Here is a 115,343-nt window from a genome sequence, read left to right as displayed (position 1 = left end):
TGGGTCTCGGTCGCTTCCTGGATCGTAAAGGGCGCGTTGCCGGCATCGATGGCGTTGGCCGCGGCCAGGACCGTGTTGTTGTGCGTGCCGTTGTCATAGACCTGGCTGGTCAGCGTGAACTTCTCCTTCACATCATTGCCGATGACGGTAACGACGCCGTTGGAAACGGACGCGGTGACGTTGAAGGGCGGGTTGCTGTAGGCCTGGATCTGGTCCACCAGGCCGGTGCCGCTGCTGTTGGTCAGGGCCTCGTCCAGCGAAGCCTCGTTGCCCGTGGTGACATAGGTAAAGCGCTTGCCGTTCAGCACCATCTCATAGGTTTCGCCGGCATCGCCGCGCTCGCCCACCAGGGTGGTGCGGCTGATCTGCTTGGCGGCGACGATGTCATCCACGGGCTTGGTGTTATAGCGGGAACCGGAGAACAGGTAGCGGTCGCCCACCCGTTCGTTCAGCAGCGACTGAAGCTCCACCGTCATGCCGCGGATCACCTCCTTGGTGGAGGCGAGGTCGGGCCATGTCACGTCGAAGCTGGACAGGCCGGTGCCTTCCAGGCTCTCGATATTCAGCTTGATGACGGCGCCATCGCCCGGACCGCCGGAGATAGTGAAGCGGTCGGCATCCACCTGCGGTGGCACCTGCTTCAGGTTGATGGTGTTGGTGGAACGGCCGCCCAGCCCGTCGGTGACGGTCACGTCGAAGCTGCCCGGCGTCCCGCTCTTGCTGGGCACCGACGAGATGGTGTAGGTGGCCTCGGCCTTGAAACTGCTGTTGATCGTATCGACCGACACCTTCATGGCGCCGCTGGACTGGTTGGTGACGCTGCTGATGCGGGGCTCGCCGGGGCCTTGCGGCAGGCGCGTGGCGCTGGACAGTTCGCTGGCCATGTCGGCCATACGCTCCATCAGCGTGTCGTACGACTTCACGCGCGTCATCGTCTGGTCGATGGTCTGCGAATAGCTCTGCCGCCGCACCAGCTCCGACTTCAGGTCCAGCAGCCGCTGCGACTGCGTACCGTAGAAGGAGACATCCGTCGATTTCTTGCCGGTATTGAGCTGCGCAGACAAATCGTCGATCGTGCTCTGCCCACCGGTAAGCGTGCGGATGGTGTTGATGTAGCTGCCATAGGCGCTGATGCGGGTCATCTGACGATCCCCTCAATAGCATCCAACATGTTGTTGACCGTCTGCATCACGCGGGCGGCGGCGGAGTAGTTGCGCTGGAGCACCTGCAACATGGCGATTTCCTCATCCATGTTGACGCCGGTATTGTTCTTGTAGCGGCCGTCCAGTTCGTTCTTGAAGTCGGTGGCGATGGTCGCCTGCTCGGTCGCAACCTTGGAATTCGCACTCCATTGCCCGATCATGGTGGACACCATGGAGCCATAGGAAACGCCCGAGGCCCGCAGGCCGTCGGCATTGATCGACCGGCCCGTTGCCTCCATAGCCGTGGTCACGCCCTGGGCGGCACTGGCCTTGATGGTGAGGTCGCCCGACAAAAGGCCGGGGTTCAGCTCGATATTGCCGGCGCCCGTGCCGATGAAGAACCGGTTGGGCAGCTCGCCCTCGGCCACCGGGGTGGCGCCATTATAGGCGTCGGCGAAGCTGGTGGGCTCACCAGGCTTGGTGGCACCCAGGAACGCTTCCGACACGGCCTGCACCTGCGAGCGCAGCTTGCGCAGGATCTCTCCGCCCGGAAGGGTGGAGGCCGCCTGCGGCGGCTCCTGGGTGGAGCCATCGGCGCGCAGTTCCAGCAGCGCTCCCAGCTTGCCATCGCGGATCATGCCCGTCAGGTCGCGATCGGACGCGGTCGACCGCAGCTGACCGTTCTGATAGGTGAATTTCACCGGGGCCGCATCCAGCAGCGACACGCCGGAGGTGGTGAAGATCGACAGCTTGCCGTCCGTGCGCTCCACGGTCCGGATGCTCATCATGCTGGCAACTTCGCGCACCAGGGCGTCGCGGCGATCTTCCAGGTTCATGGTCGGGTCGCCGGCACCGCGCGTCGACATGATGTCGGCGTTCAGCTGGTCGATGGAGGCGAGCGCCTGATTGAGGGTGTCGACCGAGTTGGTGATATCGGTGTCCAGCTGCTTCTCGATCTCGCCGATATCGCTGTTCAGGCGACGGATCTCACGTGCCAGATCCTCGCCATGGACGATGATCTGGCCCTGGGCCACGGTGCTTTCCGGCGTGGCGGCCAGTTCCTTCCAGGCCGCCTGGAACTTGTCCAGCGCACTGGTCAGGGGCGGGGTGCCGCCCGTTGTGCCCAGCAGATCGGTCGCCCGGCGCATATAGGTAGACAGCGTCGCCGCCCCGGCTTCCTCGGAAACCGTCTGTTCCATTTGCACGCGCAGCGCCACATCCACCTGGCGCTTGTACTGCGCGATAGTGGCATTACCCTGATTGTCGACCGTCTGTTCCAGCGAATGCCGGGACCGGTTGGGATCCTCCGCACGGGCCACGTTCTCGGCAACCAACCCCAACTGCCCCTGGATCAGGCGCAGGCCGTTGCTGGAATGATTGAGAACGCCGAAGAGGCTGGTCATCGGACGGGTCCCTTGTTCTGACGAAATCGTCAGGACCGATCCCCATGACCGGCCCGCCATCCCATGTGCAACAGGCGGGCCAACTACGAATCATGTTGATTTATAAGGGTTTTGGTCACTTCGCGTCGGGTCAGTATCGACCCTGGGCAGATTCTGCCGGACGGAAAATGCTGGAAACGGCAAGGATGGCCGGGTGCCGAAAAGCAATACCCCCGCCGATGGGCGGGGGTATGGACACAGAAAGGAGATGGTCTGGATCAGGCCGAATGCACAGCCGCCGACAATAGCGACAGGCGGCTGCGCACGATCTGTTGGGCCAGCAGCCAATGTTCGACATCGCGGCCCGCCGGCTGCCCTTCCGACAGCCACAACAGATAGGCCTCCTCCGCCACCAGGGCGTCAGACGGTTCGGTGCTGATGGCTGCAGGCGTGGTCGGCGCGGCGGCAGGAACGGGGGCCGGGGTCGCCTTCTTGACACGGGGTTTGGCGGGCGTCTTGGCCTTCACGGGTGGCGGGGCCGGATTGGGTTCGGTTTCGGGCAGCGACAGGGCGGCGGCTTCAGACTTGACGGATTTGCGCGGCATCGGGGCGTTACTCCTGGGTAGAGATCAAGCTGGTCAGGCGCCCAGACATGGTGCATCGCAACCGGAAAAAATGCCACTACCTTCCTTGGGATTACCTAGAAATTTCCACTTCCCCCTCCAAATTATTGCGGCACCGCACCCAAGATGCGCAGCACCGGCAGCCGGCGGCGGGAAAAGCCTTCCCAGCGTTCCGCCAGTTCGGCCCTGTTCTGTGCTGCCGTTGCCAACGGCTTGCCATCGCGCAGCACCCGCTGGCCAGCCGCCTCCAACACCGTCCAGGCATGGGTGGCCGGGTCGCGCCCCGCCTCCAGGCCGGCCAGGAACAGTTTGCCGATCCGGTCTAACCCCACCCCGCCGCCGGTAACGGGGCTGGCCAAGGCCGGCATCCGGTCAGCCGCCACCGCATCGGCCAGCAGCAGCGTGTTCAGCCGGGTGCAGCTTTCCCGCCGCCGATCCAGCCCCTGATCAGGCAATGACGGCGCCACCAGATCCAGCGCCCGCAGCAACGCCAGCACCCCCTGCCCGTCCCCGCCCAGCGGGGCCAGCAACGCCTCCTCCGCCATCGGCCCCGCCTGCAGCGCCGTCAGGAGGGCATGGGCGGCGTCGAACGGCACCTCAATGGGCATCGTGGCCGGCGTGGCCCGGCGCGGCAGATCGCGCGGATGGCCCAGTGCGGCCCAGTGACGGGGGGCCTGTTCACGCTCCCGCCCGCCCTCACGGATGAACAGGTCGCGGCGGAAGGGCCGGTTGGTCAGGAAGTCGCGCAGCAGCTCCGTAAAGTCGGGATCATCCGCCGCCAGCCGCCCCCCGGCGGTAAGGATGGCATCATTCAGCGCCCCCTCCTCCCACCGGTCGGCCGCCCGCGCCTGTGCCGCCAGCCGCAATCCGGCCGGTGCCAGGGAAGCCGCCAGATCGGTGAAATAGGTGGGGTGCCAGCTTTCATTGAAATATTCATGGGCCAAATAATCGACCGGCCGGTCCAGCAGCGCATCCAGCCGGGTGGCCACCGTCGGGTTGACCCGGAAATAGCCGGCCTCCTGCCCCCGCAGCCGCTCCGCCAGACCCAGGGCATCGGCAATGCGCGCTGCCAGCGGCCCCTGCCCCCGCCGGGCCCCGGCCAGCATCAGTTCCCGTAACGGCAGATACTGCGCCCATCCGGGCAGGACATTATAGCCCAGATAGACCAGCCCGCCGGGCTTCAGGTGCCTTTCCAGGAAGGCCACGATCTCCGCCCGCTGCTGCGGCCCCACCCACGACCAGACCCCGTGCAGGGCCACAATGTCGAAGCCGGGCAGGTCGGTCCCGGCATAATCGGCAAAGCCAAGCGGGCTGACCGTCAGGTTGGACAGTCCGGCCCCTTCGGCCAGCCAGCGCGCATGCGCCACATGGGCGGGGTTGATGTCATTACCCCAGAAGCGGGCCTGCGGATTGGCGGCGGCCAGCAAGGCTAGGCTGAACCCCTGTCCAAAACCCAGCTCACAATAATCGAAGCTTTCGCCAGGCCGGATCGGCGACCGCACCCCCATGGCTGCTTCCATGAGCCAGGGCTGCAGCTCCGCATGGAAGCTGTAGGTATAGCCGATCTCCGTCACATAGCCGTCGGTCCACCCGCGCATGATCCCCCTACCCGGAAAGGCTCCAGCCCTGTTTTCATGGCATGAAGCCGGGAACTCGGCTATGGAAAGCCCCGGTCGATCGTCAGGAAACAGGCATGCGCTACGGAAAGCTGGAAGTCATCTGCGGGCCCATGTTCTCGGGCAAGTCCACGGAAATCCTGAAGCGCGCCATCTGGTACACGCATGGTACCGGCTCCCACATCCTGCTGCTGAAGCCGGCCTTCGACGTGCGCTACGCGGAGAACCGGGTGGTCAACCATGACGGCATCGGCTTCGACGCCCTGCCCATCACGGCCATGCCCGTGGTCCCCGACAATATCAAGGCCGTGTTCATCGACGAGGTGCAGTTCTGCGTGGAGCCGCATTACCATGGCGATCTGGTGGAGGATATCCGCACCCTGCTGCACCGGGGCATCGACGTGGCCGTCTCCGGCCTGGACATGGACTGGCGCGGCCGGGCCTTCACCGTGACCGCCACCCTGGCCGCCATGGCGGATGGATTGCAGAAGCTGCGGTCACGCTGCGCCGTCTGCGGCCATGACGCGCATAAAAGCTTCAAGAAGCACCGCAACGACCGCACCCTGGAACTGGGCCAAGCCGACCTGTACGAACCCCGCTGCAACCTGCATTGGCACGACCATAGCGAGGCGCCGGGGCGGGAATTGTCGCTGGATCTGTAATATGCGCACTGGTGAAGGCCGCCGCGATGCGCTATCCCGCCCAGCAGCCAACATGTTTCCAGGAATGAGTGACTGACATGAGCAAGTGCCCCTGCGACAGCGGCCGTGAATTCGATGCCTGCTGCGGCCCCTATCTGGCCCGCACGACTGCCGCCCCGACGCCCGAAGCACTGATGCGTTCGCGCTATACCGCCTTTGCCAAGCAGGACGTCAAATATCTGGGCGAGACCCTGCTGCCCGGCACGCAGGATGATTTCGACGTGGCCCAGGTCACCGAATGGGCTGCCAAGAGCATCTGGACGGGGCTGGAAGTGCGCTCCACCGCCGAGGGCCAGGCGCCGGACGAAGCCTATGTCGAGTTCGTGGCCAAGTTCACCATGGATGGCAAGGATCTGATCCATCACGAAACCGGCCGCTTCAAGAGCCAGGATGGCCGCTGGTGGTATGTGGACGGGGTCATGGGCCAGCGCCCGCGTACCGTGCAGAAGGTCGGCCGCAACGATCCCTGCATCTGCGGGTCGGGCAAGAAGTTCAAGAAGTGCTGCGGCGCCTGATAGGCAATCCCTATCGTCGTTATCCGATCAATCGATTTCCCTATTATCGTCCTTCCTGCGATCTTGCCGAGATCAAGAGCGGTTTCCGAGCTATCGGAAGCCGCTCCGGCGGCGACCGCCGCCGCGCGGCACGTGCCGCGTAAGCCTGAGCCCACGGATGTGGGCGCCGGCGACTGAGGAACATGGATAGGTAAGGACGATGCAGCGCAAATCCCTGGAAAAGCTGATACAGTTGCTGCGCCAGCATGGCGCGGGGCTTTCGGCACAGAATGGCCAGCTGGTCATTGAAGGTTTGGCCCCGGCGGATATGCTGTTGCAGGCGCACCGGCACCGCAGGGCTCTGGCGGCAATGGTACGCGCCCGTTCCTGACCGGGAGCGTCCCCCACCCCTGTCGCATGGCGCCGTCTTGATCCAGAACATTTCCTCCCCCGCCCTGCCCGCCGGTCATCCGCCCGTAAGGGCACCGAAGATCGGCGTGCTGCTGATCAATCTGGGCACGCCGGAGGCCACCGATTACTGGTCCATGCGCCGCTATCTGTCGGAGTTTCTGTCCGACCGCCGCGTCGTGGAAATCCCGCAAGCAATCTGGCAGCCGATCCTGCAGGGCATCATCCTGACCTTCCGCCCGAAGAAAAGCGGTCATGCCTATGACGGCATCTGGAACCGGGAACGCAACGAAAGCCCCCTGAAGACCTTCACCCGCGCCCAGGCCGACGGGCTGCGGGCCGCCCTGGACGGGGCGCATGGCGGCCGGATCGTGGTGGAATGGGGCATGCGCTATGGCCATCCCGCCACGGGCAAGGCCATCGACAGCCTGATCGCGCAAGGGGCCGAGCGTATTCTGCTGTTCCCGCTCTATCCGCACTACAGCGCCACGACGACGGCCACCGCCTGCGATCAGGCCTTCCGCCATCTGATGACCCTGCGCCGGCAGCCTTCCATCCGCACCGTCCCCACCTATCACGACGATCCCGCCTATATCGACGCGCTGGCCGCATCGGTAACGCGGGCGCTGGACGGGCTATCCTGGCGGCCTGACCGCATCATTGCCTCCTTCCATGGCCTGCCCAAGGCCTATCTGGAGAAGGGCGATCCCTATCACTGCTATTGTTTGAAGACCACGCGCCTGCTGCGCGACCGGCTGGGCCTGTCGGCGGACATGCTGACCCACGCCTTCCAGTCCCGCTTCGGTCGCACGGAATGGCTCCAGCCCTATCTGGAACCCACCGTGCAGGCCCTGCCCGCCCAGGGCGTGAAGAAGCTGGCCATTCTGGCCCCGGCCTTCGTCAGCGACTGTGTGGAAACGCTGGAAGAGGTCGACCAGGGTATCCGCGGCACATTCCTTACCGCCGGGGGGACCGACTTCGCCTATATCCCCTGCCTGAACGACCATCCCGACCATATCAGCCTTTTGCGGGCCATCGTGGAGCGGGAGTTGGCGGGCTGGATCTGATCCATCCTTACCGTTTGGGGGCGCGTATCGACGGCATGCCCCCCACCTTGGGTTGACCTGCGCGTCTCCAAACTCTAGGCTAACGCCGATAGTGGTTGCCGGCGAGGGGCACGGGTGCGTCGCATGGGCATGCTTTTGCTGGCGGTGTTTCTTCCGGTCCTGTCCGCGGGGGCGGAGATAGCCCCGTTGAAGCTGGTCACCGGCAATGATTACGCTCCCTATGTCGATGACAAGCTGCCCGGCGGCGGTCCGGTTACCCAATTGGTCCAGCAGGTATTCGCCCGTATCGGACGCCCGGTCACCTTGGCCATAGAGCCCTGGCGCCGCGGATATGAAGGGCTGCTGGCCCATCGCTATGATGCCAGCTTTCCCTATATCCGGACGGAGCAGCGGATGCGGGAGATGCTGTTTTCCGATCCGATCGTCGCCGTGCGCCAGCATCTGGTGGTGGCCGCCGGCAATGAACGGGCGGCCATGGCCACGGGCTGGATGAAAGGCAAGCGGGTCTGCGCCGCCGTCGGCTATGGCCTGCCGCCCTGGATGGATATGCTGATCCAGCAGGGCGACGTGCTGCGCGTCACGCCGACACAGCAGCGCAGCTGCCTGTCAATGATCGTGGCGGGCCGTGCCGATTTCATGGTGGAGGATGATCGCATCGCCACCGCCCGCCGGGCCGAGCTGAGCGAGCGGGAGAAGCTGGCCACCGTGCCCGGCCCTGCGGCCAGCGAAAGCACCCTGCATCTGATCATCGCCCGCGATCATCCCGATGCCCAGCAGATCCTGGACGGTTTCAACCAGGGTCTGGCGCAGCTGCGCGCCGATGGGGCGCTGCCCGATCTTCTTCTGGCCAAGCCGCCCTCCTGACCCCATTGTCCCGGTCGCTTCCACTCCCTATTTTGTGGGCACATCATTTGTGGACCAAAGCCATGGACATGACCATCGGGCCCGACGGCACCATTCACCTGAGTGCGGAGATGCTGGAACATCTGGGGCTGCGGCCCGGCGACCGGATGACCGCCCTGTTGACGGCCAATCACCGCATTGAGCTGACCGCACCCGCCAAGGCGCCGGGGGAGAAGCTGCTGCAATCCATGCTGGGCCGAAGCAAACCTTAAAAAGAAAGCCCGTGGTGTTGGCGTCCACGGGCTTTTAGAGTTTCGGGAACCGGGAGAGGTAAACTTACTGGTCGGGGGAAGTGCGACGCAGAGGGTTGCGACGTCGCAACGCCCGGTTCGTTCGTGAAAGACCGTAGCGACCTACGCTTCCCTGGTACAATTGATTGTTCAGATGGTAATGATCGGCCCTGCCTATTGCGCAATTGCGAGACGCAATCATGAACCTGCGCGACCTGCGCTATGTCATCGCCCTGGATGACCACCGGCATTTCGGCCGCGCGGCGGAAGCCTGCCATGTCAGCCAGCCCACCCTGTCCGGCCAGATCCGCAAGCTGGAGGATATGCTCGGCATCACCCTGTTCGAGCGGACCAACAAGTCCGTGATCCCCACGCCGGCGGCAGCGGAGATTCTGCCACTGGCCCGCGCCGCCGTGGAAAAGGCCGACACCATCACCGCCCTGGCTCAGGGCTGGCGCGATCCGCTGGCTGGTTCCTTACGTCTTGGGGTCATCCCGACCCTGGGGCCCTATCTGATGCCCCGCGTGCTGGGTCCGCTGAAACGGCGGCATCCCGATCTGAATCTGGTACTGTGGGAGGATATCACCGACAATCTTGTCTCCCGCCTGCGCCGGCATGAGCTGGATGCGGCCCTGCTGGCCACAGAGGTGGTGGAGGATGACATCGTCACCCTGCCCCTGTTCGAGGAACCGTTCCTGCTGGTCCTGCCTGAGGATCATCCGCTGACCAGCGCGGCGCTGATCGATGGGGAACAATTGTCGGCGGTGGAGATGCTGGTCCTGGCCGACGGCCATTGTCTGCGCGATCAGGCATTAGCCGCCTGCCGCCAGCCAGGTGCTGGCCGTGCCGACCTGCGGGCCACCAGCCTGGAGATGCTGTTGAACATGGTGGCCGCCGGCTATGGCTGCACCCTGGCACCAGCCCTGGTGGTGGCGGGACGGGCGGTGCCGGTACCCGGCACGGTGACCCGCCCGCTGGTCCCCGGATCGGCCGGGCGCAGCGTGCGCCTGGCCTTCCGGGGAACCTTTCCCCGCCGTCCGGCGGTGGAAGCCGTGGCGGAGATGATCCGATCCTTACGGCTCGGGGGAATTTAACCGTTCCGCACCTTGCGAAACCATTCCAGCAGTTCGACCGGGTTGGAACCATGGCCGAAGACCCGCACGAAATTGCCGTTCCGGTCCATCAGATAAATGAAGGCGGAATGGTCCATCAGATAGTCCGACGTCCCCGCCTCCTCCGCCGACACCTTTTTATAGTAGGCGCGATAGGATTTGGCAGCCTCGGCGATCTGTTCGGGTGTGCCGGTCAGGCCCCGGATCGCGGGATGAAACAGCGGCACATACTCCGCCAGCTGCTTCTGCGTGTCCCGCTCCGGATCGACGGAGATGAACAGGGCCTGGGCATCGGCCCGTTCATCTTCCGATAGCTGGTCCAGGACCTGCCCGATCAGTTGCAGGTCGGTGGGGCAGATGTCGGGGCAGAAGCTGTAGCCGAAATAGACCAGCGATATCTTGCCCTTCAGATTGTCCTGCGTGACCGCCTGCCCCGTCTGGTCGGTCAGGGAGAAGGGGCCGCCAATGGCGGCGCGCCCCTGCCCCTGTTCCGCCCGCTGCGGCGACAGATGGTCGGCGATCAGGACGACGGAGCCCAGCACGGCCGCTGTCGCCAACAGTGCCAGGCCGGTCCAGAATGTCCGGCGGTTCATGGGAAAGGGCTCAGTGCTGGTGGTCGCCATGACCGCCATGGTCATGGCCGGTCGCTGCCGGCCCCATGGCGCCCGGCCCCTGCACGGCAACAGTCACCGCCACCTCACCGGCCTTTTCGAACTTCAAGGTCAGGGGGAAGCTTTCCCCCTGCTTCAACGGCGCCTTCAGCCCGATCAGCATGATATGCAGCCCGCCGGGCTTCAATTCCACCGGCGTACCAGCCGTGACGGCGATGCCGCCCTCCACCGGGCGCATCCGGGCGATGCCATTTTCCATCAGGTGGGTATGCAGTTCCACCTTCTCCGCCACCGGGCTGCTGGCACCCACCAGCTTGTCGGCGCCGGCATCAATGCTGATGGTCAGGAAGGCGGCCCCGGCCTTGGCGGCGGGGGCCGACGCGCGGGAGAAGGGGCTGGTGACGCTGATATCGGCCTGGGCGGCGCCAACCAGCAGCAGGGCGGCGGTGGCGGACATCAGAAGAGGGCGGGCAAAGGAGCGCATGGCGGAATTCCCATTGGATCGTTGATTATGGAACGCGAAGGGCTGGGACGGTCACGCCCCCGGCGGCCCCCGCGCGCCTAAACCATGGATCAGGAAAGCCACCTTCCGATTGAGTTCCCCAACATTTTCCACCAGCGCTGAACCCCAGCGCACCGGCAAGGGCAGGGCCAAGGGCTCCACCGGCGCCGACAAGGCCAGCAACAGGCCAAAGGGGCAGACGGGCATGGCATGGTCGGCGGTGGAGGTTGCACCAACATCCGCCCGCCGTGGCTCCGCCACCCGGCACAGGGTCAGCGACAGGTCACCCCGGCGCAGCGCCTGCGCATCGGGCATATAGCCGCGCGGCAGCAGGGCGACGAACAACAGGGTTGGCAGCAGCATCCACGCCACCCAGCCCCGCCAACCGTCCCGCCGCATGATCAAGGTGCCATCCATGCCTTATGCGATGCCATGCCAGCGGCCGCCTGTCCAATGCCGAGTTGTCGCAAGGGCAGCCCAAATCAGTGCAGGCGGGTGCCCACCGGCGGACGTTCCAGGACCGGCACGCGGTCGGATGCCAGATTATAGCCGCCGTTCAGCAGCAGCCGCGCAAATCCTTCTAGCGCCGGCCCTGCGACCTCCGCCGCCTGCGGCGGCAGCCAGACGGTCAGCACCCGCTCCACCGCCACGCCCTCGCCAGTCTGAAGGCACAGCATGGCGTTCAGCAACACCGCTTCGTCATCCGTCAAGCGGGTGCAGGCCGGACAGCCCAGGGCTGGCGGCTGGCGCGAGGCGGTGGCGAAAATCCGCATCAGCCGGTCGATGCTGACCGGTGCCAGCGGCACACCGGCTGACACGAACACATCGCGCAACAGCAGGGCCGGACAGCGCCCCTGACTGGCGCAGGTCGCCCAATATCTCAGCCCCCATAAGGCCAGCCGCGCCGACGGGTGAAGCGCCACGAAAGGCATGTTCCCGGCAATGGCGGGGCGGCGGTGACGGGGCTGCTGGCGACGATCGGTCTGCATGTTCTATCCTCGCTGAGATGCGACGTCGCAACATATCGATATTGATAATTATTCTCAATATAGCAAAAGGCGGAGGTTGTTCCCGCCCATCCGACGCCTTGATCTTGACGATGGCCGCAAAGTCGGATTCAGCGCACAGACTGCGGAATGTGCCCGTTGCAACATCAATGATATCCCGGACGTCGCACTGCCCCTGACGCCGATACCGCATTCCTTACGGCTTGGGGGCTCCCCCACGGCGTAAGGGACTCCAGGCAACCTTACGCTTCGGGGGAAGGTCCGCGGATGACCGATCCCTGTTCCCCAGGGGATTTCATCCTTACGGCTCGGGGGCCTGAAAGGCGCAGAACAGTGTGACCGACTCCGGGAACTGATCAGCAGCGCCAAACGCCGTTCTTTCCGATTCCCTTACATCCCGGGGGAAGCGGCCCCTTACCGCTTGGGGTCGCTGGTCTAACCCCCCAACCCGTAAGGACTCCCCCGAACAGTAAGGATACACGCCAAAGCCACCTCTCGGAGTCGCTACACCCCCATCCAGTAAGGAATAGCTGCCGCGAGTCGCACGGTCGGCAGGACCCTGGCCCTATCCATCCTGCCTCTTATCTCCCCAAAATCCTGTCCTGCTTTTTGTTCTAAGATTCTAGTATAGATTCAGGGATGCGGGGAGCCGCGGAAACCCTGGCTTTTTCAGGCATTACCCTTACAGATCGGGGGATGCTATCCCCACATGACGGGGGTGTTTGACACACGCCCCAGGGCGTAAGTGTCGCCCCCATCCCGTAAGGGTATGAAATTCCCTGTGGAAAACCCCTTTCCTTACTTGCTTCGTCTGTAAGGAAGGGACTAGCTTGCCGGGAAGGGAACAGGGGAACCACCATGCCGCCGAGCCGCCGCAAGACCAGCAACGCCGATCCGGCGCGGCCCGAGCCGCTGGCGGCCATCGTACCCTATGTGCCTGCGGCTGGCGATGGCGGCGTGGTCATTGATGTTGAAGGCAGCCTGGTCGATGGCGGCGGGGCAGCAGAGAACCTGCCGGCGCTGGACCGCACGGGCCAGACGGCGCGGGTGGCCGCCGCCACGTTCGAGCGCGACGGCTACAAGCACCTGATCAAGGCGGCGGAGGCGGTTTATTCCTATCCGGCCAACGGCTCCCGCCTGTCGCTGCCGGCGCAGAAGATGCTGAATTTCATGATCCATCTGGCCGGCAGCCAGAATTTCGCCAACAAGCTCTACCGCCTGCCCAAGAAGGTCGTGCGCGGCAACCACAAGGGCAATGAGCGCATCTTCGACGCGGTGAAAGAGATCTATGAGAGCAGCCTGGTGGTGATCGGCCCCTTCCGCGGCCGGCGCAGCCGCGCGGAGCTGCGCATCCTGTCCTCCTATGTCCGGCCGGAGGATGAGGTGGAAAGCGACAGCGTCGATATCCATTTCCAGTTCACCGACGCCTTCCTGGAACTCCAGCGCTCCTCCCAGCTCTGGGCCCGGCTGTCGGGGCCGGCCATGGTCAAGGTCACCAGCACCTATGCCCTGAAGCTCTATGAGATCGGGATGCAGCGCTACCAGATGGACCACCCGTCCCTGAGCCTGGATATCGAGACGCTGCGCAAGCTGCTGAACGTGCCGGAGGGCGCCTACAAGGATTTCGGCATCCTGCGCACCCGCACCATCGACCGCGCCATGGCGGAGGTGAACCAGCTTGCCCCCTTCCGCGTGGAAATGCCGGAAGAGAAGATGAAGCGGAAGGGCCGCAAGATCGAGGAAGTGACCCTCGATTTCCACGCCAAGGACGAGGATGAGGCCGCGGACACGTTCCTGGAGCGTGAGCGCAACGCCACCGGCCGCAAGGTGCGGCGCGAGGGGGGGGAGGGGACAAAGCCGGCCTTGGCCGCCACCCGTTCCCTGCCCGAACCCGCCCCGCCGCTGCCCGATGCCGACGATGCGGAGGCGTTGTGGGCCGCCGCCCGCCACGCGCTCAGCCAGAAGCAGGTGCCCGGCCCCCTGCTGCGCGACCTGTCCGTGGTGGGGATCGAGGAGACGGCGCGCGGCACCCGCAAGCTGGTCCTGCGCGCCGGCCACGCCGCCACGGCCGAGACGGCGCGGCGCAGCCATGAGGCCACCATGCGCTCTGTCCTGTCCTCCCTGACATCGGGCAGCATCGCGGAGGTGGAGTTCCTGGCCACCCGTAATGGTCGATGATCCATTCCGGATGTCAACAGATGCACAATAGGTCCGGGGCGTGATGTGCTTTCCTCAATCCGGGCTCCGGCTTGCCCTGAGCTATGGTCTGCGCCGATAGACCCCGAAGGATTACGGACAATGGACGTCAAGGACTGCAACGGCAACCTGCTGGCCGAGGGTGACAGCGTCACCCTGATCAAGGACCTGAAGGTCAAGGGCGCCAATGTCACGCTGAAGCGCGGCACCGTGGTGAAGGGCATCCACCTGACCGACGATCCCGAGGAGATCGAGGGCAAGGTGGAAAAGGTGAAGGGCCTGGTCCTGAAGACCAGCTTTGTGAAGAAGGCCTGACCGCCTGTTGAACAGACTGCCGATTGCCCCGTGCCAGACGGCCTTCCGGGCCTGAAGCTGCCCCGGTTTTCCAGATCGGGAGTAGGGCGATGGCAAGGTTGCGGCGGGGTTATGCGGACGGCCCCTTTGGCCAGATCCATTATTGGGATGGCGACCGGGGCAAGCCGCTGGTGCTGGTGCATCAGGCCATCATGTCCGCCAACGAATATGACCATGTGTTCCAGCCGTTCCTGGACCGTGGCATCCGCCCCATCGCCCTGGACCTGCCCGGCTTCGGCCTGTCCGACCCTACCCGCTTCGCGCCCACCATCGCCGACTATGCCGCGGCGATCCCGCCCCTGCTGGACGCGTTGGGCATCGACCGGGCGGCCATTGGCGGCCACCATACCGGAGCGCTGGTCAGTAACGAGGCGGCGAACCTCTATCCCGACCGCATCACCGCCTGCATCCTGGGCGGCCCGCTGCTGATCCCCGACACGGTCCGCCAGGGCCTGATCGACGATGTCGTGGCACGTGAAAAGGCGTTTGCCGCGTTGCCGGAGGCGGCCCACATGGTGGAGGTGGTGAAGATCCGCGAACGTTTCGCCGCCGGCACGGTCGGCTTGGCACGCATCACCGACTATGTCGTCCAGGCCATGCAGGCCTTTGCCATGGGCACCTACTGGTACGGTCATGCCGCCGCCTTCGCCTACCGGCAGGAAGGGCCGCTGATGGCCTTGCGCCAGCCGACCCTGATCCTGACCAACACCGGCGACATGATCTATCAGGCCGCCCTGGAAGCCCACCGGATGCGCCCCGACTTCGCCTTCCACGCCATCGAGGGTGGAGGGATCGACATCCTGGATCAGGCGCCGCTGGAATGGGCTAATGCGGCGGCGGATTTCCTGGATGGGGTGGATTATTGAGGAGTTTAATCGTGTGGAAGACAGGTGAACATCCCATGCGATGTCATACCCTTGGTCTTCCCGGAATTCTGATATAGAATTCCCGTCATGTTACGGGCTGTCCTGGATACCAATGTTCTGGCAGCGGGCCTGCGAAGTCGGCAGGGCGCCTCCTTCGCCGTGCTGAATCTGTTGGCGGATGGCAAGTTCCAGGCGCTCGCGACGACGGCGCTCTTTCTTGAGTATGAGGCTGTGTTGAAGCGCCCCGAACAGCGTCAGGCCCACGGGCTTGATCTTCGGGACATCGAGTTGCTGCTCCGTGAGTTGGCGGCGATTATGGAACCGGTGGAAGTGCGGTTTATCTGGCGACCGCAGCTGGCTGATCCAGCTGATGAATTGGTGCTGGAGGCGGCCATCAATGGCCGTGCGGATCGACTGGTCACTCATAATGGCCGGGATTTCCGAACATCGAACCGTTTTGGTTTGGTGGTGGAAACGCCCGCTGAGTTTCTGAAAGGGTTTGTTCAATGAGCAAAGCGACATACCCCCTGAAGTTGCCCACCTCCGTCAAGGAAGCTGCGGCCCGGTTGGCGAAGGAAGATGGCGTCTCGCTAAATCAGTGGATCGCTGCCGCAGTTGCCGAGAAAGTGGGCGCCGTGCAGACGGCAGCCACTTTTCTGCATGAACGGGCCGGCGGCGCGACTGGTGAAGGGTTGCGTAGCTTCCTTGCCCGCGTTCCCGACGTGCCTCCGCATGCCGGTGATGAGCGGGCGGGGTGAGTGAAAGGCGTACATCCTGTTGACACCCCACAACCCCACCAGTTGACACCCCGTCAACCAACCCCTATGCTCCCGACCCAGGTATAGCCACTAGCACTGGGGGCAGGTCATGGATGGGGCGGCGTTGAGGGCTGCGCGGGAAGCGCGGGGGGATACGCAGCAGGCCTTTGCCGACTGGCTGAATGCCCGTCTCAGCCGCCGCTATGACAAGGGCCGCATCTCCCGCTGGGAAGGCGGGACGGAGAAGATCCCGCAGGTCGTGGCCGATGTGGTCAGCACCCCGGCCCGCCGTCAGCGTGACCGCGCCACCATCATCGCCATTTCCAACCAGAAGGGCGGTGTCGGCAAGACCAGTGCCGCCGTCAACATCGCCGCCGCCCTGGCCGCCCTGGGCCAGCGCGTGCTGCTGGTCGATGCCGATCCGCAGGCCAGCGCCACGGTGCATCTGGGGATTTCCCAGGCCGAGGCGTCGGAGGCGGGGCGGACCACCTATCATGTCATGCTGAAGGACCAGCCGGTTTCCAGCGCCGTGCTGCCGGTCTGTGACGGGCGCTTCCACCTGCTGCCATCGACCATCCTGCTGTCGGCGGCGGAGACGGAGCTGATGGCGGAGCCGATGGGCACGCTGGTGCTGCGGGAAAAGCTGTCCACCGTCGCCCGTGCCTATGATTACATCCTGCTGGATTGTCCGCCGCATCTGGGCATGATGACCCTGAACGCGCTGGCCGCCGCCACGGGCGTGCTGATCCCCGTGCAGACGGAGATGCTGGCCATGATGGGCGTGCCGCTGCTGCTGGACACCATCGCCAAGGTGCGCCGGCGCGGCAATCCCGACCTGTCGATCATCGGCATCCTGCCCACCATGTTCACCGCCCGCCACACCCAGGACCGGGCCACCTTGGCCGACCTGACGGAACGGTTCGGCGGTTCCTTGCGCATCTTCGCGCCGGTGCCACGTTCCACCATTTTCCCGCAATCGGTGGCGGCGGCGCAGCCGACGGTGGATGTGGCGCCCGATCCCGCCCTTGTCGCCCCCTTCCGCGAGGTGGCCAGTTACCTGCTTGAAGCCGACCAGACGGAGGAAGCCCGTGTCGCGTAAGCTCGCCCGCACCAATCCGGCGCTTGCCCCCGCCATGCCCATGGTGCCGCGCGACAGCGGGATGAACCGCCTGTTCGGCACCTCCGCCGACTTCCCGGAACTGGTGGAACTGGACCTGGAGCAGGTCCACCCCAACCCGGAACAGCCGCGCCGGCATTTCGACCCCACCGCCCTGATGGAGCTGGCCGACAGCATTCGCCATAACGGCCTGCTGCAGCCCATCCTGGTCAAGAAGCACGCCGATGGCGGCTATATCATCGCGGCGGGTGAACGGCGCTGGCGGGCGCACGGGCTTCTGGGCAAGCCCACCATCTTCGCCGTCATCACCAAGGGCGATATCGAAGAGGTGGCGCTGGTGGAGAATCTCCAGCGCCGCGACCTGGATGCGCTGGAGACAGCATCGGCGCTGGGCCGGCTGGGCGAACGCCATAACTATGCGCAGGAGCAGCTGGCCGTCGTTGTCGGCCTGTCCAAGTCGGAGGTCTCCCGCCTGCTGGCCCTGCGCGGCTTGCCGGACAGGGTGCAGGCCGAATATCCCGGCTTCCGCGACAAGGTGACGAAAAGCCATCTCTATGTCCTGGCCGACACGGAGGGGGAGGAGGCGCGTCTGGCGCTGTGGGCTCGTATCAAGGATGGCGCCACCATCAAGGAACTGCGCGCCGCCAAGCAGCAGCCGGCGACACCGGCCGCCAGCGAAAGCCCGGTCCTGACCGTGGCCCGCAAGCTGGGCCGCAGCCTGGACAGGCTGTCCGATCGCGCCGGAAGACTGGCCGAGGATGAGGTCGCGTCCCTGACGGTATTGCGCGACCGGATCGACAAGCTGATCCAGGGCTGATACCTCCCCCGATGGATGAGGGAGGGGGGCATTTGCGACGTCGCAAATCACGCCCCCAGGCCGTAAGGATGGGGGATATTCCCCCACGGCGTAAGGATGGGGGTGAAGATGCGCAAGGCGCTGGTGGCAATCCTGGCAGGCCTGTTGGCCAGCCTCCCCGCAAACGCCCAGAATCCGCCGGTTTCTACCCCGCCGACCGCTGCAAAGCCCACGGCCCAAGTGAAGGTGGAGGGGTTCCGCAACGCCCGTTTCGGCATGAATGAAGCCCAGATCCGCGACGCTATCGGTAAGGATTTCAAGCTGTCGGGCGATGCCATCCAGAAGGTGGAGGACCCGACGGAGCGCACCGCTGCCCTGGTCATCAAGGTCAATGACCTGCTGCCCGACAGCGGCCCGGCCATCGTCGCCTACATGATGGGCTACAAGACCAAGAAGCTGTTCCGCGTCAATGTCATCTGGGGGCAGGAGATCGGGTCGCCGACCAGGCCGGAACAGATCGTGGGGGCCGCCAATGCGCTGCGCAACTACCTGTTGGGTCAGGGATACCGCAAGGAAGGGCTGATCTTGAACCAGTCGCTGGGGGCCGACAATATCCTGGTCTTCCAAGGGTCGGACACCCAGGGCCGCCTGACCGAGCTGGTCCTGGGCATCGCCAAGAAGCCGCCGGCAAAACCCGATGCCCAGCCGGAGGTGGCGGGCGCCAGCATGCGCCTGTCCTATGTGGAAAAGCCGGCGGAGCCCGATATCTACACGGTGCCGGGCGGGTTCTGATCCCCACCCTTACCGCTTGGGGGCATCCTTACCGCTTGGGGTGTGAACGCGGCCGCATGTCGGCGGTGCGCTGATATATTATTATCTGAAAATGGTTCGGGAACCTGTCGGATTCCCCGGTTCCCGTCCGTCTTTCTGATATCCGCCAGCAGGATGGCATCGTCGGGACGGGGGAAGGGCATTGCGCACAGTTTGTTGTTTTGTGGCATCGGAAATTTTGCAACGGCGGTCTGCCCGGCACTTCCTGTCAGAATAGTGATTGGGATCACAGGAAATGATCCGTGTTCACCGGATAACAACCCAAAATCTTCAGGGCCGCCGGTTCGGCAGGGCGGCCTTTGCAGGGGCGCGGCATTTATCACGAAAGTGGTAGACGCCAACGGCCTTGTTAACCATACCCATCGGCAAGCATTCATGATACATCCGCCCACGGATGTAATTCCATGACCGGCCTTGCCGGCAACAACGAAGTTCAAGGAACTCCACCATGCGTATGACCCCATGGCTTTCCGGCCCCCTCGTGCTTATGGCGCTGACGCTCACGGCTTGCGGCCAGGACGGCGGCGGGGCGGGCATGGGGGCGATGCCGCCGGCGGAGGTCGCGGTGGTGTCGGTCAATCCAGCACCTTACACGCTGACGACGGAGCTGACGGGACGCGTCACGCCCTACCAGGTGGCGGAGATCCGGCCACAGGTGTCCGGCATCATCAAGGACCGGCTGTTCACCGAAGGCAGTGACGTGAAGGCCGGCCAGCCGCTCTATCAGATCGACAGCGCCCCCTACCGCGCCGCCCTGGCGCAGGCGCAGGCCGATCTGAAAAGTGCGCAGGCGCAGCTGACGGCGGTCAAGGCCAAGGCCGGCCGCTATAAGGAGCTTGTCGCCGTGAAGGGCGTCAGCCAGCAGGAATATGATGATGCCGTGTCCGATCTGGGCGCGGGGGAGGCGGCGGTGGCCGCCGGCAAGGCCGCTGTGGAGACGGCGCGCATCAATCTGGACTATGCCGGCCTGACCTCTCCCATCGACGGTCGTGTCGGCCGCTCGCGCGTCACGCCGGGCGCTCTGGTCGTGGCGGGACAGGACACGCTGCTGACCACCGTCACCCAGCTGGACCCGATCTATATCGACCTGACCCAGTCGGCCGATGCCATGGCGGCGCTGCGCCGGCAGGTGGCGGCGGGCGAGGCGACGATTGCCGAAGGCGGCAAGCTCAAGGTCAAGCTGATCCTGCCCGACGGCACGCCCTATGCCCAGGAAGGGGCGCTGGATTTCTCCGACATCACGGTGGATGAGGGCACGGGCACCGTCGGCCTGCGCGCCACCTTCCCCAACAAGAATCTGGAACTGCTGCCCGGCATGTTCGTTCGGGCCGTGGTTGATCAGGGCACCCGTGCCGAGGCGTTCCTGGTGCCGCAGCAGGCCGTCATCATCGGCCCCGGCGGTGCCGCCATGACCATGGTCGTGGGCAAGGAGGACAAGGTGGAGATGCGCCCGGTCACGGCCGCCAAGGCCGTGGGCGACCAGTGGGTGGTGACCCAGGGCCTGGCGCCTAAGGACCGGGTGATCGTGCAGGGCGTGCTGAAGGCCGCTCCGGGTGCCCAGGTCAAGCCCGTACCCTATAACCCGGCTCCGGCCGCGCCGGCCCCGGCCCGCTGATCATCCCGGAGTGAACCGAAATGGCGAAATTCTTCATCGATCGCCCGGTCTTTGCCTGGGTGATCGCCATCGTGATCATGCTGGCCGGCGCGCTGTCCATCATGCGCCTGCCGATCGAGCAATATCCGGCCATCGCCCCGCCGACCATCGCGGTGAACGCGTCATATCCCGGCGCCTCGGCCGAGACGCTGGAGAAGACGGTCACCCAGGTGATCGAGCAGAACCTGAAGGGCATCGACAATCTGCGCTACCTGTCGTCGAGCAGCGACAGTTCGGGCAGCGTCACCATCACGCTCACCTTCAATGCCGGCACCGATCCCGACATCGCCCAGGTGCAGGTGCAGAACAAGGTGACGCCATCCTTGTCCTCGCTGCCGTCGGAAGTGCAGCAGCGCGGCGTGACTGTGGCCAAATCCGCCGCCAGTTTCCTGATGGTGGCCGGCTTCATGTCGACCGACGGGCGCCTGTCGGGCATCGATCTGGGGGACTTCATCGCCACCCGCGTCCAGGACCCGATCAGCCGTGTCAATGGCGTGGGTTCGGTACAGGTGTTCGGTTCCGGCTATGCCATGCGCATCTGGCTGGACCCGGTGAAGATGGCCGGCTTCGGCCTGACGGTGGAAGATGTGTCCAGCGCCATCCAGGCCCAGAATGCCCAGGTCTCCGCCGGCCAGGTCGGTGGCACGCCCTCGGTCAAGGGCCAGCAGCTGAACGCCACCGTGACGGCGCAGAGCCGCCTGCAGAAGCCCGAGCAGTTCGAGGCCATCCTGCTGAAATCCGCCCGCGACGGGGCGGCCGTGCATCTGCGCGATGTGGCGCGGGTGGAACTGGGTGGCGAAAGCTACGATTTCGTCTCCCGCTACAACCGCATGAACGCCGTCGGCCTGGCCGTCAATCTGGCCACGGGTGCCAACGCCCTGGAAACGGCAGAGTCGGTGAAAAAGGCCATCGAGGATCTGCGCCCCAGCTTCCCGGCCGGGGTCGATGTCAGCTATCCCTATGAGACGACGCCGTTCGTGAAGCTGTCGATCCAGGAGGTGGTGAAGACCCTGATCGAGGCGGTGGTGCTGGTCTTCCTGGTGATGTACCTGTTCTTGCAGTCCATCCGGGCGACCATCATCCCCACCATCGCCGTGCCGGTCGTGCTGCTGGGCACCTTCGGCATCCTGGCGGCGTTTGGCTTCACCATCAATACGCTGACCCTGTTCGGCGTGGTGCTGGCCATCGGCCTGCTGGTGGATGATGCCATCGTCGTGGTGGAAAATGTCGAACGCGTGATGGCGGAAGAGGGGCTGTCGCCGCGCGAGGCCACGCGCAAATCCATGGACCAGATCACGGGTGCTTTGGTCGGCATCGGCCTGGTCCTGTCGGCCGTGTTCATTCCCATGGCCTTTTTCCCCGGTTCCACGGGCGTCATCTACCGCCAGTTCTCCATCACCATTGTGTCGGCCATGGCGCTGTCGGTGCTGGTGGCCCTGGTGTTGACCCCGGCCCTGTGCGCCACCATCCTGAAACAGCAGGACCATCACGAGCGCAAGGGCTTCTTCGGCTGGTTCAACCGCGGCTTCAACCGCGTCAATAACGGCTATGTGAGCGCCACGACCGGCGTGCTGCGGCGGAGCAAGCGCTTCCTGGTGCTGTTCGTCGGGCTGGTGGCGCTGCTGGGCTTCCTGTTCGTCCGCCTGCCCACCGCCTTCCTGCCGGAAGAGGACCAGGGCATCATGTTCGCCATGGTCATGGCCCCACCGGGATCGACCCAGGAGCGCACGCTGGAAACCGTGAAGCAGGTGGAGGATTACCTGCTGGATCAGGAAGGCAAGTATATCAAGGGCGTGTTCTCCGTCGCCGGCTTCAGCTTCGCTGGCCAGGGGCAGAACTCCGCCATGATCTTCGTTCCGCTGAAGGATTGGTCGGAACGCGAGGGGCGTGAGGGCACGGCCCAGGCGCTGGCCATGCGCTCCATGGGGGCCTTCATGGGCCTGAAGGATGCGATGGCGTTTGCCTTCACCCCACCGGCCGTGCAGGAACTGGGCAATGCCACGGGCTTCGACTTCCAGCTTCTCGACGAAGCCGGTGCCGGGCACGAGGCGCTGCTGGCCGCCCGCAACCAGTTGCTGGGCATGGCGGCCCAGAACCCGGTCCTGGCCGGCGTGCGCCCCAACGGGCTGGAGGACACGGCCCAGCTGCGCATCGAGGTCGACAAGGCCAAGGCCGCGGCTCTTGGCCTGGAAATCGCCGATATCAACAGCACGCTGACCGCCTTCTGGGGGTCCACCTACATCGATGATTTCGTCGACCAGAACCGCGTGAAGCGCGTATTCCTGCAGGCCGACGCGCCGTTCCGCATGCTGCCCGACGATATCGCCAAGCTGCATGTGCGCAACGACCAGGACGAGATGGTGCCCTTTTCCGCCTTCGCCAAGGCGGAATGGAACTATGGCCCGCCCAAGCTGGAGCGCTTCATGGGCACGGCATCCATGAACATCCAGGGTGCACCGGCGCCGGGCTACAGCTCGGGTGAGGCCATGGCCGCGATGGAGGAGATCGTGTCCAAGCTGCCGCCGGGTATCGGCTATGCCTGGACCGGCCTGTCCTATGAGGAGCGGTTGTCCGGTGCCCAGGCACCCGCGCTGTACGCCATCTCCCTGCTGGTGGTGTTCCTCTGCTTGGCGGCCCTTTATGAAAGCTGGTCGATCCCGTTCGCGGTGATGCTGGTGGTGCCGCTGGGCGTGCTGGGGGCGGTGGTCGCGGCCACACTGACCGGCATGTCCAACGACATCTATTTCCAGGTGGGCCTGCTGACAACCATCGGGCTTTCCGCCAAGAACGCCATCCTGATCGTGGAGTTCGCCAAGGAATATTACGAGAAGGGGATGGGTCTGGTGGAGGCCACGCTGGCGGCGGCGCGCCAGCGCCTGCGCCCGATCATCATGACCTCGCTGGCGTTCATTCTGGGTGTTTCACCGCTGGCTTTGGCATCGGGTGCCGGATCGGGCAGCCAGAACGCCATCGGCATCGGGGTGATCGGTGGCATGTTGGCGGCCACGGCGCTTGCCATCTTCTTCGTACCGATCTTCTTCGTCGGCGTGGAAACGTTGGTCAGGCGCTTCAGCCGCAAGAAGCCGGATATGGCGGGCCAGGAGTGATGATGATGAACAAGCGAATTTCCTCCCTGGCCCTGTTGGGCGTTCTGCTGGGTGGATGCAGCATGGCGCCGGACTATCAGGCCCCGGCCACAGGCATCGCCCAGAACTATCCCCAGGCGTCCAGCCCGGCGGCCGCGGTGGCCGATCTGGGCTGGCGGGACTTCTTCCTGGATGACAGCCTGCGCAGCCTGATCGACCAGGCCCTGGTCCAGAACCACGATCTGGCCGTGGCCGTCGCCAATGTCGAACGGGCCCGCGCGCTCTATCGCGTGGAACGCGCTGCACAGTTGCCCAATATCAATGCCGGTGCCTCGGCCACCCGATCACGGGTGAACGAGCCGCAGGCCGTGACCGCCAACCAGTATCAGGTCAATGCCGGCATCACGGCGTTTGAGCTGGACTTCTTCGGACGGGTCCGCAGCCTGTCCGATGCGGCCCTGGAAAGCTATTTCGCCACGGCCGCCGCCCGGGAAACCGCACGGCTGGCCCTGGTGGCGGAAGTGGCGAACGCCTATCTGACCTTGCTGGCCGACCGCGAACAGCTGGCGTTGACGCAACGGACCTTCGACGCGCAGAAGGAAAGCTACGATCTGGTCAAGCTGGCCTTTGATCGCGGTGCCCGCTCCATGCTGGAACTGCGCCAGGCCGAAACCACGCTGGAAACGGCGCGGGCCGACCAGGCCGCCTTCCGCCGGCAGGTGGCCCAGGATGAGAACGCCCTGACCCTGCTGGTCGGCAGCCCGGTCAGCATCGCCGCCGACAAGGTGCTGGGCGAGGATGGGGCGCTGCTGGTGCCGGGCCTGCCGGAAGGATTGCCGTCCGACCTGCTGACCCGCCGGCCGGATATCGCGCAGGCCGAACATAACCTGCGCGCCGCCAATGCCAATATCGGCGCGGCGCGGGCCGCCTTCTTCCCCCGTATCAGCCTGACCAGCGCGCTCGGCACCGCCAGCAGCTCGCTGTCCGGCCTGTTCGAAGGCGGGACGAAGGTGTGGAACGTGGGGGCCGATGCCAGCCTGCCGATCTTCGATTTCGGTCTGAACCAGGCGAATCTGGACGTGGCCAGGGCTGACCGCGACATTGCGGTTGCCAATTACCAGGGGGCGGTGCGCACGGGCTTCCGTGAGGTTGCGGATGCGCTGGCCGCCCGGTCCACCCTGGATGACCAGGTGGCGGCCCAGACGGCCCTGGTGGTCGCCACGCGCGAGACCTATACCCTTTCCCAGGCCCGCTACGACCGGGGCGTGGATAATTACCTGCAGGTGCTGGACGCGCAACGCAGCCTCTATGCTGCCGAAAGCGGCCTGATCGTGCTGCGCCAGCAGCGCCTCTCCAACCTCGTCACGCTGTACAAGGCGTTGGGCGGTGGCTTGTCGGACCGGGCGCCCGGTGCCTGAGGGCCCGTGTAATCTTCGCACTGCAACATAACTTTAACGTTCAAGGGCGGGTCTCCGAAAGGGGCCCGCCTTAACCTTTTACGGTGACACGGAGCCCTTGGAGTCGCGGCTGCACAAGGGAGTATGCTGTTCCCTGTCCCTTGCGCGTATTACCCCCGAAGTCCTGCTGTTCTGCCCTTTTCGGCGTGCACCCCTGCGCAAAGACATAGGTTGGCATGCCTAAAGACTGTGCTTTTCATGCATCGGATATGCTAATCTCCATGTCAGTAAGTTGTTTTTGTCGGTCTGCGCTTCCCATGCGGACCATCCCTACGTTAATGTCTTTCCGATAGATCGGGGCCTATGGTACACCAACCATGGTTTCGGCACTGCGGTACGAGGGCGAGCCGCAGGGTAACGTCAATAAGGAGTGTCTTCCCGCATCACGAAAGGTCAACGCTGTCGATCCCGACGGGTCGATGGCCTTCAATTCGTGCGTGGCGAAGAAAACTCACAAACCACACCTGAAGGGTGGCGACATTGGAATATCTTCTGGCCATTACCCTGCAGATCGCCCTGTCTGCCCTTATTTGCCTCGCGGCAAGCCCCATCGGCAACGCGCTGGGCATCATGGACAAGCCTGACAGCCTGCGTAAGCTGCATCGCGGCGCTGTGCCCCTGGTGGGCGGTCTCGCCATCCTGCTGCCGGCGGTGCTGATCGGCGGTGGCCTTTCCTATATGGACGGTGTGGGTCTGCACTGGGTGATCGTGCCGGTCATGGTCATCCTGTTCGTGATGGGCATGATCGATGATCGCCAGCATCTGCCGCCCGTCGTGCGCCTGTCCGTGTCGCTGGTCATGTTCTCGTTCGCCATCATCCTGGCGCCGCAGCTGGCCCTGACCGGTCTGGATTTTGGCGGCGGCATGCAGGTGGACATCCCGCCCTTCATGGGGGCGATGCTGACCATCGTCAGCCTGGTCGGCTTCCAGTACGCCTTCAACATGAGTGATGGTGCCAATGGCATTGCCAGCGGCATGGCCATGATCTGGGGCCTGTTCTTCGCGCTGGCGGGTGCCGGCACCCTTTCCATGCTGGCGCTGTTGATCGTGGCTGGCGGGGCGGTGTTCCTGGTGTTCAACATGCGCGGCCGCATCTTCCTGGGTGACAGCGGTGCCTATGGCATTTCCGCCGTCATGGGCCTGCTGGGTCTGGCCGTCACCGGCCATGCCGATAGCAGCCTGACCAATATGCAGCTGATGGGCCTGTTCCTTCTGCCGGTCCTGGACTGCCTGCGCCTGATCGTCTCGCGCCTGCGCGCCGGCCGTGCGCCGTTCTCTCCCGATCGGGAGCATCTGCACCATTACCTGCTGCGCTGGCTGGTCTCGCCCAGCCGCACGGCCATGTTCTACTGGGCCATGGTGGCCCTGCCCAACGCGGCGGGCGTCCTGCTTGGTGGCATCCCCGGCTTCATGCTCACCGTCGTTCTGACGCTGTTCTTCTACCGTATCGCCCTGGCCCGTACCGCCAGCGTTCCGGCCCAGGCCGGCGTTATCGGGGGCGAGGCGCGCTGATTTACCCGACCCGCCGGGCTCCTCCCGAAGCGGGATTACTGTCGAGCGGCCGGGGATTTTCCCGGCCGTTTTTCTTGGTGCACGCTATTCAGGTTGGGTTCAGGGCGCCCCTGTCAGGATGGTTCACATCATCCATCGACAGAAGGAGCCATCCCATGTCCCGCACCCGTTTCGCTGCCGCCCTGCTGCTTGTCAGCACGCTCGCCACCGGCACCTATGCTGTTGCCCAGGTCATCGTCCCCGTCGCATCCACCGGCCTGGAAACGACGCCGCTTTCCAGCCTTCTGGACAAATTGGCCGCCCAGGGCTACCGCGATGCGCGCTCGATCGAGCGCAAGAGCGACAAGCTGGTGGAAGTGGAAGCGACCGGCCCGGATGGCCGCCGCATGGAACTCGATGTCGATGCCCGCTCGGGTGAAGTGCTGCGGGCCAAGCGGGATTAGAGCGGATACAGGCAGAACTGAATTGCCTATTCCTTCGTCATCCCGGCGAAAGCCGGGACCCAGGGGCCCAACGCCCCACCTTTCAGCCGCTTTGATCAAGGCGGCGTATAGGTTTGATCCTGTGGCCCCTGGGTCCCGGCTTAGCGCCGGGATGACGGGAACAGGGCGTTTCCAGTTAAGGGTAGACGGATCTAACGACGCACGAAAATACCAGCGGCATTGGATCGGTCACGATCCAATGCCGCTGGTATAAGGGGAGATCGGAAGACAGCCTGTCCATGGCAATTCCGCCCCTCCCATGCTATACTGATCCGATCAACGCCATCCTCATGACCTGAGAACCGGAGCAAGCAACCCGCCTGCTCCGAATGCATCCGTTTTTTGGTTGCACAATGTTTCACAAGGCCGGAGCAACGCAGTGGTCAACTCCGAATGGGTACCGTATCCCCATTGACCAGTTGCGGGCTGGACTTTGACTTTTCAAACAGAAAACCCCGGCGCCTTGCGGTGCCGGGGTTTTTGTTTACAAACCGATCAGGCCTTGCCGGCCATCTCACCCTCGGCTTCCGCCGGCGGGTCGTCGGCGTCCATGGTCTTGCGCAACCGGTTCTCGCCCAGATAGAGCAGGATCGGGGCCGCGATGAAGATCGACGAGGACGTGGCCAGCAGGATGCCGAACAGCAGGGCCCAGGCGAACTCGCGCAGGGCCTCGCCGCCATAAAGGGCCAGCGGTACGATGGACAGGAACACGGCGATGTTCGTGTTGATCGTGCGGGTCATGGTCTCGTTGATCGACCGGTCGATCAGCTCGCGCAGCGGCATCTTGCGGTAAAGCCGCAGATTTTCGCGCACGCGGTCATAGACCACGACCTTGTCATTGATGGAGAAGCCCATGATGGTCAGCATCGCCGCCACGGCCGTCAGGTTGAACTGCAGGCCCGTCAGCGCGTAGAAGCCGACCGTCTTGGTCACGTCCAGCATCATGGTCACCACCGCCCCCACGCCGAACTGCCACTCGAAACGGAAGGTGATGTAGAGCAGCATGAAGAAGGCGGCCAGGCCCAGGGCCAGCATGCCGTCGCTGAACAGCTCCTGCGATACCGATGCGCCCACGGCCTCCACCCGCCGCACTTCCGCACCGGGGAAATTCTGCTCCAAGGCGGCGGTGACGGACTTGATGGCGGCCTGCTGGTTGGCCTCCGCCCCCTCCTGGCGCTCCATGCGCAGGATGACGTCGCGGTCGGTGCCAAAGGCCTGCAGGGCCACCGGGCCGACATTCACGCCCTCCATCACCTCGCGCAGCCGGGGGAAGTCGGTCTGTTCGGCCGTGCGGACCTCCATGACGATGCCGCCAGCGAAATCGATGCCGTAATTCAGGCCCGGCTTGAAGAACATGATGACGGAGATGGTGGACAACACCACCGACACCGCCAGACCCACATGCCTGCCGTTCATGAAGTTGATCTTCATGCCGACGGTTTTCAGCTTGATGGGACCTTGGATGGGCAGGGTCTTGGACCGCGTCCGCTTATACCACAGGGCGGTCAACAGGCGGGCCACGACGGTGGCCGTGAACATGGAGGTGATGATGCCCAGCGACGTGGTGACGGCGAAGCCCTTCACGGAGCCCGTGCCCACCACATAGAGCAGGACCATCTTGATCAGTGTCGTCAGGTTGCTGTCCATGATGGTGCCGCGGGCCTTGATATAGCCCGTTTCCAGCGCCGACAGCGCCGTCTTGCCCTTGCGCAGCTCCTCCCGGATACGCTCATTGATCAGGATGTTGGCGTCCACCGACATGCCGAGCGTCAGCACCACGCCGGCGATGCCGGGCAGGGTCAGCGTGGCCTCCAGCATGGCCAGGCAGGCCAGGGTCAGGAACAGGTTGAAGACCAGGGCAGCATTGGCGATCAGGCCGAAATAGCCATAGGTCAGCCACATATAGACGAAGACCAGCACCACGCCGACCAGGCAGGAGATGACGCCGGCCTTGATGCTGTCGGCCCCCAGCTCAGGCCCGATCGACCGTTCCTCCACCACCGTCAGCGGGGCCGGCAGGGCGCCGGCGCGCAGCAGCACAGCCAGTTCGGTGGCGGTCTGGGCCGTGAAACTGCCGCTGATCTGCCCACGGCCACCCAGGATGGGCTCATTGATGTTGGGTGCGGAGATGACGCGGCCGTCCAGGACGATGGCGAAAGGACGGCCGACATTGGCCTTGGTTACCTCGCCGAAGCGGCGCGCACCGATGCTATCGAAGCTGAAGGAGACGACCCAGCGGCCCGATTGCGGGTCAGCGCTGGGCTGGGCATCGGTCAGGGTGGCGCCATCCACCTCGACACGCTTGCGCACCAGCACCTGGGAACCACCGACTCCCCGGTCGGCATTGGGCAGCCATTCAAAGCCCGGCGGGGCCGACGAACCCGGTGCCACCGTGGCATCGCCCACCAGATGGAAGGTCATCTTGGCGGTCTGGCCCAGCAGGCGCTTGATGCGGCCCGGATCGGTGACGCCCGGCAGTTGCACCAGCACGCGCGATGCGCCCTGGCGGGCCACGATGGGCTCATTCACGCCCGTCTCGTCGATACGGCGGCGCACGATTTCCAGCGACTGGTCCACGGCCTTGCTGACACGGTTGGTCAGGGCCTGCTGGCCGAATTCCAGGCGCAGGCGCTGGGATTCCGGCACGATGGTGAAGTCGGCGACCTCACCGGGCAGGGTGCCCTGGGTCAGGGGGCGCAGCGCCTCGGTCACGCGCTGGGCATCGCCGGGATCGGCCAGACGCACGATCAGCCCATTGCCCTCCACGGCGACACCGGCGGCGCGCAGTTCGGCGGTGCGCAGCAGGCCGCGCACTTCGTCCGTGGCATTCTCCAGCCGCTCGCGCTTCACCGCCTCGGCATCGACCTCCAGCAGCAGATAGGAACCGCCTTGCAGGTCCAGGCCCAGATTGAAGTGACGCATAGGCAGCCAGGACGGCATGTTATGCGGGCCAATCAGGCTGGGGATGGCCAGGGCGCTGCCCAGGAAGCAGATCAGCAGAATGGCGATCGTCTGCAGTTTTGTGAATTTAAGCATGGAATTCATCCGATCAACGGCGCCGTCCGCGCGGGGCGCGCGGCACCTGGGTGATCAAGGGTAAGGCGGAGAGGGGATCAGGCGAGCGCCGGTGGTCCGCGCGGCTGGCCGGGGCCGCTGGCGACCTTGCGGGGCCGCGTGACCGTAACCAGGTTCCGGCCCGCCTGGATCGGCCGGGCGAAGACGGTCTGACCGGCAGTGCCCGGCAGGATGGCGGAATTGCTGCCGCCGGCCATGGCTTTGCCGTCGATGCGCAGCGCTGCCTGGATCAGGGCCGGCTGGGCCGGTGCCGTCAGATCGCAGCCGCCAGGATCATGGCAGCCGGCGGCCGTCTGTGTCGTGGCCGAATGGCCCATGGCACTGCCACCACCCATGACGCCGGCCAGCAGCACGAAGGCCGCCAGCAGCAACAAACGCCATTGGGTGAAGGGAAGACGCAAAGGGGTCACCATCCGATCCGGAAGGATGGAGGAATACGCCGCAAGCGGGCCGCTGGCAAGCGAGCTTAGGCTAAACTCGCCCGGTACGCCCGCCAGCCCCCGAACCCGGTGATCTCCGTCGCACCTTGCAGCGCATGGCTCTCGCACAGGAAGCAGGTGACCTGCCGTCCATCATCCAGGGTGACCTTGCCCACGCCCAGGGGGGCTGGGATGCGGGCCACGAAGGCGCCGAAGGCGGCGGGTGGCAGGGCCCATTCCTCCGCCACGATGCCCGGCCCGGCAAAGCCCGGATCGCGCACCAGGCCCGGCTTGGGCGGCACCGTGCCGGCCAGGGAGTAGAAACGGTAATCGGGTGCTGTCCGCACCTCCCCCAACCGGATACCGCCGACAGAGGTCAGCTCATGGTTCAGCGGCATGCCCGACAGGTGCGCGCCTACCACGACGATGGGCAGCCAGTCGGCGGGAATCTGCGGCGTCATGGTCATGTTCCCCCCATTGTGCAGCCGGTCGGCCAGCAGGGCCAACCCGGTATCGGTGAAGGCCGGTCCCACCAGCGTGACGCCGAACGGCAGACCATTGGGCCGGAATCCCGCCGGAATGGCGATCGCCGCGCAGTCCAGCAGGTTCACGAAATTGGTGTAGCAGCCCAGATTGCTGTTCAGCCGCACGGGATCGGCCTGCATCTCGGTGACCTTGTAGATGGTCGGCGTGGTGGGCAGCAGCAGCAGGTCCACTTCCCCCCAAAGCCGCGCCATCTCCTGGGCATAGAAGGCCAGGGCGTATTGGCCGACAAAGGCCTCCACCGCTGTCTTGCCCTCCGCCCCCTTGATGATGTCCCGCACGGTGGGGTCCATGGCATCGGCCTGGCCCTCCACGAATTCCTCGATGGCGGCCAGCCGCTCCGCCACCCAGGGTCCGCCATACAGCAGATGGGCGCATTCGCGCAGCGGCTTGTAATCGAAGGGCACGGGGGTGCCGCCCGACGAAGCCAATCGCTCTATGGCGGCGTCATACAGCGCCTCGGCCTCCTGATCGCCCAGGAACTCCTTCTCCGCCCCGGTCAACACGCCGAAGCGGAACCCGTCCAGCCGCATCGGCCTTGTCTGCACGGGCCGTGAGAACGGATCGGCCGCATCGAACCCTTCCGCCACGCGGCGCACCAGATCGCCATCGGCGACGCCATGGGCCAGCACGGTCACGCAATCCTGCGACCGGCAGGCGGGCACCACGCCGCTGGTGGACAGCAATCCCTTGCTGGGCTTGATCCCCACCAGATCGTTGAAGGCGGCGGGCACGCGGCCCGACCCGGCCGTGTCGGTGCCCAGCGCGAAGGCCACCTGTCCGCGCGCCACCGCCACGGCGGAGCCGGAACTGGACCCGCCGGAAACATAGTCGCTGTCGAAGACGCAGCGCGGGGCGCCATAGGGGCTGCGCGTGCCGTTCAGGCCGGTGGCGAACTGGTCCAGATTGGTCTTGCCCACCAGGATGGCGCCGGCGGCGCGCAGCTTGGCCACCACATTGCTGTCGGCGCCGGGGTCATAGGCGAAGGCGGGGCAGGCCGCCGTGGTGGGCAGGCCGGCGGCATCGATATTGTCCTTGGCGGCGAACGGAATGCCCCAGAGCGGCTTGGACGGATCATAGCCGGCCTGGGCCAGTGCCGCCGCCTCGGCCCGCAGCCGGTCGGCCGGCACCGTGCTGATCCAGACGGCGGGATCGGGATTGGTGGACAGGCGGTACAGGACCGCCTCGATCACCGTGACCGGACTGGCGTCACCTGCTCGATAGAGTGCGGTCAGGCCGTGGATGGTCAGCTTCTCGGGCAGCATCAGGCAATGTCCTCCAGGATGGCGATAGTCTGGCCGGCATTGACGGTGCGGCCCGGCTTGACGGTCACTTCCCGTATCCGGCCGGCGGCCACAGCCTTGACCTCCATTTCCATCTTCATGCTTTCCAGGATCAGGATTGTGTCACCGGCAGTCACCATCTGGCCCGGTTCCACCATGATCTTCCAGACATTGCCGGTGACGCCGGTTTCCACGCCGGTGCAGCCCTCGGGCAGGGTGGTGGCTTCGGCCGCCGGCCCGCCCTCGTCACTGACGAAACTGTCCAGGCCGCGGGCCTTCCAATCCTCCCGCTCCGCCTCGAACGCCGTCTGCTGGCGCCGCTTGAAGGCGTCGATGCTGTCGGCATTGTCGCTCTGGAAGCGCAGATGCGCGGCATAATCCAGCACCGTCTCCTCGATCCGCACTGGATAGCTTCCATGGGGGAAGGCGTCGCGCGCCTCGGCCAGTTCCGCCTCCGACACGGGGAAGAAGCGGATCTGGTCAAAGAAGCGCAGCAGCCAGGGGCTGCCCTGCTGGAAGGGTGGGGTGCTGCGCCAGGAATTCCAGACCTGGATGGTGCGGCCGAACAGCTGGTACCCGCCCGGCCCCTCCATGCCATAGATGCACATATAGGCGCCGCCGATGCCCACGGCATTCTCCGGCGTCCAGGTGCGGGCGGGATTGTATTTGGTGGTGACCAGCCGGTGGCGCGGGTCCAGCGGGGTTGCCACCGGCGCCCCCAGATAGACGTCGCCCAGGCCGTAGACCAGATAGCTGGCATCGAAGACGATGCGGCGAACATCCTCCTGGCTCTCCAACCCGTTGATGCGGCGGATGAACTCGATATTGTCCGGGCACCAGGGGGCATCGGCCCGCACCAGTTCCTGGTATTTGGTCATGGCCAACCGCACCTGGGGATCGTTCCAGGACAGGGGCAGGTGGACGATACGGCTTGGCACCTTGGCTTGTTCGATGCTGCCTAGGTCCGCCTCAATCTCTGCGAGCACGCCCAGCAGGGTGGGGAGCTTCAACGCCCCGCTGTCGTAATGAATCTGAAGAGAGCGAATGCCCGGCGTCAGGTCGATAATGCCGAGCAGAGCGTAGTCACGCAGCGCCGTGATCAGCAGATGCACGCGCAGCCGCAGGCTCAGGTCCAGCGCCATGGGCCCATATTCGACCAGCAGGTAGTCATCGCCTGCCCGGCGATAGACCACCGGCACCGGCCCCTCAATCCGCGACAGGATGGGCGACGGGAGGGTGGCGTGGGTGATGGGGGCGCTGGGCGACGTGGCCACCGGCACGAAGCGCAGCTTGTCGCCCGGCCGCAACTGCCCGACCTTCCACAGATCACCCTTGGCCACCACCACCGGACAGACGAAGCCGCCCAGGCTGGGCCCATCGGGACCCAGGATGATGGGCATGTCGCCGGTGAAATCCACGGCACCGACGGCATAGGCATTGTCATGGATGTTGGACGGGTGCAGCCCAGCCTCGCCCCCATCGGCCCGCGCCCAGGCTGGCCTGGGGCCGATCAGGCGCACGCCGGTGCGGGCGGAATTGAAATGCACCTCGTAAGTCGCGGCGAACAGTTCGGCGATATCGCTTTCCCGGAAGAAGTCGGGTGCCCCATGCGGGCCGTAATGCACGGCCAGTTTCCACGTGTTCGACAGGACGGGCAGGGGAAGCGCCGCCGCCGCGCCCACCGGCAGCCCGGCCAGGGCCAGCGTGTCGCCGGCCTTCAGGCTGCCCGTGGCATGGCCGCCGAACTTTCCCAGCGCGAAGGTGGATTTCGATCCCAGATAGTCCGGCGCATCGAACCCGCCGGCCACGGCCAGATAGGTGCGCTGACCCGGACCCTGGATGCACCCCAATGCCAGAACCTGTCCGGCCTTCACCGTTACCGGCGTACCATGGGCGATGGCGGCCCCGTCCAGCGTCGCCGCCATCACCGCCCCCGTCAGGGCGATGGTGGCATCCGCATTGAAGCGCAGGGTCGGGCCGGTCAGGGTGCATTCCAGCGCTGCCGTCCCTTCCTCATTGCCCAGCAGCCGGTTGGCCAGCCGGAAGGATTTGTCATCCATCGGGCCGGACGGCGGCACGCCTACATCCCAATAGCCCAGCCGTCCCGGCCAATCCTGAAGCGAGGTCTGGGCGCCGGGGGTGATCACCTCCACCGTCGCCGGGGTAAAGGCGAAATTCTTCAGGACCGATGTGGCAACCTCGCCCCGGCGGAAAATGTCCGATGCGATGATGGCACGCAGATAGGACAGGTTGGTCTCGATCCCCGCCACGCGGGATGCGGCCAGTGCTTCCGACAGCTTGTCGATGGCGGCGTCGCGCGTATCGGCATGGACGATCAGCTTGGCCAGCATCGGATCATAATTGGCCGTTACCTCCGTGCCTGTGGCCACCCAGCCGTCGACGCGGATATCGGTGGGGAAGCTCACCTCGGTCAGCAGACCCGTTGAGGGGCGGAAATCCGCCGCCGCATTCTCGGCATAGAGCCGGACCTCGATGGCCGCACCCTGCGGTACCAGACTGTCCTGGGATGGCAGGGTGAAGTCGCCGGCCGCCTGACGGATCATCCATTCCACCAGATCGACGCCGAACACGGCCTCCGTCACCGGATGTTCGACCTGAAGCCTTGTATTCACCTCCAGGAAATAGACCTGGGCGCGCGCCACGTCATAGATGAACTCAACCGTGCCGGCCGAGGCATATTTCACGCTCTGCCCCAGCGCCACGGCGGCGTCGCGCAACTGGGCGCGCACGGTGTCGGGCAATCCCGGGGCCGGCGTCTCCTCCACGACCTTCTGGTTGCGACGCTGAAGGGAGCAGTCGCGTTCGCCCAACGCCACGACCCCGCCCTTGCCATCGCCGAAAATCTGCACCTCGACATGGCGGGCCTGGGCCACGAACCGTTCCAGATAGACGCGCGCATCGCCGAAGCTGCTGGTGGCCATGCGCTGCACGGCAGCGAATTTGGCGGCCAGTTCATCGGCATTGTAGCAGAGCTGCATGCCGATGCCGCCGCCGCCCGCCGTGCTTTTCAGCATGACGGGGAAGCCGATCCCGGCCGCCGCTTCCTGCGCCTGTTCCAGGCTGTCCAGGATGTCGGTGCCGGGCAGCAGCGGCACGCCCGCCGCCTTGGCCAGTTCCCGCGCCGTATGCTTCAGACCGAAACCCTGCAGATGTTCCACGCGCGGGCCGATGAAGGCGATGCCGGCCGCGTTCAGCCGCTCCACGAAACGGGCATTCTCCGACAGGAAGCCGTAACCGGGATGCACCGCCTGTGCTCCCGTCGCCTGGCACGCGGCGATGACGGCGTCGATATCCAGATAGGATTGTTTGGCCGGCGACGGGCCGATACGCACGGCCTCGTCCGCCGCCAGGACGGGCAGGGTGAAGCGGTCGGCATCGGAATAGACGGCGACCGATGCGATGCCCATGCGCCGCAGGGTCTTGATCACCCGCGCGCAGATCTCGCCACGATTGGCGATCAGGACCTTGGTGAACATGTCTGTCTCCCTCACGCTTCCCAGACCAGCACGCGGATGGGTGTGGGGTCGAAGCCGTTGCAGGGATTGTTGACCTGGGGACAGTTGGAGATGACGCAGAGCAGGTCCTGTTCCGCCACCAACTCCACATAATCTCCACCCGACGAGACGCCGTCAGCGATGGCGAGCGTGCCGTCGGGGTCGATGGGCACATTCATGAAGAAATTGATGTTCGGCACGATGTCGCGTTTGCCCATGCCGTGGCGCGACACGGCGATCAGGAAATTCTCGCGGCAGGCGTGCATATATTTCGTGTGCTGGCCGAAGCGCACAATGTTGCTCTCACACGAGCAGGCACCTGCCGAGGTATCGTGGCTGCCGCTGGTATCGGCGATGACTGTGGCCAGGGCATTGCCGCGGTTGGAATAAAGCACGGAGCCCGATCCGATATAGGGTGTGCCCTGGGCCAGTACCGTATCCTGGGCACTGTACCGCTCGGCGAAATCGGCCAGTGAATAGAACAGGGTATCGACAGCCTGGCAGCCTTCGCTGTCCACGATGCGGATCACCTGGCCCTTGGCCACGACGCCGGACCAGGGATGCTCGGCGGCGATCACCTCATTAAGAATGGCGTTGTTGATGTCGCGGGACGACAGGACGGGGGTGAAGCTGGTGTCGCTCATGGCTCTTCCTCCCCTTCTCAGGCCGACAGATAGGCGTCGGTATTGACGAACCCGCGCGCGGCCTCTGCCGTGGCGGTGCGGCAGAGATCATCCGCATCGGCGCCGGGCGCGGTGTGAATGGTCAGGTTCACGGGTGCCGGCATGACCGGTGGCGCCAGGGGGTGAGGTGTGTTGGAGATGGCCAGGATCAGATCCATTTCCGCGCGCAGTGATACGAAGTCGCCCGGCTGGATGACGGTGTCATCAAAGGCGAATCTGCCGTCACCGGTCACGGTGACCGGCGCGAAGAAACTGATACAGGGCGGGACATCGCGCTGGGTCAGGCCGTGCTTGCCGGCCGCCAGGATGAAATTGTCGCGCGCATTGCGGATGCCGCTGTCGGGACCATGGACCCGCGCCACGCTGGCCGGCGTGGAACCGCCGACCAAAGTGTCATGCCTGCCGCAGCTATCCTCCACGATGGACAGCAGCACGCGGCCCATGTCGGAAAACAGGACCCGGCCCTTGCGCAGTTCCGCCGTCCACTGGATCTTGATCGTGTCGGCATGGTTATAGCGTTCCGTCGGATCCGCCAAGTTCCAGGCCAGCAGCGACACGCCCGGCGTGGCGGCCGGGTTGGTGATGCGCAGCACCTGTCCGCACCGGATCACCCCGGTCCAGTACCAGCCGCCGGGCAGCGTCTCCGACAGTTTCACGGCGTCGGCGCTGGGCGGGGCGCTGTCGCGCGGGCTGGGCGGGGGCAGGACCAGCGGCACCCGGCCGGAGGCGGCGGATTTCAATTCCAGGTAACGGGCACGATTGGCGGCGATCTGGTCTGGGGTCTGGCGGGGCATGGTGGCTCCCTCCTCACGCGGCGTCGGCCGGGTCGTCCCGGTCCGGTTGCCCATCGTCACAAGCCGGGTCGTCCCGGCGGGGCGGGTTGGGGTCTTTGCCGAAGCCGGGATTGCCCGCCACGCGGCGGGGCCAGACCTCGATATCGTTGGTGATGCCGGCGCCATAGCGCAGCCGCTCTTCCGGCAGATTGCGGCGGCGGTCGAAGGCGATGACGCGGGTGGCCAGGTGGAACGCCTCCGACAAATCATGGGTGACCATGACCACGCTCATCGGATGCTCGTGCCACAGTTTGCGCATCAGCTTGTGGACATCGGCGCGGATGCCGGGGTCCAGCGCCCCGAATGGCTCGTCCAGCAGCAGCACCTTGGGACGGGCGATCAGTGCCTGGGCCAGGGCCAGACGCTGCTGCATGCCGCCCGAAAGTTGTGCCGGATACTTGTCCAGGGCATGCGACAGGCCGACCTCTTCCAGCAGGCTGGCCGCTTCCTCCTTCGCGCGGGCGCGGGCGGCACCGAACAGGCGGCCGAGAATCCCGCCGCCCTTCAGTTCCGCCCCCAGCAGCACATTGCCCAGCACGGTCAGATGCGGGAACACCGAATAGCGCTGGAACACCACGCCACGGTCGGGGCCGGGTTCCTTGGAGATGGGCACGCCATCGATCAGGATCTCGCCCTTGGTCGGCGTCTCCTGCGACAACAGCATGCGCAGGAAGGTGGTCTTGCCGCATCCCGACGGGCCGACCAGGGCCACGAAGGAACGCGGGGCGATTTCCAGGTTGATCCGTTCCAGGACCACCTGCTCGCCATATTCCTTCCAGACATTGCGGACGGAGATCTGGGTCATGATCCGGCCCTCGCATCCTCAAACCAGGGGAAGGCGCGGCGCTGCAGCACCCGCAGGGCGAAATCCATCAGGAAGCAGAGCAGAGTGATCCAGGCCACATAGGGCAGGATGACATCCATGGCCAGATAGCGGCGGACCAGGAAGATGCGATAGCCCAGCCCGCTTTCGCTGGCAATCGCCTCCGCCGAGATCAGGAACAGCCAGGCCGGCCCCAGATTCAGGCGGATGCTGTCGATCAGGCGGGGCAATATCTGGGGCAGGACGACGCGGATGGCGATGGTCCAGCTACTGGCGCCCAGGGTCTGGGCCTTGATCAGCTGCTGGCGCGGCAGGTCGTCGACCTTCAGCATCAGGTCGCGGATCAGGCAGGGCAGGACGCCGACCACGATCAGGGTGATCTTCGATGCCTCCCCCAATCCCACCATGATGAACAGGATGGGCAGTACGGCCAGCGGCGGCACCATCGAGACGACGGTGACGAAGGGGGCCAGGGCGGCCCGCACATAGGGCAGCAGCCCGGCCGCCAGCCCCACCAGCAGCCCGCCCGCCGCCGCGATGGCCACGCCGGCGAACAGGCGGGCCAGGGAGGCACCGGTGTCCAGCCACAGCAAGATGTTGCCCGTGCGCTTGTCCGGCGTGAAGGCCATGCGGTCGATGGCATCGGCGAAGGAGGCAAGGCCCGGCAGCAGCTTGTCCGCCGGGTTCTCCGCCAGTCGCACCGCCGACCCCATGGCATAGGCTACCAGCACCGCCAAAAAGGGCAGAGCCGCCAACAGCATCCATCCTGCCCGGTCGGGCTTTCGGTTGATCAGGCGCATGGGGGGCATCCACGAGAGCAGGGGGAGCCGCAGGTCAGGTCGAGGCGACAACCTCGACCTGACAGCAATGGATTGAAAGCTGTATCTGTCAGGGCTCGCCTTCGGCTCGACCTGACCTACGGAGCACTTTCGCTCAGAGCTTCCCGTCGGCCGCGGCGGCCATGTAGGTGTCGGTGAAGCGGAACTTCACGAACTTGGTATTGCCATAGGTGGCGCCGCCGGGAAACTCGATCCCCACCGCTTCGGCCGACGGCGCGCCATTGCCCAGCAGGCCATGGTCGAACAGGAAGCCGGCCACCTTCTGCATCGTCGCCTTCGGCTCGCCCCCGCGCACGAAGGCCAGGGCATCCTTGGGCGTGTAGAACATGCGGGTGGCCTTCAACTGGCCCTCATAGCCGGCCAGATCGGTGCCCGATGCCTTGCCCAGGGCGGTGCGGACGACGGCACCCGCCGGGGTCTGGGCGGACATAAGGCCCATGGTCTCGTACCAGATGCCGGCCAGCGCTTTGCCGAAATCCGGATTGTCCTTCAGCACATCGGTATTGGCGACGGTCAGATCGATGATCTCACCCGGGATCTGGCTGCTGTCGAACACCTTCTTCGCACCCGGCGTGGCCAGGATTTCGGCGACCAACGGGTTCCAGGTGACGACGGCCGTCACGTCCGCCGTGGACCAGGCCGCCACCATGTCGGCGTCGGAGGTGGAGACGACGGTAACGTCCTTCTTTTCCGTCAGCTTGGCACTTTCCAGGGCGCGGGCCAGCAGATAGTGGCTGACGGAAAATTCCACCAGATTGACCTTCTGGCCCTTGATGTCGGCCAGCTTGTCCTTGCCCTTCAGGATGACGGCATCATTGCCATTGGAGAAGTCGCCCACAATGACGGCGGTGGTGTCCACGCCACCGGCGGCCGGGATGGACAGCGCATCCATGTTGGTGACGGTCACGGCGTCGAAGGCGCCGGCCGTGTACTGGTTGATGCTTTCCACATAATCGTTGAACTGCACCACCTCGATGGAAATGCCGTATTTGTCGGCCCATTTCTTCACGATGCCCTGCTCGGCGGCGTACTGCCACGGCATCCAGCCGACATAGATCGACCAGGCCAGCTTGAAATCCTTCTTCGGCGCCGCGAAGGCGGGAAGGGAGAGCAGCGAGGCGGCAACCAGGCCGGCGGTCAATTTTCCAAGGAAGCGGCGCGTCTTCATCATCAACCCCTTTGGTTCCAAAACCGGTTTGGGGGTTGGCGGAGACCGGATGGAGGGCGCCAACCCACCTCGATCTCCCGGGCTTTTATCCCGCCGTGTACCAGACAGGGCCGGCGGACCGGCGGCATCTGGCGGCAGCTCTCGGACCAGTCACCGTGTCTCCACGGCCGGAACCCTAGCCACCTCTGTCCGCATAGCAGCAAGGGGCGTGCCAGCCGCAAAGGCGCTGAATCAGGCATTGGCGGCGCCACAGCTGGCGCGTTGAAAGGCATTCTGCCTGCCGACCATGCCCAATCCATGGGCAGTTGCAGTGCGAAAGGCTGGCAATTGACAGGTCCGGCCGTTTGCGTCATTGCCACCCCTATCATCATCCGTGATGGAGCCTGCATCGTGATCGAACGCCTCATCGAACGCACCCTCTATGCCAGCCGCTGGCTGCTGGTGCCGATGTATCTCTGTCTGGCGGTGGTGCTGGTGGCCTTGGACAAGCTGTCCTTCGCGTCCAAGGCCAAGGACTGACCGGGCGGGCCCACCCGTCTGCGCTCACCTGGTGGCAAGCGCGCCCGGGGCGCCTTTGAACCCTGCCGCCGACGGTATGTGACCAATTGTTTCAGGGTTGCAATATTTCCCCAAGGTCCACAGAAATTTATTAAAAAATCTCTAAAGGTGGGATATGTGATCGCAACATGTCCCTGACGGGAAAGGGGGAGCCGGGATGGCTGGTCTGTTTGGTGGTGTGCGATGCTTGCTGGCGGTTATCCTGGCCGCATTAGTGATATTGCCGCCCGTCCGGGCCCAGTCCCTGATCTTCGCGTTCGGCGATCATAACGAGGCCCCTTTCGCGCTGGTGGAAGGCGGACAGTTGAAGGGTGGGTTTGCGCTGGAATTCGGCTTGGCCCTGGCGGCGAGACTGGGGCGCGAAGCGGCCTTTCGCTTTGTTCCCCGCAACCGCATCACGGCGGAAATCCAGGTCGGCAATGTCGATGCCTATTGCTTGGCGGCCAAGGCCTATTATCCCAATTTCACGTCTGATCGCTTCACCCGGTCCTTGTTCGCCGACCATGACATCGTGTTGCTCTCGGCCGGCCTGCGGGGGGAGGCGGAGTTGGCCAGTCTGAAGGGTGCCCGCGTCGGCGCGGTGCTGGGGTTCCTCTATCCGCCGGAAGTGGAGGCGATGTTCGCCGGCGGGGGGGCGGAGCGCATCGATGCGCGCAATGCCGAGGGGAACCTGCGCAAGCTGCAGGGTGGGCGGCTGGATGCCGTGATCCTGCCCCTGGCGGCGTGGCGCCAGGCGTTGGCGCGTGATCCGTCGGTGGCGGGTGTTGCCCGGCCTGACGTGATCCATATCGCCTGGCGGGAGCGTACCTGTCTGGTCAGCCCGTCCAGCACCGTCACGGTGGCGGAGATGGACGAGGCCATCCAATCGCTGACGGACGACGGCACGCTGCCGGCCCTGGTGCGCGCCATGGGACTGGACCCGATCGGCGCGGTGCCGCCCCTGTCCGCGACGACAGTACAGGCACCCGCGCGCTAGGGTCAGTCCAGCAGCCCGTCAATATCCGTCATCAGACGCTGGCGGCGCTGAATAACAGGGGGACTGTCCGGCGCGTCTGCTGCCGCGTCGGTCATGACGTCAGATTCCCCCCCTTCGCCGGCCAGCACGGCGGCAACAGCGGCGCGCACCTCTCCCCGCCGTTCAGCCGGTACCCAGAACTCCAGCCGCACCAACCCCGCCGCCTTGCGCCGGGCGCGTGCCCTGATTTGCCGGATCGCGTCGCTCATCCCGTCACCTCTTCAGATGGGATCAATTTAGTGCAACCTGTATGCGAATGGGAAGCGTGGTGGTTAGTCCAGGACGGCATGCTGATCGGGTTGCATTGCGTTCTTCGGTTTGCGCAACAGCAGCAGCAGCGGAATGGCGGCCAGCGTGATCACCATCATCATCTTGAAATCGTTGAGATAGGCGATCATCGCGGCCTGCCGGTTGACCATCAGATCGGCAGCGGCCAGCAATTCGGGCACCGCCTGCCCTGCCATGGCCAATGGCCCATCGATATTGGGGTTGAAGGGGCTGACATGGGCGGCCAGTTCGGCATGGTTGACCTGGGTGAAATGGGCCAGGGCGGAGATGACGATGGAGACGCCCAGGCTGTTACCCATATTGCGCACCAGGCTGAACAGGCCAGCGGCATCGGCACGGTCCTCCGGGGCCAGGGTGGCGAAGGCCATGGCGGAGAGCGGCACGAACACCATGCCGATGCCAAGCCCCTGGATCACGCCGGACAGGATGATCGGGGTGGCGTCCATGATGATGGTGAAACCGGTCATCATGTGCAGCGACCAGCCGGTGACGCACAGCCCCGTCAGGATCAGCAGCCGTGGATCGACGATGCGCATCAGCCGGCCCACCACCAGCATCGAAACCATGACGCCGATGCCGCGTGGCGCCATCACCATGCCGGTGGTGATGGTGGGATAGCCCATCAGCCGTTGCAGCATGGGCGGCAGCAGCGCCATGGCGGCCAGCACCACGATGCCGACAATGAAGATGAACACCAGCCCCAGCAGCAGATTGCGATCCCGCAGCAGGTGCGGCGGCACGAAGGGCCGGTCCGCCGTCAGCATATGCACGCCGAAGGCCCAGAAGGCGGAGATGGAAACGCCCAGTTCCACCCAGATTTCCGGTGCGGTGAACCAGTCCAGCTGTTCGCCCCGGTCCAGCATCAATTGCAGGGCACCCACGCCGATGGACAGCAGCGCGAAGCCGATGAAATCGAACCCGCGCGGCCGCTTGGGTGCGGCTGGCAGCCAGGCCAGGATGCCCAGGAAGGCGATGATGCCGATGGGCACATTGATATAGAAGACCCAGCGCCAGTTCAGGCTTTCCGTCAGCCAGCCGCCCAGTGTGGGGCCGATGACGGGGCCGACCATGACGCCCGCCCCCCACATGGCCATAGCCTGTCCATGGCGCTCGGCCGGGTTGATGTTCAGCAGCACCGTCTGCGACAGCGGCACCAGCGCCGCGCCGAACACGCCCTGGGTCAGACGCCAAGCCACCATCTCTTCCAGGCTGCCGGCCGTGCCGCACAGCATGGAGGCGACGGTGAACCCCACCACGGAGATCAGGAACAGCTGTTTCAGTCCGATCCGGTCGGTCAGCCAGCCGGTCATCGGCGTCATGATGGCCGAGGCGACGATATAGGAGGTCAGCACCCAGGTGATGCTGTCCTGTGCGGCGCCCAGGCTGCCCTGCATGCTGGGCAGCGCAACATTGGCGATGGTGGTGTCCAGCACCTGCATGACCGTCGCCAGCATGATGGCGATGGTCAGGGGGCCGCGTTTGATGGGGGCGGCGTCGGTCATGGGTTGCTCCCGTTCCGGCGGGTCAGGGTCCGACGTTACCGCCCGGCGGCTTGGGCGGTGGCGAAGCCGGGCAGGCCGCGGGCATGGCCCGTGTCGATCTCCACATTGGCGGACAGGCCGGCGCGCAGCGGCACGGCCCCGCCACCGGCGATTTCCAGGCGTACGGGCACGCGCTGCACCACCTTCACCCAGTTGCCGGTGGCGTTCTGGGCCGGCAGGATGGAGAATTCCGAGCCTGTGCCGGCCCCGATACTGGTGATCCTGGCCGTCAGGGGGCGGCCGGGATAGGCGTCCAGCACGATGGTGGCGGTCTGGCCCGGCTGCATATGGGTCAGGTCGGTTTCCTTGACATTGGCTTCCACATAGGTGGCGCTGGTTTCCACCAGACTCAGCATCGACAGGCCGGGCAGGGCCATCTGGCCTACGCGCAGCCGGTCGGTCTGGCTGGCGATACCATCGGCCGGCGCATGCACGGCGGTGCGCGCCAGGTCCAGCGCCGCCCGGTCGCGGGCGGCCAAGGCCTGCATCACGGTCGGGTGGCTGTCGGTGGCGATGACGGGATCGCCGCCCAGGTCGGCCAGGGCGGCGGCCACGCCCTGCCTGGCCTTGGCGACCTCCTGCTCGGCGGCCCGCAACTCGTTGCGGGCTTCGTCCAGCTTGGCCTGGGCGGCATAGCCGCTCCGGGCCAGACTGGCCTGGCGGTCATGGTCGCGCTGGCGGAATTCCAGTTCCTGTTCGGCCCCCGCCAGTTCGGCCCGCTTCTGCGACAGGTCGGCGCGCATCCGCTCCACATTCAACCGGGCGGTGGCGATGGCGGCGTCGGCCTGGGCCAGGGCGATGCGGTAGGGCTGGGCATCCAGTTCGAACAGCAGGTCACCGCGCTTGACCACCATGCTCTCGCCCACATGCACGGCCGTCACCAGCCCCTGCACCTCCGGCCCCACAGCGACCTTGTCCTGTTTCACATAGGCATTGTCGGTGGTGACATATCGGCCACCGGTGACCCAGACATAGGTTCCCGTCCCGGCCAGCACCAATGGCAGCGCCAGGCCCAGCGCCAGACGGCGCCATGCGGGCAGGGGGCGCTTGGCTATGTCACTCATCATTCTCACCCTTGGAAAGATTGGTCCGCACCCGCGTCAGCAGATGCATGAGCTGTTGGCGCTCCGCCGGGTCCAACCCGGCCAGCGCGTCTTCGAAAATCTCCTCGGCCAGCAGCCGCATGGGGCCCAGCGCCTCGCGCGCCTTGTCCGTCAGGAACAGCAGGCGGGCGCGGCGGTCATGGGGATCGGCCTGGCGTTCCACCCAGCCGCCCTCCGCCATCCGGTCCAGCAACCGGGTCAGTGTAATCGGCTCCACCTCCAGCATTTCTGCCAGCTCCGCCTGCTTCATGCCCTCCTGCTTGGAGATCTTGAAGATGGCGTGCCATTGGGCGCGCGTGCTGCCGGTGAAACGCAGGCGCTGGTCGAAGCGCTTGCGCATCAGGCGGGCGGAATCCGCCAGCATGGCGCCGAACTGGGGGGTGGGGTCGCTGTTGCTCATAATCATACACAATATAAGCATGCTTACTATAAGCAAGGCAGGCAACGCCGGGGCAGCCATGCGGACAAAGCAAGCTTGGCCGGAGCGGGCGGTGTCATTGCTCCGAATGGACCCTGTCCTGTGCAACATTTTGAAACGGATATCACGGGTGCGGCCGGAGTTCGGGGCCTTGCGGCTCCGAATGGAAGCGGCTTGTGCAACATGATGAAACAGAAAATGCGGTGCATTCGGAGGCGCCAGGGCGGCGACTCCGTTCAAAAGGCGCAAGGATGGCGGTGACGGGGGCAGGATAGCACGGGGGCCCGAGAAAGGCAGGGGTTACCTTGAAAAGGCAAAAGGCCGCGCCCCGATGGGAAGCGCGGCCTTTCGGACCTGTATGCGGCGTTGCGGATGGTGAGGCCCGGTGATCAACTGCGATCACCGGGCCTCAATACGCCGGTGGTTTGGAATTACTTGGTCTTCAGGAAGGCGATGACGTCCTTGCGTTCCTGTTCGTTGGGCAGCTTGAACGCCATCTTGGTGGCGCCCACGGCCTTGTCGGCCGCACCCTTGTCGGCCAGATACTTCTTCAGGAAGCCCTGCGGATCGGCCAGATAGGCGACCAGATTCTCTTCGGCCCAGACCAGCCCCGCCTCACCCGAATTATGGTTGATCTCGGAATATTTGTAGCCTTCGACCTTGCCAGCGGTGCGGCCGACAACGCCGTTCAGGATGGGGCCGACCAAGTTCTTGGCATCGGGACCGACGCGATGGCAGGCCATGCATTTTTTGAACACGGCCTCGCCCTTGGCGGCGTCCTGGGCCATTGCGGCCCCGGCGGACAGCGTGGCGATGCATGTCAAGGCGAATGCAGTGAACAGGGACTTCATCTCAAGGTCTCCCACGGGGGTTGGGGCACCGGCGATGCGGTGCGCGACCATCTCAACCGGGCGGTAGCCTTTGGTCAAGCGGCCAAATGGTCCCACCGTCCGCATGCGGCCAGACGCCCCAGCGCGTCGATCACGCAGGTCCAGCGATAGGACGACATCGATGGCGATATCGAACATCTCCGGCTTCAGCGACTGGCGACAGGCATGCGGGGGAACCCCTCCCCATGAACAAGGACCGGCAGGGCGGGGGCCCGGCCGGTCCGGTCACGATGGTTCCAGGACCCGGCGGGCGGGTTACTGGAACAGCTTCACCACGCTCAGCAGCGTCTGATAGACGCCGAAGGCGATGGGGATGCCCACGGCCAGCCAGGCCAGCAGCACCTTGGCATCCAGCCCGCCGCTGCCGACATCATCGCCGGCGCCATGGCTGCCGATGATTGTGCCGCCGCTTGCTGCCGCCGGTTCCTCTTCCTTCATGAACCATTTGCGGTCCACGGGCTTGACCAGGGCGTTGGCAATGAAGCCCAGCACCAGGAAACCGGCCAGGATATACATGGTGTAGTCATAGACCTGGGCGCGCGGCACGCCGGCGGCGATCTGCGCCTCGCGGATATAATTCACGACCACCGGGCCCAGGATGCCGGCCGTCGACCAGGCGGTCAGCAGGCGACCATGGATGGCGCCCACGAACTTCGTCCCGAACATGTCGGCGAGGTACGCGGGCACGGTGGCGAAGCCGCCGCCATACATGGACAGGATGATGCCGAAGGCCACCACGAACCCGATCTTCGACCCCATATGGGCCAGCGTCGGGGCCGAGGCATAGAGCACGATGCCGAGCGCGAAGAAGGTGAAATAGGTCATCTTCCGGCCCAGCTTGTCCGACAGCGAGGCCCAGAAGAACCGGCCCACGATGTTGAACAGCGATAACAGCCCGGTGAAGCCGGCGGCGATGCCGGCGATCATCTTCTTCTGGTCGGGATTGAGGTCGGAGAAGCCCAGTTCCGGCTGCCCGAACAGAGCACCGCCGAAAATCTCCTGCAACATGGGCGAGGCCATGCCCAGCACGCCGATGCCGGCCGACACGTTCAGGCACAGCACGGCCCAGATCAGCCAGAACTGCTTCGTCTTGTGCGCATCCTTCACATGCACATTGCCATGGGCGATCATCGGCTTGGCGCTGGGCGGCGGTGCGGTCCAGCCTTTGGGCTGCCAGCCCAGCGGCGGGATGCGATAGCCGAAGGCGCCGGCCATCATGAAGGCGAAATAGACCAAGGCCAGGACCACGAAGGTTTCCCACACGCCGACGGACGTTTCCGTCTTGAAATTGTTCATCAGGATGTTGGCCAGCGGCGAGCCGATCATGGCGCCGCCGCCGAAGCCCATGATGGCCATGCCGGTGGCCATGCCGCGCCGGTCGGGGAACCATTTCACCAGAGTGGAAACCGGCGAGATATAGCCCAGGCCCAGCCCGATGCCGCCGATGACGCCAGAGCCCAGCCACATCAGCCAGAGTTGATGCGTATAGACGCCGATGGCGGAGATCAGCAGGCCGCCGCACCAGCAGAGTGCTGCCACGAAGCCGGCCTTGCGCGGGCCTTCCCGCTCCAGCCAGCCGCCCCAGATGGCGGCGGACGAGCCCAGCAGGACGAAGAACAGGGTATACATCCAGCCCAGGTCCGCCACCTTCCAGTCGCAGGAGGTGGTGAACAGGGCATTCAGCAGGCCGGCGGTTTCCGCCGGGCACGCCACGGGGGCGGTGATGCCGATCGACTGGCTGAGCGGCAGCCAGAACACGCTGAACCCATAGGCCATGCCGATGCACAGATGGATGGCCAAGGCCGCCGGCGGCACCAGCCAGCGATTGAAGCCCGCATGCGCAATGATGCGCTCGCGGTCCAGAAGGCTGGGCTGTGCAAAGCCCTGACCTTGGGTTTGATCTGCCGCTACCATGCCCTTGTTTCCTCCTGTTCGTTCGCCCCTGTAAGGCGGATTTGGATGGACGCGATATGCCGGGGCTTCTTTGGATGGCTCCGGTCGGGTAAATTCTTGTTCTTCTGCGTCATCCCGGCGAAAGCCGGGACCCAGGGGCCAAGTATTCCACCTGTCAGCAGCGTTGATCCAAGCAGCTTAAAGGTTTGATCTTGTTGCCCCTGGGTCCCGGCTTTCGCCGGGATGACGAGGGAGCGGTTATGAGGTGGGCGAGAAGCACCTATACTTTACGCAGGCTTTCCAACGCCTGGACGACGATCGGGCTCAACCCCTCGCCGCCCTTGTCCAGATGCTCGAAAATGCCGGCCCGCATGCGCGGGTCCCAGAAACTCCTGATATGGTCGGCCACGCCCTTGGTCCCCTCCGGGCCCTGGCTGGCGAAAAAGGCGCCGATCTGGTTGGCCATCATGACCAGCTTGTCAGGCGACACGGGTCTGCTCCTCGGTTTCGATCAGGATACGGTGCGGGTGGCAGAAAACCTCGAACCCGTCGGACCGGGCCACGGCCACCAGGGTCATGCCGGCATCATCGGCCAGCTTCACGGCGAGCGTGGAAGGGGCGGACACGGCGGCCAACAGGGCACAGCCGGCCATGGCCGCCTTCTGCACCAGTTCCACCGACACGCGGCTGGTCATCAGGATCGCCCCGTCCTTGGCGTCGATACCCTGGCGGGCCAGGGCGCCGATCAGCTTGTCCAGCGCATTGTGGCGGCCCACATCCTCGCGCACCGTCAGGCTGCCGTCCGGTGCCAGGAAGGCAGCGGCGTGGACGGCGCGGGTCAGGCGGCCCAGGGTCTGCTGTTGCGACATCGCATCAAACCCCTGGGCCAATGCAAGCGGTGTCAGCCGCACGCCACGCCCCACCGGTCGGGCCGGCTTCACGGCTTCCGACAGGCTTTCCACCCCGCACAGGCCGCAGCCGGCGGGGCCGGTCAGGCGGCGGCGGCGAGTGTCCAGGGCGGCGCGCAGCCGCTTTGACAGCCACAGCCGGGCCACCCAGCCCAGTTCCGTCTCCACCAGGTCCAACTCCTCCACCTCGTCCGGCGTGTCGATCACGCCTTCGGTCAGGCTGAAGCCGGTGGCGAAATCCTCCAGGTCGATGGGGCTGGCCATCATTACGGCATAGGTGGCGCCGTCATGCACGATGGCGACGGGCACCTCCGCCGCCACGATGCGCGTACCTTCCCGCATGGTGCCGTCGCGCCAAGCCAGCCGCTGAAGGGGTTTCGCGGGGTTGGTCACTCCGCCGCCTCCGCCGGGTCATGGCCTGCGATGTGGCGGGAGCGCTGGGCCTGGGCCTCATAGTCCTGCTGCCATTGGGTGGGGCCGTTGGACAGGCTGATCTGCACCGCCGTCACCTTGTATTCCGGGCAGTTGGTGGCCCAGTCGGAATAGTCGGTGGTGATGACATTGGCCTGGGTGCCCGGATGGTGGAAGGTGGTGTAGACCACGCCCGGTGCCACCCGCTCCGTGATCTCGGCGCGCAGGGTGGTCTCGCCCGCCCGGCTTTGCAGCTTCACCCAGTCGCCATCCTTGACGCCCCGGTTCTCCGCATCGTGGGGGTGGATCTCCAGCCGGTCCTCGCCATGGAAAACGGTGTTGGCCGTGCGGCGGGTCTGCGCCCCGACATTATATTGCGACAGGATGCGGCCCGTGGTCAGCAGCAGCGGGAAGCGGGCACCGGTGCGCTCCTCCGTCGGGATATATTCGGTGATGACAAACTTGCCCTTGCCGCGCACGAAGCCGCCGATATGCATGACGGGCGTGCCTTCCGGCGCCTTGTCGTTGCAGGGCCACTGGATCGATCCCATCTCCTCCAGCCGCTGATAGGACACGCCCTTGAAGGACGGCGTGACCTTGGCGATCTCATCCATGATCTGGCTGGGATGGGCGTAATCCATGGCAAAGCCCATGGCCTTGGCCAGCAGCATTGTCACTTCCCAGTCGGCATACCCGTTCTTAGGCGCCATGACGCGGCGCACCCGCTGGATGCGGCGTTCGGCATTGGTGAAGGTGCCGTCCTTTTCCAGGAAGGTGCAGCCGGGCAGGAAGACGTGGGCATAGTTCGCAGTCTCGTTCAGGAACAAATCCTGGACGATGACGCAGTCCATGGCGGCCAGTCCGGCGGCGACATGGTGGGTGTTGGGATCGGACTGCAGGATATCCTCACCCTGCACATAAAGGCCCTTGAAGGTGCCGTCGACGGCGGCGTCCAGCATGTTGGGGATGCGCAGGCCGGGTTCCGCCGACAGGGGCACGCCCCAGAGTTCCTCGAACATGGTGCGCACAGCATCGTCGGCGACGTGGCGGTAGCCGGAGAATTCATGCGGGAAGGAGCCCATGTCGCAGGCGCCCTGGACATTGTTCTGCCCGCGCAACGGGTTCACGCCCACGCCGGGCCGGCCGATATTGCCCGTGGCCATGGCCAGGTTGGCGATGGCCATCACGGTGGTGCTGCCCTGGGAATGTTCGGTCACGCCCAGCCCGTAATAGATGGCGCCATTGCCGCCGGTGGCGAACAGGCGCGCGGCCTGGCGGATGGCGTCGGGCTCCACACCCGCCATCGGCCCCACGATCTCCGGGCTGTTGCGGGGTTCGGCGACGAAGGCGGCCCATTCCTGGAAATCCGTCCAGTCGCAGCGCTCGCGCACGAATTCCTCATCCACCAGCCCTTCGGTGACGATGACATGGGCCAGGGCGGTGACCATGGCGACATTGGTGCCCGGACGCAGGGGCAGATGCACCGCCGCCTTGATATGCGGCGACTTCACCATGTCGATGCGGCGCGGATCGATGACGATCAGCTTCGCCCCCTGGCGCAGCCGCTTCTTCAGGCGGGACGCGAAGACGGGGTGACCATCGGTGGGGTTGGCGCCGATGACGATCACCACATCGGTATGCTCGACGCTGTCGAAATCCTGGGTGCCGGCCGACGTGCCGAAGGTTGTCTTCAGGCCATAGCCGGTCGGGGAGTGACAGACGCGGGCGCAGGTATCGACATTGTTGGTGCCGAAGCCGGCGCGGATCAGCTTCTGCACCAGGAATGTTTCCTCGTTGGTGCAGCGGGACGAGGTGATGCCGCCGATACTGTCCTTGCCATACCTGGCCTGGATGTTTTTCAGCTTGTTGGCGGTGAAACCGATGGCCTCCTCCCAGCCGACCTCGCGCCAGGGCTGGTCGATGCTGTCGCGGATCATGGGGGAGAGGATGCGTTCCTTGTGAGTGGCGTAGCCCCAGGCGAAGCGGCCCTTCACACAGGAATGGCCGCGGTTGGCCTTGCCATCCTTATAGGGGACCATGCGCACCAGCTCGTCCCCGCGCATCTCCGCCTTGAAGGCGCAGCCCACGCCGCAATAGGCGCAGGTGGTGACGACGGAATGCTCCGGCTGCCCGATCTCGATGACCGACTTTTCCTGCAAGGTCGCGGTGGGGCAGGCCTGGACGCAGGCGCCGCAGGACACGCAGTCGCTTTCCAGGAAGGCATTATGCTGGCCGGGCGACACCCGGCTGTCGAAGCCGCGCCCCTCGATGGTCAGGGCGAAGGTGCCCTGCACCTCCTCGCATGCCCGCACGCAGCGGGAGCAGACGATGCATTTGGCGGGGTCATAGGTGAAATAGGGGTTGCTCTCATCCTTGGGCAGCTTCAGTTCGGACGTGGGCGCGAAATGGTTGGCGCCGTCCATGCCATAGCGCACCTCGCGCAGGCCCACGGCACCGGCCATGTCCTGCAATTCACAGTCGCCGTTGGCGGCACAGGTCAAACAGTCCAGCGGATGGTCGGAGATGTAAAGCTCCATCACCCCCTTGCGCAGCTGCTTCAGGCGCGGGGTCTGGGTCTTCACATTCAGGCCCGGCGCCACGGGCGTGGTGCAGGAGGATGGCGTGCCGGCCCGCCCCTCGATCTCCACCAGGCAGAGGCGGCAGGAACCGAACGCATCCACCATGTCGGTGGCGCACAGCTTGGGGATTTGCGTCCCCATCTCCATCGCTGCGCGCATGATGGAGGTGCCTTCGGGCACGGTGACGGACTGCCCGTCGATGGTCAGGGTGACCAGCTTGTCGGCGCGCGACGCCGGGGTGCCATAGTCTATTTCATGCACGAGAGTCATCGGGCTCTCCCTATTCCGCCGCCACGGGCAGGGACCCGCGCCGGAAATCCTCGGGGAAATGCTGAAGCGCGCTCAAGACCGGGTAGGGGGTGAAACCGCCCAGGGCGCAGAGCGAGCCGAACTTCATCGTCTGGCAGAGATCCTCGACCAGGGCGATGTTCGCCTCGACATTCACGCCCTGGATGATGCGGTCGATCACTTCGGTCCCGCGCGTGGAGCCGATGCGGCAGGGTGTGCATTTGCCGCAACTCTCGATGGCGCAGAATTCCATGGCGAACCGGGCTTGCGCCGACAGGTCGACACTGTCATCGAAGACCACGATGCCGCCATGGCCGATCAGGCCGCCGCGTGCCGTGAAGGCCTCATAATCATATTGGGTGTCGAACAGGGCAGGGGGGAAATAGGCACCCAAGGGCCCACCGCATTGCACCGCCTTCACGGGACGGCCCGTCAGGGTGCCGCCCCCGACCTCATTGACGATCTCGCCCAAGGTAATGCCGAACGCATCCTCGAACAGGCCGCCGAACCTCACATTGCCAGCGATCTGGATGGGCATGGTGCCGCGCGACCTTCCCATGCCGTAATCCGCATAGGCCTGTGCGCCATTGGCCAGGATGGTGGGGACGGTGGCCAGCGACAGCAGGTTGTTGACCACGGTCGGGCGGCCGAACAGGCCCTTGATGGCCGGCAAAGGCGGCTTGGCCCGCACCACGCCGCGCTTGCCCTCCAGGCTTTCCAGCAGCGCCGTCTCCTCCCCGCAGACATAGGCGCCGGCCCCCACCCGCAACTCGATATCGAAGCCGAAATCGGTGCCCAGGACGGAGGGGCCCAGCAGCCCGGCCTTGCGCGCCACATACAGGGCACGCGCGAAGATGTGGTTGGCGTGGGGATATTCCGACCGGGAATAGACATAGCCCTTATCCGCGCCCACGCCATAGCCGGCGATCACCATGCCCTCGATCAGGGCCAGGGGATCACCCTCCAGCATCATGCGGTCGGCGAAGGTGCCGCTGTCGCCCTCGTCGGCGTTGCAGACGATATAGCGGCGGTCGGCGGGGGCGGCGGCGACGGTCCGCCATTTGATGCCGGTGGGGAAGCCCGCACCGCCACGCCCGCGCAGGCCGGACCTCACCACCTCCTCGATGGTATTGGCCGGACCCAGTTCCAGGGCGCGATTGATGCCCTTGAAACCGCCATGGGCCTTGTAATCGGTGATCGACAGCGGGTCGATGATGCCGCAGCGGGCGAAGGTCAGGCGGTTCTGGCGGGCCAGCCAGGGGATATCCTCGGTCGGCCCCAGATGGAGGGGATGCTTGGCCCCCGACAGAAACCCCGCCACGAACAGGCCCGGCACGTCAGCCGGCGTGACCGGGCCATAGGCGATGCGGCCGGCCGGTGTTTCCACCTCCACCAGCGGTTCCAGCCAGAACAGCCCGCGCGAGCCGGTGCGGATGATGGTCACGCCATCGCCACCCTGGGCGGCGATGGATTTGGCCACCTTTTCGGCACCCACGGCCAATGCGGCCACATCCTGGGGAATGAAGATCCGGGTCATGACCAGCGCACCTCCTCAACGGCGGCGGCCAGTCCGGCGCCATCCAGGCGGCCCACCGGGTCACCATCGATCAGGGCGGCCGGCGCGCAGGCGCACAGGCCCAGGCAATAGACGGCTTCCACGGTGACATTGCCGTCCTTGGTGGTCTCGCCCCAGGCGACGCCCAGGCGCTCCAGCAGGCCGGTGGCCATCTTTTCCGCCCCCAGCGACTGGCACGCCTCCGCCCGGCAGAGTTTGATGACGTGGCGGCCCGCCGGCTGGTGCCGGAAATCATGATAGAAGGTGACGACGCCATGGATTTCGGCGCGCGACAGGTTCAACGCGTCGGCGATCATGGGCACGACCGGGTCGGGAATAAAGCCGAACGCCTCCTGCACAGCATGCAGGATCGGAAGGGTCGGACCCTCCAGATGCAGGTGCCGATGAATGATATCGGCTGCGTGGCGCTCGTCCCAAGGCATAGGGGGGGTCATTGGGAACTCCAGCGGGCAATCACCCGCGCAGAATTCGCTGCAATGCCCCCGGCATCAATGGGATTGTTTTGTTGAGCGATTGCACATCCTGATCGAACGGTTGGGATGACGGGCGTTGCCCGGTCCATGTTCAAGCCTTTGGGAGGGCGTGATTTTTGCCGTGTGCGGCAAGATTGCTGGCGATCCAGCCACCCGCTGACCGCATGCGGCAACGCCGTTAACCATGCGCTGTTGGGGGTTACGAGTCACTCGCACCCCATCCCCTATCGACATTGGTCGGGGATAATTCAGGGAGTATGGATCAGCGACACCCGTTTGGCCGCCGCGATCATGGCGGTGGCCATGGGGGAATGGGGCTGCCGGTCCATCATCACCATGCCGATCGTATGCTCGATCACCGGATCGACCAGGGGGATGGCCTTCAACTCCACGGGCAGGCCCAGGGCTTCCATCAGCACGGTGGGCATGATGCTGGTCCAGCGGCCGGTGCGGACATGGGCGGCCAGGGCGGTCATGGAATTGCTCTCCACCGCCACCTCCGCCTTCACGCCCACACGGTGCAGCGCGCGGTCGATGATGCGGCGGTTCTGCATGTCGGGCGACAAAAGGCAGAGCGGCACACCCTGAAGCTCCGACCAGCGCACCTCCGTCCGGCCGGAAAAGGAACTGTGCGGCCCAGTGATCAGGTGATAGCGCTCGCGATAGAGCGGGATCTGGATGAAATTGCCGACCGGTTCATTGTCCAGATAGGTCAGGCCGGCATCGATGGCCAGGTTTTCCACCTGTTCCATGATCTTCTGGGAATTGGATGCCAGGATCAGGAAATCCACGCCCGGATGCTTGTCGATGACGGCAATGGTCAGCTTGGGCACCATGGCCAGGGCGGTGGGCACGGCGGCCAGCCGGAAATGGCCGCAGACCGTCTTGCGCAGCGCGTCGATATCCTGGCGCATGGCGCGCCAGTCGCCCACCAGCCGGCGCGACCATTCCAGCAGCCGTTCGCCTTCTGCCGTGAAGCCCTGGAAGCGGGAACCGCGCACCACCAGCGGCACGCCCAGCATTTCCTCCAGATGCTTCACCCCGGCCGACAAGGTGGGCTGGGACACGCCCGCTTCTTCCGCCGCGCGGCCGAAATGGCGGGCGCGGGCCAGGGCCAGGAACAGTTCGAGCTTGTCGATCATGGCATGACCCCTCCATTCCTTCCCGTCATGTCCTCATGGATCGGCGGCTGTGGCAAGGGCTGTGGGCCGAAACGGGCCAGCAGTTCGGGATAGAGGTTCCACATGGCCAGGGGCCTGGCACCAGCATCCGGCACCATGCCCTCGGTCAGGGCAAGCCCGTCCAGCCGGTCCAGCAACCCGGCATCGCGCGACAGGATGTGCAGCGGCACAAGATGGTCGCGACCCTGGGAGATCCAGTCCAAAGCCGGGTGATCGCCCAGGATGATGACCAGCGCGTCGGCAGGTGCGCGCCGTACCAGCCAGTCGCCCAAGGCACGCAGGCTGTAATCCAGCGACCGCCCATAGGCGCCAGCCATGTCGCGGTAATCCGGGCGCAGGTCGGTCTGGGCATAGGAGCCGCCGTCATCCTGCCAGGGCGGCAGCGGTGTCCAGGGGGCGTGGCTGCTGGTCAGCACGATCTCCAGGAACAGCGGGCGGCCGTCGCCGGCCAGACGATCCGGGGTCAGACTGTCCAGCAAGGCCTGATCCGGCATCGGCGACCAGCCGAAGGCGGGACCGTCATAGGGGAAGGAGGTGCGGTCCAGCACCTGTTCGAACCCCCAGGCCGCACCTTCCAGCCATTGCACGGACAGGCCGGGCATGGCGGCAACGGTGCGCCAACCGGCCTGGCTCAAGTGGCGCACCAGCCCGCCACGGTCGGCGGCCAGCACCAGCTGCTGGGCCAAGGGCTGGTCCTGGCGGATGCCGGCGCGCAGCGTGCCATGGGCCAGCCAGCTGCGCCCGCCGATCACCGGGCTTTCCACAAGACCGGACCGGCAGCGGAATCCGGCGGCGGCCAGTTCCCCGTCCAGGGTCGCCAGCCGGTTGCGCACGGTTTCGGCCTGACGCGGGTCGGTCAGGGCGGAGAAACCGTAGGATTCGACCCAGGCCAAGATGATGGGGCGGCCACGCAGGGCGGAGAACAGTTTGTCATTCTCGACCCCTGCCGCCGGGTCATGGTCCATCGCGGCCCGCATCGCCACCTCCACCCGCTGCGCTTCGCGCCAGCGGGCGGCTTGCTCGGCGATGGCACCGACAGGTCCGCGATCCGCGGGCTGCAGCAGCTGCATTCCGGTCAGCGTCGCCAGCGCATAGCCCAAGCCGAACAGCAGGAGAGCGGGACGGCCGTGCCGCAGCCCCAACGGTGCCAGCGCCAGCCCGGCCAGCCAGCGGCAGAGCAGAAGCAGACTGCCCAGGCCGACGATCAGCCCGACGCCCAGGACCAGGCCGCCGGCACCGGTGGCCACCACATCCCAGAGCGCCGGGATCAAAGCGGGGTCGAAGGCCGGCTCGAACCGCCGGCCGGCGGCCATCATGGCCACCAGATCGGCCAGCCGCAGCAGCAGGACCAGCCAGCAGGCGCCACCCATCACCCAGGCGACTGCCGGCCCCGGCCGCACCCGTATCAGGGCCAGGGCGGCCAGCAGCAAAGGCAGTTCCAGGACAAGGCCGCGATGGTCGGGGGCCAGCATGTCGCCGGGAATGGCGGGCAGGCCCATCAGCAGGGACAGCGCCGCCAGACCAGCCAGGGCCGCCAGCCAGCGCCAAATATCAGCCGCCATAGCGGTGCAGCCGGGCGCCGTTGGCCCGCAGCCAGTCGCGATTATGCGCCACACCATCGGTCAGGCTGGCGCAGACGGCCCAGAAACGGGCGGAATGGTTCATCTCCTTCAGATGCGCCACCTCATGTGCCACCACATAGTCGAAGACTGGTTCCGGGGCCATGATCAGCCGCCAGCAATAGGACAGTCGCCCGTCGGGTGAACAACTGCCCCAGCGGGATTTGGTGTCGCGGATGCTGATGCCGGCGACGCGGGCGCCCAGCTTGGCCGCCTTCTCCTGCGACCGGGCGGACAGCAGGCGGCGGGCCTCCGCCTTCAGATAGTCGGCCACGCGGCGGGGCACGAACGCCAACTCCCCGCCCACGTGCAATTCATGGCTGCCGTCGGGCAGGGTGACGGGCTGTGGCGTGCGCCGGCCGTCGGGTGCATGGCGGATGACATGGTCGATGCCCAGGATGGGGACGACGGCGCCGGGCAGGAAGGGCACCTTGTCCGGCACGCAAGACAGGCGCTGGCGCAACCAGTCCATGTGCCTTCCCACGAACAGCCGCAGGTCGGCATCGGCGATACGCGGCGGGGTGGAGATGCGCACGATGTTGCGCGCCGTGTCCACCCGCATGGACAGCCGCCGCGCCCGTGCCGATACCCGCACCTCCACCGGCACCGGCACGCCGGCCATGGCCATCAGGCGCGGCGGCGGCAGGGCCGGGCGCTTCTTGGGCTTCGCCGTCGCGGGGGCCAGGATCTTGCGCAGGAAGTTCAAGGCGGGAACGGGGGCTCCGGGGGATGAGGCTGCCGCATCCTATCCGGTGCCGTCGCCCCCCGCCAGCGTCAACGCACCAGCACCTCCGCCGCCTGCCGGGTCTTTTCCACGGCATGCGCCACCTCGTCCACGGCACCGGAGATGCCGTTGATGTTGGAGGACACGGTAGTGACGGCCTGGGACATGCGTTGCATGTTGGCCGACATGCCGCGCGTCACGGCACTCTGTTCCTCCACGGCGGCGGACGTGGCGGTGACCAGTTCGTGGACCGAATGCACCGCGTCGCGGATGGCGTCCAAGGCCGTCGCCACCTCGCGCGACGAGCTCTGGATGCCATCGATTTCGGTAGAGATCTGGTCGGTCGCGCGGGCGGCCTGATTGGCCAGGTTCTTGACCTCCGACGCGACGACGGCAAAGCCGCGCCCGGCGTCGCCGGCCCGCGCCGCCTCGATCGTGGCGTTCAGGGCCAGCAGGTTGATCTGGCCGGCGATGTTCTGGATCAGGGCGACGATACCGTTCATCGCCTGGGCCGTGCTGGTCAGGCGGCCGGTGCAGGATTCCGCCGCTTCCGCCCGGGCAAACACGCTGTCGGCCGCCCCGCGCGACTTGGCCATGGACTGCGCGATCTCATCCACCGAGGCTGCCAACTCACCCGCGGCCGAGGCCACGGCCCGGACATTCTCTGCCGCGTCGCCGGCGGCGTCGTTGGCCTGGGAGGCCTGTGACTTGGACCGCCCGATTTCCGAATTGATCTCCCCGAAATTCTTGTCGATCAGGGATTTCAGGTTGCCCAGAAGGTCGACCTGCGCCGTGATGTCGTTGGCGAACTTGACGATCTTGGTGACCTTGCCCTTGTCGTCAAAGATCGGGTTATAGGCGCCTTCGATCCATACGACCTTGCCGTTCTTGCCGATGCGCTTGAACTGCGCCGCCTGATATTCGCCACGGCGCAACTTCTCCCAGAACTCGGCATAGTCGCGGCCCGCCCGGTATTCGGGCTCCACGAACATGCTATGATGCTTGCCCCTCACTTCCTCGCGCGTATAGCCCATGGATTTCAGGAAATTGTCGTTGGCGTCGATCAACTCGCCGTCCACGGCCAATTCCACCACAGCCTGGGACCGGTGGATGGCCTTCAACTGGGCGACGTAATCGACATTCATCAGCCGTTCGGCCGCGTTCGACCATTCCACCACATAGCCTACGCGCCTGCTGCCATCGGACAGCGGCGTGACCAGCAGGTCGAACACCCGCTTGCCGACATGGATTGTGGCGTTATGTGGCTTGGTCAGCGCCGACAGCATGCGGCGCTGATGTTCCGGCTTTTTATGGAAAATATCAATATTACTACCGATCAGGCGGGCAACGCTGAAATTTGGGAGTTCTTTCTTCAAATCATCTTCTGCATCGCGCATTAGTTGAATAACTGAAGGGTTCATATAGGTGATATTGAATTTCTCATCCGCGATCATGACATTGGTTCGCAGCGCGTCCAATGCATTTGCCATGTTCATTGTTTTTTGATCCACCCTGCCGATGCCGAACATTATCTGCTCCATTGGTTTGCCAACTTAACCAATTTTGCCTTTCAAACCGTGCACCGACAAATGCGTAATTGATTATATCACCTTCCGTATAGGGTGCGGTTCTCACAGGTCTGTGGGTGTGAGAAGAAAATGGCGGCGCTCTTCACGGGTGCCGCCATAACCGGATCAGCCGGTGATCACCCCTCCAGGCTGCGGGCGATGATTTCGTACACATCGCGCGACAGGTCGGGCGTGTGGGCCACGCGTTCCAGCGCCACCTTGGCCGCCGCCTGGCGTTCGCCATCATATTTGCGCCAGCGGGCGAAGGATTTGGCCATGCGGCTGGCCACCTGCGGGTTCAGCCGGTTCAGTTCAATCACCCGGTCGGCCAGGAACTCGTACCCCGATCCGTCGGCGGCGTGGAAGGCCGTGGCATTGCCAGTGAAGCCGCCCACCAGGGCATAGACCTTGTTGGGATTGCGGATGTTAAAGCCGGGATGGGCCAGCAGCGCCTGGACATTGGCCAGCGTGTCCGGGCGGGAAGAGGCGGCCTGGATCATGAACCATTTGTCCATGACCAGCGCCTCATCCTTCCATTTCTGCGCAAAGGCGGCCAGCGATGCGGCGCGTTCGGGCATGTCGCTGTCGGCGATCAGGGCGAGTGCGGTGATGACGTCGGTCATGCCGGTGGCCGTGCGGTACTGGGCCAGCGCCAGCTCCTTGCCCTCATCGTCATCGGTCGCCAGCAGATAGGCCAGCGAGGCGTTCTTCAGCGCGCGGCGGCCGATGGCCTCCGGACTGACACTGAAGTCACCCTGTTCGACATTGGCGTGGTATGTGGCCAGCAGGGATATGCGATGGGTGCGGCCGATGGCGGCGCGGACCAGGTCGCGGGCGGCATGGATGCCGTCCACGTCGATCTCGTCCATCAACTGGCCCAGATAGTTCTCCGACGGCAGGGTCAGGGCCAGGGCGGTGAAGGCGGGATCTTCGGCGCCGCGGGCGATGGTGGCGCCGATGGCATCGATGAAGCCCGTGGGCACCACCATGTCACGCCCGGCGGCCCGATCCGCCACTAGGCCCAGCAGCAGGCGCGAGGCCAGCGTCTGCCCGGCTTCCCAGCGGTTGAAGGGATCGCTGTCATGGGCCATCAGGAAGGTCAGGTCGGCATCGGTATAATCGAAACCCAGCTTCACCGGGGCGGAGAAGCCGCGGAACAAGGACGGCACCGGGGCGGCCGGCACGTCGATGAAGGTGAAGCTTTGTTCCGCCGCGGTCACGGGCAGGATGCGGGTGCCGGAAACGGCATCGCTTTCCCCTTCCAGCCGCAGGGCCAGGTCGCTGCCGTCCGGCCCCACCAGCCCGATGGCCACCGGCACCAGCATGGGCAGTTTCACCGCTTGGCCCGGCGTGGGGGCCAGCGTCTGGCGCAGCGTCAGGCGATAGGAGCGGGTGGTGGCGTCATAGGTGCCCTCGCCGCTGACCAGGGGTGTGCCGGCCTGGGCGTACCAAAGCTGGAACTGCTGCCAGTCAACGGACACATCCGGATTGGCATCGCGCATCGCTGCCAGGAAATCGTCCGTGGTCACCGCCTGCCCGTCATGGCGGGCGAAATAGAGGTCGATGCCCCGCCGGTACCCCGCTGCCCCCAGCAGCGTATGATACATGCGCAGAACCTCCGCCCCCTTCTCATAGACGGTGGGCGTGTAGAAATTGTTGATCTCGATATAGGTTTCGGGCCGCACCGGGTGGGCGGTGGGCCCCGCATCCTCCGCGAACTGCACCTGGCGCAGGCGGGTGACGTCCTGGATGCGCTTCACCGGGGCCGAATTCATGTCGGCGCTGAACTGCTGGTCGCGGAAGACGGTCAGGCCTTCCTTCAGGCTCAATTGGAACCAGTCGCGGCAGGTGACGCGGTTGCCCGTCCAGTTGTGGAAATATTCATGCGCCACCACCGCCTCAATCCCCAAGAAGTCGGTATCGGTGGCGGTGTCGGGGCGGGCCAGGATGTATTTGGTGTTGAAGACGTTCAGCGACTTGTTCTCCATGGCCCCCATGTTGAAGTCGCCCACGGCCACGATGTTGAAGATGTCCAGGTCATATTCCAGACCATAGACATCCTCGTCCCACTTCATGGATTTAATCAGGCTTTCCATGGCGTGGCCGCACTTGTCCTCATTCCCCGGCTCCACATAGATGCGAAGCGTCACGTCGCGGCCGGACGCGGTGCGGAAATTATCCTCGATAGGGACCAGCTTGCCGGCGACCAGCGCGAACAGATAGCAGGGCTTGGGCCAGGGGTCCTCCCACAGGGCCCAGTGACGGCCATCCGCCCCATCGCCCTGGTCCACCAGATTGCCGTTGGACAGCAGCACGGGGTAGAGCGCGCGGTCACCCTCCACCCGCACCTTGTACCTGGCCATCACGTCGGGACGGTCCTGGAAATAGGTGATCTTGCGAAAACCTTCGGCCTCGCACTGCGTGCAGTAATTCCCCGATGATTTATAGAGCCCTTCCAGGGCCGTGTTCTTTTCCGGATGGATGCGGGTGACGATCTCGATCTCCGCCTTATCGCCGGGCAGGTCGGTGATGGTCAGGTGGTCGGGTGTCAGGGCGTAATCATCGGGGCCCAGGGGGCGGTTGCCGACGGTGACGGACAGCAGTTCCAGCTCCTGTCCGTCCAGGACCAGGGGGCCGGGGCTGGCATCCAGGTTGCGGCGCAGGCCCAAGCGGGAAGTCACGATGGTGCCGCCGTCGCGCAGATCGAACGATAGATCGACGGTTTCGATCCACCAGGCGGGAGCGGCGTAATCCTTCAGAAGGATGGCCCTCGGCGAACCCTTGTCCATGACCCTATTTCCCTGATGTCAGCGTGAGCGGCACCGCGGCGGCGCGCGGTTGGGGGGCAGGATAGGCCATCGCCCGGCGGGTCAGGTAAAAAATTTCACTGTCCCGGCGCGCCCATCCCCTTATCATCGCTATCGATGTCAGGGGCCGGGTCCGGAGGGTGGATGTATCTGGAATTGACCACGTCGGATGTGGTGATCCTGTCGGGGGCCGCCGCCTGCCTTGTGGCCATCGTGCTGCTGGAAATGCTGCGGGTGGTCATCCCCGACATCTATGAATGGGTGGCCGACCATGACAAGGTGCGGCGAGAGACCAAGGAGGGGCAGGCCGCCCTGGAAAAGCTGATGGCCCGCAACCGCGAACAGGCCGCCCACCGTGACCGGCGCAACGCCGAACGGTTCCGGATGAAGTCGCAGCTGTCGCGGCTGGAGATGACACTGGGGGCGGTGGAGCGCGACCGGGTGGAGATCTGGCACGAGCTGGGCCGCCAGGGCGTGGCCGACAGCCTGTATACCGGCCGCGTCGCCAACCGTCTGCTGGCTGATCAGGCGCAGCGCGATTTCGACAGCGCACCCGTCATCTGGCGCTATACCAACAATATCCGCGTCTGGGCACCGGGGGAGCGCAATGCCCGCCAGATGCTGGCCACGGAGTTTCCGGCCGATTCGGGCTTCGCGTTGCAGGAACTGACCTTCGTTGGCACGGGCCGCGCCGCGGGTGACGTCTGATGGCCAGCTGGATGAACCTGGTCAGCCTGCTGGCCCTGGCATTGGCCGGTGCCGGCATGGTGATGGCCGCCCGCCGCATCATGCGCGTCATCAAGCAGGTGGAACGCAAATTGTCCCGCGCCGTGGATGAAAAGAATATGGTGGCCGCCGCATTGCGCCATGCCAAGAAGGAGGAGGCGGCCATCCGTCAGGCGCTGGAGGAGGCGGCTCGCCATATCGTGCAGATGACCGGCATCATCACCATGGCGGAAACCCGGATCGAAAGGCTTCGCGCGGCGCCGCGCCGGGTGGTTTCCATGCTGGATCGGCAGTGGAACAGATTCGACCGTCTGTGGTGCGTGAAGGCCACCAATCCGTCGCTAAGCGGCTGGGCTGATGGAAAGACACTGTACGGTTTCTCACGATCGGGTGATGATCTAGCCCGACGGGTGGCGGCGGAATATCCGCCGGGTGATGGCTTTGTTATCGGCACGCCCCTGATTGTCGATCTGGCGGATGACGGGGGTGGGTCTGTCGCGGTAGACCAGTCAAGGGGCGCTTCGGGATGACGGGCGGGGGCAAGATGGATTTCCAGGTGGCCGGTGAAACGCTGGACAGGGCCGAATGGACCCGGATGGCCGGGGAACTGGGCCTGCCGATGGCCGATGGCGGCCCGCACGCCGAGGCGGCCCTTGTGCGGCTGGTGGCTGAAGGGGCGGCGGCGGAGCTGATGGCGGCGTTGCGGTCTGGCTGTGCCGCGATCATTGAACAGGGCCCGGCGGGAACGCTGCCGGCGGAAAAGCTGAGGGCGGCGCTGGCGGCCGGGCATCTGCTGGTCTCGCTGACCACGCGGCTGGCCTGGACGCTGGATACGGCGGCGCAGTTCTGCGAAGGGCTGCTGGCGCGCGGCCTGCTGCCGGTGACGGTGCGCCATGATGCCGAACTGTCGCTGCATGAGGCCATCATCAACGCCGTCCTGCATGGCAATCTGGCCATGGGCGGGTCGCTGGTCGATGATCCCAGCCAGTTCGACGCCTTCTGCCAGCGGCTGACCGCCACCCTGGCCGATCCGGACCGGGCCAACCGCCGCATCGACCTGTCGGCCTGGATTGCCGATGGGCATCTGCATATCCGCATCGCCGACCAGGGCGGGGGCTATGACCCAGACAGCATCCGCCCGCCGGTGAATGTGGAGGCCAAGTCGGGCCGCGGGCTGGAGATCATGCGTGTCATGTCCTCCGGCCTGACCGTCACCGATGGCGGCCGCACGGCGACGCTGGCCTTTGCGTTGTGAGTGCGATGGTCATGGCACATGACCATCGCAGGCCGGCGACGGCCGGCCCGGCGCCCATGCGCCGTGAGCCAAGGGCGCGGATGCGCCCGCCCGGCGATTGAGGGAGCAACAAAGTGACAGAGTTTATTGTTCACCAGGGCGACATCACCGCCCTGGACGTGGATGTCGTGGTCAATGCCGCCGCTCCGGGTCTGGGCGGCGGGACCGGTGTGTCGCGGGCCATCCATGAAGCGGCGGGGCCGGACCTGTTCGCGGCGGCTGCGGCGCTGGGCCCGGTGGGGCGCGGCGATGCCGGCATTACGGCTGGCTTCAACCTGAAGGCGCGCTGGGTGGTGCATGCCGTCGGGCCGGTGTTCATCACCGGCAAGATGGGAGAGGACAAGGTCCTGGCCCGAACCTATCGCCGTGCCCTGGAACTGGCCGTGACCCAGCGCGCGCGGTCCATCGCGCTGCCTGCCATCTCCACCGGCGCCTATCGCTTCCCCAAGGAACTGGCGGCACAGGTGGCGGTGGCCACGGTGCGAAGCTTCGTCACGGAACGGCCGGATGCCCTGGATCGGGTCTTGTTTGTCGCCACGGGAGGGGACAACATCAAGGCATTGAAGGCGGCGCTGGTCGCCTGAACGCCAACAAGAGCGGAGGAAAGCATGCCCACTGTCGTCATCACCGGCGCCAATCGCGGCATCGGCCTGGAATTCGTGCGCCAGTACGCGGCCGATGGCTGGACGGTCATCGCCACCTGCCGCGATCCGGCACAGCCCGGCGGGCTGGCCGGGGTGACGGGGGTGGAAGTGATGGGCCTGTCCGTGGATGATCCGGCCGCCATCAAGATTTTTGCGGCGGCGCTGAAGGGTCGGTCGATCGATTTGCTGATCAACAATGCCGGCATCATGGGGCCGGACCTGCCCGCCCAGTCCAAGGACGGGATCGATGTCGATGGCTGGCTGCTGGCGCTGAAGGTCAATGCGCTGGCCCCCATCCTGCTGGCCCAGGCGCTGAAGCCCGCCCTGGCGGCCGGTGCCAAGGTGGCCACCGTGTCCAGCCAGCTGGGCTCCATCGCGGAGAATGAGAGCGGGGGCATGTATGCCTATCGCGCGTCCAAGGCCGCCATCAACATGGGTAACCGCAGCCTGGCCGCCGACTGGCGTGACGATGGCATCACCTGCATCGTGCTGCATCCCGGCTGGGTACAGACCGATATGGGCGGGCCCAAGGCGCCGGTGACGCCACCCGACAGTGTGGCCGGCATGCGCCGGGTCATCGCCGGTGCCACCCCGGCCGACAGCGGCGCCTTCTTCGCCTATGATGGGCGCCGTATTCCCTGGTGACGGGAGGTTCCGCGATGCGTGCTGCACCCATCGACTTCTATTTCGACTTCGCTTCGCCCTATGCCTATCTGGCTGCCGCCCGCATCGATGCGCTGGCCGAAGGCTGGGGCAGGGCGGTGCGCTGGCGGCCCATCCTGCTGGGCGCCGTGTTCAAGGTCACCGGCGCCGTGCCCCTCCTGAACAAGCCGCTGCTCAGCGAATACCTGCGTCATGATGTGCCGCGCTGCGCCCGGCTGTGGAGTGTGCCCCTGCACCAGCCGCTGCCCCAGGCCTTCGGATCGCTGGCGGCGGCGCGCGCCTTCTATTGGCTGGACCAGACGGGCGGGGAACATCCCCCGGCGTCCCTGGCCCGCGCCCTGTTCCACGCCCATTGGGCGGAGGGGCGCGACATGGCCCTGCCGGAGAATGTGCTGGACGTTGCCGCCAGCCTGGGCCTGGAACGCGACGCGGTGGAGGCGGGCATCGCCGAGCCGTCGGTAAAGGAAAGGCTGCGGGCAGAGACGGAGGAGGCCATCACGCGCGGCGTGTTCGGTGCCCCCTTCTTCTTCGTAGACGGGGAGCCGTTCTGGGGAGCCGACCGCATGGAGCAGATGGGGGAATGGGTGGGAAGGGGCGGGTGGTGAGGGGTCACAGCCGGCGGGGCCAGCGTTGGGCGCTATGCAGGACGGTCAGGATGATGATTTCTTTCCCTGTGATCCTGTAGCCCACGATGTAGGGCGTATCCGGGACTACGAGTTCCCGTGTGTCCCGGCAGCGGCCGGCGCGACCCAGGAGCGGTAAGGTCCGCAGATTCAGGGCGCGGACGACGATCCGTTGCATCACCCGGTGAGCGGCGGCCGGGTCATCCTGGGCGATTACCGCGCCGATCATTTCCAACCGATCAACGGCCCGCAGGGTCCAGCGCAGTTTCAGGGACAGGTCAGCCGTCAAGCCGAACCCCGAAGCGGCCAAGCACCTGGGCGATCCGTTCATCGCTGGCGAAACGGCCCTGTTCGGCATCGGCGATGCCGGCTTCCAATTCCGCCACCGCGTCGGCTTCTTCGGTCAGGAACTGCCGGAGGGCTTGTTCCGCCACTTCCTCGCGCGGGCGATCCAGGCGGGTGGCCATCTCGTCCAGCAAGGCGCTGGTGCTGTCGGAAAGGCGCAGGGTGATGGCGGACATGGGCTGGGGACCTTCACGCATCAGTATCCGGGCAGTTTAGCGCCCAATGCCGCCGCCGTCACCCCACATCCACCCCGTCCAGATCGTAGAGCAGGCCGAAGCGGGGGCGGGCTTTGGCCCAGTCGTCGGCCAGCATCTCGAACAGATGCACGTCGCGCGGTTCCCCGTTCTTCAGGGCGTGCTGCTTCAGCACGCCGACATGGCGATAGCCCAGCAGCGTCTGGCCCTTCAGCACCTTGGCATTGTCCGCGAAGATCTGGTTCACCACCTTGCGCAGGCCCAGCCGGTGGAAGCAATGGTTCAGCACAGGTGCGAAGTTCAGGGCGCCGATGCCGGTGCGCCCGCGCCGGTCGCCCATATAGGCGCCGATGCTGCCGATACCCCAGGCGGGCTGCGTGATGCTGATGCTGGTATAGCCGACATCAACCCCGTCCACCTGGATAATGCGGTGCAGATAATCCGCCCGATTATTGCAGCGGTCGATCCAGGCGCGCTGCTTGTCCAGGTCGTCATCGATATCGGTGAAGCTGTTGCCCGTCACTTCCGGCAGGCGGCGCCAGACCAGCAGCATCGTGGCATCGTCCAATGTCGGCGGCCGGAAGGCCAGGGCGTGACCGGTCATGCCGTGCGGCCCCCATCGACCACCATCGACGTGCCGGTGATCCAGCGGGCGGCATCCGACAGCAGGAAGCAGATGGCGTTGGCCACATCGTCGGGATGGCCGAAGCCCAGGGGCTGGAGCTTTTCCAGCTTGTCAATCTGCTCGGCGTTCAGCTTCTCGAACCCGCGTTCGATCAGCTCCGTCATCACGATGCTGGGCACCACGCAATTGACGCGGACGGCATCGGGCAGCAATTCGGCCGACAATCCCTTGGTGGCGGCGATGATGCCACCCTTGGCTGCCGCATAGACGACATTGGCGGGTGACGCCGCCGTGGCGGCGGTGGAGGAGATGTAGACCAGGCTGGATTTTTCCGCCTTCACCCCCTTTTGCCGCAGACCCTTGGCCAGGGCCAGTGCAGCGCCCAGGTTGGTGCGCATCACCTCGTCAAAGAAGTCGGCCTGGAAGATGCGGATGGGGCGCAGGGTTTGGATGCCGGCGCAATGCGCGACCCCGTCCAGGGGACCGTTGGCCGCCGCCACCGCCTTCATCCAGCCGGGAATGGTGTCGATGGCCGACAGGTCGAAGGCATCGGCGCGATGCCCCTCGCCCGGCAGGTCCGCCCGGGTCGCGGCCAGCCGTGCCTGGTCACGGCCGGTCACGGTCACCCGGGCTCCCAGTCGCGCCGCCAGCACCGCGGTGGCCCGGCCGATGCCGGCAGAGGCGCCGGTGACCAGGATGTGGCGGCCGGACAAGTCCATGGGGTTGATGGTGGCGGGCATCAGATCACCCCTTGATGATGCGGGTCAGTGCGGCGACGACGCGATCATGGTCGGCCATTGACATGGCGGGGAACAGCGGCAGCGACAGGCAGCGATCGTACCAGGCCTGCGCCCCGGCCAGGACCAGATCGCCATAGAGGCGGCGGTAATAGGGCTGGGTATGGACGGGGATGTAATGCACCTGGCTGCCGACCCCATCGCGGCGGAGTGCCGCCATGAAGGCGGCCCGGTCCATGCCCAGGGCGGCGAAATCGATCAGGGCGACATAGAGATGCCAGCCGGCCTGCACGCCCGGCATCTTTCCGGCCGGCCGCAGCAAGGGGGCCAGGGGGGCCAGCGCCTGGTCATAGGCATCGACCAGGGTCTGGCGGGCGCGGACAAAGGCGTCCAGTTTGGACAGCTGCGACAGGCCCAGGGCCGCCTGGATATCCGTCATCCGGTAATTGAAACCGGGTTCCGGCATCTCATAATACCAGGGATTGGGCGTGCCATCGGCGGCGGTGGCCGCGGCCGGATCGGTGAAATCCGCCGGGTCGCGGGTCATGCCATGGCTGACGGCGGCGCGCACGCGCCGGGCCAGCGCATCGTCATTGGTGGTGACCATCCCGCCCTCACCCGTGGCCATGGTCTTCACCGGATGGAAGGAGAAGCAGGCCAGGTCCGACCGGTCGCAGGCACCGACGAAAACCGGCGTGCCGTCCGCCCCGGTCAGGCGCGTGCCCACGGCGTGGGCAGCATCCTCCACGATGGCCAGACCCCGTTCACGGGCCAGCGCCGACAGTCCCGTCATATCGGCCGTCTGCCCGGCCAGATGCACCGGCGCCAGGGCGCGCACGCGCCAGCCCATGGCATCGGCTCGCGCCATGGCATTCTCCGCATCCTGGCGGCGCATCAGGCCCGTGTCGGGATCGGTATCGGCAAAGACCACCTGGGCGCCGACATAACGCACGGCATTGGCCGTGGCCAGGAAGGTGACGCTGGGCACCACGACAGCATCATCCGGCCCCAAATCCATTGCCATCATCGAAACATGCAGGGCCGCCGTGGCATTGGCACAGGCGATGGCGTGGCGGGCCCCCACCTTTTCGGCAAAGGCCCGTTCGAACCAGCCGACGGAGGGGCCTTGCGTCAGCCAATCGCCGCGCAGCACCTGTTCCACGGCGGCGATGTCGGCCTCGTCGATCCATTGCCGACCATAAGGCAGGAAGCCCCTGGTCACGAAGGCCGCTCCAGCAAGGCCCGCATCGCGTCGTCGGACAGCCATTGTGGGTTGGTGTCGCTGCGATAGCTGAACCCGTCGGGCACGCCCGTGGCCCCCTGCTTGGCATAGGGGCCGCGGTCCCACCAGTTGAAGGCGGGTTCGATAATATAGCGGTCGGGCAGTTCCACGGTCTGGCGTGCATCATCCTCGGTGATCATGATCTCGTGCAGCTTTTCCCCCGGCCGGATGCCGACGGTGCGATGGGGCAGGTGCGGGGCCATGGTGCGGGCCAGATCCACGATGCGCATGGACGGGATCTTGGGCACGAAGATCTCTCCGCCCTGCATCATGGCGAAGGAGGAGGCGACGAAATCCACGCCCTTGTTCAGCGTGATCCAGAACCGTGTCATCCGCTCATCCGTGATGGGCAGGTCCTTGGCCCCCTCTTCGATCAGCTTGCGGAAAAAGGGGACGACGGAACCGCGGGAACCCACGACATTGCCATAGCGCACGGCGGCAAAGCGGGTACCAACGGAACCCGACAGGTTGTTGGCGGCCACGAAAATCTTGTCCGAGGCCAGCTTGGACGCGCCATAGAGGTTCACGGGGCTGGCTGCCTTGTCGGTGGACAGGGCCACCACCTTCTTCACCTTGTTGGCAATGGCGGCCTGCACCACGTTTTCCGCCCCGTTGATATTGGTGCGGATGCATTCGATGGGATTATATTCGGCCGTGGGCACATGCTTCAGCGCGGCGGCATGGATGCAATAATCCACCTCGCGCATGGCCATGGACAGGCGCTGCTGGTCGCGGACATCGCCGATGAAGAAGCGCAGCACGTCGCGGTTATCCATGTCCGCGAATTGCTGCTGCATCTCATATTGCTTGAACTCGTCACGCGAAAAGATGACCAGCCGGCGTGGCTTGCCAAATTTCAGCAGAAAACGGGTGAATTGCCGGCCGAAGGAGCCGGTGCCGCCGGTGATCAGGACGGACGCGCCCTTGAACAGGGCGGGGGCGCGGGTGGTTTCTGTGGTCATCGGGCATCCGGTCCGCTGGCGGGCGATGGTGCATGCTAGCCAGTTTGGCCGGCAGGGTTAAGTATTTCCGCAGATTAACGCTTTCCATTGTCGTCATCCGGGTTGGAGCAGGCGTGACGCATGGGCTAAGGTGGCCGCTGCCCGCCCCCAACGGACCCGAAATGGACCGGAAAAGCCCGCCCAAAGCCGACTCGCCCGCCCAGTTGCTGGACGCCGCCATGGCGTGCCATCAGCGGGGCGACCTGGATGCGGCCGTGACCGGTTACAGGCGATTGCTACAACAGCTGCCCGGTAATACCGATATCTCCCATCTGCTGGGTCTGGCGCTGTGGCAGACGGGGGCGCGTGACGAGGGGCTGGGGCTGGTGCTGGCGGCGGCCAGGGCCGCGCCCGGATCGGCAGCGATCCAGAACAATCTGGGCGGCATGCTGATGCAGGATCGGCAGTTCGCGGCGGCGGAACGGGCCTTCCGCGCCGCGTTGGCCGTCAATCCCAAGCTGGTGGATGCCTGGTCCAACCTGGCGGCCGTGTCGCTGGAACAGAACAAGGCGGAAGCGGCGGAGAAGGCGGCACGGCAAGCGCTGGCCGCCGATCCCGCCCGCGCCGATGCCTGGTCCAACCGCGGCGTGGCCTTGCTGGAACTGGGCCGGTTCGCAGAGGCGGAGACCTGTCAGCGCAAGGCCCTGGAACTCAACCCCGCCATGGCCGTGGCCCATGCCAATCTGGGAACGCTGCTGCGCCGGCGCGGCGATGCGGGGGCAGTGGCCGCCTTTCGACGCGCCCTGGAACTGGATGGCGATCAGCCCGTGGCGCGCTTCAACCTGGCCCTGGACCATCTGGCCCATGGACGGTTGCAGCAGGGTTGGGACGATTACCAGGAACGGTTCCGCGCCCGCCAGCGCCAGCCGCAGCGCGATCTGGACCTTCCCTTCTGGCAAGGGGAGATGCTGAAGGGAAGGCATCTGTTGATCTGGCCGGAGCAGGGGCTGGGCGACGAGGTGCTGTTCGCTTCAATCTTCCCGGATCTGGCCGGGCTGGACGGACCGGTCACGGTGGAGTGCGAGCCCAGGCTCGTGCCGCTGTTCGCCCGGTCCTTCCCGCATCTGTGCGTGGCGGCGGCTGGTGCGACGTCGACGGCCGATCTGCAGATCGCGGCCGGCAGCCTGTCCCAGCTAGCGCGGCCGGCCCTGCCGCGTTTTCCCGGCACGCCCTGGCTGCGGGCGGATGCGGCGCGGGTGGAACATTGGCGGCAGGCATTGGCGCAGGGCGGGCCGGCGCTGACCATCGGTTTCTGCTGGCGCAGCGGGATGAAAGGTGGGGATCGCACGGGGCTTTATCCGGAACTGGCGGATTTCGGGCCGCTGTTCGCGCTGCCGGGTATCCGCTGGGTGCCGCTGCAATATGATCTGGACGATCCGGCGACGGCGGCGGAATTGGCGACAGGGGTGCCGGACGGGCTGGACCTGTTCCGGCCGGACCTGGACCTGCGCGACGATCTAGACGGGGTGGCGGCGCTGATGGCGGCGCTGGATCTGGTGGTCAGTGCCGCCACGTCGGTATCGGAACTGGCCGGTGCCCTGGGCGTGTCCGTCTGGCGGGTGGGCAGCGACGATGACTGGACGCGTCTGGGGGCGGGGGTAAGGCCCTGGTACGGCACCACGCGTTGTTTTTCAGTTATCGAGGGACGCGGTTTCCCGGAATTGCTGACCAGCATGGCCAATGAACTGGTCCGGATGCGGTCCGCAATGGTGCCGCCGGGCGACGCCGACACGCTGTTCCGGCAGGGAACGGCCCTGCTGCGCGCGGGACAGGCGGCGGACGCGGTGGTAGTGCTGGAACAGGCGGCGGTGCAGCGCCCCGGCCATGCCCCCACCCTGTCGCGGCTGGCCGGCGCCCTGCGTGCCATGGGCCGGCCGGCGGATGCGCGGGCGCGCTATGCCCAGGCGCTGGCCTTGCAGCCCGGCAATCCCGTACCCCAGGTCAATATTGCGCTGTGCCGGATCGACGAGGGCGACCTGGACGGGGCGCAGGCCGATCTGGCCGTTGTTTTGGTAGCCTATCCCGGTATGGCGGCGGCCCATGACGCACTGGGACTGGTGCGACAGGGTCGGGACGATCCCGCCGGTGCCGTGGCGGCGCATCGCGCGGCGGTGGAGGCCGATCCCGGTCTGCTGTCGGGCTGGGTCAATCTGGGCACCGCCCTGCGGTCCTGCCATCGCTTCGCGGAGGCGGTGGCGGCCCTGACGCGGGCGCGCGATATCGATCCCGACCGGGTGGAGGTGTGGGCCGGCCTGGGCTATGCCCTGTTCCGTACCCGGGATCAGGCGGGGGCGGAGGCGGCGTTGCAACGGGCGCTGTCCCTGGTGCCGGATTATCCGCCGGCCCTGATCGACCTGGCCCGCATCCGGGACCTGCAGGGGCGCAGCGCGGAAGGGCGGGCGCTGCTGGATCGGGTGCTGGCGGTCGATCCGGGCAATATCCTGGCCCGGTTCAACCGCGGCCATCTGCTGCTGGCCCATGGCGCGACGGAGCAGGGGTGGAGCGATTACCGCGCCCGTTTCGCGGCGGGGCAGGCCACGCCCGACCGGCGCTTCGCCATACCGGCCTGGCATGGGGAAGATGTGGCCGGCCGCCGCCTTCTGGTCTGGCGCGAACAAGGGTTGGGGGACGAGATTCTGTTCACCGGTCTGGTCTGTGACCTGATCGCATTGGGGGCCAGGGTCGTCGTGGAGTGTGACCGGCGGCTGGTGGGTCTGATCGCCCGGTCCTTTCCCGGCGTGACGGTGCGGGCGGAGACCGATAATCCGCGCGACGCGGATTTCCATTGCGCCATGGGTGACTTGCCCGGCCTGCTGCGCCCCGTCCCGTCCCGGTTTGCGGCGGCGCAGCCCTGGATGCAGCCGGACCCGGCGCTGGCCGCGACGATGGCGGCCCGGTTGTCCACCCTGCCGGCGGGCCTGCGCGTCGGCTTCTGCTGGCGGTCGCGCAACCGGGAGGGGGACCGGGCCCAGGGATATCTGGGCCTGCGCGATCTGGTGCCGCTGCTGTCGCTGCCGGGCATCGTGCCGGTCAGCCTGCAATATGACGGGGCGGAGGCGGAGATCGCGGCCCTGGGCCGTCAAACGGGGATGAAGGTCCATGCCTTCCTTGATATCGACCTGACCGACGATCTGGAAAGTGCCGCCGCCCTGACGGCGGGGCTGGATCTGGTGATCAGTGCCGCCACGGCGGTGGGGGAGATGGCGGGGGCGCTGGGCGTGCCCGTCTGGCGTTTCCAGAACGGGCGGGACTGGAGCGGGCTGGGCACGGCCGCGCGCCCCTGGTTCCCCGGCATGCGCCTGTTCATGGAGGCGGAGGTGATCGATACCGTCACCCCCATGGTCCGCGTCCTGTCGCGGCTGCTGCACCCCGCCGATCCGGCGCCGCCGACCCTGGCGGCGGTGGTGGAACGCCACCAGGCGGGTGACCTGGGGGAAGCGGAGACGGGATACCGCGCAGTGCTGGCGGCCGATCCCGACGATGTGGATGCCCTGCATCTGTTGTCCCAGGTGCTGATGCAGACTGCGCGTGAACGTGAGGCGCTGGCATTTGTGGACCGGGCGTTGGAACTGGACCCGGATTTCGCGGCCGCCCACAATACGCGCGGCGCATTGCTGAAGGCATTGGGCCGGTTTGCCGAAGCGGAGAAGGCGTTCCGTCGGGCCCTTTCCCTGCGCGCCGATTTCGCAGAGGCCTGGACCAACCTGGGTGCCGCCCTGGTGGCGCTGCGCCGTTATGGCGAGGCGGAAAAGGCGCACCGGCGGGCCCTGGCGCAGAGGCCTGACTATCCGCGCGGGTTGATCAATCTGGGCGTGACGCTGCGCCATCTGGGCCGATACGCGGAGGCGGCGCAGCACCATCGCCAGGCCCTGGCGCTGGCGCCCGGCATGGCCGATGGCTGGAGCGACCTTGGCCTGTGCCTGGGATATATGGGCGACATGACGGAGGCGGCGCGGTGTCAGGAACAGGCCCTGTCCGTTGATCCCACCTATGCGGAGGCGGCCGTCAACCTGGCGATGCTGCAGGTGGGCCTGGGCACGGTGGCGGCGGCACGGGCGACGCTGGCCAGCGCGCTGGCCATCCGGCCGGGCTTTGCCCGCGCGCTGTACAATGACGGGCTGCTGGCCCTGTCGGTGGGCGACCTGGACGCGGGCTGGGCCGGGCATGAGGCGCGGTTCGCCAGTGGGGAGGTGGCATGGGGTCGTCCGCCCGCCATTCCCCGCTGGAATGGAGGGCCCCTGAACGGACGTCACCTCCTGGTCTGGCGCGAACAGGGGTTGGGCGACGAGGTGATGTTCGCCGCCCATTACGGCCGGCTGGCACGGTTGGGCGGGCCGGTGACGCTGTGGGCGGAGCCGCGCCTGGTGCCCATCCTGGCCCGCGCCTTCCCCTTCGCCACGGTGCTGGCCGAGGGCGGCCCGGTGGACGTGGATTGCCAAGCGCCGGCGGGCAGCCTGCCCTTGCTGCTGGCGCCCGCCCTCGCCGGTTGGGAGGGGGCTGCCTTCCTGGTGCCGCGACCCGATCTGGCGGTGCTCTGGCGGGAACGGCTGGCGGCCCTGCCGCCGGGCCTGCGGCTGGGCCTTTGCTGGCGCAGCCAGCTGCGCACGGCGGCGCGCGATGCCGGCTATACCGAACTGGCGGACTGGCTGCCCCTGTTGCGTCAGGCCGGCGTGCAGATCGTGTCGCTGCAATATGACGGCGGGGCGGCGGAGATCGACGCACTGGCGGCGGCGCACGGATTGGTGCTGCACCGCTGGGACGGGGTCGATCTGCGTGATGATCTGGAAACGGCGCTGGCCCTGACGGCGGGGCTGGATCTGGTGATTACCGTCGGCACGGCGGTGGGGGAGATGGCGGGCGCGCTGGGCGTGCCGGTCTGGCGCCTGTCGGCCGAAATCGACTGGACGCGGATTGGCACCGGCTGCCGCCCCTGGTTCGCCAGCATGCGGCTGTTCCCCATCCCACCGGGTGAAGGGGCGGCGGGGCAGGTGCCCGCCATCGTCAACGCCCTGGCGGGGATGAAGGGTGACGGGGAACCGGCGGGGGATCCCGCCCTTTGGCTGGAGCGCGCCATCGAGCGGCAGAAGGGGGGGGACCCGGCAGGTGCCATCCCGCTCTACCGCGCCATCCTGGCACGCCAGGGGGAACAGCCGGTGGCGCTGCACCTGCTGGGTCTGGCCCTGCAGCAGACGGGGCGCGCGGCGGAAGGGGAGCCCTTCATGGAACGGGCGGTGGCCGCCGCTGCCGACTATGTCGCCGCCTGGATCAATCTGGGCAATCTGCGCCAGGAGCTGGGACGGCCGGCGGCGGCAGAGACGGCCTATCGTCGGGCCCTTGCCCTGCGCCCCGCTGATGCCGGCGCCTGGACCAACCTGGGCAATGCCCTGCGGGCCCAGGGGCGGCTTGAGGAAGCGGCGAAGGCCCATCAGCGCGCCATCGGGTTTGACCGTGCCAATCCTGTCCCCCATGCCAATCTGGCCACCATCTTGAAGGAGATGGACCGGCCGGCGGATGCGGCAGCGGCCTATCGCCATGCCCTGGCCCTGGGCGGTGGGGAGGCGGCGCTGCGGGCCGGGCTGGGCGATGCGCTGCGCATGATGGGCGATAGTGCCGGCGCGCAGGCGGAACTGACGGCGGCCCTGGCGCTGGACGCGGACCAGGCGGAGGCCTGGAACAGCCTGGGCCGGCTGGCGGCGGACCCGGTCATTGCCCGCCGGCATTACCAGCGGGCGCTGGCGGTGGAGCCCGGTTTGGCCACGGCGCGGTACAATCTGGGCCTGCTGGATCTGTCGGAAGGGGCGCTGACATCCGGTTGGGATGGCTATGCCGCGCGGTTCAACGGCACACCGTCGATCCGGGGGCGCAGCCTGTGCCTGCCGACATGGCGGGGAGAGGACCTGACGGGCAAACGGCTGCTGGTCTGGGGGGAGCAGGGGCTGGGTGACCAGCTGATGTTCGCCGCCCTTTATCCGGCCTTGCTGGAACGATGCGGCCATCTGGTGATCGAGGCGGATGCGCGTCTGGCGTCGCTGTTCACCCGCGCCTTTGCGCAGGCCACGGTGCGCGGACCGACATCGGACCCGCGCGACGCCGCGTTTGCCGTGGCGGCCGGCGATGTGCCGGGGTTGCTGTGGCAGCGGCTGGGCGACATCGCACCCGTCCCCTATCTGCGCCCGCGCGCCGATCTGGCGGTGCGCTGGCGGGAACGGCTGGCGGTGTCGGGGCTGGGGCCGGGGTTGAAAGTCGGGGTATGCTGGCGGTCGGCGCGGATCAATGCGGAACGCGCGGGCTCCTATTTCCCGCTGGCCGCACTGGCGCCCGTCGCGTCTCTGCCCGGAGTGACGCTGGTGTCCCTGCAACGGGGCGCGTGGCGGGAGGATTGGGACGCGGCGGATTTCCCCGTCACGCGCTTCGACGATCTGGACCTGGATGATGATCTGGAGGGGCAGGCGGCGCTGATGTCGGGGCTGGATCTGGTGATCACCGCTCCGTCGGCGGTGGGGGAACTGGCCGGGGCGTTGGGCGTACCCGTCTGGCGCCTGGGCCCGCCGGACTGGACCCGGCTGGGCACCGGCGTGCGGCCCTGGTTTCCCACGATGCGCCTGATGGACCAGGGGCAGGGAATGGCGGTGGCGCTGGCGGATATGGCGCGTTGGCTGGCAAGCCTCAAATAGAAACGCCGCCGGCCTTTGGGGGCCGGCGGCTTCGATTGGGCTTTGATCAGAACTTGACGTTCACGCCGGCCGTGACGGTGCGGCCGATGCGGGTTTCGAACAGGGTATCCTGACGCTTGCTGTCGACATACAGGCGGTTCTGCTCGTCGGTCAGGTTCTGGGCCTCCAGGATCAGCTTGATCTCCGGCGTGACATTGTAGGAGGCGGATGCGTCGACATAGACGGTGGACGCGTTGCCCTGCAGGTCACTGCCCGGCGAGGCCGGGATGCCGCGGATGAAGCTGTCGCGGTAATTGGCCGTGGCGCGGATCGAGAATTCGTCATTCTCGTAATAGAGTGTGCCCGACATGGTGTTCTTGGACAGACCCACCAGATCGGCCGTGGTGGTCACGGTGGGCACGCCGCCGGCCGAGGCCAGGATGTAATTGATCTTGGAAGTGACGCGCGTGTAGTTGGCCAGCACGCCGAAATCGGCGAAGAAGCCGTCCAGGAAGGTGAACGGGATCTGGGCGTTGATCTCAAACCCCTTCAGCGGGCCGCCCGGCGTGTTGAACGGACGGGAGACCGTGAAAATCTCGGTGGGCAAGGTGTTGGACCCGTCCAGCAGGGCGTTGGGCAGGCCCAGGTCGGTAAAGGGCATCTGCGAGTTCACGTTCTGGATGAAGCTCTTGATGTCCTTATAGAAGTACGCGACCGACAGCAGCGAGCCGGGGCGGAAATACCATTCCGCCGCCACGTCGAACGTGTTGGCGCGGATCGGGTCCAGGAACGGGTTGTTGATATTGCCGATGCGGGTGACGGGGTTGATGCCGCTGGTCGGGGACAGGATGCCCAGTTCGGGACGGGCCATGACCTTGGCACCCGACAGGCGCAGCAGCACATCGTCGGCGGCTTCCACCACGACATTGGCCGACGGCAGCCAATCGTCATAGGAATGGTTGACCTCGGAGAACTGCCCGACCACGCCGGTGGGCGAGGTGGTGCCGGCCGGCGGGGCGACGGAGATATAGCCCGACGCCAGCATGTCGGTCTTCACATAGCGCAGGCCGACATCGCCGCGCACCGGCATGTCCGCCGCGTCCGTCAGGTCGAAGGTACCCATGACATAGCCGCTCTTCACCCGCTCACGGATGCGGGTGCGGGTGCCACCGCAGGTATAGTCGCAGCTGCGGATGCTGTCGGTGTCGAATGCGTCCTTGAACTTGTCCAGGTCGATGGCGGCCCAGCTGTCGGGCGCGTTCTCACCCCACAGACTGTCCAGTCCGGTGATGGTCTTGGTGATGGAGGAGAGCGTCGTGCCGGCCGGCAGGGCGCGGACGGCGGCGTCGGCCGTGTACTGGCGCACGCCGGTGGACAGGAAGTCGCTTTCGCGGAACTGGCCGCCGCCCTTGACGGTGAAGCCGTCGGCGACGGTATAGGCCAGGTTCAGTTCCGTGGTCAGGTTGTCGGTGCGGCGGCGGACGGGATTGCCCTGCAACGAGAAGCCGCCCAGCACGGTGCCGTCGGCCTGCGACGGGGCATAGGTGAAGTTGGCGGGGTTGGAGACGTCGAAACCGAAGCCCAGCTTGGGCGTGGTGCCGCCGTCACGGAAGTCGATGGAGAAATTGTCGGTGTCGATGGCGTCCATGAAGGTCTGGAAACGCTGCTTGCCATCGAATTGCGAGCGGTTGAAGCCGACCACGCCGCTGATCTCGAACGCGTCACTGAAGCGATGGGCGAAGTCGAGATTGGCCTGCTTGAAGGTGGTGGTGAATTTGTCGACCAGGCCTTCGGAACGGACATCGACGCCATCGAACAGGCCATAGACCAGCGACCCGTTCTGATCGAACTGGATGTCGCGGACCGACGTCATGGGCTGGCCATTGTTGGTGATGGACCGTGCGAAGGACACGGCAGCGATGTAGTTGTCACGCCGCGTTACGTCGAACCGCGAATAGAGCGTGTCGATGGAGATGTCGGTATCTTCGTCGGGCTTGTACTGGAAGGTCAGGGTGGCGCCCAGACGCTCCTGATCCTGCTCGGAATTCATGTAGCGCGGCAGGCGGGGGATGAAGGCGCCGGAGCCCGGAGTGTTGGGCTGGTCGGCACGGCGCAGCGCCTGGATGGTGTTCCAGGCGGCGACGGTGCCGGTGCGTGGGTTGTTGGTGGAGCACATCGTGTCCGTCGTGCCCTTGGCCGCCGACGCGGCCGGATAGACCGGCGTCACGCCGATGGGCGCGCAGAACAGGCCGTTGGCGCTGGCCGACAGCAGATCCACGGCGGAATAACCGACCTCGCGGATGCTGCGCTCCTGATAGGAGAGCGAGCCCAGGACGCCGAACTGCCCCTCGTCGCCGAACTTCTGCGACAGCAGGAACGACCCGCGCGGATCGACCTTCTTGGAGACGCCGTTATAGACGCCCTTGGCCGTCGCGGTGATGACCGAATCCTCGCGGCTGTCAAACGGCTTGGGTGCCCGCAGGTCGACGGTGGCACCCAGCGAGCCTTCCTCGATATCGGCCGACGGCGTCTTGCGCACGGCGAGCGAGGAGAAGATTTCGGTGGAGAAGACGTTGAAATCGAAGGAGCGGCCGGAATTGCCCGCACCATAGATGTCGGACGACCCGGTCTGCGCGGAGCCTTCCATGCCATTGATGCGCACACGGGTGAAGCCGGCACCCAGGCCGCGCACGGAGATGTTGCGGCCTTCACCACCGTCACCACGGGCCAGCGCCACGCCGGGCACGCGCTGCATGCTTTCGGCCAGGTTGCTGTCGGGGAACTTGCCGATATCTTCCGCCACGATGCTGTCGACGGCAGCGGTCTCGTTGCGCTTCAGGTTCAAGGCGCTGTTCAGGGAGGCGCGGAAACCGGTGACAACGATCTCGTCAAGGCTGTCGGAGGCGGGGGACGGGGCCGTCTGCGCGGTCACGGGCAGGGATGCTGCCATCGCGACGCCAAGGGCCAACAGTGACGCTTCCAGGCGCCGGGAGGTAAAGGCACGATTCTTGAGCATGTTCATCTTCCCTATGAAAGTTCCTCATCGCGGCCCCTTCAGGTGAGGCCTTGTTCGGATTGTTTTGGTTGTTTGACGCCGCCTCCGGCCCGCAGGCCGGATGGGATGTTCCAGGACGGGCCCATCGCACCGGCCGTGAAGAGGCTGGCGCCGCGTGTCTCAGCGGCGGGTGGAGAGCAGATGCATGGCTTGGAAAAGCGGGTTCAGGGCGGCGGCAATGCGCCGGCCAACCCCTTGCTGCGGCATCCGTGCCGCCCTCAGGCCCGGCCCGGTGATAGGCACGCCTCCTCTGCCCATGTGTTCCACTCCCCTGGTTCTAGATCTCGGCGCCTGCCCGGACGGGTCTTGTGCGCACGGATCGGATTATTTGGATCACATATTTGTCTGATTAATAGATCACGGCGTTCGGGTCAACAAGTAATCCGGGGCAGAATAAAGCGCCCGCAACCGTTGCAAATGGTGGGATTGGTCATTCTATATTTTGGGAAATGCCAGTGCAGCCGGCTAAATACCGGAACTCTATTCTGAATGATCACAGCAAAGTTTCCGGCCAAGTTGGCGCCGGGCATGCTGTTGACACGGGGATGTGGGTGGCTCACAAAAAAGTATGATTAATCACATCCCATATTGTGCGATGTAATATCATATAATATGAACTGTCAAGGGTGACATCCGATGGATGCGATGGGGCCAGTCCCGGCTGCCATGTTCGTCGGGCATGGCCCTGCACGCTGCTGACACTGCGGGTGCCCCGCATGCCGCCGGGCCCCGGCGGGTGACGGTGAACGACAAGGCCGCCCGCATCCTTCAGGGACGGCCGACAAACTTGGGGATTGGAACATGCGCAAGTCTGTGATCGCGGCCGGTACGGCCCTCTGCCTGAGCCTCCTGCTCAATGCTAACGCTGGCAATGCTGGAGAGGCCAGGGATTTCAATGCCGGCTGGACCTTTGCCAAGGGCGACATCGCCGGTGCGGAAAGCCGCCAGGGGCCAGTGGGCGGTGGGGCGCCCGACTGGGTGAAGGTGGATTTGCCGCATGACTGGGCCATTGCCGGCCCGTTCGATGTGAATGCACCGGCCACCGGGTCGGGCGGGTTTCTGCCCACGGGTGTCGCCTGGTACCGCAAGAGCTTCACCCTGCCGGTATCGGACCAGGGCAAGCGCGTATTCGTCGAACTGGATGGGGTGATGGAACGCGGCGGCGTCTGGATCAACGGCATGCATGTCGGCCACCGCCCCAACGGCTATTCCTCCGTCCGGTATGAGATCACCGACCATCTGAAGGCCGACGGGGAGAATGTCATCGCCGTGCGGGCTGATACGTCCAACCAGCCAGCGTCGCGCTGGTATGCTGGTGGCGGCATCTATCGTCCTGTCCGCCTGCTGCTGACCGGCGATGTGCATGTCGATGGCTGGGGTACGCGGGTCAGCACGCCGGTGATCAACGCGGAGTCGGCGCAGGTGGCGGTGGAAAGCGCCATCATCAACCGCAGCAAGGCCGACCGTACGGCCCGGCTGGCGGTGACGATCATCGGTCCCGACGGGCGCCCGGTGGCCACGGCGACGGGGGAGCCGGTGACCCTGCCGGCCGGGCGGTCGGTCAAGCTGTCGGCGGCGACCAGCATCGCCAATCCCCTGCGCTGGGATATCGGCCAGGGCAGGCTTTATCGCGCCGAACTGACGGTGGTGGGCGATGACGGCGCCGTGCTGGAGACGGACAGCGCGGCCTTCGGGGTGCGGCAGATGGAGTTCCGCGCCGATAGCGGCTTCTGGCTGAACGGCCGCAATGTGAAGCTGAAGGGGGTGGCCATCCATGCCGATGGCGGCGCCTTCGGCATGGCGGTGCCGCTATCCTTCTATGAGCGCCGGCTGCGCGGGCTGATGGCGCTGGGCGTGAATGCCATCCGCACCGCCCATCATCCGTTCGGGCCGGAATTCCTCGACCTGTGCGACCGGCTGGGGCTGGTGGTGATGAACGAGGCGTTCGACATGTGGACGGTGGCCAAGAACCCGCAGGATTATCACCTGTTCTTCACCGACTGGTCGTCCCTGGACGCGCGCGACTTCGTCAGGCGTGACCGCAACCATCCGTCGGTGGCGCTCTGGTCCATCGGCAACGAGATCCATGACACGCCCTATCCCATCGTCGCCAAATCGATCATCGAGCGGCTGAACGCCATTTTCCATGCCGAGGACCCGACGCGGCCCGTGACCATGGCGCTGTTCCGGCCCAACACTTCGGGCGACTATAAGAACGGGCTGGCCGACATGCTGGACGTGGTGGGGCAGAATTACCGCGAGAATGAGCTGACCCAGGCGCACAAGGACAAGCCAACGCGCATGATCATCGGCACGGAGAATTCCAAGAACCGGGGGTCGTGGCTGGCTGTGCGCGATTATGGGCCCTATGCCGGCATGTTCCTGTGGACGGGAGCCGATTATCTGGGCGAGGCGGATCGCGCCGGCTGGCCCTTCATCTCCAACCCGTCCGGGCTGGTCGACCGCACCGACGTCGTGAAGCCCATCGGCTGGGAACGCGCGTCCTGGTGGTCCGACGCGCCCGTGGTGCGGCTGGCACGACGGGTGACGGAAGTGATCGACACATCGGAACTGCCTACCATGGTCGGCGTGGCCATGCCGCAGCCCAAGGGGCCGGGCGTGCTGGAGGATTGGACGCCCGCCGACAAGGGTGACCATGTCGAAAAGGTGGAGGTCGTGGCCAACACCCCCACCGTGGAACTGTTCCTGAACAACAAGTCACTGGGTCGGAAACCGCGCAATGCCGATGACAGCGCCATCAAGTTCGAGGTGCCGTTCGCCCCCGGCGCGCTGCGGGCCGTGGGCTATGACGCGGACGGCCGGAAGGTGGCGGAGCATGAGCTGCGCACGGCCGGGCCGGCGGTGGGGGTGAAGCTGGTGGCGGAGCAGGAGGCATTGACCCCCGGCTTCGACCATGTCGGCTTCGTTCGGGTGGAGGTGGTGGACGCCAAGGGCACCCGGGTGCCCGATGCGGCGCATTCCCTGTCGGTCAGCGTGGAGGGAGCCGGGACGCTGGCCGCCGTCGACAATGGCTCCCCCACCGATCACACGGCCTTTTCCTCCGCCCAGCGCAAGGCCTGGAACGGGCGGGCGCTGGTGATGGTGCGGGCGACGGAGGAGAAGGGGAAGATCAAGGTGACGGTGAGCGGCGAGGGGCTGAAGCCGGGCGTGGTGACGATCAAGGCGGGGTCGTGATAATCGAGGTCCGTCCTTAATTGCCTCCCCCGCGAAAGTCTTGGGCACCTTCGTTGCCACTCTCTCTACCGTCACCCCGGCCTTCGCCGGGGTGACGGTGGATATTGCTGAAACCCTCACAGCACAGAGGCTCACGCCGCACCGCTGACCCGCTCCACATTCACCGCCGCCCAACCCGGCGCATGGGCCACGGCATCCCCGACCAGGATCAGGCTGGGGGCGCCGGGGTCGCTCAGGGCCGGGGCGCTGGGCAGATCCTTGATGCTGGCGAACCGCACCTCGGCATCCGGGCGGCAGGCATTGGCCACCAGGGCGGCGGGTGTGTCGGGCGGCAGGCCGGCATTGATCAGGCTGGCGGATATTTCACCCAGCCGCTCGCGCCCCATATAGAGCGCCAAGGTGGTGCCGGGATCGGCCAGCTTCACCCAGTCGATGCCCTCGGTCTCCGTCGATGTGCGGCAATGGGCGGTGACGACGCGCATCGACCTTGCCACGCCGCGATGGGTCAGCGGCAGGCCCAACTGGGCAGCGGCACCTGAAGCGGCGGTGATGCCGGGGATCACGGTCACCGCCACGCCGCGGTCGCGCAGGAATTCCGCTTCTTCCCCCGCCCGGCCGAAGATGAACGGGTCGCCGCCCTTCAGCCGCACGACGCGCATACCCTTCTTCGCGCAGGCCGCCATCAGCCGGTTGGTGAATTCCTGCGGCACGGAACGGCAGCCGGCGCGCTTGCCCACCGACACCAGTCGCGTTTCCCGCCTTGCCAGCGACAGGATGCTGTCGGGCACCAGCGCGTCATGCAGAATGATGTCGGCCGATCCGATGGCGCGGGCGGCATGCAGGGTCAGCAGGCCGGGATCGCCGGGGCCGGCACCGACCAGGGTGACGCTTCTGCCCTGATCGCGCCCGCCGGCGATGAAGCGTGAAAGCTCCGCCCCGATCTCCGCGATGGCCGCATCCTCCTCCATCGCCATCAGCCGGTCGGCGATGATGCCGGACAGCACGCGGTCCCAGAAACGCTGGCGGTCGCGGGTGGTGGACAGGGCGCCTCGCACCGATGTCCGGGCGCGCTGTGCGGCGCGGGCCAGACCGGCATAGCCGGCAGGGATCGCCGCCTCCAACCTCTGCCTTATGTTGCGGGCCAAGGCCGGGGCGCCGCCGCCGGTGGAGACGGCGACGATGACGGGCGAGCGATCCAGGATGGCCGGCACGGTGAAATCGCACTGTTCCGGTACGTCCACGACATTGACCGGCACGTTGCGGGAAAAGGCGGCGGAGCGGATGCGGTCGGTCAGATCGGGATCGCCCGCCCCGTCGATGGCGATGACCACCCCGTCCAGCAGGTCGGGCCGGAAGCTCATCTCCCGCCGGCCGATCAAGCCGGTTTCCAGCAGTTCCGCCATCTCATCGCACAGGCTGGCGGCCACCAGCAGGATGTCAGCCCCGGCGCGGGCCAGCAGGCGGGCCTTGGACGCCGATGCTTCCCCGCCGCCGGCCAGCAGCACGGTACGGCCGCGCAGGTCCAGGAAGATCGGGAAATACGGCATCGGGTTCGCCGGATCAGGCCGCGACGACAGGTGCAGCATGGCGCAGGATCTCCTTGATCTCGGGAATGCAGGAACCGCAGCCGGTGCCGGCGGCGGTGAGGCGGGCGATATCGGCGAGCGAACAGGCGCGGCCCTGGGCCACGGCTGCCGCGATCTTGTTGCGGCCGACGCAATGGCAGGAACAGACGGTGGGCCCGTCATCCGTCCCTTCGGCCTCCGGCGCGCGGCCGGCCAGCAGGCGGGCGCGGTCGGTGGCGGAAAGTGTGGGCTTGGCGAACAGGTCGCGCAGCCAGTCGCGGGCCAGGTCGGGGCGTTCGGGTGCGCGGAACAGCGCCGCGACCAGCTTGCCATCCCGCAGCCAGGCCTGACGGGTGATCTCCCGCGCCGGGTCGGTGAATTCCAGCAGCTCGCAATCGCCCAGCCCGCCGGGCAGGGGGGCCGCGTCGCCCGCCAGCTCATAGATGCGGCAGGGCCCCGCCTCCTGCCGCACCCAATAGGACAGGGCGGAGAGGTCGGGTTTGCGGGTGGTGAAGAACAGGCCGGACCATTGGGTGATGAACCGTTCCACCCTTATCGGCACATGCTTGCTTTCCGGCTGGCCGGAGATCGGGTCGACATGGCCGGCGATCAGGCGACCGATGCCACCGCGGGCCGACAACGTGTCGGACCAGTGCATAGGGATGAACACCTGGCCCGGCCGTTGCGCCTCGGTAATCGCCACGCGCAGCACGGCGTCGCCCTGCAAGCTGATGATCCGGGCCAGCTCGCCTTCCATCACATCGGCCGCCGCCGCATCCTGGGGATGGATTTCCAAGAGCGGTTCCGGCCGGTGGGAAGACAGGCGGGCGGACAGGCCCGTGCGGGTCATGGTGTGCCATTGGTCGCGATAGCGGCCGGTATTGGCGATCAGCGGAAAGCGCAGCGAGGCGCGTTCCACCGGCGGCACATGCCGGACGGGCAGCATGCGGGCGCGGCCATTGCCATGGGTGAAGCGGCCATCGGCATAGATCCGCTCCATCCCGCGCGTGGCCCCGGCCGGCATCGGCCATTGGAAGGGTTGCATGACGGCATAATCCGCCTCACGCGTCTTGCTCCAGGCGGCGATGTCGAAGGCGCGCACACCGTCATTCTCGAACCCCGACAGCATGGCGTGTTCGCGGAAAATCTCGCCCGGATTGCGCCAGGCGAAATCGCGCCCGAAACCCATAGCCGCCGCCACCTTGGACATGATCCACCAATCGGCCTTCGCCTCCCCTGGTGCGGCGCGGAACGGGCGCTGGCGGGAGATGCGGCGTTCGGAATTGGTGACGGTGCCGTCCTTCTCCCCCCAGCCCAGGGCCGGCAGGCGGATATGGGCGAAATCCAGGCTGTCGGTGCTGCCCACCATGTCGGACACGATCACCGTGGGGCAGAGGCGCAGCGCCTCGCGGACCAGATCGGCCTCGGGCAGGCTGACGGCGGGGTTGGTGGCCATGATCCACAGGGCCTTGATCCGGCCCTCCCGGATGGCGCGGAACATGTCCACGGCCTTCAGTCCCTGGCCGCCCTTCAGTGAAGGGGCGCTCCAAAAGCGGCGCAGACGGTCCACGTCGGCCGGGTCGTCGGGGTTCATATGGGCGGCCAGCTGGTTGGCCAGACCCCCGACCTCCCGCCCGCCCATGGCGTTGGGCTGGCCGGTGACGGAGAAGGGGCTGGAGCCGGGCTTGCCGACGCGGCCGGTGGCCAGGTGGCAATTGATGATGGCGTTGACCTTGTCGGTGCCGCGACTGGACTGGTTCACGCCCTGGCTGAACACCGTCACGGTGCGCGGCGTGGCGGTGAACCAGTCATAGAAGGTGTTGAGGTCAGCCGGGTCCAGGCCACAGGTTTCCGCGACATTGGCCGCATCCTCCCGCGCCGTTTCCAAGGCCGCCGCCAGCCCGGAGACATGGCGCATCACATAGGCGCGGTCGATGGCGCCGGCCCGATCCAGATGCGCCAGCAGGCCATTGAACAGGGCCACGTCGCTGCCAGGCTTGAGGGCCAGATGCAGGTCGGCCAGATCGGAACTGGCGGTGCCTCTAGGATCGATCAGCACCACGTGCGTCCCTCGGTCACGCTTGGCCGCGCGCAGACGCTGGGCCAGCACCGGGTGGCACCAGGCGAGGTTGGAGCCGACCAGCACCACCAGATCGGCGATCTCCAGATCCTCATAACAGCCGGGCACCACATCGGCCCCGAAGGCGCGCTTATGCCCGGCGACGGTGGAGGCCATGCAGAGACGGGAATTGGTGTCGATATGCGGGCTGCCGATGAAGCCCTTCAGCAACTTGTTAGCGACGTAATAATCTTCGGTCAGCAACTGGCCGGAGACATAGAAGGCCACCGCGTCGGGGCCATGGTCGGCGATGGTGGCCGACAGGCGGGTGGCGACGGCGGCGGTGGCCTCGTCCCAGGCGACGCGCTGGCCGTCCACCTCCGGATAGAGCAGGCGGACGTCGCCGCCGGCCTCCGCGTTCACCGTGTCGATCAGGGCCGCCCCCTTGGAACAGAGGCGGCCCTTGTTGGCCGGATGGTCGGGATCGCCGCCCACCACCCAGCCATCCCGCGCCCGGCTGACGACCAGCCCGCAGCCGACGCCGCAATAGGGGCAGGTGGTGCGGATTTCAGGGTTGGACATGAGGGCTCCGGTTGGATTGCTGCTTTTCCCGTCTTCTCTCTACCGCCTCCCCGGCGAAGGCCGGGGCCCAGGGGCCACGAGCGCTACGGCCGGGGTTGTATGGTTGAAAGCGGCTGACAGGTCGGACGTTTGGCCCCTAGGCCCCGGCCTTCGCCGGGGAGGCGGGAAAATGGAGGGGATGACGGTGGAGGGATGGGATGGCGGCCCTACGCCACCAACCCCAACTGCACCCGCCCATCGACCAGCCGCGCCGGAATACGCCCCGTACAGCCTTCATCCGGCCCCGTGGCGTAACCCGTGGCCAGGTCGATGACCCAATTATGCAGGGGGCAGGTCACGGCATGGCCGTGGACGATGCCCTCCGACAAGGGCCCCTTCTTGTGTGGGCATTCATCGCGCAGGGCGAAGACCTGGTCGTCGATGGTGCGAAAGACCGCGATACGGCCTTCCTTGTGTTCGACACGGCGGGCACCCTGGACCGGGATTTCCGACAGGGGGCCGATATCCTTCCATTCAAGGGGATGGTGCATGGCGGCTCACTCCACGGTGGCGAGGGCTTGGAAATCACGGGATGCGGGCATGCCGGGGGCGCGCTCCGCCCAGGGGTCGTCCTGGGCGTGGCGCTGACTGGCCAGGAAGCGTTGGTGCAGGGCACGGCGGTTATCGGCATCGTCCACGATGCGGGTCTTCACGAAATCCAGCCCGACGCGTTCGATCCAGGGCGCGGTGCGCTCCAGGTAATGCGCCTCTTCCCGATAGAGCTGCATGAAGGCGCCGCAATATTCATGCACCTCTTCTTCCGTCGTGACCTTGACCAGCAGGTCGCAGCCACGCAGCTTGATGCCGCCATTGCCGCCGACCAGCAGGTCGAAGCCGCCATCGGTGGCGATGACGCCGAAATCCTTGATGCTGGCTTCCGCACAATTGCGCGGGCAGCCGGACACGGCCATCTTGAACTTGTGCGGGGTCCAGGAACCCCAGGTCATGCGCTCCAGATCGACGCCGACCTTCAGCGCCGCCTGGGTCCCGAACCGGCACCAGTCGGAACCGACACAGGTCTTCACGGTGCGCAGCGATTTGCCATAGGCGTGGCCCGACACCATGCCGGCGGCGTTCAGGTCGGCCCAGACGGCGGGCAGATCCTGTTTCTTGATGCCCAGCAGGTCGATGCGCTGGCCACCCGTCACCTTCACCGTGGGGATGTCGAACTTGTCCACCACATCGGCGATGGCGCGCAGTTCCTTGGCGTTGGTCAAGCCACCCCACATGCGCGGCACGACCGAATAGGTGCCGTCCTTCTGGATGTTGGCATGCACGCGTTCATTCACAAAGCGGCTGGCGGCATGGTCCTGATACTCACCGGGCCAGTTGGCCAGCAGATAATAGTTCAGCGCCGGGCGGCAGGAATGGCAGCCATCGGGCGTCTTCCATTCCAACGCCTGCATGACGGCCGGAATGGATTTCAGCGCCTGCACGCGGATCAGGCGGCGGACAGTATCATGGTCGTGGTCCGTGCATTTGCACATCGGCTTGACGCCGGCGGCTTCATATTCACCGCCCAGCGTGTGGGCCAGCAGCCCCTCCACCAGACCGGTGCAGGACCCGCACGACGCCGACGCCTTGGTGGTCGCCTTCACCTGATCGAGACTGGTCAGGCCCTTCTCGGTGATGGCCTTGACGATGGTGCCCTTGCAGACGCCGTTGCAGCCGCAGATTTCCGCCGTATCAGGCAGCGCCGCAACGGCGGCGGTAGGGTTTGCGGCACCGCCTTCCTTCGCCCCGTAGCCCTGGCCGAAGATCAGCGTGTCGCGCAGGCCCGACACATCCTCCCCGGCCTTCAGCATCTGGAAATACCAGGCGCCGTCGGCGGTATCGCCATACATCACCGCGCCCTTGATACGGCCATCTGCCAGCACGATGCGCTTATAGACGCCGCGCCCGGCATCGCGGAACACGATATCCTCCGTCCCCGGCCCGCCGGAGAAATCGCCGGCGGAGAATACGTCGACGCCGGTCACCTTCAGCTTGGTGGAGGTGACGGAGCCGGCGTAACCCGCCGCCTGCTTTCCGGCCAGATGATCGGCCAGCACCTTTGCCATTTCGAACAGCGGCTGCACCAGACCGTAGCAATTGCCGCGATGCTGCACGCATTCGCCCACCGCCGTGATGGCGGGGTCGTTGGTGACCATATGGTCATCGACCATGATGCCGCGCCCGACCTCCAGCCCGGCGGCGGCGGCCAGCCGGGTGTCGGGGCGGATGCCCACGGCCATCACCACCAGATCGGCCGGAAGGTTGGTGCCATCCTTCAGCGCCACGCCGGTGACATGGGTGTCGCCCAGAATGGCGGCGGTGTCGGCACTGGTCAGCACCGTCAGGCCGCGCCGTTCCAGTTCCCTGGCCAGCAGGTGCCCGGCGGATTGATCCAGCTGGCGTTCCATCAGATGCCCGGCCAGATGCAGGACGGTGACCGCCATCCCCCGTGCCTTCAGGCCGACCGCTGCCTCCAGCCCCAGCAATCCCCCGCCGATGACGACCGCATGCCCGCCCCTGGCCGATGCCGCTAGCATCGCATCCACATCATCCACGTCGCGGAAGGTGACCACACCCGGCAGGCGGGCACCGGGGATGGGAATGACGATGGGCATGGAGCCGGTGGCGATCAGCAGCCGGTCATAGGGCGTCTCCAACCCCGACTTGGCCACCACAACCTGGCGGTCGCGGTCGATCATCTCGATCGCGTCGCCGGCCACCAGCTTCACGCCATGGGTCGCGTACCAGTCCAGATCGTTGATGACGATCTCGTCGAACGTCTTTTCGCCGGACAGCAGCGGGGACAGCATGATGCGGTTATAGTTCACGCGCGGCTCGGCGCCGAACACCGTGATCTCGTACCGGTCGGGGGCGCGCTGCAGCAGCTCCTCCACGGCGCGGATGCCGGCCATGCCGTTGCCGATGACGACCAGCCGGGGTCGCCCAAGGGGGGAATGGTTTGAGGCCGGGGGGATGGAGATGGGGGTCATGGTCTGGCTCTCCAGGGCTCTGCGCAAAAAAAGCGCAATAAAAAAGGCGCCCGACCGTGCATCGCCCCGCCTCGCGGGATCGTTACACGTTCGGACGCCATTATCCGGTGGGGCCCGGCCTTGGACCCCTATAGGTGCCGCCCTCAAGGGCAGACGTGAGGCCGGGCTCCATCGCCCTGTCTCGCTTGTCCTATAGCGAACGGCGTGCCAACCGGTTAAGTAATTGATTTTATTTGAATCATCGCCCTCATCCAGGGGGCGGGCCCAGGCATTGCTGCTAAAATTTCAGGCAGTGATCTTGACGTGATGCATTTTTGTGCAAATGCGAAGGCGCCCCCGGTGTCGCGACGGCGGAATTCCGCGGTTCCCCCTATGGCACGGGCATTGCGAAGGCAGGGGCGTCCCGAGGCAGGGATATTCCATCGTCCAACGGCGGGCGACCAGGCAGGGCGGGGGCAGGGGCCACCGCCGCAACGCATGGCCGGCCGCGACGGGAACGACCCGGACGGACGGCCCCGGACCCCAAGGGCTTTAAAAGATGGATATCCGCAACAAGGCCAGCCGCATCGACCTGTTCACACTGAAAAGCGTGCAGATGCGGGCCTTCCATATGACATGGTTCGCCTTCTTCCTGTGTTTCTTCGGCTGGTTCGGCATCGCACCGCTGATGGCCGTGGTGCGCGACGATCTGGGCCTGAGCAAGGGGCAGATCGGCAACATCATGATCGCATCGGTGGCCATCACGGTGGCCGTACGCCTGATCATCGGGCCGATGTGCGACCGGTTCGGGCCACGCCGCACCTATACCGGCCTGCTGGCCCTGGGCTCGATCCCGGTCATGGCGGTGGGGTTGGCCGACAGTTACGAGACCTTCCTGCTGGCGCGTCTGGCCATCGGCGCCATCGGGGCGGCCTTCGTCATCACCCAGTATCACACGTCGGTGATGTTCGCGCCGAACGTCGTGGGCACGGCCAATGCCACCACGGCGGGCTGGGGCAATCTGGGTGGCGGCATCACCCAGATGGTGATGCCGCTGGTGCTGGCCGGCATCCTGTTCCTGGGCGTGGACAAGCATCATGCCTGGCGGCTGGCCATGGTGGTGCCGGGGCTGGTGCTGCTGGTGGCGGCCCTGGCCTATTGGCGCTTCACCCAGGATTGCCCGGATGGCGATTTCAAGGATTTGCGAGCGGCGGGGCGTCTGCCGCCGGCCGGCGGGGTGCGGGGAAAGGGCGGGTTCCTGACCGTGCTGCGCGATGTCCGGGTCTGGGCCCTGTTCATCGCCTATGGTGCCTGCTTCGGCGTGGAACTGACCCTGCACAACATCGCCGCCATCTATTTCTTCGATACATTCAAGCTGGACCTGGCCACGGCCGGCATCATCGCCGGCCTGTTCGGATCGATGAGCCTGTTTGCCCGCACCTTGGGCGGCTGGCTGTCCGACCGCTGGGGGAGCCGGGCGGGATTGCCGGCGCGCGTGCGGCTCTTGTTCCTGGTGCTGTTCGCCGAGGGGGTGGCGCTGGTGGTGTTTTCCCAAATGTCGGTGCTATGGGTGGCCATCGCCGCCATGCTGTTATTCTCGCTGTTCGTGCAGATGGGCTGCGGGGCGACGTTCGGCATCGTGCCGTTCGTGAACCGCAAGGCGCTGGGCGCTGTGTCGGGCGTGGTCGGGGCCGGGGGCAATATGGGGGCGGTGGCCGCCGGCTTCCTGTTCAAGGCCGACGGGATCAGCTATCAGCAAGGGCTGCTGTATCTGGGCATGGCGGTGACCTGCGCGTCCCTGCCCACGCTGCTGATCCGGTTCCATGAGGGTGCGGTGGAGGAGGTGCGGGGCGTCGTCCCCGTGCCCGCGGAGTGAGACCTATTGGCCAATAACGAACCCAACATCCTGATCATCGACGGCAATCCCGACCGCGCGTCGGTGGTGGAGCGCGGGCTGGTGGAGGCGGGCTGGGTGCGGGTCAGCACCATCGGCCCGTCGGTCAACCTGCTGGCCCGTATCCAGGCCCTGGCGCCGGATGTCATCATCATCGATCTGGAGAACCCCGATCGCGACACGCTGGAACAGATGTTCCAGGTCAGCCGCGTGGTGCAGCGGCCCATCGCCATGTTCGTGGACCAGAGCGACAGCCACATGATCCATGCCGCGATCGAGGCGGGTGTTTCCGCCTATGTCGTCGATGGTCTGCGCCAGGACCGGATCAAGCCGATCGTGGAGACGGCCATTACCCGCTTCAACGCCTTCGACCGGCTGCGCCGGGAGCGGGACGAGGCGCAGGCCAAGCTTCAGGACCGCAAGCAGGTGGAAAAGGCCAAGGGCCTGCTGATGAAGCATCGCGGCCTGAATGAGGAGGATGCCTACAACCTGATGCGCCGCACGGCCATGAAGCAGAACCGAAAACTGTCCGACATCGCGCAGAGCGTGATCACCGCCTTCGAGATGGAGTTGTAAGAATGGCCGATATCGTCAAGCTGGGCTTCGCGCCCCTGGTGGATTGCGCCATTCCCGTCGTGGCGGCCGAACGCGGCTTTGCGGCGGCAGAGGGGATCGATCTGGTGCTGGAACGCGCCCCCTCCTGGGCAGCGCTGCGCGACCGGCTGGCCTTCGGGCTGGTCGATGCCGCCCACATCCTGGCGCCCCTGGCGCTGGCGTTGCACCAGGGCATTGCCGGGGTGCCGGCCACGGGTCTGCTGGTGCCGGTGTCGCTGGGCCTGGGCAACAATGCCATCACCCTGTCGCTGGACCTGTATGAGCGGATGCAGGCGGTAGCACCCGAGATCATGGCGGGGCCGCCGGCCCTGCGGGCCCGGGCGCTGCGCCCCATCATCGATGCCGACCGGGCGGCGGGCAAGCCGCCGCTGTCCTTCGTCACCGTCTTCCATTTCTCATGCCACCATTATGAGCTGCTGAAATGGCTGGCCGATGGCGGGATCGACGGGCGGTGCGAGGTGAATATCGGCGTCGTCGCGCCGCCCCGCATGGTGGAAAGCCTGGCCAGCGGCTGGATCGACGGCTATTGCGCGGGCGAGCCCTGGAACCAGCGGGCGGTGCAGCGCGGCGTTGGTCGCGTGGCCGTCACCAAGGCCGATATCAGGCCTGGCGGGCTGGAGAAGGTGCTGGGTCTGCGGGCCGACTGGGCGGAAGAGAATCCGGCCCAGGCCGCCGCCCTGATCCGCGCCATGGTCAAGGCCGCCGACTGGTGTCGCGATCCGGGCAACCGGGAGGAACTGGCCCGGCTGCTGGCCGAGGCGCGGCATGTCGGCCTGTCCGCCGACCTGATCGAACTGACGCTGAAAGGCGCGATCCCGGCCCCCGACCGCAACCGCCCGGACCCGGCGGATGCGCTGCAATTGCTGGCGGAGATGGCGGCGGCGGGGCAGTTGGACCTGGCCGATGCCGACCGCGAGGCACTGGCGGCGGCGGTGTGGCGACCGGACCTGTATGACGAGGCGGTGGGGTGACCTGTGTCGCCCTTCCCGTTTTTCTTGCGACAGTTTGGGCTGCCGGAGCTCACATATATCCACCGTCACCCCCGGCGCAAGCCGGGGCCTGGTGTAGAGGCGCGGTTAGCGCCGATATAGCCCATGTCGCGGCTGACGCCGCTCTGCGCTGGATACCAGCTTACGCCGGTATGACGGGAGAGGGAATTGAAAAGGGGGATGAAACCACGGTTCCATCCCCCTTTTTCACAGGATAGCTTCAAGCCGCTTCCGGTTTCGCATGCCGTTCGTACAGGAACCGCAGCACCGACGCCCGGTAGCCGATATAGCGGGCATCGTCCGACAGGTCCAACCGCCGCCGGGGGCGGGGCAGGTCGACCGTCAACACCTCGCCGATGGTGGCGGACGGGCCGTTGGTCATCATCACGATGCGGTCGGACAGCAGCACCGCCTCGTCCACATCATGGGTGATCATGATGACGGTGCTGTTCAGGCGGGTCTGGATCTCCATCACCGTGTCCTGAAGATGGGCACGGGTCAGGGCGTCCAGGGCGCCGAACGGTTCATCCATCAGCAGTACCTTGGGTTCCATGGCCAGCGCACGGGCGATGCCCACGCGCTGTTTCATGCCGCCCGACAGCTCGTCCGGGCGCTTGTCCACGGCATGGTCCATATGGACCAGCCGCAGATTGTGCAGGGTCCAGTCATGGCGCTGGTCGGCACTTTTGGTCGATCCGAACACCTTGTCCACGGCCAGCCGCACATTCTGGTATGCGGTCAGCCAGGGCAGCAGGGAATGGTTCTGGAACACTACGGCCCGGTCGGGGCCGGGGCTGTCCACCTCCTGCCCATCCAGGATGACGCCGCCCGCGGTGCAGCGGGTCAGGCCGGCGACGATGTTCAGCAGGGTGGACTTGCCGCAGCCGGAATGGCCGATGATGGAGACATACTGGCCGCGTTCGATGGAAAGGTTCACGTCGGTCACGGCATGGAAGGTACGGCCGCCGACCGTGAAATCCATGCCGACATTTTCCAGCGAGAGATAGGGAGCGGTCATGACGGTATCCTCTGTTAGCCGACCTTGCGGCCGGCGACACGGTTGCCGATCAGCGTGATGATGCGGTCCAGGATGAAGCCGACCAGGCCGACATAGACCAAAGCCAGGATGATCTCGCTCATCAGCGAGCTGTTCCAGGCATCCCAGATGAAGAAGCCGATGCCCACCCCGCCGATCAGCATTTCCGCCGCCACGATGGCCAGCCAGGACAGGCCGATGCCGATCTTCAGGCCGGTGAAGATGAAGGGCACGCAGGCTGGCATCATGATGCGGAAGAAGAATTCCAGCGGTGACAGGCGCAGGACGCGGGCGACATTGCGATAATCCTGCGGGATCTGGCGCACGCCCACGGCGGTGTTCAGGATGATCGGCCAGATCGAGGTGATGAAGATCACGAAGATGGCCGACGGATCGGCATGGCGGAAGGCCGCCAGCGAAATGGGCAGCCAGGCCAGCGGCGGTACCGTGCGTAGCACCTGGAAGATCGGGTCCAGCCCGCGATAGGCCAGGCTGGACTGTCCGACCAGCACGCCCAGCGCGATGCCGGTGACCGATGACAGGGCAAAGCCGATGGCCACCCGCTTCAGGCTGGCGGACAGGTGCCAGAACAGGCCCTTGTCCACGCCGCCATTGTCGAAGAACGGATCGATGATCAGTTCCCAGGTATCGCTTACCACCCGCGAAGGCGGCGGCAACGACGCACCCGTCCCGTGGCAGGCCAGTTCCCAGATGCCCAGCAGTACAAGGAGCGCCACCAGCAAAGGCAGGCTTTCACGGAATTTCGTCCAGGCCAGGACGGGCAGACGTTGCAGGGTGGCGGCAAGGGCGGTGAAGCCGCCGCCACCCTGCACCCGCCCGACGGCACTATTCTCGCTGATCGTCGACATGTGTTTGTTCCTCCCCAAAACTCAGGCGATACGCTTGATGTCGTGCGATGCGAGATAGGCCGCCGGGTTGGCGGGATCGAAGCTGCGGCCATCGAAGAACTTCTCGATGCCGCGCGAGGTGCCGGCGGGGGCGTCGGTGGCGCCGGCCAGCTTGGCGGCATCGCGCCACAGGTCCTGGCGATTGACCTTGGCGATCAGTGCCTTGGTGTCCAGGTCGGCCGGCAGATAGCCCCAGCGCTGATCCTCCGTCAGGAACCAGAGATCATGGCTCTGGAACGGGTAGGAGGCATGATTGGACCAGAATTTCATCAGTTCGGGGCTGTTCTTGACAACCCGGCCGTCGCCATAGTCGAACGTTCCCTGTGACCGGGCCAGGATATCCTCCACCGGCACCTTGAACCATTCGCGACCGGAGACGATCTGGCACATCTCCGCCTTGTTCTCCGGCTTGTCGCACCAGATCTGGGCTTCAAGCACGGCGGCCAGCAGGGCCTTAGCAGCGTTCGGATTCTTTTCCACCCAGTCGGTGCGCATGCCCAGGCTCTTTTCCGGATGATCGTGCCAGATTTCGCCGGTGGTCAGGGCTGAATAGCCGATATTCTGGTTCACGAGCTGGGCATTCCAGGGCTCGCCCACGCAGAAGGCCTCCATCGTGTCGACCTTCATGTTCGCCACCATCTGCGGCGGCGGCACCACGATGGTGGAGACATCCTTGTCCGGGTCGATACCATTGGAGGCCAGCCAGTAGCGCAGCCACAGATCATGCGTGCCGCCGGGGAAGGTCATGGCGCATTTCACCTCCTTACCCTCCGCCTTCTGCTTGGCGAAGGCCTCCTTCAGGCCTTTGGCCTTGGTGGTGACGCCCAGTTCCTTGTAGCGTGTGGCGACGGAGATGCCCTGACCGTTGGTGTTCAGCCGGGCCAGAATCTGCATGGGCAGCGGCTGATTGTTCTTCGTCACCTTGCCCGTGGACATCAGATAGGGCATGGGCGTCAGGATATGGGCGCCGTCGATGCCGCCGGACGCTCCACCCAGCTCCAGATTGTCGCGGGTCGTGCCCCAGCTGGCCTGTTTGACGACATTGACGTCGGGCATGCCGTACTTGGCGAACAGGCCCTTAACCTTGGCCACGATCAGCGGCGCGCTGTCGGTCAGCGCGATGAAGCCCAGGGTGGCGCCCGTCACCTCCGGTGCTGCCGCGGCCCAGGCACCACCACCTGGCAATGCGGCGCGCGCCGCCGTCAGCAAGGCGGCGGCACCGGCGGCCCTGGCCGTGGTCGTCAGCAGCGAACGGCGGGTCAGGCCGGCGAAGGGGGTGTCGGACTGGCTCATGTCTGTCGGGCTCCTTTTCCGGCCATGGCCGGGGGGTGAAAAACAAAAAGGCGCTCCGACAGCAGGCAGGGCCCGCAAGAAGCGGCCATGCTTACCATCGGAGCGCCTTTGCTCCAGGCGGTCCCGCCATGGGAGCCGCGAATTCGGCACACGCGGCCCTGGCTGCTGCCAGCCTGGGAAAGGAGCAGCATCGCCCCGAACCGCGTGTGTGATCCCTGCATAGCGAAATGCGTGCCAAATGCCGGGCGTGTGGCGGGGTGATTCATGTTTCCTATATTATCAGCTGGTTAACTATAGTTTCGGTGCGGATGCCGCGTCATTTGCTCAAAGTCGTGGCGGAAAACTCGCCCAAGATAAGGGCGATGATGGCGCGGATTTGTGCAGTGCGGTGGAGTGGCGATTTTTTGGGCAACGTCGCGCAAAAAAGAAAGGGCGGCCGGGTCGCACCGGCCGCCCTTCGAAGGGGTGCGGGAAAGCCTGACAGGGGATCAGGCGGCCCGCACGCGGGTGACGAACCCCTCCAACCCATCGCGCAGACTGTCCACTAGTCGCGACAGTTCCCCCGTGGCCGACAGGGCATTGCCGGTCATGCGGCCGATATGGTCGGCGCCCTGGGCCACATCCTCCACGACGCTGTCGATGTCGGCGGCGCTCTCGGCGACGCTGCGCATATTCTCCTCAATGCGTTCGGTATCCTGGCGCTGGCGCAGCAAGGCGGCCTCGATACCGGCGATCAGGCTGGCGATGGATTCGATCTTGGCGGCGGTGGCGCCGATGGCGGTGACGGCAGCACCGGTGGCAGCCTGCATCTCCTCGATCCGGCCGGCGATCTCGTCCGTGGCACGGCCGGTCTGGTTGGCCAGGCTCTTCACCTCGCCCGCCACAACGGCGAAGCCTTTGCCGGCTTCCCCCGCCCGCGCCGCCTCAATGGTGGCGTTCAGCGCCAGCAGGTTGGTCTGGCCGGAGATGTCGCCGATGATCTCCACGATGCGGCCGATATTGCGGGCGGCATCGGTCAGGCCTTCCACGGCGCGGTGAGTCTGCTGCACCTCCGCCACGGCTTGCGCCGATACCGACAGGGCCTGGCCCGCCTGGGCATTGATGTCGCGGATGGACAGCAACAGCGAACCCGCGGCCTCGGCCACCGCCTCCACCCCGCCGCGCGTCTGCGATGAGGCGCTGGCCATGGTCAGGGAATGGCGGGCATTGCGGCCAGCCAGGTCGGCCATGCTGCGGGCATCGCCCTGGATGAAGCCGGCATGGTTGGCCATGATCGACAGTGCCTGTTCATGCTGCTGGCTGAACCGGTCGATCACCGCCTCCAGCGCCTCACGGTTGGCCTCGGCCCATTGGCGTTCGCGCTGCTGCTGGGCGGCGGGCGACAGGTCGGGATCGATATCCCCCGTTACCAGATCCAGGGCGCTGGCCAGCCAGGGCGGCAAGTGGGTGCGGTCAAGCGTGGACATACCGTCAGCCACCCGTTCCGACCAGTCACCGGCCCGGCGCAGCCGCCTGCCCAGCAACCAGGCAAACAGGCGCAGATGCACCGGCGCGCCGGCGATGGGGGCCGTCAGTTCCGCACCCAGTTCGGCGATACGGTCATCGCACAGGCTTTCAAGGTCGGTGATCAGCCGGTCCTCCACCTGCTTCAGCCGGTTGATGCGGCCGGTGGCGGCGGCGAACCATTGGCCGGCACTCATGGCGGTAACGGGCCGGTTGGGGCCGGTGTCGCGCAGCAGGCTGCGCAACGCATCGACCTGCGCGCAATCCGGACCTTGCAGCGTAGTGTCCAGAAAGGCGCGCTGGCCGGCATCGGCATGGTCGGCGAACAGGCCCAGCGCCTGTTTCTGCGCGCCCTCCAGTTGTGCCATGCGGCGGAAGCGGGTGGCGTCGAACTGCCCGGCCGTCAGGGCGGCGGCGCCCACGGCACGTTCCTGGCCGGCGAATTCCTTGGCGCGCATGAAGTTCAGCAGGGCGGTCAGGGCGCGCGACAGGGGATTGTCGGTGCTGATCCCCGCCACGGCGGTGACGACGGCCAGCAGGGCCTCCACCAAGGCGGAATAGGTGAGCGTGGCCGTGCGCAGATCCACCTGCCGGTCGGTGATCCGGCCCCGAAGATGCGGCAGGTCCAGCAGCGCGCGGCGGGCGAAACGCAGGCATCCGGTCAGCGATCCTTCCCAGCCCAGCGGATCGATACCGGCCAGTTCCGTCCATACCCGATCCATCGCCCGGTCCGTCTCCGACCGTCTGGCCATCAGGTCGGGCAAGCCATTGTCGTCCTGCGCCCCCAGATGCAGGTTGGTGGTGCCGCGTTCCCGTTGCAGCGCATGCACCAACCCGCCGATGTCGGTGACCAGCGAACAGAGCCGCGCCAGCCGTTTCAACCGGTCCAGCCGCTGGGCACGGGCGGAGATCAGGAAGCGTAGGGCGGCAAGGTGGGGAAAGTCGGGCATGGCGGATGCTCCACCGCGAGGACGCGGGCAAGGCGGCCGCCCATCCGCCGGGATGGGCGGCCCGGTGGGATCAGTAGGTGTATTCCAGCGACAGCCAGAATTTCCGGCGGTCGGCAAAGGCGCCGTCACCGTCATAATCGGCATATTTGCTGCTGATCGTGACCTTCGGGCCCAGCTTCAACGAGGCTTCGGCGTTGACCTCGCTGCCATAGGACAGGTTTATCCTTTCGGCTTCGAAATCATGATACCAGAGTGCTGCGGAGAAGCCGGTGATGCGACCCCAGTCGAGTTTCGTTTCGTAACCAATACGACCATAGGCATCATCGATGCCATTGGCGGGCGTGGTCAGGAAGACGTCGGCATAACCCTGGAACTTGTGCAATGTGGCCAGCGGTGTCGCGAAGCCGCGCACGCCGTCGCCCTCCAGGCTTTCGTACCCGCCGCCGACCGACAGGCCTGCATAGGTGGCGGTCATTTCCAACCCGACATAATCCAGCGAGATATCGCGCGGATTGGTCTCATAATCGCTCTGGTGCGCGTAGTCGGCGGCATAGGTCAGGGCGACCTTGTCGAGCATGACCTTGCCCGACACCCGCCCGCCATAGGTGGCGGTGGACAGAAGTGGCTGTTCCTCCAGATCCAGCAGATAGGCATAGCCGGTCACCTTGGCATAGGGCGCCAGGGTCAGGCCGGCATTGAACAGGTGGCTGTCACCCTCGAACTCGCCCTGGGGGCTTTTATGCCCGAAAACGCGGTTAACCTGGGCCACATAGGCATAGGTCAGGTCCAGCTTGTCGATGGCCTGACTGTTGATCTTGACCGCATCCAGCGTCTGTTCGTTCTGGCGAAAGCCGACGGCGCCGATGAAGCGCTGATTGTCCAGGTTCAGGCGCTGGCGGCCCACGGTGACGGTGGTCTTGGTGATGCCAGTATAGTCGATCTGCAGGCGGTTCAGTTCCATGCCATCGGGGTCGGCGACCACGGGTCGGCGGGTCTTGCCGTTCAGGCTGTCATTGAATGCCTGGTTCATATGGGCGATGGTCTCGGCTTCGGCCAGCAGGGAGAAGCCGTTGATCTTGCCGGTCTGGAAGCCGGAGCGGACCCGGACCGTATGGGCCGTGGCGTCCTGCGGCAGGCCGGCCTGATCGACATCCTCCAGGCGGTAGCGGAAATCCAGCAGGAACTTGCCGTCCTTGACCAGGGCGGCGGCATCGGCCGCCGCCGATGGAAGGGCGGCCAGCGACAGGACCGGGGCAAGGATCAGCAGGGACAGGGTGCGCGCGTTTTTCCGCGTCGTCATCTGAGGCTCCAATAAAAAAAGGCGCCTAAACAGCCCGGGGATCATCCCGGGCGTTCAGACGCCATTGTCCGGTGGGCCGGTGAACCGGCCCTATGAAGGGGAAACCGCCATTGGTCTCACGCCGTGTTAACCATCAGCAATTCCTGTGCCGCAGGTGCGAAGCGCTGATTGCCTGATAACTCGTGAAGCAGCCGCCCATTTTAGGGGCAGTGCAGCATGGCATGTGCGCGATCAGGCGCCACAGCTTTCGCGCACGATCAGCTCCGTGGGCAGCAGTTCGGCGCGGTGGTCGGTCAGCGGGTCCAGGATCTGGGAGACCAGCTTGCGCCCGGCTTCGGCCGTATCCTGGCGGATGGTGGTGAGCGCCGGGGTGGACAGCCGGGCCAGCAGCATGTCGTCATAACCCACCACCGACACGTCGCGTGGCACCGACAGGCCGCTGCGGCGCAAGGCCCGCATGGCACCCAGCGCGATCAGGTCGGATGCGGCCACCACGCCATCGAACTGGCCCCCCCGGCGCAGCAGGCGGCCCACGGCGGCTTCGGCCGATTCCAGTTCGAACTCCGCCGCGATATCCAGCTTGGGGTCGGCTTCCAGCCCGCTTTCGGCCAGCGCCTCCCAATAGCCCTTGCGGCGATGCTGCGCCTCCGGGTCGTTGCCGCCCAGAAACATGATGCGCTTGCGGCCCAGCCGGGCCAGATGCAGCGTGGCCCGGCGCCCGCCCTGCAGATTGTCTGACCCGATGGTGCAATATTCCTGGCCGGGAAGCTGCGCGCCCCAGACGGCGAAGCGGGCATTGGTGCCGGCCAGGCGGTTGAACGCCTCGTGCAGGGTGCCTTGTCCTAAGAAGATGACGCCGCTGGCCCGACTGGTGGTCACCGTGGCCACCAGGTCCTCGAAGTTGGCCGGTGCCACATGGCTGACGGTGAAGTCGCAGTCGCGGGCGCGGGCCGCTTCCCCGATATTGGCCAGCAGTTCCAGGAAGAACGGGTGCGACAGGGGCAGCGGCTTGCCATGCACGAACGGGGTGACGATGGCAATCGATCCCTCCGCCCCGATGGGGCTGGCCGGCATGTAGTGGCGGAACGGGTAGTCATGTTCGCGCGCCAGCGCCCAGATGCGCTGCTTGGTGCGCGTGCTGATGGTGGGATGGTCGTTCAGCGCGCGCGATACGGTCGCGACGGAAACGCCGGCCAGCTTTGCCAGATCTTCAAGTGTGGTTTTGGAGTTGCCGGACACGGCCATCAGGGTCAAAGCTGCCGGAAAAGGAAAGCGCGGCAGCATAGCGCATGGGAGGGGGGAAATTGCAAGCGAGTGACGAGAGCGCCGGGGCCGCCCCCGGTGGCGGCACGCCTGTGGGCCGGCCGCTGCTGTCCACCCGCCAGATCTGGAACATGTGCTGCGGCCTGTTCGGGGTGCAGATCGTCTGGGGCCTGCATAATGTCAATACCAGCCGCATCTTCCAGGCGCTGGGCGTCGATATCGCCGACCTGCCGATCCTGTGGATCGCGGCCCCGATCACCGGCCTGCTGGTGCAGCCCATCGTGGGCTGGCTGTCCGACCGGACCTGGACGCCGCTGGGCAGGCGGCGGCCCTATCTGCTGGCCGGGGCCATGCTGTCGGCGCTGGCTTTGTTCGCCATGCCCAATGCCAGCACACTCTGGGCCTGTTCGATGACGCTGTGGCTGCTGACGGCCGCCATCAACATCGCCATGGAACCGTTCCGCGCCCTGGTGGCCGACACGCTGCCCGATGAACAGCGCACGCGCGGATTCGCCACCCAGGTCTTCTTCATCGGGGCCGGTGCCGTTTTCGCCTCCATCCTGCCCTGGGTCATGGCCCGCTGGTTCGGGATGAGCGTGCGCGTCGATGGTGAGGCGCTGCCGCAATCGGTGCGGGCGGCCTTCTATGTGGGCGCCTTGTGCCTGCTTGTGGCGGTGGCCTGGACGGTGGTGACCACACCGGAACGACCCTCTGCGCGGCCCCCGGTGCGGGGTGTGGGCGCGCCCGCATCCCGTGGTGACCGGGGATTGCGCGGCGGCGCGCTGTGGATGGCCGGGGGCGGTGCCCTGACCGGTTTCGCCCTGTCCACGGGGCAGGAGCGGGAAATCCATTTCATCGCTGGGCTGGCGGTTGCGTTTGGTCTGGCGCAGATCGCTGTGGCCTGGGCGCGCCGCCGGGGGGCGGCGTCGCTGGGCATGCTGGAGATCGTGGAAGATATCCTGCATATGCCGGCGATGCTGAAGCGGCTGGCCCTGGTGCAGTTCTTCACCTGGTTCGGGCTGTTCGCCATGTGGATCTATACGGTGCCGGCCGTGGCCGCCCGTCATTACGGCACCGGTGATGCGGCCTCCGCCGCCTATAACGCGGGGGCCGACTGGGTGGGTGTGCTGTTCGCCGGGTACAACGGGGTCGCCGCGCTGGCGGCCCTGGCCCTGCCGGCCTTTGCCGAACGGGTGGGGCGGCGGGCCTGTCATGCCGTCTGTCTGCTGCTGGGGGCGCTGGGGCTGGCGGGGTTCCAGGTGATCGACGATCCCGTGTGGCTGTGGTTGCCGGCGGTCGCTATCGGCGTCGCCTGGGCCGCCATCCTGTCCATCCCCTATGCCATGCTGTCCAGCGCCATCCCGCCGCACAAGGCCGGCGTCTATATGGGCATCCACAATATCTTCCTGGTGCTGCCGCAACTGGTGGCCGCCACCATCCTGGGTCCGCTGGTCGGCCGGGTGCTCGGCGGTCAGGCCATCCATGCCCTGACCCTGGCGGCCGTGTCGCTGGTACTGGCGGCGCTCTGCACCCTGGCCATTCCCCGGAACGAAAAGCCGTAGGTCAGGTCGAGGGCGAAGCCCGAGCCCTGACGCCATTGGCGCCATCGCTTGTCATGGCTCGCTTCGCTCGACCTGACCTACGGGGCTTGTTTGCTGCACATGCTTACGCAAATTTTGCATTAATTCATGATTTAAAACTGGGATTTTTGCCGGGAATCACAGGATTTGAACGACGGAATTGGGATGTTGTGTGCAAATATTATACAATGAAATCAAATATATAATAAAAATCAACACTCCCTCGAAACTTTGCGCTTGCAGCTGACGCAAGTTTGCGCAAAATTACGCAAACAAGACGACGGGCTATCCTGGCATGGGATGGTGGGGATCGTCATCTCAGGGTCTGCCGGGTCCGTAGGGGCTGGGTGCTAAAAGCCTGAATAAGGGGAGGAAGCAGGAAGTGAAGGATCACCAGATCAACCGCGGCCGCGGTCTGTGGCTGCGCGGCGGCGTTTCGTTGCTCGCATTGGCCTTTGCCGGCGCCCATGGTGCCCAGGCCCAGACGGCGCCCGCCGCCGATGCCAAGGCCGAAGCCGCACCCGTGCTGGAGGAAATCGTCGTGGTCGGCGTGCGCGCCGCCCTGGAAAGTGCGCTGGATATCAAGCGCAATGCCGGCACGGTGGTGGACAGCATCACCGCCACCGATATCGGCGCCTTCCCCGACAAGTCGGTGTCAGAAGCGCTGCAGCGCGTGCCCGGCATCACCGTCTCGCGCCTGCAATCGGCCGATGACAGCACGCATCCGTCGGGCGAGGCGACCAGCGTCCTGATCCGCGGCCTGCCGCAGGTCCGCACGGAATTCAACGGCCGTGACAGTTTCTCGGCCGACAGCTATCGCGGCCTGAACTTCAACGATGTGTCGCCGGAACTGATGGCCGGCGTCGACAGCTACAAGAACCAGACGGCGGACATGATCGAGGGCGGCATCGCCGGCACGGTCAATCTGCGCACCCGCCTGCCGTTCGACAGCGACGGGCTGGCCATCGCCGGCAATATCAAGGGCAGCTATGGCGACCGGTCCAAGAAATGGACGGGCGAATATTCCGGCCTGATCAGCAATGTCTGGGACACAGATGCCGGCAAGTTCGGCCTGCTGGGTAATTACGCCCATTCCGATGTGGTGACGCGGACGGAAAGCGTCATCATGGACAAGATCAACACCTATTGCTCGGCCGGCGCCACCAATGCCGCCGGCAACGCCGTGGTGTCGGCCGATGGCAGCGTGGCCTGCACGGCCAACCCGTTCGGCGGCACGGGCTGGGCCTATATGCCCGACGGTATCCGCTATTCGCTGGTCGATTACGACCGCACGCGGCGCGGCATCTCGGCCGCCGGCCAGTATGAAAGTCCGGATGGCAGCTTCCAGGCCACCGTGCAGTACATGGAATCCAAGTATCACAATGCCTGGCTGGAAAATGCCAGCCACGTGATCCTGGATGGTGGTGCCTATGGCTCGTCCGCCTTCCGGCCGCGCAGCACAAGCATCATCGGCCCGGCAACCGGGTCGCCTTCCCTGAAGTTCGGCGCCGACGGCATGCTGGAAAGCGGCCTGCTGACCCAGGGGCACGGTTCCTGGCGCGGATCGTGGGACAGTTTGCAGGACGCCATCAATACCGGCTCCGCCGTTCCCGGCCAGCCGTTCGTGAATTTCTGCGGCACGGGCGCTACCTGCACCACGTTGCAGGACGGCCTGTATTTCCAGAACGAGGCGCGCAATTTCGACCATCGGGAAGGGACCAAGGATCTTTCCTTCAATGTGAAATGGGACGTGACCGACCGGCTGCATACGAGTTTCGACGCGCAGCGCATCACGGCATCGACCACCAATGACGATATCCTGGTCGCCACCGGCTCCATGGCCAACATGCAATATTCCGTCGGCAAGGACGGGGTGCCGCAGGTGGTGATGAGCCCCGGTTCCAACGTCAATTATGCCCAGGGCGGCCTGTCCAACCCGCATAATTATTGGATCCCCTTCATCCAGGCGCATCTGGAGGACAATGACGCCAAGGAAACGGCGTTCCGGGGCGACGCCACCTATGATCTGGACGCCGCCGATGGCTGGCTGAACTCGCTGAAGGTCGGCGTGCGCCATGCCGACCGCAAGCAGACGGTGCGCTATTCCACCTTCAACTGGTCGCCCGTGGCCGCTAATTGGAACTGCAACGGCCCCGGCTTCAACGCTGACAGCACGGGCGGCACCTATCCCGCCGGCTGCGGCAACGGCCAGCCCTTCAAGGGCTATGGTGCCGGCATCTGGGATACGGTCGATCTGGGTGACGATTTCTACAATGGCGACGTCTATCCCAATGGCGGGCTGGTCTATCTCAGCCGCGACGTGCTGAAGGACCGTGACCGGCTGGTACAGTCGCTGTCCGGTCCCACCACCAACTCGCCTATGGGCTGGGCGCCGATCTGCGACCGTGCAGGCCTGCCGTCCGGAAGCTGCTTCCTGCCGTCGGAAGTCATGCATGTTCAGGAGAAGACCAACGCCGGCTATGCCATGCTGCGCTTCGGCGGCGGCGACATGACGATCCTGAACGGCATCACCGTGGACGGTAATATCGGCGCGCGCCTGGTCCAGACCAAGATCGACAGTGAGGGCAGCGTCGGCTTCCCCACCAACACGGCCCTGGTGCAGTTGCAGCAGACGCCGTGCGGCGCCACCCTGCCGCCGGGTGCGGTGGTCAACCCCGCCTGCTCCCTGACGCCTGCCATCCTGGCCTTTGCCAATGGCGGCGGCACGGCCAACACTTTCAAGACCGATTACACCAACATCCTGCCCAGCTTCAATGTGCGCTTCGGGCTGGATGATGACCAGTATATCCGCTTCGCGGCGTCGCGTGCCATGGCGCGGCCGGATTTCGGCCTGCTGCGCAACTTCGTCTCCATCCAGACGCCGGTGATCGACACCACGGCCAGCTCGCCCTACCTGATCAAGAATGCCGCCGGTCAGGTCACCGGGTACAATTTCGTCTTCCGGGCGGAATCCGGCTATGCCGGCTTGCGGCCGCTGAAGGCCGACCAGTTCGATCTGGCCTATGAATATTACCTGGGCAAGAGCGGCCTGTTCTCCTTCGGTGGCTTCTACAAAAAGCTGCGCAATTCCATCTCCTACGGCGAGTTCGTCCGCGAATTCACCAACGGTACCTCCACCCAGACCGTGATCATGCGCGGTCCGCGCAACCAGAAGGGCGGGGGCGAGTTGTACGGGTTCGAAACCGGTTACCAGACCTTCTTCGACTTCCTGCCCGGCATCTGGAACGGGCTGGGCATGCAGGTGAACTACACCTATGTCGATCAGTCGGGGATCAACAATTCCAATCTGGTGACCCAGGGTGCGCTGGATGCCGGCGGTACCGGCGGCTTCGGTGCTGGGCTGGACGTGTCGGGCGGTCGCGGTGCGGTCATCGACAGCCACAAGCTGGCCGGCATCTCCAAGCACACCTACAACATCGTCGGACTGTATGAGCAGGGGCCGATCGGATTACGCCTTGCCTATAACTGGCGGTCGCGCTTCCTGACCAACAATCTGGATTGCTGCATCGGCCTGCCGGTGTTCCAGAAGGCGGCAGGTTTCCTGGATGGGTCCATCCGCTACTCCATCAGCGAGAACCTGGAAGTGGCCATCGAAGGCTCCAACCTGCTGGATACCAAGACGGTCTATCAGCAGCAGATCTTCGGTGACAGCGCCGCCACGCCGGGGGCCAAACCCGTCTACAAGGATGCCAACTGGGGCAAGGCCGACCGCCGCGTCCAGGTCGGTGCCCGCGTGAAGTTCTGATCCTCCCCAGGGGCGCCGCGTACTCCCTCCGCGGCGCCCCCTTTTTTATGGGACCTTTGCGAAAACTTGGGCTGATGGGGTTCAGTCAGCACGACCGTCACCCCGGCGAAAGCCGGGGCCCAGGCGTAGAGCGGCGTCTGCCGCGACAAGACTCATATCGGCGCTGATCGCGCCTTACACTGGGCCCCGGCCTTCGCCGGGGTGACGGTGGAAGGGGTGGCAACGACGGCGCTCAGGGGATGGAGTTGGCCAGATGCGGTCGGACGAAACACAATCTGCACAGCGTCTCCGGGTGGTGATCGTCGGCGGTGGCACGGCCGGCTGGATGATGGCGGCCGGCCTGTCGCGCCTGCTGCCGTCCGACCAGTATGACCTGACCCTGATCGAAAGCGATGAGATCGGGACGGTCGGCGTGGGCGAGGCCACGCTGCCGCATATCAAGCAGTTCAACGACCGCCTGGGCATTGACGAGGCGGAGTTCATGCGCGCCACGGGCGCCACCATCAAGGTGGGTATAGAATTCGTCGGCTGGAACCAACTCACCGACCGCTATATCCACCCGTTCGGCACCTTCGGGGAGCCCTGGGTGGGCGTGGATTTCCAGCATCACTGGGCCCGCGCCCGGCTGGCCGGGATCGATGTCGGGTCCTTGCAGGATTATTCCTACGCCATCGCACTGTGCCGCGCCAACGCGTTCGAACTGCCCTCCGCCGATCCGGGCTCCATTCGCTCCAGCTATTCCTACGCCTATCATTTCGACGCCGGGCTTTATGCGGGTTTCCTGCGCGGCTGGGCTGTACCGCGCGGCGTGCGGCGGATCGAAGGGCGCATCATTGATGTCCATCGTGACGGCGAAACCGGCCATGTACGCCGCCTGACCCTGAAATCGGGGGAGAGCGTCGAGGGCGATTTCTTCGTGGATTGCAGCGGCTTCCGGTCCCTGCTGGTGGGCGCAACCTTGGACGTGCCCTGGTGCGACTGGAGCCAGTGGCTGCCCTGTGACCGGGCGCTGGCCGTGCCGTCGGACCGGGTGGAGCCGCTGACGCCCTATACCCGTGCCACCGCGGCCAAGGCCGGCTGGACCTGGCGCATCCCGTTGCAGCACCGGATCGGCAATGGCTATGTCTTCTCCAGCCGCTGGTGCGGGGAGACAGAAGCGCATGACACGCTGATGGCCGCTCTGGACGGGCCGGCGCAGGCCGAACCGCGCTTGCTGCGCTTTGCCGCCGGCCGCCGGGCGCGGGCCTGGGAGGGCAATTGTCTGGCGGTGGGCTTGGCCAGCGGCTTCCTGGAACCACTGGAAAGCACCTCGATTTTCCTGATCCAGGCGGCCTTGTTCGATCTGGTGGAACTGATGCCCCGGCCGGGCGACGGCATTGATCCGCGCCTCTCGGCCGAGTTCAACCGGTTGTTCGAGATCCATTACGACCGGGTGCGCGATTTCCTGGTCCTGCATTACAGGGCCAACAGCCGGCATGGACAGCCGCTCTGGGACCATGTGCGCACCATGCCCCTGCCCGACAGCCTGCTGCACAAGCTTGACCTGTTCCGCGAAGGGGCGGTGGCGCCGGGATACAAGCTGGGCCTGTTCTCCCGCGACAGTTGGCTGTCGGTGTTCGAGGGGCAGGGGATAATGCCTGAAGGGTATGCGCGGCTGGCCGACCGATTGCCGCTGGCAGAGTTGGAGATGCGGTTGGCGGGCCTGCGTACCCGCATCCGCGATGGCGTGACCGGCGTGCCCAGCCACGCCGATTTCATCAACGACCATTGCGCGGCACAGGATGCCGCCGGACGGGGGGAGGCCGCATGAGCCAGCCCATCAACCATCTGGTCATTGCCGGCCGTGACGCCCCGCTGTGGCTGGCGGCGGCCACCATGGCCCGCGCGCTGGCCCCCATCGGCCTGACAGTGACGGCCGTGGAATTGCCGGCCAGGGTCACGCCGGCCGACCTGCATGCCAGCCTGCCGGCGCTGGAGGCGCTGCATAACCAGCTACGGCTGGATGAACGCCGGCTGCTGTCAGCGGTGGGGGGAGCCTATACGCTGGGCTGGAACGTCGCCGATGCCGGTGGTGCGGTCACCCCCTTCCTGCACCCGTTCGGTGCCTTCGGATCGCCCATCGAAGGCCAGGATTTCTTCCCCCACTGGCTGCGCGCGCGCTGGCACGGCCTGTCGGTCCCGCTGGAGGATTTCAGCCTGACGGCGGCTGCCGCACGGCAGGGCCGGCTGTTCATTCCCGATCGGGAGAGTGAGCGCTATGGCCGCAGCGACTATGGTTACCATCTGCCGGCGCTCGCCTATGCCGGGGTGCTGAAGGACTTGGCGCGACAGGCCGGCGTGGCGATCCTGTCGGCCGGCGACCTGTTCCCCCTGCGTGATGCCGAAACGGGGACGATCACCGCGCTTTCCCTGGCGGGCGGCGGGCGGGTGGAAGGCGATCTCTTCCTGGACGTCACGGGTCCCGATGCGCTGCTGATCGGCGGGCCGGGAAACGGGATGGAGCCGTGGGAGTTTCCTGCAACCCGTGTGCTGACAGCCCGTGGCCCGCGTCTGGTCAGCCTGCCCCCCTATGCCGAGGTGCGGGGCTTCGCTGAGGGCTGGCTGGCCCTGCGCCCGGCGCAGGCCGGCACCTTCATCACCGCCGTGTGGAAGGCGGGTGAAGGGGAGGGCGAGGTGCTGCGGCGCCTGCCGTCGCTCTGCGGCTTCGCGCCCCAGGATGCGATCGTGCGGTCCAGCATCCCCGGCCTGCGGACACGCGCCTGGGACGGCAACTGCGTGGCGCTGGGAACGGCGGCGGTGCGGCTGGACCCGTTGCACGACCTCGATCTGCTGTCCGTTCAGCAGGGGCTGGTGCATCTGCTGGCGCATTTCCCCCGGACGGGCCGGTTCGCGGCGGCGCGGGCGGAATATAATCGGGTGACCGCGGGGCATTTCACCCATCTGCGGGATTTCCAGGCGCTTCATTACCATCTTGCCCGCCATTCCGGCCCCTTCTGGGATGCGGCGCGCGGCCTGCCATTATCGGGGGACCTGTTCCACCGTCTCGCCCTGTTCCGCGCTCAGGGCGATCTGGCGCCGTGGGAGGATGATGATCTGCCGCCGGACAGCTGGCGCGCCTTCCTGGTGGGCCATGGTCTGCTGCCTGACAGCCATCCGCCGGGCGCCGACCTGCTGCCGCCCGACGATCTGAAAGCCCATCTGCGCGGCATGCTGGGCTTCGTGAAGAACCAGGTGCTGCGCCAGCCGGTGCATGAATCCTATCTGCGGGGCGGGTGATGCCGCCGCCTTTCCCACCCGTCCTTTCCAGCAAAGAGGCTTGTTCGATGACTTTCCGTTCGCTGACGCTCCTGTCCTCGCTCGTGGCGATCAGCGCCGCCAATCCGGCCCTGGCCGCCGACCGGGAATGCGCCCAGTCGCCCGGCAGGCTGATCGAACTGTGCGTCTTCGTGAAGGACGGTCAGGCCTTTTACGAGGTCAGCCGCAAGGGCGCGCCCGTCCTGGCTCCCGGCGCCCTGGGCCTGGGTTTCAAGGGCGAGGTGCCGGTGCGCTATACGGCGATTATCGACGCCAAACGCTCCGCCAGTGACACGAGCTGGGAGCAGCCCTGGGGCGAGCAGCGGACGGTGCGCGACAATCACACCGAACTGATGGTGACGCTGGCGGGCGACACGGCGTTGAACGGCAAGGTGGATGTCACCTTCCGCCTGTTCGATGACGGGATCGGCTTCCGCTACGGCTACAGTGCCGTTCCCGTCGGCCAGGATGTGGAGGTGATTGAAGAGCGTACCCAGTTCCGGCCCGTGGGGCAGCAGTTGGCCTGGTGGTATCCGGCATTGGGGGAGGAACGCGACGAGTATCTCTATACCAAGACCGACGCGCGCCGCATCACCATTGCCGAGACGCCGCTGACCCTGAAGGGCGATAATGGCCTGCACCTGTCGATCCATGAGGCGGCCCTGGTGGATTTCCCATCCATGCTCCTGGCCGGCGACGGGGCGGGGACGCTGACGGCGAAGCTGATGCCCTGGCCTGACGGGGTGCCGGCCCGCAAGACGGGTCCGTTCACCACACCCTGGCGGACCGTGCTGATCGGCGACAGTGCGGCAGCCTTGGCCGACAGCCGGATCACGCTGAACCTGAACGAGCCCAACAAGCTGGGTGACGTGTCCTGGTTCAGGCCCGGCAAATATGTCGGCATCTGGTGGGAGATGCATCTGGAGAAATCCACTTGGGGCAGCGGCCGCATCCATGGCGCCAACAATGAAAATGTGAAGCGCTACATGGATTTCGCGGCCAAATACGGCTTCACCGGCGTGCTCGTGGAAGGCTGGAACAAGGGCTGGGACGGCGACTGGATCGCCAATGGCGACAAGTTCAGCTTCACCGAAGCCTATCCCGATTTCGACCTTCCGGCCCTGGCCGCCTATGGCAAATCCAAGGGCGTGGGCCTGATCGGCCATCATGAGACCGGCGGGGCCGTGGTCAATTACGAGGCCCAGCTTGAAGACGCCATGAAGCTCTACGCCAAGGTGGGCGTGAATATTGTGAAAAGTGGCTATGTGAAGCATAGCGGCACCATCCTGGACGACCAGGGTGGCCAGCAATGGTTTGCGGGCCAGTACATGGTCCGCCACCATCTGCATGCTGTGGAGGTCGCCGCCCGCAACAAGATCGCCGTCAACACGCATGAGCCGGTGAAGGATACCGGTCTGCGCAGGACCTATCCCAACTGGATCAGCCGCGAGGGCGCGCGGGGCCAGGAATTCAATGCCTGGGGCAAGCCCACCAACCCGCCCGAGCATGTGACCATCCTGCCCTTCACCCGCATGCTGGCCGGTCCCATGGACTATACGCCCGGCATCTTCGACCTTGTGCATGGCAAGGAGAAGCTGGAGGCGCGGGTGCAGTCGACGCTGGCCACGCAACTGGCGCTCTATGTCGTGCTGTACAGCCCGGTGCAGATGGCCGCCGACCTCCCGGAGAATTACGAGGCGCGTCTGGACGCCTTCCAGTTCATCCGCGACGTGGCGGCGGATTGGGAAGTGTCGAAGACGTTGCAGGCCCAGATCGGTGACTATGTCGTCGTCGCCCGTCAGCCGCGTGGGGGCAGGGACTGGTTCCTGGGTGCCGTGACCGATGAGGAAGCCCGCAAGCTGACCCAGACGCTGGACTTCCTGGCGCCCGGCAAGCGGTACGAGGCGCAGATCTATGCCGATGGTACCGGGGCGGATTATCGCACCAACCCGACGGCGCTGAAGGTGGAGAAGCGGGTGGTGACATCCAGGGACAGCCTGGACCTGGACATGGCGCCCGGCGGCGGTGTGGCGGTGCGGTTCAAGGCGCTGTGAGGGTGTAGGGCGTAGGTCGGGGTTCGCTGTGCTCACCCCGACCTACGAAATTACGGGAAGCGGCAGACCTCACCCGTGACCTCCACGAAGGAGCGGGCGCCCGCTCCCACTGTCAGGCGCACTTCCTTGTCGGTGGTGATCAGATTGTGGGTCAGCGGCAGGACACCGCTGACCTCTTCCACCTTGCCGGCGGCGTCGGTGAAGCTGACCTTCACGGGCTTGGTCGGGTCGTACCAGGCTTCGGGGCTGCCGCCCTCGTTGCGGGCAGGCACGCCTTCACCGGTCACGATGATGGTGCCGTCTGCAAAGGCCACCTGGGTGTTCGACCCCTTGTAGATCGGGGTGGGCAGGACGAAGCGCTTCGTCTCCGGCCGCGCGCAGGAGCGGGGGTTGCTGGTCTGCTCGATCACGAAGGCCATGCGCTCGGGGTTCACCCCCTCCGCCAGCTTGCGGGCCACCAGTTCGTTCAGCTTGGCCAGTTCGCCACCGGGCACCTCACGCTGCAGGCGGATCTCCAGTTCGTTGGCGCGGATTTCCTGCGTCTGGGCGATCTGTTGCAATTGCTGGGCGCGGCGCTCGGCCTTTTCCTTGGCCGCCGTCATGTTCACCAGCTCCTCCTGCATGGAGCCTTCGCGTGATTTCAGCTGTTCCACGCCCACCAGATAGGAGAAGCCGGCAACCCCGCCTAGCAAGGTCAGCCACAGGGCGCCCTTGCCGACGCGGGCCCAGATGCGACGGCGGTAGCGACGGTGGTTATCGTAAAGGCCGTAGCTCATCTGTTTCCAGGCGAAATCAAGGAGATGGGACGGGCCAGTCCGTTCGACAGGCCATGCCCGACCCTACTCAGCCTGTAAGGCAATTACAAGCTCAACCCCTTGGCCTCAGCCCTTGGGCAGCGCCTTCTCGATGGCGGCAGCCAGCTCGGGCGAATCCGGCGTCACCTTGGAGCCATAGGCCTCGATCAGGTTGCCGTCAGTGCTGATCAGGTACTTATGGAAGTTCCATTTCGGCTCGCCCTTCTGTGCGGCCAGCCATTTATAGAGCGGGTGAGCGTCAGCACCCTTCACCGGTTCCTTCGTGGTCATGGGGAAGTCGATGGCGAAATTGACGTTGCAGAATTCCTTGATCTCCGCGGCGGAACCCGGTTCCTGTCCACCGAAATCGTTGGACGGCACGCCCAGGACGACAAGGCCCTTGTCCTTGTACTTGTCCCACAGGGCCTGCAGACCCTTATATTGCGGGGTATAGCCGCACATCGACGCGGTGTTGACCACCAGCACGGCCTTGCCACGATAGCTGTCCAGCTTCAGCGGCCCGCCCTCGATGGCGGTGAAGCCGTAATCATAGGCGCTGGCCGCCTGTGCCGAACCACTCATGCCCATCACCCCCATCATTGCCAGGCCGCCGGCCAGGGCCAGGATGGCCCGCCGGCCCGCACGTATTGCCTTGTCACCCATGATCCACCTTATCGGGAAGGGAAGTTGTGGGGAGAATGCAGCAGAGCCGGGGCCGGCGTCCAGTGATCAAAGCCGGGTCGCCACCTGCCGGCCACCGCTATTGCGTTCCAGGCAGGTTTCCAGGGCGCCGGCACGGGCGGCATCGGCACCGTCGCCCGGCATGGACGCCTGGATGTAGCTGGCGCAGGTGGCGAAGTGCGGATGTTCCTCCGCCACCTGCAAAGGCGGGCTGACGGTGTCAGGCCCGGCACAGGCGGACAAGAGGAACAGGGGGATCAGTATCGCGAGCAAGCGGCCCATCGCCGCCTCCATCATCATGTCGTGGTCAACTAAGGCGGACTATCCGCCGCTGCCCCTTGCCGGAAAGTGATCCGCCGCACAGATTGAAGGGCATGGCAGCCCAGAGGAGCCCCCGTGATGACCGACACAGCGCCCCCGCAATGGCTGCTGACCACCGACAGCCGGCTGGCCATCATCGATGTGCAGGACCGGCTGCTGGCTGCTATCGATGGGGCCGACGCGATCGTGGCCAATTGTCTGAAGCTGGTGCGCGCGGCGCAAAGGCTGGGCGTTCCCGTGGCGGCGACGGAACAGAACCCGGCCGGCATCGGCCCCACCACCGCACCCCTGGCGGCGCTGATCCCGTTGCGCTTCGGCAAGGTGCATTTCTCCGCGGCCCGCCAGGGGGATTTCCTGGCCTGGGCGGCCGGCGGCGGCACCGTGCTGCTGGCCGGGACGGAGGCGCATGTCTGTGTGTTGCAGACGGCATTGGGGCTGAAGGCGCTGGGCTTGCGCGTGGGCGTGGTGATGGATGCCGCCGGATCGCGCCACGCCGCCAGCCGCCAGGCCGCCTTCGACCGGCTGCGCGCCCATGGGGTGGAACTGGTGACGGTGGAAATGGTGCTGTTCGAATGGCTGGAACGCTATGACCGGCCGGAATTCAAGGAACTGCTGCGGCTGATCAAATGATGCGGCCCAAGCCGGATCCGGATGTGACCCGCTGCCCCCTTAGAACAATGACAGCTGCCGCACAGGGGCGGCTGGTATCCGGAACTTGGAGCAATCCATTTCCCACCGTCGCCGATCCAGGCCAAAACGCTTGATGGCCAGCCGGAACCGGCTGCGCAGCAGATCGGCATAGGCGCCGGTACCCTTCATCCGCGTGCCGAATTCCGACCGGTACAAAGCCCCGTCCCGCGACTGGCGGATCAGCGACAGCACCCGTTCGGCCCGGTCGGGATAGTGCGTGCGCAGCCATTCACCGAACA

At 65.8% G+C, this 115,343-nt stretch carries 93 protein-coding genes and 1 riboswitch (2 of these 94 cut by a window edge); of the genes, 39 read left to right on the top strand and 54 right to left on the bottom strand.

The features are described from left to right. From AC1Q7F_RS12190 to AC1Q7F_RS12175, 4 genes are all read right to left on the bottom strand, one after another. Positions 1-1,142, bottom strand: partial view of a hypothetical protein gene (locus AC1Q7F_RS12190; RefSeq protein ID WP_492507100.1) — the 5' portion only. Its footprint begins 925 nt before the window's first position; only the first 1,142 of its 2,067 coding nucleotides appear in the window; the start codon lies at positions 1,140-1,142; its stop codon lies beyond the left edge, outside the window. Beyond that, positions 1,139-2,545 carry a flagellar hook-associated protein FlgK gene (gene flgK / locus AC1Q7F_RS12185; protein WP_492507098.1) on the bottom strand — a complete coding sequence of 469 codons (1,407 nt, stop codon included), beginning with the start codon at positions 2,543-2,545 and terminating at the stop codon, positions 1,139-1,141. Before flgK ends, AC1Q7F_RS12190 begins: the two co-directional genes overlap by 4 nt. A gap of 257 nt (positions 2,546-2,802) precedes the next feature. Beyond that, positions 2,803-3,129, bottom strand: coding sequence for a DUF2934 domain-containing protein (locus tag AC1Q7F_RS12180; RefSeq protein WP_492507097.1), 327 nt, complete (start codon positions 3,127-3,129; stop codon positions 2,803-2,805). A gap of 122 nt (positions 3,130-3,251) precedes the next feature. Beyond that, positions 3,252-4,745 carry a methyltransferase regulatory domain-containing protein gene (locus tag AC1Q7F_RS12175; protein WP_492507095.1) on the bottom strand — a complete coding sequence of 498 codons (1,494 nt, stop codon included), beginning with the start codon at positions 4,743-4,745 and terminating at the stop codon, positions 3,252-3,254. 95 nt (positions 4,746-4,840) lie between these two features. Here AC1Q7F_RS12175 and AC1Q7F_RS12170 point away from each other — a divergent pair, with 95 nt between their 5' ends. The 7 genes from AC1Q7F_RS12170 (at position 4,841) to AC1Q7F_RS12140 (ending at position 9,660) form a co-directional block, all read left to right on the top strand. Then, positions 4,841-5,425, top strand: coding sequence for a thymidine kinase (locus tag AC1Q7F_RS12170; RefSeq protein ID WP_492507093.1), 585 nt, complete (start codon positions 4,841-4,843; stop codon positions 5,423-5,425). Between the two features lie 77 nt (positions 5,426-5,502). After that, the gene (locus AC1Q7F_RS12165; RefSeq protein WP_492507091.1) at positions 5,503-5,979 is read left to right on the top strand and encodes a YchJ family protein; all 477 of its coding nucleotides are present in this window, start codon (positions 5,503-5,505) and stop codon (positions 5,977-5,979) included. 199 nt (positions 5,980-6,178) lie between these two features. Beyond that, on the top strand, positions 6,179-6,349 hold the full coding sequence (locus tag AC1Q7F_RS12160; RefSeq protein WP_492507090.1) for a hypothetical protein: 171 nt from the start codon (positions 6,179-6,181) through the stop codon (positions 6,347-6,349). Between the two features lie 37 nt (positions 6,350-6,386). Then, positions 6,387-7,433: a ferrochelatase gene (gene hemH / locus AC1Q7F_RS12155; protein WP_492507088.1), complete on the top strand. Its 1,047-nt coding sequence runs from the start codon at positions 6,387-6,389 to the stop codon at positions 7,431-7,433. 123 nt (positions 7,434-7,556) lie between these two features. Next, the gene (locus tag AC1Q7F_RS12150) at positions 7,557-8,297 is read left to right on the top strand and encodes a substrate-binding periplasmic protein (protein ID WP_492507086.1); all 741 of its coding nucleotides are present in this window, start codon (positions 7,557-7,559) and stop codon (positions 8,295-8,297) included. Positions 8,298-8,359: 62 nt separating this feature from the next. Next, positions 8,360-8,548 (top strand): AbrB/MazE/SpoVT family DNA-binding domain-containing protein, encoded by a 189-nt coding sequence (locus AC1Q7F_RS12145; RefSeq protein ID WP_492507084.1) that lies wholly within the window; start codon positions 8,360-8,362, stop codon positions 8,546-8,548. 218 nt (positions 8,549-8,766) lie between these two features. Further along, a complete protein-coding gene (locus AC1Q7F_RS12140) occupies positions 8,767-9,660 on the top strand; it encodes a LysR substrate-binding domain-containing protein (RefSeq protein ID WP_492507082.1) in 894 nt (297 codons plus the stop codon). Here the strand turns inward: AC1Q7F_RS12140 and AC1Q7F_RS12135 are convergent. The 4 genes from AC1Q7F_RS12135 to AC1Q7F_RS12120 all read right to left on the bottom strand — a co-directional run bounded on the left by AC1Q7F_RS12135 (position 9,657) and on the right by AC1Q7F_RS12120 (position 11,780). Continuing rightward, positions 9,657-10,271 (bottom strand): SCO family protein, encoded by a 615-nt coding sequence (locus AC1Q7F_RS12135; protein ID WP_492507080.1) that lies wholly within the window; start codon positions 10,269-10,271, stop codon positions 9,657-9,659. The genes AC1Q7F_RS12140 and AC1Q7F_RS12135 overlap by 4 nt on opposite strands. A 10-nt stretch (positions 10,272-10,281) precedes the next feature. After that, positions 10,282-10,773 carry a copper chaperone PCu(A)C gene (locus AC1Q7F_RS12130; protein WP_492507078.1) on the bottom strand — a complete coding sequence of 164 codons (492 nt, stop codon included), beginning with the start codon at positions 10,771-10,773 and terminating at the stop codon, positions 10,282-10,284. Between the two features lie 51 nt (positions 10,774-10,824). Beyond that, positions 10,825-11,154, bottom strand: coding sequence for a hypothetical protein (locus AC1Q7F_RS12125; protein ID WP_492507076.1), 330 nt, complete (start codon positions 11,152-11,154; stop codon positions 10,825-10,827). A gap of 119 nt (positions 11,155-11,273) precedes the next feature. After that, positions 11,274-11,780 (bottom strand): hypothetical protein, encoded by a 507-nt coding sequence (locus tag AC1Q7F_RS12120; protein ID WP_492507074.1) that lies wholly within the window; start codon positions 11,778-11,780, stop codon positions 11,274-11,276. An 876-nt stretch (positions 11,781-12,656) separates the two neighbouring features. On the opposite strand from AC1Q7F_RS12120, the gene AC1Q7F_RS12115 reads away from it, so the two are divergent. The 13 genes from AC1Q7F_RS12115 to AC1Q7F_RS12055 all read left to right on the top strand — a co-directional run bounded on the left by AC1Q7F_RS12115 (position 12,657) and on the right by AC1Q7F_RS12055 (position 26,868). Further along, positions 12,657-13,976, top strand: coding sequence for a replication initiation protein (locus tag AC1Q7F_RS12115; RefSeq protein ID WP_492507073.1), 1,320 nt, complete (start codon positions 12,657-12,659; stop codon positions 13,974-13,976). A 120-nt stretch (positions 13,977-14,096) separates the two neighbouring features. After that, positions 14,097-14,309, top strand: coding sequence for an alkylphosphonate utilization protein (locus AC1Q7F_RS12110; RefSeq protein ID WP_492507071.1), 213 nt, complete (start codon positions 14,097-14,099; stop codon positions 14,307-14,309). Between the two features lie 89 nt (positions 14,310-14,398). Beyond that, positions 14,399-15,214, top strand: coding sequence for an alpha/beta fold hydrolase (locus AC1Q7F_RS12105; protein WP_492507069.1), 816 nt, complete (start codon positions 14,399-14,401; stop codon positions 15,212-15,214). Positions 15,215-15,301: 87 nt separating this feature from the next. Then, the gene (locus tag AC1Q7F_RS12100) at positions 15,302-15,724 is read left to right on the top strand and encodes a putative toxin-antitoxin system toxin component, PIN family (RefSeq protein ID WP_492507067.1); all 423 of its coding nucleotides are present in this window, start codon (positions 15,302-15,304) and stop codon (positions 15,722-15,724) included. Beyond that, positions 15,721-15,972: a toxin-antitoxin system HicB family antitoxin gene (locus AC1Q7F_RS12095; RefSeq protein ID WP_492507065.1), complete on the top strand. Its 252-nt coding sequence runs from the start codon at positions 15,721-15,723 to the stop codon at positions 15,970-15,972. Before AC1Q7F_RS12100 ends, AC1Q7F_RS12095 begins: the two co-directional genes overlap by 4 nt. A 124-nt stretch (positions 15,973-16,096) precedes the next feature. Continuing rightward, the gene (locus AC1Q7F_RS12090) at positions 16,097-17,071 is read left to right on the top strand and encodes a ParA family protein (protein ID WP_492507063.1); all 975 of its coding nucleotides are present in this window, start codon (positions 16,097-16,099) and stop codon (positions 17,069-17,071) included. Continuing rightward, complete coding sequence (locus AC1Q7F_RS12085; protein WP_492507061.1) at positions 17,061-17,906, top strand: ParB/RepB/Spo0J family partition protein; 846 nt, start codon at positions 17,061-17,063, stop codon at positions 17,904-17,906. The genes AC1Q7F_RS12090 and AC1Q7F_RS12085 overlap by 11 nt, the downstream gene beginning before the upstream one ends. Positions 17,907-18,014: 108 nt before the next feature. Next, the gene (locus AC1Q7F_RS12080; protein WP_492507059.1) at positions 18,015-18,677 is read left to right on the top strand and encodes a hypothetical protein; all 663 of its coding nucleotides are present in this window, start codon (positions 18,015-18,017) and stop codon (positions 18,675-18,677) included. Between the two features lie 487 nt (positions 18,678-19,164). Next, positions 19,165-20,331, top strand: a complete 1,167-nt coding sequence (locus AC1Q7F_RS12075) for an efflux RND transporter periplasmic adaptor subunit (RefSeq protein ID WP_492507057.1) — start codon at positions 19,165-19,167, stop codon at positions 20,329-20,331. A 20-nt stretch (positions 20,332-20,351) separates the two neighbouring features. Continuing rightward, positions 20,352-23,477, top strand: coding sequence for an efflux RND transporter permease subunit (locus AC1Q7F_RS12070; RefSeq protein WP_492507055.1), 3,126 nt, complete (start codon positions 20,352-20,354; stop codon positions 23,475-23,477). 5 nt (positions 23,478-23,482) lie between these two features. Continuing rightward, a complete protein-coding gene (locus AC1Q7F_RS12065; RefSeq protein WP_492507053.1) occupies positions 23,483-24,874 on the top strand; it encodes an efflux transporter outer membrane subunit in 1,392 nt (463 codons plus the stop codon). Between the two features lie 519 nt (positions 24,875-25,393). Then, positions 25,394-26,425: a glycosyltransferase family 4 protein gene (locus AC1Q7F_RS12060; RefSeq protein ID WP_492507051.1), complete on the top strand. Its 1,032-nt coding sequence runs from the start codon at positions 25,394-25,396 to the stop codon at positions 26,423-26,425. A gap of 155 nt (positions 26,426-26,580) precedes the next feature. Then, positions 26,581-26,868, top strand: a complete 288-nt coding sequence (locus AC1Q7F_RS12055) for a PepSY domain-containing protein (protein ID WP_492507049.1) — start codon at positions 26,581-26,583, stop codon at positions 26,866-26,868. Between the two features lie 534 nt (positions 26,869-27,402). Here the strand turns inward: AC1Q7F_RS12055 and secD are convergent. From secD to AC1Q7F_RS12010, 9 genes are all read right to left on the bottom strand, one after another. After that, positions 27,403-29,943: a protein translocase subunit SecD gene (secD, locus tag AC1Q7F_RS12050; protein ID WP_492507047.1), complete on the bottom strand. Its 2,541-nt coding sequence runs from the start codon at positions 29,941-29,943 to the stop codon at positions 27,403-27,405. A gap of 77 nt (positions 29,944-30,020) precedes the next feature. Then, on the bottom strand, positions 30,021-30,392 hold the full coding sequence (locus AC1Q7F_RS12045) for a hypothetical protein (protein WP_492507045.1): 372 nt from the start codon (positions 30,390-30,392) through the stop codon (positions 30,021-30,023). 56 nt (positions 30,393-30,448) lie between these two features. After that, complete coding sequence (gene atzF, locus AC1Q7F_RS12040; protein WP_492507043.1) at positions 30,449-32,209, bottom strand: allophanate hydrolase; 1,761 nt, start codon at positions 32,207-32,209, stop codon at positions 30,449-30,451. Next, positions 32,209-35,724 carry a 5-oxoprolinase/urea amidolyase family protein gene (locus AC1Q7F_RS12035; protein WP_492507042.1) on the bottom strand — a complete coding sequence of 1,172 codons (3,516 nt, stop codon included), beginning with the start codon at positions 35,722-35,724 and terminating at the stop codon, positions 32,209-32,211. Before AC1Q7F_RS12035 ends, atzF begins: the two co-directional genes overlap by 1 nt. Before the next feature lie 11 nt (positions 35,725-35,735). Continuing rightward, a complete protein-coding gene (locus tag AC1Q7F_RS12030) occupies positions 35,736-36,386 on the bottom strand; it encodes an urea amidolyase associated protein UAAP2 (RefSeq protein ID WP_492507040.1) in 651 nt (216 codons plus the stop codon). A 17-nt stretch (positions 36,387-36,403) separates the two neighbouring features. Continuing rightward, positions 36,404-37,219, bottom strand: a complete 816-nt coding sequence (locus tag AC1Q7F_RS12025) for an urea amidolyase associated protein UAAP1 (RefSeq protein ID WP_492507038.1) — start codon at positions 37,217-37,219, stop codon at positions 36,404-36,406. Positions 37,220-37,232: 13 nt separating this feature from the next. After that, entirely contained in the window at positions 37,233-38,063 is an 831-nt protein-coding gene (locus tag AC1Q7F_RS12020) for an ABC transporter ATP-binding protein (RefSeq protein WP_492507036.1), read from the bottom strand. Further along, complete coding sequence (locus AC1Q7F_RS12015) at positions 38,060-38,881, bottom strand: ABC transporter permease (protein WP_492507034.1); 822 nt, start codon at positions 38,879-38,881, stop codon at positions 38,060-38,062. The genes AC1Q7F_RS12020 and AC1Q7F_RS12015 overlap by 4 nt, the downstream gene beginning before the upstream one ends. A 133-nt stretch (positions 38,882-39,014) precedes the next feature. Next, positions 39,015-40,088 carry a putative urea ABC transporter substrate-binding protein gene (locus AC1Q7F_RS12010; protein WP_492507032.1) on the bottom strand — a complete coding sequence of 358 codons (1,074 nt, stop codon included), beginning with the start codon at positions 40,086-40,088 and terminating at the stop codon, positions 39,015-39,017. Positions 40,089-40,160: 72 nt separating this feature from the next. Next, positions 40,161-40,278: riboswitch (guanidine-I (ykkC/yxkD leader) on the bottom strand. 200 nt (positions 40,279-40,478) lie between these two features. On the opposite strand from AC1Q7F_RS12010, the gene AC1Q7F_RS12005 reads away from it, so the two are divergent. Then, positions 40,479-40,607 (top strand): hypothetical protein, encoded by a 129-nt coding sequence (locus AC1Q7F_RS12005; protein ID WP_492507030.1) that lies wholly within the window; start codon positions 40,479-40,481, stop codon positions 40,605-40,607. A gap of 196 nt (positions 40,608-40,803) precedes the next feature. Further along, positions 40,804-41,622: a substrate-binding periplasmic protein gene (locus tag AC1Q7F_RS12000; protein WP_492507029.1), complete on the top strand. Its 819-nt coding sequence runs from the start codon at positions 40,804-40,806 to the stop codon at positions 41,620-41,622. 2 nt (positions 41,623-41,624) lie between these two features. Here AC1Q7F_RS12000 and AC1Q7F_RS11995 read toward each other — a convergent pair whose 3' ends face one another. The 16 genes from AC1Q7F_RS11995 to pepN all read right to left on the bottom strand — a co-directional run bounded on the left by AC1Q7F_RS11995 (position 41,625) and on the right by pepN (position 61,910). Beyond that, positions 41,625-41,870 carry a hypothetical protein gene (locus tag AC1Q7F_RS11995; RefSeq protein ID WP_492507027.1) on the bottom strand — a complete coding sequence of 82 codons (246 nt, stop codon included), beginning with the start codon at positions 41,868-41,870 and terminating at the stop codon, positions 41,625-41,627. A 63-nt stretch (positions 41,871-41,933) separates the two neighbouring features. Further along, on the bottom strand, positions 41,934-43,451 hold the full coding sequence (locus AC1Q7F_RS11990; RefSeq protein ID WP_492507026.1) for a DHA2 family efflux MFS transporter permease subunit: 1,518 nt from the start codon (positions 43,449-43,451) through the stop codon (positions 41,934-41,936). A gap of 35 nt (positions 43,452-43,486) precedes the next feature. Continuing rightward, positions 43,487-44,554 carry an HlyD family secretion protein gene (locus tag AC1Q7F_RS11985; RefSeq protein ID WP_492507024.1) on the bottom strand — a complete coding sequence of 356 codons (1,068 nt, stop codon included), beginning with the start codon at positions 44,552-44,554 and terminating at the stop codon, positions 43,487-43,489. After that, positions 44,547-44,993, bottom strand: a complete 447-nt coding sequence (locus AC1Q7F_RS11980) for a MarR family winged helix-turn-helix transcriptional regulator (RefSeq protein ID WP_492507022.1) — start codon at positions 44,991-44,993, stop codon at positions 44,547-44,549. Before AC1Q7F_RS11980 ends, AC1Q7F_RS11985 begins: the two co-directional genes overlap by 8 nt. 449 nt (positions 44,994-45,442) lie before the next feature. Next, complete coding sequence (locus tag AC1Q7F_RS11975) at positions 45,443-45,862, bottom strand: c-type cytochrome (RefSeq protein WP_492507020.1); 420 nt, start codon at positions 45,860-45,862, stop codon at positions 45,443-45,445. A gap of 294 nt (positions 45,863-46,156) precedes the next feature. Beyond that, the gene (locus AC1Q7F_RS11970) at positions 46,157-47,815 is read right to left on the bottom strand and encodes an OFA family MFS transporter (RefSeq protein WP_492507019.1); all 1,659 of its coding nucleotides are present in this window, start codon (positions 47,813-47,815) and stop codon (positions 46,157-46,159) included. Between the two features lie 259 nt (positions 47,816-48,074). Further along, a complete protein-coding gene (locus AC1Q7F_RS11965; RefSeq protein WP_492507017.1) occupies positions 48,075-48,284 on the bottom strand; it encodes a formate dehydrogenase subunit delta in 210 nt (69 codons plus the stop codon). Further along, entirely contained in the window at positions 48,274-49,095 is an 822-nt protein-coding gene (gene fdhD, locus AC1Q7F_RS11960; protein WP_492507015.1) for a formate dehydrogenase accessory sulfurtransferase FdhD, read from the bottom strand. The genes AC1Q7F_RS11965 and fdhD overlap by 11 nt, the downstream gene beginning before the upstream one ends. Further along, positions 49,092-51,962, bottom strand: coding sequence for a formate dehydrogenase subunit alpha (gene fdhF, locus AC1Q7F_RS11955; protein WP_492507014.1), 2,871 nt, complete (start codon positions 51,960-51,962; stop codon positions 49,092-49,094). Before fdhF ends, fdhD begins: the two co-directional genes overlap by 4 nt. A 10-nt stretch (positions 51,963-51,972) precedes the next feature. Further along, positions 51,973-53,517, bottom strand: a complete 1,545-nt coding sequence (locus AC1Q7F_RS11950; protein ID WP_492507012.1) for a formate dehydrogenase beta subunit — start codon at positions 53,515-53,517, stop codon at positions 51,973-51,975. Continuing rightward, on the bottom strand, positions 53,514-53,990 hold the full coding sequence (locus AC1Q7F_RS11945; protein WP_492507010.1) for a formate dehydrogenase subunit gamma: 477 nt from the start codon (positions 53,988-53,990) through the stop codon (positions 53,514-53,516). The genes AC1Q7F_RS11950 and AC1Q7F_RS11945 overlap by 4 nt, the downstream gene beginning before the upstream one ends. 287 nt (positions 53,991-54,277) lie before the next feature. Continuing rightward, complete coding sequence (locus tag AC1Q7F_RS11940) at positions 54,278-55,171, bottom strand: LysR family transcriptional regulator (RefSeq protein WP_492507008.1); 894 nt, start codon at positions 55,169-55,171, stop codon at positions 54,278-54,280. Further along, on the bottom strand, positions 55,168-56,772 hold the full coding sequence (locus tag AC1Q7F_RS11935; RefSeq protein WP_492507006.1) for an alkaline phosphatase family protein: 1,605 nt from the start codon (positions 56,770-56,772) through the stop codon (positions 55,168-55,170). Before AC1Q7F_RS11935 ends, AC1Q7F_RS11940 begins: the two co-directional genes overlap by 4 nt. Then, positions 56,762-57,535: a M48 family metallopeptidase gene (locus tag AC1Q7F_RS11930; RefSeq protein ID WP_492507004.1), complete on the bottom strand. Its 774-nt coding sequence runs from the start codon at positions 57,533-57,535 to the stop codon at positions 56,762-56,764. Before AC1Q7F_RS11930 ends, AC1Q7F_RS11935 begins: the two co-directional genes overlap by 11 nt. A gap of 68 nt (positions 57,536-57,603) precedes the next feature. Then, positions 57,604-59,043, bottom strand: a complete 1,440-nt coding sequence (locus AC1Q7F_RS11925) for a methyl-accepting chemotaxis protein (protein ID WP_492507189.1) — start codon at positions 59,041-59,043, stop codon at positions 57,604-57,606. Positions 59,044-59,258: 215 nt separating this feature from the next. Beyond that, positions 59,259-61,910, bottom strand: coding sequence for an aminopeptidase N (gene pepN / locus AC1Q7F_RS11920; RefSeq protein ID WP_492507002.1), 2,652 nt, complete (start codon positions 61,908-61,910; stop codon positions 59,259-59,261). 162 nt (positions 61,911-62,072) lie between these two features. Here pepN and AC1Q7F_RS11915 point away from each other — a divergent pair, with 162 nt between their 5' ends. The 6 genes from AC1Q7F_RS11915 to AC1Q7F_RS11890 all read left to right on the top strand — a co-directional run bounded on the left by AC1Q7F_RS11915 (position 62,073) and on the right by AC1Q7F_RS11890 (position 65,860). Next, entirely contained in the window at positions 62,073-62,636 is a 564-nt protein-coding gene (locus tag AC1Q7F_RS11915) for a hypothetical protein (RefSeq protein ID WP_492507000.1), read from the top strand. Next, positions 62,636-63,184, top strand: a complete 549-nt coding sequence (locus tag AC1Q7F_RS11910) for a hypothetical protein (protein WP_492506998.1) — start codon at positions 62,636-62,638, stop codon at positions 63,182-63,184. Before AC1Q7F_RS11915 ends, AC1Q7F_RS11910 begins: the two co-directional genes overlap by 1 nt. After that, positions 63,181-63,909 (top strand): ATP-binding protein, encoded by a 729-nt coding sequence (locus AC1Q7F_RS11905; protein ID WP_492506996.1) that lies wholly within the window; start codon positions 63,181-63,183, stop codon positions 63,907-63,909. The genes AC1Q7F_RS11910 and AC1Q7F_RS11905 overlap by 4 nt, the downstream gene beginning before the upstream one ends. Positions 63,910-64,022: 113 nt before the next feature. Next, positions 64,023-64,532 (top strand): macro domain-containing protein, encoded by a 510-nt coding sequence (locus AC1Q7F_RS11900; RefSeq protein ID WP_492506994.1) that lies wholly within the window; start codon positions 64,023-64,025, stop codon positions 64,530-64,532. A gap of 24 nt (positions 64,533-64,556) precedes the next feature. After that, positions 64,557-65,237, top strand: a complete 681-nt coding sequence (locus AC1Q7F_RS11895) for an SDR family oxidoreductase (protein WP_492506992.1) — start codon at positions 64,557-64,559, stop codon at positions 65,235-65,237. 14 nt (positions 65,238-65,251) lie between these two features. Then, a complete protein-coding gene (locus AC1Q7F_RS11890; RefSeq protein WP_492506990.1) occupies positions 65,252-65,860 on the top strand; it encodes a 2-hydroxychromene-2-carboxylate isomerase in 609 nt (202 codons plus the stop codon). A gap of 4 nt (positions 65,861-65,864) precedes the next feature. Here the strand turns inward: AC1Q7F_RS11890 and AC1Q7F_RS11885 are convergent, their stop codons facing one another. The 6 genes from AC1Q7F_RS11885 to pseB are packed head-to-tail and all read right to left on the bottom strand — an operon-like array spanning position 65,865 to position 70,023. Then, a complete protein-coding gene (locus AC1Q7F_RS11885; RefSeq protein ID WP_492506988.1) occupies positions 65,865-66,167 on the bottom strand; it encodes a type II toxin-antitoxin system RelE/ParE family toxin in 303 nt (100 codons plus the stop codon). After that, positions 66,157-66,420, bottom strand: a complete 264-nt coding sequence (locus tag AC1Q7F_RS11880; RefSeq protein ID WP_492506986.1) for a CopG family ribbon-helix-helix protein — start codon at positions 66,418-66,420, stop codon at positions 66,157-66,159. Before AC1Q7F_RS11880 ends, AC1Q7F_RS11885 begins: the two co-directional genes overlap by 11 nt. Positions 66,421-66,457: 37 nt before the next feature. Continuing rightward, the gene (locus AC1Q7F_RS11875; RefSeq protein WP_492506984.1) at positions 66,458-67,021 is read right to left on the bottom strand and encodes a GNAT family N-acetyltransferase; all 564 of its coding nucleotides are present in this window, start codon (positions 67,019-67,021) and stop codon (positions 66,458-66,460) included. Then, entirely contained in the window at positions 67,018-67,782 is a 765-nt protein-coding gene (locus AC1Q7F_RS11870) for an SDR family NAD(P)-dependent oxidoreductase (RefSeq protein ID WP_492506982.1), read from the bottom strand. Before AC1Q7F_RS11870 ends, AC1Q7F_RS11875 begins: the two co-directional genes overlap by 4 nt. Before the next feature lie 4 nt (positions 67,783-67,786). Then, complete coding sequence (gene pseC / locus AC1Q7F_RS11865; RefSeq protein WP_492506980.1) at positions 67,787-69,001, bottom strand: UDP-4-amino-4,6-dideoxy-N-acetyl-beta-L-altrosamine transaminase; 1,215 nt, start codon at positions 68,999-69,001, stop codon at positions 67,787-67,789. Beyond that, positions 68,998-70,023, bottom strand: a complete 1,026-nt coding sequence (gene pseB, locus AC1Q7F_RS11860) for a UDP-N-acetylglucosamine 4,6-dehydratase (inverting) (protein WP_492506978.1) — start codon at positions 70,021-70,023, stop codon at positions 68,998-69,000. Before pseB ends, pseC begins: the two co-directional genes overlap by 4 nt. Before the next feature lie 161 nt (positions 70,024-70,184). On the opposite strand from pseB, the gene AC1Q7F_RS11855 reads away from it, so the two are divergent. Further along, entirely contained in the window at positions 70,185-76,736 is a 6,552-nt protein-coding gene (locus AC1Q7F_RS11855; protein ID WP_492506976.1) for a tetratricopeptide repeat protein, read from the top strand. 46 nt (positions 76,737-76,782) lie between these two features. Here the strand turns inward: AC1Q7F_RS11855 and AC1Q7F_RS11850 are convergent, their stop codons facing one another. Beyond that, a complete protein-coding gene (locus tag AC1Q7F_RS11850) occupies positions 76,783-79,731 on the bottom strand; it encodes a TonB-dependent receptor (RefSeq protein WP_492506974.1) in 2,949 nt (982 codons plus the stop codon). 840 nt (positions 79,732-80,571) lie between these two features. On the opposite strand from AC1Q7F_RS11850, the gene AC1Q7F_RS11845 reads away from it, so the two are divergent. Then, positions 80,572-82,965, top strand: coding sequence for a glycoside hydrolase family 2 TIM barrel-domain containing protein (locus AC1Q7F_RS11845; protein WP_492506972.1), 2,394 nt, complete (start codon positions 80,572-80,574; stop codon positions 82,963-82,965). A gap of 131 nt (positions 82,966-83,096) precedes the next feature. On the opposite strand, the gene cysG is transcribed toward AC1Q7F_RS11845, so the two are convergent. From cysG to nirB, 4 genes are all read right to left on the bottom strand, one after another. After that, entirely contained in the window at positions 83,097-84,551 is a 1,455-nt protein-coding gene (gene cysG, locus AC1Q7F_RS11840; protein ID WP_492506971.1) for a siroheme synthase CysG, read from the bottom strand. After that, a complete protein-coding gene (locus tag AC1Q7F_RS11835; RefSeq protein ID WP_492506969.1) occupies positions 84,526-87,171 on the bottom strand; it encodes a nitrate reductase in 2,646 nt (881 codons plus the stop codon). The genes cysG and AC1Q7F_RS11835 overlap by 26 nt, the downstream gene beginning before the upstream one ends. Before the next feature lie 206 nt (positions 87,172-87,377). Next, positions 87,378-87,701, bottom strand: coding sequence for a nitrite reductase small subunit NirD (nirD, locus tag AC1Q7F_RS11830; RefSeq protein ID WP_492506968.1), 324 nt, complete (start codon positions 87,699-87,701; stop codon positions 87,378-87,380). Between the two features lie 6 nt (positions 87,702-87,707). Continuing rightward, entirely contained in the window at positions 87,708-90,194 is a 2,487-nt protein-coding gene (nirB, locus tag AC1Q7F_RS11825; protein WP_492506966.1) for a nitrite reductase large subunit NirB, read from the bottom strand. A 538-nt stretch (positions 90,195-90,732) separates the two neighbouring features. Between nirB and AC1Q7F_RS11820 the strand changes: the two genes are divergently transcribed. The 3 genes from AC1Q7F_RS11820 to AC1Q7F_RS11810 are packed head-to-tail and all read left to right on the top strand — an operon-like array spanning position 90,733 to position 93,653. Next, complete coding sequence (locus AC1Q7F_RS11820; RefSeq protein ID WP_492506964.1) at positions 90,733-92,049, top strand: NarK family nitrate/nitrite MFS transporter; 1,317 nt, start codon at positions 90,733-90,735, stop codon at positions 92,047-92,049. Between the two features lie 6 nt (positions 92,050-92,055). Beyond that, positions 92,056-92,643, top strand: a complete 588-nt coding sequence (locus AC1Q7F_RS11815) for an ANTAR domain-containing response regulator (protein ID WP_492506962.1) — start codon at positions 92,056-92,058, stop codon at positions 92,641-92,643. 2 nt (positions 92,644-92,645) lie between these two features. Further along, positions 92,646-93,653 (top strand): CmpA/NrtA family ABC transporter substrate-binding protein, encoded by a 1,008-nt coding sequence (locus AC1Q7F_RS11810; RefSeq protein WP_492506959.1) that lies wholly within the window; start codon positions 92,646-92,648, stop codon positions 93,651-93,653. 238 nt (positions 93,654-93,891) lie between these two features. Here the strand turns inward: AC1Q7F_RS11810 and AC1Q7F_RS11805 are convergent, their stop codons facing one another. The 6 genes from AC1Q7F_RS11805 to AC1Q7F_RS11780 form a co-directional block, all read right to left on the bottom strand. Next, positions 93,892-94,689 (bottom strand): ABC transporter ATP-binding protein, encoded by a 798-nt coding sequence (locus AC1Q7F_RS11805; RefSeq protein WP_492506957.1) that lies wholly within the window; start codon positions 94,687-94,689, stop codon positions 93,892-93,894. A gap of 14 nt (positions 94,690-94,703) precedes the next feature. Further along, complete coding sequence (gene ntrB / locus AC1Q7F_RS11800; protein WP_492506955.1) at positions 94,704-95,576, bottom strand: nitrate ABC transporter permease; 873 nt, start codon at positions 95,574-95,576, stop codon at positions 94,704-94,706. Between the two features lie 21 nt (positions 95,577-95,597). Next, entirely contained in the window at positions 95,598-96,908 is a 1,311-nt protein-coding gene (locus tag AC1Q7F_RS11795; protein WP_492506953.1) for a CmpA/NrtA family ABC transporter substrate-binding protein, read from the bottom strand. 488 nt (positions 96,909-97,396) lie between these two features. Beyond that, positions 97,397-99,361: a methyl-accepting chemotaxis protein gene (locus tag AC1Q7F_RS11790; protein ID WP_492506951.1), complete on the bottom strand. Its 1,965-nt coding sequence runs from the start codon at positions 99,359-99,361 to the stop codon at positions 97,397-97,399. A 70-nt stretch (positions 99,362-99,431) separates the two neighbouring features. Then, positions 99,432-100,661 carry an alginate export family protein gene (locus AC1Q7F_RS11785; protein WP_492506949.1) on the bottom strand — a complete coding sequence of 410 codons (1,230 nt, stop codon included), beginning with the start codon at positions 100,659-100,661 and terminating at the stop codon, positions 99,432-99,434. A gap of 231 nt (positions 100,662-100,892) precedes the next feature. Then, the gene (locus tag AC1Q7F_RS11780) at positions 100,893-101,906 is read right to left on the bottom strand and encodes a substrate-binding domain-containing protein (protein WP_492506947.1); all 1,014 of its coding nucleotides are present in this window, start codon (positions 101,904-101,906) and stop codon (positions 100,893-100,895) included. A gap of 59 nt (positions 101,907-101,965) precedes the next feature. Between AC1Q7F_RS11780 and AC1Q7F_RS11775 the strand changes: the two genes are divergently transcribed. From AC1Q7F_RS11775 to AC1Q7F_RS11755, 5 genes are all read left to right on the top strand, one after another. Beyond that, positions 101,966-103,486: an MFS transporter gene (locus tag AC1Q7F_RS11775; protein ID WP_492506945.1), complete on the top strand. Its 1,521-nt coding sequence runs from the start codon at positions 101,966-101,968 to the stop codon at positions 103,484-103,486. A 400-nt stretch (positions 103,487-103,886) separates the two neighbouring features. Continuing rightward, on the top strand, positions 103,887-107,270 hold the full coding sequence (locus AC1Q7F_RS11770) for a TonB-dependent receptor (protein ID WP_492506943.1): 3,384 nt from the start codon (positions 103,887-103,889) through the stop codon (positions 107,268-107,270). Positions 107,271-107,523: 253 nt separating this feature from the next. Continuing rightward, the gene (locus AC1Q7F_RS11765; RefSeq protein WP_492506941.1) at positions 107,524-109,080 is read left to right on the top strand and encodes a tryptophan halogenase family protein; all 1,557 of its coding nucleotides are present in this window, start codon (positions 107,524-107,526) and stop codon (positions 109,078-109,080) included. Continuing rightward, complete coding sequence (locus AC1Q7F_RS11760; RefSeq protein WP_492506939.1) at positions 109,077-110,546, top strand: tryptophan 7-halogenase; 1,470 nt, start codon at positions 109,077-109,079, stop codon at positions 110,544-110,546. Before AC1Q7F_RS11765 ends, AC1Q7F_RS11760 begins: the two co-directional genes overlap by 4 nt. 47 nt (positions 110,547-110,593) lie before the next feature. Next, positions 110,594-112,618: a glycoside hydrolase family 97 protein gene (locus AC1Q7F_RS11755; RefSeq protein ID WP_492506937.1), complete on the top strand. Its 2,025-nt coding sequence runs from the start codon at positions 110,594-110,596 to the stop codon at positions 112,616-112,618. A 50-nt stretch (positions 112,619-112,668) separates the two neighbouring features. Here AC1Q7F_RS11755 and AC1Q7F_RS11750 read toward each other — a convergent pair whose 3' ends face one another. From AC1Q7F_RS11750 to AC1Q7F_RS11740, 3 genes are all read right to left on the bottom strand, one after another. After that, the gene (locus AC1Q7F_RS11750; protein WP_492506935.1) at positions 112,669-113,394 is read right to left on the bottom strand and encodes a hypothetical protein; all 726 of its coding nucleotides are present in this window, start codon (positions 113,392-113,394) and stop codon (positions 112,669-112,671) included. A 105-nt stretch (positions 113,395-113,499) separates the two neighbouring features. Continuing rightward, a complete protein-coding gene (locus AC1Q7F_RS11745) occupies positions 113,500-114,075 on the bottom strand; it encodes a glutathione peroxidase (RefSeq protein ID WP_492506933.1) in 576 nt (191 codons plus the stop codon). A 66-nt stretch (positions 114,076-114,141) separates the two neighbouring features. After that, positions 114,142-114,375, bottom strand: a complete 234-nt coding sequence (locus AC1Q7F_RS11740; protein ID WP_492506931.1) for a hypothetical protein — start codon at positions 114,373-114,375, stop codon at positions 114,142-114,144. A 117-nt stretch (positions 114,376-114,492) separates the two neighbouring features. Between AC1Q7F_RS11740 and AC1Q7F_RS11735 the strand changes: the two genes are divergently transcribed. Beyond that, a complete protein-coding gene (locus tag AC1Q7F_RS11735) occupies positions 114,493-115,044 on the top strand; it encodes an isochorismatase family protein (RefSeq protein WP_492506929.1) in 552 nt (183 codons plus the stop codon). Positions 115,045-115,083: 39 nt separating this feature from the next. On the opposite strand, the gene AC1Q7F_RS11730 is transcribed toward AC1Q7F_RS11735, so the two are convergent. Further along, positions 115,084-115,343: the end of a PA0069 family radical SAM protein gene (locus tag AC1Q7F_RS11730; protein WP_492506927.1), read on the bottom strand. The gene runs 817 nt beyond the window's last position; only the last 260 of its 1,077 coding nucleotides appear in the window; the start codon falls outside the window, past its right edge — the gene reads right to left on this strand; the stop codon is at positions 115,084-115,086.

It is taken from the genome of Niveispirillum sp. GW835-FHT14G11 (assembly GCF_058793615.1).
The sequence above is the reverse complement of the archived record's forward strand: the minus strand, read 5'-3'. Positions and strand labels throughout refer to the sequence as shown.

Coding starts and splice junctions, on each gene's coding strand:
- AC1Q7F_RS12030 (WP_492507040.1), bottom strand. CDS start 36,386: ATGAGCGACACCAGCTTCACCCCCGTCCTGTCGTCCCGCGACATCAAC.
- AC1Q7F_RS12070 (WP_492507055.1), top strand. CDS start 20,352: ATGGCGAAATTCTTCATCGATCGCCCGGTCTTTGCCTGGGTGATCGCC.
- AC1Q7F_RS11845 (WP_492506972.1), top strand. CDS start 80,572: ATGCGCAAGTCTGTGATCGCGGCCGGTACGGCCCTCTGCCTGAGCCTC.
- AC1Q7F_RS11795 (WP_492506953.1), bottom strand. CDS start 96,908: ATGAGCCAGTCCGACACCCCCTTCGCCGGCCTGACCCGCCGTTCGCTG.
- AC1Q7F_RS11750 (WP_492506935.1), bottom strand. CDS start 113,394: ATGAGCTACGGCCTTTACGATAACCACCGTCGCTACCGCCGTCGCATC.
- AC1Q7F_RS11980 (WP_492507022.1), bottom strand. CDS start 44,993: ATGAGCAACAGCGACCCCACCCCCCAGTTCGGCGCCATGCTGGCGGAT.
- AC1Q7F_RS11905 (WP_492506996.1), top strand. CDS start 63,181: ATGACGGGCGGGGGCAAGATGGATTTCCAGGTGGCCGGTGAAACGCTG.
- AC1Q7F_RS11975 (WP_492507020.1), bottom strand. CDS start 45,862: ATGAAGTCCCTGTTCACTGCATTCGCCTTGACATGCATCGCCACGCTG.
- AC1Q7F_RS12010 (WP_492507032.1), bottom strand. CDS start 40,088: ATGAAGACGCGCCGCTTCCTTGGAAAATTGACCGCCGGCCTGGTTGCC.
- AC1Q7F_RS11940 (WP_492507008.1), bottom strand. CDS start 55,171: ATGATCGACAAGCTCGAACTGTTCCTGGCCCTGGCCCGCGCCCGCCAT.
- AC1Q7F_RS11915 (WP_492507000.1), top strand. CDS start 62,073: ATGTATCTGGAATTGACCACGTCGGATGTGGTGATCCTGTCGGGGGCC.
- AC1Q7F_RS12120 (WP_492507074.1), bottom strand. CDS start 11,780: ATGCAGACCGATCGTCGCCAGCAGCCCCGTCACCGCCGCCCCGCCATT.
- AC1Q7F_RS11755 (WP_492506937.1), top strand. CDS start 110,594: ATGACTTTCCGTTCGCTGACGCTCCTGTCCTCGCTCGTGGCGATCAGC.
- nirD (WP_492506968.1), bottom strand. CDS start 87,701: ATGCACCATCCCCTTGAATGGAAGGATATCGGCCCCCTGTCGGAAATC.
- AC1Q7F_RS12175 (WP_492507095.1), bottom strand. CDS start 4,745: ATGCGCGGGTGGACCGACGGCTATGTGACGGAGATCGGCTATACCTAC.
- flgK (WP_492507098.1), bottom strand. CDS start 2,545: ATGACCAGCCTCTTCGGCGTTCTCAATCATTCCAGCAACGGCCTGCGC.
- AC1Q7F_RS11880 (WP_492506986.1), bottom strand. CDS start 66,420: ATGCGTGAAGGTCCCCAGCCCATGTCCGCCATCACCCTGCGCCTTTCC.
- AC1Q7F_RS11895 (WP_492506992.1), top strand. CDS start 64,557: ATGCCCACTGTCGTCATCACCGGCGCCAATCGCGGCATCGGCCTGGAA.
- AC1Q7F_RS12105 (WP_492507069.1), top strand. CDS start 14,399: ATGGCAAGGTTGCGGCGGGGTTATGCGGACGGCCCCTTTGGCCAGATC.
- AC1Q7F_RS12170 (WP_492507093.1), top strand. CDS start 4,841: ATGCGCTACGGAAAGCTGGAAGTCATCTGCGGGCCCATGTTCTCGGGC.
- cysG (WP_492506971.1), bottom strand. CDS start 84,551: ATGCTGCACCTGTCGTCGCGGCCTGATCCGGCGAACCCGATGCCGTAT.
- AC1Q7F_RS11790 (WP_492506951.1), bottom strand. CDS start 99,361: ATGCCCGACTTTCCCCACCTTGCCGCCCTACGCTTCCTGATCTCCGCC.
- AC1Q7F_RS12000 (WP_492507029.1), top strand. CDS start 40,804: ATGGCTGGTCTGTTTGGTGGTGTGCGATGCTTGCTGGCGGTTATCCTG.
- AC1Q7F_RS11870 (WP_492506982.1), bottom strand. CDS start 67,782: ATGCCCGCCACCATCAACCCCATGGACTTGTCCGGCCGCCACATCCTG.
- AC1Q7F_RS11875 (WP_492506984.1), bottom strand. CDS start 67,021: ATGACCGGTCACGCCCTGGCCTTCCGGCCGCCGACATTGGACGATGCC.
- AC1Q7F_RS12015 (WP_492507034.1), bottom strand. CDS start 38,881: ATGCGCCTGATCAACCGAAAGCCCGACCGGGCAGGATGGATGCTGTTG.
- AC1Q7F_RS11785 (WP_492506949.1), bottom strand. CDS start 100,661: ATGACGACGCGGAAAAACGCGCGCACCCTGTCCCTGCTGATCCTTGCC.
- AC1Q7F_RS12075 (WP_492507057.1), top strand. CDS start 19,165: ATGCGTATGACCCCATGGCTTTCCGGCCCCCTCGTGCTTATGGCGCTG.
- AC1Q7F_RS11780 (WP_492506947.1), bottom strand. CDS start 101,906: ATGGCCGTGTCCGGCAACTCCAAAACCACACTTGAAGATCTGGCAAAG.
- AC1Q7F_RS11740 (WP_492506931.1), bottom strand. CDS start 114,375: ATGGGCCGCTTGCTCGCGATACTGATCCCCCTGTTCCTCTTGTCCGCC.
- AC1Q7F_RS12130 (WP_492507078.1), bottom strand. CDS start 10,773: ATGCGCTCCTTTGCCCGCCCTCTTCTGATGTCCGCCACCGCCGCCCTG.
- AC1Q7F_RS11990 (WP_492507026.1), bottom strand. CDS start 43,451: ATGACCGACGCCGCCCCCATCAAACGCGGCCCCCTGACCATCGCCATC.
- AC1Q7F_RS11810 (WP_492506959.1), top strand. CDS start 92,646: ATGGCCGATATCGTCAAGCTGGGCTTCGCGCCCCTGGTGGATTGCGCC.
- AC1Q7F_RS11820 (WP_492506964.1), top strand. CDS start 90,733: ATGGATATCCGCAACAAGGCCAGCCGCATCGACCTGTTCACACTGAAA.
- AC1Q7F_RS11760 (WP_492506939.1), top strand. CDS start 109,077: ATGAGCCAGCCCATCAACCATCTGGTCATTGCCGGCCGTGACGCCCCG.
- AC1Q7F_RS12025 (WP_492507038.1), bottom strand. CDS start 37,219: ATGCCCCGCCAGACCCCAGACCAGATCGCCGCCAATCGTGCCCGTTAC.
- AC1Q7F_RS12035 (WP_492507042.1), bottom strand. CDS start 35,724: ATGTTCACCAAGGTCCTGATCGCCAATCGTGGCGAGATCTGCGCGCGG.
- AC1Q7F_RS12150 (WP_492507086.1), top strand. CDS start 7,557: ATGGGCATGCTTTTGCTGGCGGTGTTTCTTCCGGTCCTGTCCGCGGGG.
- AC1Q7F_RS11745 (WP_492506933.1), bottom strand. CDS start 114,075: ATGGGTGACAAGGCAATACGTGCGGGCCGGCGGGCCATCCTGGCCCTG.
- AC1Q7F_RS11970 (WP_492507019.1), bottom strand. CDS start 47,815: ATGGTAGCGGCAGATCAAACCCAAGGTCAGGGCTTTGCACAGCCCAGC.
- nirB (WP_492506966.1), bottom strand. CDS start 90,194: ATGACCCCCATCTCCATCCCCCCGGCCTCAAACCATTCCCCCCTTGGG.
- AC1Q7F_RS12165 (WP_492507091.1), top strand. CDS start 5,503: ATGAGCAAGTGCCCCTGCGACAGCGGCCGTGAATTCGATGCCTGCTGC.
- AC1Q7F_RS12125 (WP_492507076.1), bottom strand. CDS start 11,154: ATGCTGCTGCCAACCCTGTTGTTCGTCGCCCTGCTGCCGCGCGGCTAT.
- AC1Q7F_RS11935 (WP_492507006.1), bottom strand. CDS start 56,772: ATGGCGGCTGATATTTGGCGCTGGCTGGCGGCCCTGGCTGGTCTGGCG.
- AC1Q7F_RS11945 (WP_492507010.1), bottom strand. CDS start 53,990: ATGACCCCCCCTATGCCTTGGGACGAGCGCCACGCAGCCGATATCATT.
- AC1Q7F_RS11835 (WP_492506969.1), bottom strand. CDS start 87,171: ATGTCCAACCCTGAAATCCGCACCACCTGCCCCTATTGCGGCGTCGGC.
- AC1Q7F_RS11950 (WP_492507012.1), bottom strand. CDS start 53,517: ATGACCCGGATCTTCATTCCCCAGGATGTGGCCGCATTGGCCGTGGGT.
- AC1Q7F_RS12095 (WP_492507065.1), top strand. CDS start 15,721: ATGAGCAAAGCGACATACCCCCTGAAGTTGCCCACCTCCGTCAAGGAA.
- AC1Q7F_RS12080 (WP_492507059.1), top strand. CDS start 18,015: ATGCGCAAGGCGCTGGTGGCAATCCTGGCAGGCCTGTTGGCCAGCCTC.
- AC1Q7F_RS11735 (WP_492506929.1), top strand. CDS start 114,493: ATGACCGACACAGCGCCCCCGCAATGGCTGCTGACCACCGACAGCCGG.
- AC1Q7F_RS11805 (WP_492506957.1), bottom strand. CDS start 94,689: ATGACCGCTCCCTATCTCTCGCTGGAAAATGTCGGCATGGATTTCACG.
- AC1Q7F_RS12020 (WP_492507036.1), bottom strand. CDS start 38,063: ATGACCCAGATCTCCGTCCGCAATGTCTGGAAGGAATATGGCGAGCAG.
- pseB (WP_492506978.1), bottom strand. CDS start 70,023: ATGACCACAGAAACCACCCGCGCCCCCGCCCTGTTCAAGGGCGCGTCC.
- AC1Q7F_RS11925 (WP_492507189.1), bottom strand. CDS start 59,043: ATGGCAAATGCATTGGACGCGCTGCGAACCAATGTCATGATCGCGGAT.
- AC1Q7F_RS11765 (WP_492506941.1), top strand. CDS start 107,524: ATGCGGTCGGACGAAACACAATCTGCACAGCGTCTCCGGGTGGTGATC.
- AC1Q7F_RS12160 (WP_492507090.1), top strand. CDS start 6,179: ATGCAGCGCAAATCCCTGGAAAAGCTGATACAGTTGCTGCGCCAGCAT.
- AC1Q7F_RS12055 (WP_492507049.1), top strand. CDS start 26,581: ATGTCCCGCACCCGTTTCGCTGCCGCCCTGCTGCTTGTCAGCACGCTC.
- AC1Q7F_RS12110 (WP_492507071.1), top strand. CDS start 14,097: ATGGACGTCAAGGACTGCAACGGCAACCTGCTGGCCGAGGGTGACAGC.
- AC1Q7F_RS11850 (WP_492506974.1), bottom strand. CDS start 79,731: ATGCTCAAGAATCGTGCCTTTACCTCCCGGCGCCTGGAAGCGTCACTG.
- AC1Q7F_RS12180 (WP_492507097.1), bottom strand. CDS start 3,129: ATGCCGCGCAAATCCGTCAAGTCTGAAGCCGCCGCCCTGTCGCTGCCC.
- AC1Q7F_RS11855 (WP_492506976.1), top strand. CDS start 70,185: ATGGACCGGAAAAGCCCGCCCAAAGCCGACTCGCCCGCCCAGTTGCTG.
- AC1Q7F_RS12135 (WP_492507080.1), bottom strand. CDS start 10,271: ATGAACCGCCGGACATTCTGGACCGGCCTGGCACTGTTGGCGACAGCG.
- AC1Q7F_RS12145 (WP_492507084.1), top strand. CDS start 8,360: ATGGACATGACCATCGGGCCCGACGGCACCATTCACCTGAGTGCGGAG.
- AC1Q7F_RS11910 (WP_492506998.1), top strand. CDS start 62,636: ATGGCCAGCTGGATGAACCTGGTCAGCCTGCTGGCCCTGGCATTGGCC.
- AC1Q7F_RS12100 (WP_492507067.1), top strand. CDS start 15,302: ATGTTACGGGCTGTCCTGGATACCAATGTTCTGGCAGCGGGCCTGCGA.
- pepN (WP_492507002.1), bottom strand. CDS start 61,910: ATGGACAAGGGTTCGCCGAGGGCCATCCTTCTGAAGGATTACGCCGCT.
- fdhF (WP_492507014.1), bottom strand. CDS start 51,962: ATGACTCTCGTGCATGAAATAGACTATGGCACCCCGGCGTCGCGCGCC.
- AC1Q7F_RS11890 (WP_492506990.1), top strand. CDS start 65,252: ATGCGTGCTGCACCCATCGACTTCTATTTCGACTTCGCTTCGCCCTAT.
- atzF (WP_492507043.1), bottom strand. CDS start 32,209: ATGCTGCCCGAGAAGCTGACCATCCACGGCCTGACCGCACTCTATCGA.
- AC1Q7F_RS12140 (WP_492507082.1), top strand. CDS start 8,767: ATGAACCTGCGCGACCTGCGCTATGTCATCGCCCTGGATGACCACCGG.
- ntrB (WP_492506955.1), bottom strand. CDS start 95,576: ATGTCGACGATCAGCGAGAATAGTGCCGTCGGGCGGGTGCAGGGTGGC.
- secD (WP_492507047.1), bottom strand. CDS start 29,943: ATGCTTAAATTCACAAAACTGCAGACGATCGCCATTCTGCTGATCTGC.
- AC1Q7F_RS12065 (WP_492507053.1), top strand. CDS start 23,483: ATGAACAAGCGAATTTCCTCCCTGGCCCTGTTGGGCGTTCTGCTGGGT.
- AC1Q7F_RS11985 (WP_492507024.1), bottom strand. CDS start 44,554: ATGAGTGACATAGCCAAGCGCCCCCTGCCCGCATGGCGCCGTCTGGCG.
- AC1Q7F_RS12115 (WP_492507073.1), top strand. CDS start 12,657: ATGCCGCCGAGCCGCCGCAAGACCAGCAACGCCGATCCGGCGCGGCCC.
- AC1Q7F_RS11995 (WP_492507027.1), bottom strand. CDS start 41,870: ATGAGCGACGCGATCCGGCAAATCAGGGCACGCGCCCGGCGCAAGGCG.